The sequence below is a fragment of the Kribbella pratensis genome (genome assembly GCF_004366075.1).
In the GTDB taxonomy this organism is placed as follows: domain Bacteria; phylum Actinomycetota; class Actinomycetes; order Propionibacteriales; family Kribbellaceae; genus Kribbella; species Kribbella pratensis.
Map to the genome: position 1 here is coordinate 1090704 of NZ_SODU01000002.1, position 115343 is coordinate 1206046.

Here is a 115343-nt window from a genome sequence, read left to right on the forward strand (position 1 = left end):
GCCACCAGGAAGGCGATGTTCTGGCCGTTCGCGAAGATGCCGCCGATGATCGCGACGATGCCGATCACGACCGCGGTGTACCGCGCCACGCGGACCTCGCCGTCGCCGCTGATCTGGCCCTTCTTGATGATCTGGCCGTAGATGTCGTGCGCGAACGACGTACTCGCGGTGATCGTCAGACCGGCGACCACGGCCAGGATCGTTGCGAACGCGACCGCCGAGATGACGCCGAGCAACACCTCACCACCGAGCTCGAAGGCGAGCAGCGGCGCGGCCGAGTTCGCCTTGCCGGGTGCGGCCTTGATCCGGTCCGGTCCGACGATCGCGGCAGCGCCGTACCCGAGGACCAGCGTGAACAGGTAGAAGATGCCGATGATCCAGATCGCCCAGCTGACACTGCGCCGCGCTTCCTTGGAGTCCGGCACCGTGTAGAACCGCATCAGCACGTGCGGCAGGCCGGCGGTGCCGAGCACCAGGGCGAGCGCGAGCGAGATGAAGTCCAGCTTGGTGACGCCGGTGACGCCGTACTGGAGACCCGGGCTGAGCAGCTTCTCGCCGGCCGCCGGGCTCTTGTCGACGGCCGCACCGAGCAGGCCGGACAGGTTGAAGGTGTACTTCGCCAGCACCCAGATCGTCATGATTCCGGCGCCGATGACCAGCAGCACGGCCTTGACGATCTGCACCCAGGTGGTGCCCTTCATGCCGCCGACCAGGACGTAGGTGATCATCAGGATGCCGACCACCGCGATCACGATGCTCTGCCCGGCCCGGTTGCTCACGCCGAGCAGCAGGGCGACCAGACCCCCGGCGCCTGCCATCTGCGCCAGCAGGTAGAAGAAGCAGACGCCGAGGGTCGAGATCGCGGCCGCCATCCGGACCGGCCGCTGCTTGAGCCGGAACGACAGTACGTCGGCCATCGTGAACCGGCCGGTGTTCCGGAGCAGCTCGGCGACCAGCAGCAGCGCGACCAGCCAGGCCACCAGGAAGCCGATGGAGTACAGGAAGCCGTCGTACCCGTTCAGCGCGATCGCGCCGGCGATGCCGAGGAACGACGCGGCGGACAGGTAGTCGCCGGCGATCGCGATGCCGTTCTGCGGGCCGGTGAACGACCGGCCGCCGGCGTAGAAGTCGGCCGCGGTCTTGTTGTTCCGCGAGGCCCGGAAGACGATCGCCAGCGTGGCCAGCACGAACAGCGCGAAGATCACGATGTTGACGGTCGGGTTACCGATGTCCGTTGCCAGCGGCAACATGAGCGGGGCGGTCACTGCGGTGCTCCCTCGATCTGGTGGCGCAGCTTCTCGGCGTCCGGGTCGATCCGGCGGTCCGCCCAGCGGACGTAGATCATCGTGATCGCGAACGTCGACACGAACTGCCCGAGGCCGAACAGCAGGGCCACGGTGATGTTGCCGCCGCCGATCTTGTGTGACATGAAGCCGTGCGCGTAGTCGGCGAGCAGGACGTAGACGAAGTACCAGACCAGGAACAGCGCGGTCATCGGGAACACGAAGCGCCGGAACCGGCGACGCAACTCGGAGAAGTCCGGTGACAGCTGGACATCCCGGTACGTCGTCAGGTCGCGATCGCGCATATCACTCATCGCGAGACCTCCAGGGGATAAAGCCGGGCGGTATGGAGCCGGCGTGGCTACTGTGGCCTGGGTCACGGCGTTCCCGACAGCACCGGCGCGCATCGGTCGCTCAGCGGACCACACCAGTCGCTCGGTGGATCACTCAACTGCGGTGAACGGTAGGAATCCTGGGACGAACGGTCACCGGTACGGCAGGCCGCGGTCGACATCGACGGCCTCGGGGGTGTGGAGCCGGACCATGCTGCGGGCCGTGCCGGCCGGGATGCGGTCCGGAGTCAGTTTGGAGACCACGATGACGGTGAGGAACGCGAGCGGCATCGTCCACGCGGCCGGCTGACCGACGAGCGCCCGCGGCCAGCCGCCCTGCGGCGCGCCGGACACGTTCACGAGCGCGGCCGCGCTGGCCGCGATCCCGCCGACGACCAGGCCGGCCGCGGCGCCGGTCGTCGACATCCGCCGCCACCAGATCCCCAGCACCAGCAGGGGACAGAACGTCGACGCGGCCAACGCGAACGCGAGTCCCACGGTGTCCGCGAGGCTCAGCGCCCCGGTCACCGTGAACGCCAGGTACGGCACGATCATCGCGATCAGCGCCGCGATCCGGAAGCTGTTCACCGCGACGTAGTCACCACCGGTCCACCGATGCAACCGGCTCCGCAGCAGGTCCTGGTCGATCACCCCGGCGATCGCGACGGTCAGCCCCGACGACGTCGACAGGAACGCCGCGAACGCCCCCGCCGCGACCAGTGCACCGAGCAAATCCCCTGTAGTACCAGGGAAAACGCGGCCGGGCAGCTCGAGTACCACGGTGTCCCCGCCCGCGCTCACCAGGTCGGGCGCGAACGTCCGCCCGAGTACGGCGTACATCGGTGGGAAGAGGTAGAACAATCCGAGCAATGCCAGTACGACGACGGTGGTACGCCGGGCCGCGCGGCCGTCGGGGTTCGTGTAGAAGCGGACCAGGACGTGTGGGAGCCCCATTGTCCCGAAACAAAGGGCCAGGAGCAACGAATAGGTCGCGTACAGCGGGTGGTCGCGACCGCCCGCGCGGGACAGCGGCTCGGCCCAGTCGGCGGCTGCTCCGTGCAACGAGTCGAGCACTCCGACGGGCTGGTGCCAGACGAGCAGGATGACGAAGATCGGCGTCGCGAGCGCGGTCAGCTTGAGCCAGTACTGGAAGGCCTGGACGAACGTGATCGACCGCATCCCGCCCGCGGCCACGTTGATCACCACGATCACCGCGACGATCATCGCACCGACCTCCGGCGGCGCGCCCGTGACGGTCTGGACCGCGAGGCCGGCGCCGTGCAGTTGCGGCAGGAGGTAGAGCGTCCCGATGCCGACCACGAGCCCGGCGCAGATCCGCCGTACGACGGGGGACTCGAAGCGGGTCTCGGCGAAGTCGGGCAGCGTGTACGCACCGGACCGGCGCAGCGGAGCGGCGACCAGGACCAGCAGCATCAGGTAGCCGACGGTGTAACCGACCGAGAACCACAGCATGTCGGCGCCGTTCACCAGCACCAGCCCGGCGACACCGAGGAACGACGCTGCGGACAGGTACTCGCCGCTGATCGCCGACGCGTTCCAGCGTGGGCTGACCGCGCGGCTGGCGACGTAGAAGTCGCTGGTGGTCCGCGAGATCCGCAGGCCGAACAACCCGATCCCGATCGTTGCCACGACCACCAATCCGATCGCGGTCAGGCTGAGCGCCGGAGACACGCTACTGCCGCCCCACGAACTCGGTGAACTCTGCTTCGATTCGCTCGGCGTTCCGGACGTAGATGCGAGCGGCGACGTACACGACCGGGTACACCAGGATGCCCAGGATCACCCAGGGCAGGGGGAGGCCCAGTACGGACATCGTGCGGGTTGGTGGGACCAGCCAGAACAGCAGCGGGAAGCTGCCCAGCACGAGCACCACGCCGCCGATGACGGCCAGAGTGAGTCGTAGCTGCGACTGGATCAGTGACTGCATGTAGACCTGGCCGAGGCGGGTCTGCTCGTCGATCTCGCGCGTACCGGTGGGCATGATCGGACGTCGGGCCGCGCTCGTCCGCGGGCTGGTGACGCGGACCCTGCGTGGTCCTTCCGGCGTACTCATGTCAGCTCAGGTCATCTCAGCGACGTCGAACGGACCAGGAGGTCGCGGAGCTCGCGCGTGTGCCGCCGGCTGACCGGGAGCCAGTCGTCCCCGACCCGGACCGCGCAGCGGCCGCTGTCGACCCGCATCTCGTCCACGTGCTGCAGAGCGACCAGGGTGCTGCGGTGGATCCGGGTGAAGCCGGCGTCCCGCCAGCGCTCCTCCAGCGTGCTGAGCGGGATGCGGACCAGATGCGAGTTCTGGCCCGTGTGCAGGCGGGCGTAGTCGCCCTGTGCCTCGACGTACCGGACCGTGGAGCGCTGCACGAACCTGGTGATACCGGCCAGCTCCACCGGGATCACCTCGTCGTCGGTCTCCTCCGGTGACGGCAACGCGGGCGCTGCTCCGTGGGTGACGACGCGCTGGATCGCCTGGGACAGGCGTTCCGGTCGCACCGGTTTCATCACGTAGTCGGTGGCCTCCAGCTCGAACGCCGCCACCGCGTGCTCGTCGTACGCCGTGACGAACACGATCTGTGGGCGGCTGGCGAACTTGGACAGCACCTTGGCCAGGTCGATGCCGTCCAGCCCGGGCATCTTGATGTCGCAGAACACAACGTCCAGGTCGCTGGCCTGCAGGATCTTCAGCGCGTCCGGTCCGTTGGAAGCCGTCCGGATCTCGCCGATCCGGGGGTCCTGGCTCAGCAGGTACACCAGTTCGGCCAGCGCGGGCTCCTCGTCGTCCGCAACCAGCGCGCGCAGGGGAGAGTCGGCCATAAAACGAACACTAAACCCTCAGATGCCGGTCTGCGGGTTACGGCGATGCATGCACTCCTGAGGAGTATTTGGGGATACGGAACGTCACCTTGGTTCCGGCCTCCACGGCGGTTTCCACGACCAGGCCGTACGTGTCGCCGTACACCTGCCGCAGCCGGGCGTCGACGTTGCCGAGGCCGACCGAGTCACTGCCGGACCCGCCGGACAGGGCCGCCCGGATCACCTCCGGCTCGCTGCCGGCGCCGTCGTCCTCGACGCTGATCTCCGCCTCGTTGATCTGGTCGCGCGCGCGGATCGTGATGTGGCCGACTCCCGTCGTACCCTCCAGGCCGTGGCGTACGGCGTTCTCCACCAGGGGCTGGACGACGAGGAACGGGATGACCACCGGCAGCACCTCAGGAGCGATCTGCAGCGACACCTTGAGCCTGTCGCCGAAACGAGCCTGCTCCAGCACCAGGTAGCGCTCCACGTTGCGCAGCTCGTCCGCCAGCGTCGTGAACTCGCCCCCACGCCGCAGGGCGTAGCGGGAGAAGTCTGCGAACTCCAGGAGCAGCTCACGCGCTCGCTCCGGGTCGGTGCGTACGAACGACGCTATGGCCGCCAGAGCGTTGTAAATGAAGTGCGGGCTGATCTGGGCGCGTAGTGCGCGCAGCTCCGCCTCCATGGCTCGGGTGCGCTCCTTGTTGAGCTCTGCGAGCTCTACCTGACCGGAGACCCACCTGGCGACCTCCTCAGTCGCTCTGACGAGTGCTGCGGAGGTGTTGTTGCTGTACGCGACCAGTACGGCGACCACGCGCTCCTCGATGACGATCGGCGCGACGACCGCCGTACGGATCGGGCATTGCGGGTCGCCGCACGCCACATCATGCGCGCCGAGTACCGCCGTACGGCCGGAGCGGAGTGTCAGTGCGGCGAGGTCCTTGGCGTCGCGGCGGTGGTTGCTCTCGTACGGTCCGCCTACGCCGTCCCACGCCAGTACGCCTGAGGAGTCGCAGATCGCGATGGCCGCCGTACCCAGGAGGTCCCTCAGGTGGCGGCTGGCCTTTCCGGCCGCAGCGGGTGTCAGGCCCTCGCGCAGGTGCGGGCTGGCCAACGAGGCGGTATGCAGGGTCGCATACGTCGCCTTGTCGGCCGGAGTCCCGAAATGCTTCCGCCGCCGCACGAACACACCCTGACGGTAACCGCTCAGCCTTCCGCGCGCGGCCTGAATGCCTCCAGCGCCTCCGTGTCGGAGTAGGTGTGCAGCAGGTACTCCGCTACCCACTCCACACGGCCTGGGTACGTCGACTCGCTCTCGATCCTGTCTGCGGCTTTGGCCGCGTCGAGCGGTGCGCGCCGCAGCTGTACGCCGTCCTCGGTCAGGAGCGCCCAGCTCGGACCGGGAGCGCCGTACGGCATCCCGACACTGCCGGCGTTCACCACCAGCCGCCGATCGACCTGGCGCGCGAACGGCATGTGCGTGTGCCCGCAGACGACCGTCCTGACCTCGTCCGACAGCCCCGTGAACACCTGCGCCCACCGCGCGATCGGGCTGTCCACCAGCACCATCTCCTCGTCGTCGCGCGGAGTGGCGTGACAGAACAGCACGTCCCCGATCGTCACGGTCGTCGGCAGCCCGGCCAGCAGCTCAACCTGGTCCGGCCGCAACTGCTCCGCCGCCCACGGAGAGACCGCATCCGGCGGCTCGGCGTCGTACGTCCCCCGAGCCATCTCCACAAGCTCCCGGTCCGCGTTGCCGCGCACCCACACCACCCGGTCGCCCAGCGCCCTCAACACATCCAGCGTCTCGACCGGCTGCGGCCCACTGGCGATGTCCCCCGCCAGCACGATCCGGTCGGCCGCCTGCACGTCCGGCTCATCCAGCACAGCCTCCAGAGCAGGCAACACCCCATGAACATCAGCAAGAACAGCAACCGTGGTCATGCCGGCAGTCTGCTCCTGAAGCCCCGCAAACACAGAGCAATCTGCTCAAAGCAGATCAGCTACCGATGAGCAGCTGTCCTTTGGCGAGCGGGGTCGCCCGTTCGCAGGCACCGGTCGAGATGGTGCAACGGACAATCGACGCCGGAGTCTCCTCCCCGTTGTCGGCGAGCAGCAGCAGGTGCTGGTCGTCCTCGGGGACGCTCTGCCGGAACACACCGGACCACTCGTGCAGCAGCATGCCCGTCTTCGCGTTCAGGGCTCCCGCGATGCCGTCGCCGTACCCGTCCTGGTACTTCGGTCCGGCGATGACAGTCGCGGCGTCCGGGGTGAAGCCAGTGATCAGGTAGTCGCAGGTGCGCCACAGGCGCTTCCCGAACGGGACGGTGAGGAGGCTGCTGCAGCTGCTCTGGTCGTTCAGTGTGGTCAGCGAGCCCGCCGTACCCGCGCTGGACACCGCCATCGGATTCGGGACGGCCTTGAGCTGGACGGGCTTCGATGTACCCGGCGTCCACTCGTACAGAACGCTGTCGCCGTCCTGGGTCGTCGATGCGTCGAAGTAGACCTTGCCGTCGAGGTAGCTGAGCAGCCTGGTGTTCCAGATGTCCGGTACGGCGACCTTCTGGACCTCGGTGCTTTCGGCGTAGATGGTCGCACCGGCCAGTTCCTCGCCGGTGTCCTTCAAGCGGGTGGCCACGTACGCCGCGGCGCCGCCGTCGTCGGTGGTGACGATCTGGGTCACGTCGGGCGTGCGGCGGGTGATCTTGCTCTCGCTGTCCAGGTTCAGCATCTCGGTACCGAACCCCTTGGTGACCACGGCGAGCGCCGAACTGCCGAGCCGGGCGACGTCCTGGATGTCGGTGGTGCCCGGGACCGTGACGTCCTCGCCGGCGCCGCCGCGGATGGTGCGGCCACTGAGGTACGTGACCTGCGGCGCCCTGCCCTGGGGGAGCTTCTTCAGGTCGATCTTGGTCTTGATCGGCCCGGACGGAGTGCTCGTCGCCGTCGACGGCTTGCTGGACGTCGGCGTCGGCTTGGCCGTGGGGGTGCTCTTGGTCGGGGTGCTGGTCGCCGGTGACGGGGAGCCGGACAGCGGAGAGGGGGCTTCCGCGTTGGCCTGCGGGCCCTGGCGCCACGCGAGGGCTCCGCCGCCCGTGATGGCGGCGACGGCGACAGCTGCGACGAGGGCGACCAGGCGGCCGTTCTGCACTCGCATCGGCGATCTCCTCAACAAGTCATGGTCAGGTCACGGTTACGGACCGTGCGGCGGACCACGGTCGGGCGGTAGATCAGCATCCCGCTGTCGGAGATGTGACGCCGGAAAATACCGCTTTGTTCACTCCAGCGAATGGGTCGCAGAACGGATCGAGCATAATTACGCCATGGACCAGCCACCGCGGATCGGCCGGTACTCCCTGGTCCGCCGGGTGGGTGCCGGGGGTTTCGCGACCGTTTGGCTGGCGCGCGACGAGCAGCTGGACGCCGAGGTCGCGGTCAAGATCCTGTCCGAGAACTGGGTCGAGGACGAGGACGTCCGGCGCCGGTTCCTGGCCGAGGGCCGGTTCCTGCGCAAGGTCGACTCGCTGTACGTCGTCGGCGTGCACGACATCGGCGAGGCCGACGACGGCCGCCCGTTCATGGTCCTCACCTACGCCGACGGCGGCACGCTCGCGGACCGGATCAAGGCCGGCCCGCTCGAGTTCGGCGAGGCGGTCCGGATCATCACGCAGGTCGGCCGCGGCCTGAAGCACCTGCACGCCCGCGGCGTCCTGCACCGCGACGTGAAACCGGCCAACGTCCTGTTCCGCACCGATCCGAACGGCGACCGCGCGATGCTGTCCGACCTCGGGCTGGGCAAGTCGCTCGCCGAGGTCTCGCGGATCACGATGCCCGGCGGCACCCCGGCGTACGTCGCTCCCGAACAGGTGATGGGTGAACGCCTGGACCACCGCGCCGACCTGTACTCGCTCGGTGCGGTCGCGTACGCCGCCTTCACCGGTCAGGCGCCGCATGGTGTGGCCAGCCTCGGTGCGGTGATGCAGATCGAAGCACCACCGCCCTCGATGACCACACTGCGCGAAGACGTGCCGGATGCGATCGATGTCGTCGTACGGCGTGCTCTCGAGCCGGACCGGGACAAGCGCTGGCCGGACCTCGACAGCTTCCTCAACGCACTGCGCGAGGCGCACACCACGGGCAAGATCCCGGCGGGGCTCGTGCCGGCCGCCGAGATGCCCACACCGAGTGCGGCGACCGCTCCGGTCGACCAGGCGACCGCACTGGCCAGCTCCAACCAGTCCACCGTCGCGACACCGCCCAAACGCCGGCGTCGCGCCGCCGTCCTCACCACGCTCGCCGCGCTGGTCCTCGCCGCAGGCGGCGGGTACGGCGGCTACCAGTACGTCATGACCCGGCCGGTGAAGGTGGAGAGCAAGCCCCTCTCGGTAGAGGTCCCACGAAACTGGCACCAGAAGGCGGTCGACGACGGGAAGTCCCTCGTGGTCAGCACCAACACCTCCAAGTGGCAGACCGACCCGAACACCGAAGGCGTCTACGTAGGAGTGATGAACGCCACCCAGCTCCCGACGAGCGCCACTGCTCCCGAGGGCTGCACGGGCGGCACACCGGAAAAGTCCGGCAATGTCGTCACCTTCAGGTACAGCTGCGACGACGTGCCAACCGTCATCGAGCAGTACAAGCAGGTGAACGCCACGACCCTGCTGAGGATTCAGGTCCGCGAGGACAACCCGACGACGCGGCAAGAGGTGCTCGACTCCGCGAAGTACGCCTCCTAGGGCACCAGCGACGTCAGCGACGAGATCGTTGCCTTGTGCATGCGGGGGATGACGTTCAACGTCGCGGGATCGGACGCGTACAGGTACGACCCGGACTCGTAGACCAGGTACGCGGTGCCGTTGTACTCCGTGATGCCCTCGGTCATGCTCGGGGCGCGGAAGCAGCTCAGCGCCGCCGCATCCAGATCCTTCTGGCCGCGCTTCACGACGTAGATGTTGCTGCGGTTCCCACGCCCGTACGACGTGCTGTAAATGAAGTGGTTGGCGGTGATCGTCAGCCCCTGCGTCTTCGTCGGGACCTCCCACGCGCCGGCCAGCGTGGTCAGCGTGCCGTCGTCCGCGATCTTGTACTCGTACATGGTCCCGCGGCCGGTCTCGTTGAACGTCCCGGAGAACAACGAGTCCCCGTAGCTCCCGATGAACGACGACCCGGCCACGTCACGCGCCGTACCGACTTGTCCGAGGTACGGCGTCCCGGCGGCCTTCAACGCGTCACGCAACTCCGTCAGCCGGTATTTGCGGATGCTGCTGCCCTGGCCGGACACGAAGGCCCAGCCCTTGCTCACGGTGATCCCGCCGACGTGGGACTCGGCGATCGCGACCACGCCGACGGTCGAGCCGGTGGACGGGTCGATGCCGTAGATCTGCGAGTCGGCGCCCTCGCGGTACGCCGCGATCAGGATCAGGTTCTTGCCGGAGCCGTCCCAGTTGTACCAAGTACCGGCGCCTTGCGGGGTGTGCGTGCTGAGGTTGGGGATGCTGGCGCTGTTGCTGAACCGGGCGTCGTACTTGTAGGACGCCGACGGTCCGTCGTAGAACGTCGAACCGCCGCTGGTCGAGGTGTCGCAACTGATCGCGGCGTGGGCGGGCGCGGCGCCCGTCAGGGACGCCGCGACGACGGTGAGAACGATGGCAAGGGGGCGCTTGACCATGGGAGCCTCTTCGGTTGTGGGCGAAAACCTTCGAGATTTTCAGAGTAGATCGGCAATGAGTAACGCGCGAGGGTTCACCGGGCGTCAGCTCTGCGAACGGACGCCGTACGGTTGTCGCATGAGCGATCTGTCAGCGGCGATCGACCGCGTTCTGCCCAGCGTCCGTGCCGACCTCGAGGACCTCATCCGGATCCCGTCGGTCAGTTACGAACCGGCCCGTGCGGCCGACGTCCAGCGGTCCGCGGAGGCGACCGCGGCGTTGTTCGAGGCCGAAGGCTTCACGGTGAAGATCGTCCGGGCCGGTGAGGGCGCGCCTGCGGTCATCGCCAAGAAGGCCGCGCCGGCCGGCAAGCCGACGGTGCTGCTCTACGCGCACCACGACGTCCAGCCGACCGGGCCGGTCGAGCAGTGGACGTCGGACCCGTTCGTGCCGACCGAGCGGGGCGACCGGCTGTACGGGCGGGGCGCCGCCGACGACAAGGCCGGGATCGCCGCGCACCTGGCCGCCGTACGGGCCTTCGGCAACGATCTGCCGGTGGGCGTGACGGTGTTCGTCGAGGGTGAGGAGGAGATCGGTTCGCCGACCCTGCTGCAGCTGCTGGACGAGTACTCCGACGAGCTCGCCGCCGACGCGATCGTGATCGCGGACTCGGGCAACTGGGATGTCGGCCGGCCGGCGCTGACAGTGTCGCTGCGCGGTCTGGTCGAGGCGTACGTCGAGGTTCGGACACTGGATCACGCGGTCCACTCCGGCCTGTTCGGTGGGCCGATCCCGGACGCGTTGTCGGCGTTGTGCCGGCTGCTCGCGACCCTGCACGACGACAAGGGCGACGTCGCGGTGGACGGGCTGCACGCGTCCCGGGCGGCCGATGTGGAGTACCCGGAGGACCGGCTGCGGGCCGAGTCGAGCGTGCTGGACTCCGTTCGGCTGACCGGCTCGGGTTCGCTGGTCGACCGGTTGTGGACCCGGCCCGCGATCGCCGTACTGGGGATCGACGCGCCGTCCGTGGCGGAGGCGAGCAACACGCTGGTGCCGGTCGCGCGGGCCAAGGTGAGCCTGCGGGTCGCGCCGGGGGACGACGCGATCAAGGCGAGCGCGGCACTGAAGACGCATCTCGAGAATCACGCGCCGTGGGGTGCGCAGGTCACCGTCACCGAGGGGCAGACCGGTCAGCCGTGCAGTGTGAACGCCCTTGGCGCCGGGTACGAAGCGGCCCGCGCGGCCTTCAAGACCGCGTGGGGTGTCGAGCCGATCGACATGGGGATGGGCGGGTCGATCCCGTTCATCGCGGAGTTCCAGGAGACCTTCCCGCAGGCCTCGATCCTGGTCACCGGCGTGGAGGATCCGGACACCCGTGCCCACGGCATCGACGAGGGTCTGCACCTCGCGGAGTTCACCAAGGTCTGCCTCGCCGAGGCATTGTTGCTCAAGAACCTGGCAGACCAGGCGTGATCGGGCTTTTCGGCGACCCAGTGTTTGGCATAGGTTTCGGCGAGTGAAGATCGCAGTCGTACGGGAGACCAGACCGGCGGAGCGCCGGGTCGCGCTGGTGCCGGAACAAGTCGCGAAACTGATCGAGCTCGGATACGAGGTCGCGGTCGAGCCGGCCGCCGGTGAACGCGCGTTGTTCTCCGACGACCAGTACCGCGCCGCCGGCGCCGAAGTGGCCTGGGGCGCCGACCACGCGGCCACCATCGTGGCGTCGGTGCAGCCGCTCGAACGTGAGCGCCTGCAGCGGTTGCACGCCGGTACGGCGCTGATGTCGTTCCTGCCGACGAACCCGCCAGACGTGGTCCGGACCGCAACCCGGGCCAAGCTGACGGTGTTCTCGATGGAGCTGATCCCGCGGATCTCCCGGGCCCAGACGATGGACGCCCTGTCGTCACAGGCACTCGTCGCCGGGTACCGGGCCGCGATCGTCGCCGCCGAACGGCTGCCGCGATTCTTCCCGCTGAACATGACCGCGGCCGGCACCGTCCCGCCGGCCCAGGTCCTCGTCCTCGGCGCCGGCGTGGCCGGTCTGCAGGCGATCGCCACCGCGAAACGCCTCGGGGCGGTGGTCAAGGCGTACGACGTACGTACTGCCGCCGCGGAGGAGATCGCGTCGATGGGCGCCGTACCGATCGAGCTCGAACTCGGCACCCTCGACGGGCCTGGTGGATATGCCCGCGAGATGACGCCCGAACGCGCGCAACTCCAGCGTGAACTGCTCACGCCGTACGTCGCCGCCGCGGACGCGCTCATCACGACGGCCGCCGTACCGGGCCGGACCGCGCCGATGCTGGTGACGCGGTCGATGGTCGAGCAGATGAAGCCTGGTTCGGTCGTGGTGGACCTGGCGTCGGAGCAGGGCGGCAACGTCGAAGGCTCCGTTGCCGGGACCGAGCTGACGATCGGCGACGCACTGGTCTGGGGCGGGGCGAACGTGCCGTCGCAGATGGCCGGCCCGGCCTCGCGGCTCTACGGCCAGAACATCGCGAACCTGATCCGGCTGATGACCCGGAACGCCGCCTTCGATCCCGACTTCGACGACGAGATCGTCCGCGGCTGCTGCGTCACCCACGACGGCTCAGTGCTCCACGAGCCCACCCGCGAGCTTTTGAAGGGCCAGGCATGAGTGAGTCCATCGCGCTGCTGACGATCTTCGTCCTCGCCGCGTTCGTCGGGGTCGAGGTGATCAGCAAGGTCTCCTCGACTCTGCACACCCCCCTGATGTCGGGGGCGAACGCCATTCACGGCGTCATCCTGGTCGGCGCCATCATCGTCACTGGCGCCGCCGAGTCGACGATCGTGGTGATCGTCGGGCTGCTGGCCGTCGTACTGGCGACGGTGAACATGGTCGGCGGGTTCGTGGTCACGGACCGGATGCTGGAGATGTTCAAAGGTCCGGCGGCTCGCAAGAAGGAGCTGCACAAGTGATCCCCACCTGGGCCCAGATCGGGTATCTGGTCTCCGCGGTCTGCTTCATCGTCGCGCTGAAGGCACTGTCGTCGCCGCGCAGCGCGCGCACCGGCAACCTGATCGGCGCCGCCGGAGCCGTCCTCGCGGTGATCATCACGTTCGCGGCGTACAAGCCCGACCACCTGGTGCCGATCCTGATCGCGCTCGCGATCGGCACCGTCGGCGGTGTGATCGGGTCGCGGCGGGTGCAGATGACCCAGATGCCGCAACTCGTTGCCTTGTTCAACGGCGTCGGCGGCGGCGCGGCCGCGTTGGTCGCCCTGCTCGAGCTCGGGGACGTGCCCTCCGACGCGACCGTCGCGGCGATCGCCACGGCGTTCACGATCCTGGTCGGCGCGATCAGCTTCTCCGGCTCGGTGGTGACGTTCGCCAAGCTGCAGGAGCTGATGACGACCCGTCCGGTGACGTTCCCGGGTCTGCCCGTGCTCTTCGTCGCCTCACTGCTGGGCGGTATTGCACTTGCGGTCTGGCTAGTGTCCGATCCGCGGGTGTGGGTCGGCGTACTGCTCTGCCTCATCGGTCTCGCGATCGGCGTGATGCTGGTGCTGCCGGTCGGCGGCGCCGACGTACCGATCGTGATCTCGTTGCTCAACGCCTTCACCGGTCTGACGGTCGCCGCGGGCGGTTACGTCCTCGGGAACACGGTGCTGCTGGTCGCGGGCACCCTGGTCGGCGCGGCCGGTACGTTGCTGACCAAGCTGATGGCGGACGCTATGGGGCGGTCCGTGTTCAACATCCTCTTCGGTGCCGTGCGCGGCGGATCGACGTTGGGTGCAGGTACGGCGTCCGACCGGCCGGTGATCTCGGGCGGGCCGGAGGACGTCGCGATCCTGCTCGGGTACGCGAACAAGGTCATCATCGTGCCCGGGTACGGTCTCGCCGTCGCGCAGGCGCAGCACACGCTCCGCGACCTCGTCGAGGAACTGCAGAGCCGCGGGGTCAAGGTCGACTACGCCATCCACCCCGTCGCCGGGCGCATGCCCGGCCACATGAACGTGCTGCTCGCCGAGGCCCAGGTGCCTTACGAGCAGCTGCGCGAGATGGACGACATCAACGGCGACTTCAAGACCACGGACGTCGTCCTGGTCGTCGGCGCCAACGACGTGGTCAACCCGGCCGCCCGCAACACCCCGTCGGCCCCCATCTACGGCATGCCGATCCTGAACGCCGACGAGGCCCAGCGAGTCATCTTCCTCAAACGCTCCATGCGCCCCGGCTTCGCGGGAATCGAGAACGAACTGCTCTACGACCCCCGAACCACCCTCCTGTTCGGCGACGCCCGGGACTCCCTCACCAAACTCCTCGCCGCCCTGAAAACGGTCTAGACCCGGACCAAAGACACCGGCCGTCGGCGCCCGCTGGAGCGGAGCGCCGACGGCCGATCTGTTCGCGGAAATCATTCGGTCGACAAGAAGTTTTCGCAAAGCGGCCGGCCGCGTACACCTGGCCGCCCCCGGCCAACGACCTCCCCCGGCCAGTGCCGACCGTTGCCCGCGCCGCGTTCGCTCTGTTTGACTCTCGTACCGAGAGGCCGGGCGGCGCACCCATTCCTCTCACCCTTCCCGCCCAACCGAGGAGAACACTTTGTCCTGCCTTACGAAACCCCTTTCCCGAGCCTGGGACTGGGGCTAATCCACCCACCCCCGCTGCGCCGCCCGAACCCCCAGTTCAAACCGCCCCGAAGCCCCCACCTGCCCACTCAACTTCGCCGCAATCCGCCGCACAGTCCGCAGAGAAACGCCCAACTTCCGGGCCACCTGCTCATCGGTAGCCCCATGCACCAACAGCCGCAGAAACTCAGCCTCCTGAGCACTGATCCCACCGCTCCGGGCACGCTGTTCCTCCACGAACGGCTCGAACCCCCGGTCCCAATAGCTCAGGTGCAGTTCCATCGCCATCCGCACGACTGCCTGGCTGTGGTGCACGACAGCGCCAACCGCGTTGTCCTCGGGGTCGATCCCCATTACTGCCGACTCGTTGTCGAAGATGATCAAACGAAACGGGACGGACGGTGCAATTCGAATCTGGCCGCCAAGGTCCACGATATATTGCAGGATCTCGCCCACCCCTGGTCGCTTCCAGTACGCCTCAGGGAACAGGTATCGAATCTCCACACCGCGCGCGAGATGTTCCCGGTCGGGAAACGTCTCGGGCTTCCAGCCGGCCGGGTCGGAATCTTGAAGGATGCCCCAGATTGATTTCTCCGGACGGAATCGTTGCATTCGCTGGTTGGCGAGTTCGCGTCCTTTGAGGATCTCGACATCTCGTGTCGTGCGCTGGACCAGGAAGTTTGCGAGGTCGGCGGTGAATTTATTGGCGGCGAGCTGGTCGGCCCGGAGTTGTGTGCTCAAGGCGTCGATTTCCTGCTGCCGACTTGCAGCCAGACGACCGAACGTGACCGCCGGATCCAGCGGATACTCGACGCCTTCCGTCCAGCTCGGCACCACGAAGCCGAGATCGCGTAGTTTCTGCAGATCGTGGGACAGTTGGTCCTCGCTGCGTCCCAGTTCGGCGGCGAGTTCATTCAGCCGGACTGCCTGCCCCAGCTCAGGTCGCTGCAGCAGGAGTCGGTAGACCGCGAGCAGATCCTCCGTGGGTCCTGAGGAGTCGAACAACGTCAGACCCAGCCGCGCTTTGCGGCGGCCACCCCGAGTTCGAAGCGGCTGGCGGCGTCTAGGCGTTCGGAGAGGTTGGCGGTGATGCGGCGGGCGGTGCGGAGGGAGATGCCTAGGAGGCGGGCAACCTGTTCGTCTTTGGCGCCGCCGGCAAGCAGACGCAGCACCTCGGCCTCGTGAGGCGTCAGCGGCGTCTCGTCGTCGCGGTCGTCGGCGTCGAACATCTCCGTTGCGCGGGACCAGTAGGCGTCGAACAGGGCTAGGGCGACGGAGACCACAGCGGGAGTGCGGTGGATCACCGCGCCGGCGGTCGGGTTCTCCGGATCCATCGGCATGACCGCGATCTCCTGGTCGAAGATCAGGAGCCGCATCGGCAACGTCGGCGTCACCCGTACCTCGCCACCGAGCCTGTGTATGGTCTCGGCGTACTCCACCGCCAGTTTCGAGGCGGTCATGCTCTGGAGGTACACGGTTCTCATCTTGATGCCGCGTCCCAGGAGCTCGAAGTCAGGCGACCGCTCCGCCCTCGGGACTGCGTCGTCAAAATGCGCTGGCACCAGGCCCCAAGAGGTGTCCTTGGTCTTTAGCGCGAGCTCTTCGATCCGACGTGAGGCGTTGGCGCGGCCTTTGAGGACCTCGACGTCCCCGCTGCTGCGAGATGTCAGTAACTCGTTGTACTGCTCTGCGATGACCTCGGCGGAGGCTTCGGCTTCTTTCAGCTCGCCGAGCGCCTTGTTCAGCTCGGTTCGCCGCCGTTCGGCCAGGCCGGTTAGGCCGACGCGAGGGTGGACTGCGTGTTCGCCTTCTGGGTTGGTCCAGGTCGGCACCAGAAGCTCCAGTCTTCGGAGCTGGTCCATCAGTTCTTCGACTTCGGCCGTCGAGCGATCTACTAGCGCGGCAATCTGCTCGGGCGTACTGTCTGGATGGCTGAGAAGGGCGTGATAGACCGCAAAAGTGGCTTCGTCCACCCCCAGCGGCTCCAGCACGATCCTTCTCCTCCAGAAACTTGTCGGAACCGACCATATACAGAGTGCGTCGACATTGAGCACCCAATGATGGTTTCGGATTATTTCTGAAGGGACGATACGTGATCAAGAAGCTGCTGACGGTAGTCGGTGTTGCGCTGCTTCTCTTCGCGGCCACGCCCACGGTTTCGTTCGCCGCGCCGAGCAGCCCCGACTGCATCGGCCAGATCTGCTGGTAGGACGCTGGTAAGCCGCCATCGGCGCGTCCCGTAGACTGCTGGTGTGGCTCGTGGCGATGGTCGGCTTACTCATGAACTCGACCCGCAGGATCTGGGTCCGCAGGACGCTTGTGGCGTCTTCGGGGTCTGGGCGCCGGGGGAAGAGGTTGCCAAACTCACCTACTTCGGGCTCTATGCCTTGCAGCACCGGGGGCAGGAGTCGGCGGGGATCGCGGTCAGTAACGGGAGTCAGATTCTCGTCTACAAGGACATGGGGCTGGTCAGCCAGGCGTTCGACGAGGCGACTCTCGCCTCGCTCCGCGGGCACATCGCGATCGGCCACTGCCGGTACTCGACGACCGGGTCCAGCGTCTGGGCGAACGCGCAGCCGACGTTCCGGTCCACCGCGACCGGATCGATCGCGCTCGGTCACAACGGCAACCTGACCAACACGAGTGAGCTCGCCGCCAGCCTGAACGGCGAAGGTGATCTCGATCTCGGTCTGGACGCCGACGTCGACCACGCGAAGGCCAACGCGAAGCACGGCGCGTCGAGCGACACCGACATCCTCACCTCGATGCTCGCCGGGTACCCGGACCTGACCATCGAGCAGGCGGCCGCGAAGATCCTCCCGAAGGTCAAGGGCGCGTTCAGCCTGGTCTTCATGGACGAGAACACGCTGTACGGCGCCCGCGACCCGCAGGGCATCCGCCCGCTGGTCCTCGGCCGGCTGGAGCGCGGCTGGGTGATCGCCAGCGAGACCGCGGCCCTGGACATCGTCGGCGCGAGCTTCATCCGCGAGGTCGAGCCCGGTGAGATCGTCGCGATCGACGCCGAAGGGCTCCGCTCGACCAAGTTCGCCGAGCCGGACCCGAAGGGCTGCCTGTTCGAGTTCGTCTACCTGGCCCGCCCGGACACCCAGATCTCCGGCCAGCGGATCCATTCCACCCGGGTCGAGATCGGCCGCCGGCTGGCGCGCGAGCACCCCGCCGACGCCGACCTCGTCATCGCCACCCCGGAGTCCGGCGTACCGGGCGCGATCGGGTACGCCGAAGAGTCGGGCATCCCGTACGGGGCAGGCCTGGTCAAGAACGCGTACGTCGGCCGCACCTTCATCCAGCCGAGCCAGACGATCCGCCAGCTCGGTATCCGCCTGAAGCTGAATCCGCTGCGCGAGGTGATCGAGGGCAAGCGCCTGGTCGTGGTGGACGACACGATCGTCCGCGGCAACACCCAGCGCGCCGTCATCCGGATGCTCCGCGAGGCCGGCGCGAAGGAGATCCACGTCCGGATCACCGCGCCGCCGGTGAAGTGGCCGTGCTTCTACGGCATCGACTTCGCCAGCCGCGCCGAGCTGATCGCGAACGGCCTGAACACCGAGGAGATCTGCCGCTCGCTCGGCGCCGACTCGCTCGGTTACATCAGCCTGGACGTCCTGGTCGAAGCCACCACGGTGCCGAAGGAACGACTCTGCCGGGCCTGCTTCGACGGGGTCTACCCGGTCGCGCTGCCGGACCCGGAGCACCTCGGCAAGCACCTGCTCGAGCTGCCGGTGGCCACCGACGTCGACGGCCTGGCCACGGTCTCCGGCGGAGCCGGCGCCGCGGACGCGCTCAGCCGTCCGTAGTACTTCTAGGGAGAACAGAACGTGAGTCAAGGCGCGAGTTACGCCGCTGCCGGGGTCGACATCGAGGCCGGTGACCGGGCCGTCGAGCTGATGAAGGAGTGGGTGGCGAAGGCGACCCGTCCCGAGGTGGTCGGCGGGCTCGGCGGATTCGCCGGGTTGTTCGACGCGACCGCGCTGACGTCGTACCGGCGGCCGCTGCTGGCGACGTCGACGGACGGGATCGGGACCAAGGTCGCGATCGCGCAGAAGCTCGGCAAGCACGACACGATCGGGTTCGACCTGGTCGGGATGGTCGTTGACGACCTGGTCGTGTGCGGCGCGGAGCCCTTGTTCATGACCGACTACATCTGCACCGGCAAGGTCGTGCCGGAGACGATCGCGCAGATCGTGAAGGGCATCGCGGAGGCGTGTGTCGAGGCCGGTACGGCGCTCGTCGGCGGAGAGACCGCGGAACACCCGGGGCTGCTGGAGCCGGACGAGTACGACGTTGCGGGTGCGGCGACCGGTGTGGTCGAGGCCGACGAGGTGCTCGGCGCGGAGCGGGTGCGCGAAGGGGACGTCGTATTGGCGATGGCGTCGTCGGGACTGCACTCCAACGGATACAGCCTGGTGCGGCACGTGTTCTTCGACCGCGCGAGGTGGGAGCTGGACCGGGTCGTGCCGGAATTGGGTACGACGCTCGGTGAGGTCCTGCTGACGCCGACGCGGGTGTACGCCAAGCACTGCCTGGAGCTGATCCAGGAGCTGAACGGTGATGACGACAAGCCGCTGCACGCGATGTCGCACATCACTGGTGGCGGCTTCGCCGCGAACCTGGCACGGGTGATCCCGGACCAGCTGTCCGTGCGGATCGACCGCTCGACGTGGACGCCCGCACCGATCTTCGGGCTCGTCGGGCTACTCGGCGACGTGGCACTGCCCGAGCTCGAGAAGACGCTGAACATGGGCGCCGGCATGGTCGCAGTACTGGACCGGTCGGCCGCTGACGCCGCCGTTCAGGCGCTGGCCGCCCGTGACATCCCCGCCTGGATCTGCGGCGAAGTCGGCACGACTCCTGGCGGCACCGTCACCCTGGAAGGCACCTACGCCAAGTAGGCCGCTGCACAGCCGCCGCCTGCGAGCGGGTCGCTATCGAGCCGTCCGACGCCTCGGACTGCTGGAATCGCCGATCCGCCACAGGCGGTGCTGTGTGAAAATTCGTCGGGCGCACGGTGAACTGCTCAGGCACCCCGAAGGGCGCTGAGCAGCTCAGCCGGGCTGATATTGCTTACCGACGGGGGTGGTAGTCGTCGGCGTCGTCTCCGTCGCCGTCGTTCTCGCCGTTCGCAGAACGGTCGCCACCCTGGTCACCGGACAGCTCTCGCTTGAGCTGGTCCAAGTCGGTGTCCCAGGTGCGGTACTTCAGGTCGCGTGCGACCTTCGTCTGCTTGGCCTTTGCACGGCCGCGCCCCATAGCGTCGACCCCCTCGCACAAGTCAACCGGGTACGCTGCGTGGCGCCCACGGATCAGTCGTCAGTAATCGTGGTTCAAGGATACCCGGAGCGGCGGATCGACACACGCACCGCCCCCTGGCCGGACCCGGCAGAGGTCCGAGCACCGCGTCGGCGGGGCGGGCCGGCCCCCTCGAACCAGCCCGCCCCGCCGCCTTCGGCCCCGCTACTTGACCTCGCGACGTGAGCTTGCCCACAGTCCGACGATGGTCGGAAGAACGATCCAGACCCCCACCGCGACCAGCGTCTCGGGCACCATCCCGTGCAGATCGCGCTCCGCGATCCGGCCGAGCGCGCCGAACACGTCGAGCCAGTTCGCGTTGTCCTTGAACAGCGCCGGCCCGGCCAGGGACCACGCGGTCGGCGCGATGAAGAACGCCAGGATCGCGACCGCGGTCTGCGGGATGACGGCACCGAAGGCGGCGCCCATCACGACGTTCAGCGCGACGGTCAGGTAGGCCCCGGCGAGCTGCCCGCCGAGATCGGGGTACGACGCCGCGTGGTCGGTGACTGCACCGGCCAGCGCCGTACTCGCGAGCGCCAGGCCGACGACCGCGGTCATCACGACCACGCTCAGCACGACAGCGGAGACGAACTTGGCCAGCTGGACGCGGACCCGGCGCGGGGACAGCGTGAACGTGGTCAGCGCGGTCCGCTGGGTCCACTCCGACGTCATCGCCATCACGCCGATCACCGGCAGCAGCAGCATCACACCGGTGGACGCGGCGCCGAGGAACCCGTCGAAGCCGGCGTCGCCCTTCGGCAGGTGCGTGAACTGCCAGGCCAGCGCCGCGAGCGCGAGCAGCAGGACCGCGGCGATCAGGACCCGGCCGCTGCGGGTGTTGACGGACTTGCGGAGCTCGATGGTGACGAGCTTCAGGAAGGACTGACCGCGCGCGGGCGGCAGACTGGTCGCCACCTCGCTGCGGTGCTTGGCGGTTGTGGGCGCGACGTCGGTCACGGTGGTCATCGGGCCTCCTGGCCTGGACTGAGGAGCGTAGGGAGCGAAGCGACTGGAGCGACGAGGGAAGGCCAGGAGCAAAAGCCCGATGACCCGCCGCGCCGGAGGCGTGGCATCAGTACTGTCATAGAAGTCTCCAGAGAATTCGAGATGATCAGGCGGCTGTGGCGACGGGCGTGGTCAGCTGGAAGAACAGGTCCTCCAGGCCGGCGCCGTCGCTCTGGCGGAGTTCGAGAAGGATCTGACCGGCAGCGGCGGCGGCGCGCCCGACCTGCTCGGCGGTGGCGTCGACGCGCAGCGCGCCGTCGTGCAGCGGCTCGAGGTTCAGGCCGGCAGCGGTCAGGGCCTCGTTCAGGCCGATCGGGTCGAGTCCGCGGACGAGTGTGCCGGAACCGGCCAGCAGCTCCTCCAGTGAACCGTCGGCGACGATCCGGCCGCCGCCGATGACGACCAGCCGGTCGACTGTCGCCTGCACCTCGCCCAGCAGGTGGCTGGACAGGATCACCGTGCCGCCGCGGGACGCGAAGTCCTGCAGCAGTCCGCGCATCCAGCGGATGCCTTCCGGGTCCATTCCGTTCGCAGGCTCGTCGAGGATCAGTACGGCGGGGTCGCCGAGCAGCGCGCTGGCGATACCGAGCCGCTGCCGCATACCGAGCGAATACTGACCGACTCGGCGCTTCGCGGCGTGGCCGAGTCCGACCGCCTCGAGCATCTCGTCGGCGCGGGTCTTCGGCACGCCGAGCAGGCTCGCGTTCAGCAGCAGCGTCTCGCGGCCGGTGCGGCCCGGGTGCTGCGCGGCGGCGTCCAGCATGACCCCGACGACACGGCCCGGGTTCGGCAGGTCGGCGTACCGCTTGCCGGTGATGGTGGCGGTGCCGGAGGTCGGCGGCGTCAGCCCGGTGAGCATCCGCAGCGTCGTGGACTTGCCGGCGCCGTTCGGGCCGAGGAAGCCGGTGATGCTGCCGGGCTGAACGGTGAACGACACGTCCTGGACAGCCGTGGTGCTGCCGTAGCGCTTGGTCAGGTTCTCGACGGTGATCATGACATCGAGTCAACCGTCACCGACCCCGGTCGCACATCGGACGAGCGGCTGTCGTCACCCCCTACGAAAGTCGTCGGATCGGCCCTGGAACCCACCCGGAAGAGGGACGTGATCGCGTCGGCCGTCGAACTACAGTGACGGAATGCGACGGTTGCGCCGGTGGTACGCCTGGTGGGTCAGGCATGCCCCGCGCCTGCGCGACTTTCTGTACGTCGGCTTCAGCCTGCTGACCATCGTCCTGCAGGCCGCGTCCGGCGCGGGCGGCTGGAGCCCCAAGGACTGGTACGTGCTCGGCGCCGGCATCGTCGCCTCGGTCGCACTGCTCTGGCGCCGGCGGTTCCCGGTGACCGTCACCGCGATCGCCGTGCTCGCGATGCTGACCGGGTCGATCTTCGTCCCGATGGGTCTGGCCCTGCTGACGCTGGCGATCCGCCGCCGCGACCTCGCACTCGTGATCCTCGGCCTGGCCGCGTACGCCGCCTATGTGCTGAACAGCTGGGGCACCGAGAACCAGATCTGGGTGTCGATCTTCACCGGACCGTTCCTGGTCGGCACCTGGATCGCCATCGGCGCGTACGTCGGGGCCCGCCGCGACCTGATGGCGTCGCTGCGGGACCGCGCCGAGCGGGCCGAGGCCGAACGCGAACTGCGCAGCGAGCAGGCCCGCCTTGGCGAGCGCGCCAGGATCGCGCAGGAGATGCACGACGTCCTCGCCCACAAGGTCTCGCTGATCGCGCTGCACGCCGGCGGTCTCGAGGTGAACCCGTCCGTCGGTCCGGACAAGGTCGAGGGCTCGGCCCGGTTGATCCGTGAGACCGCGCGGCAGGCGATGGAGGATCTCCGCGAGGTCCTCGGCGTACTGCGGTCCGACATCAGCGTCGACGGCGCGGACCTGACGCCCGTCCCGAAGGTCTCGGACCTCGAGCGGCTCATCATGGCCTCGCGCGACGCCGGAGTCGCCGTCGCGTACGACGTCTCGCTGCCGGACGACGTACCGGTGTCCGTCGGGCGGACCGTCTACCGCCTGGTGCAGGAGTCGCTGACCAATGTGCACAAACATGCGCGCAGCGCCGCGACCGAGGTACAGGTCCATGGCGCACGGGGTGAGGGCGTGACGGTCAGGGTGACGAACGTCCGGCCGGTGGCTGCTGGTTCACTGCTGCCTGGCGCCGGTGCCGGCCTGGTCGGTCTGCGGGAGCGGGTGCAGTTGGTCGGCGGCCGGCTCTGGACCGGACCGACGACGGAAGGCGGCTGGCGGGTGGAGGCCTGGCTGCCCTGGGCCGACGACCGCGAGCAGGTATCGGACCAGGTCGAGACGCTGCGCGCAGATGCTGTGTTGCATACGGAAGAAGGAGAGCGATGACCCGGCTGCTGATCGTGGACGACGAGGCGCTGGTGCGGGCCGGGCTGAAGATGATCCTCGAGTCCGACGACGGGCTCGAGGTCGTTGCCGAGGCCGAGGACGGCGCGGACGCGGCGAGGATGGTGAAGGAGCACCGGCCGGACGTCGTCCTGATGGACATCCGGATGCCGCGGCTTGATGGGCTGGCCGCGACGCGGGAGGTTCAGGCGCTGCCGGATCCGCCGAAGATCGTCGTACTGACGACGTTCGACCTCGACGACTACGTGTTCCGGGCCTTGCAGGCCGGGGCCAGCGGGTTCCTGCTCAAGGACACGCCGCCGCGCGAGCTGGTGCAGGCGATCAAGGTGGTGGCGGCCGGGGACGCGATGCTGTCGCCGGCGGTGACGCGGCGGCTGATCGGGCACTTCGCCGGGGACCCACGCGCCGACCGGAAGCGGGCCGCGCAGGAGCGGATCAACAAGCTGACCGAGCGCGAGCGGGAGGTGCTGGTCGCGGTCGGCCGCGGCCTGCAGAACGCCGACATCGGCCGGAAGCTGTTCATGAGCGAGGCCACCGTGAAGGCGCACGTCTCGCGGGCCCTGGTGAAGCTCGACGCGACCAACCGCGTCCAGGTCGCGATCCTGGCTTACGAAGCCGGGCTCCTCGACGACTGAGCCGGCACGAAGACGGCACAAAGAAACCGGCCCGATCCGTCGGAGGGGTGGGGGCGACGGTTCGGGCCGGTTTCGCAAGTCAGCGTGCCTGGGGGGATAGGACGCTGACGACCGGTGGCGCCCAATGGGGGGAAGGGCGCCGGCCGGTCAGGACTCAGACGCGGCCGAAGGCCACGCTGCTGGTCCAGATCTTCGCCTTCGCGACCGGGCGACCCGGCCTCGAGGCGTGCCACAGCATGTTCCCGCCGGCGTAGATGCCGACGTGGTACACGCCGCCGCCACCGTTGCGGAAGAACACGAGGTCACCGGGCTTGGCGGCCTTGCGGCTGATGTGCTTGGTCGCGCTGTACTGCTGGCGCGACGTGCGCGGCAGCTTCTTGCCGGCCTTCTTGTACACGAAGCCGGTGTAGCCGGAGCAGTCGAAGCCGCGGGTCGTCGTGCCGCCGTAGCGGTACGGCGTGCCCTTGAGCTTGGCCGCCTCCCGGAGCACCTTGGCGCGGAACGTGGTGGTGCCGCTGCTGGCGCCGTACTTGCCGTAGAGCACCTTGTGCTTGGCGGCCCAGGTCAACCGGCCCCAGGTCTTCTTGTCCATGTAGCCGGTGGGCTTCAGACCCCAGGAGGTCTGGAACTTCTTCAGCACCCGGACGGTGCTGGGGCCGAAGTAGCCGTCCGGACCCAGGTGCAGGGCCCTCTGGACGAACTTCACGGTCGGGCCGCTGTCGCGGAACCGGAGCAGCGGCCTGCTCGGGACGCTCCAGTACCCACGCGGCGTCGTCGTCGCGGTGGCGGAGGTGGTCGCCGCGGAAGCGGCAGGAGTGGTGGTGACGGTGAGAGCAGCTCCACCGCCCACCGCGAGGCCGACCGTCAGAACGGCGGCGGCAGCCCGGGGAGTCCCCGGACGCGTGGTGGTCCTACGGTGCTTCGCCAGAGTCCGGCCGACAGGCCGGTTCGTACTGGACTCAGCGGTCTGGCTGACGGCGCGCACAAGCGGCGTCCGTCGGGCAGTGACGGGCATGGTTGTCTCCCGACGCCTGTGAAGTTAGCTGTCGGGTTCGGGCTGGGATTCATAGCCCGGTCCGCTCCCGCGGACTTCACCCCAGGGTCTCGGCCACTCACGGTCGAGACCCAACTTCCTGGGTCCCCCACCCCTGCCATGTAGTTCGAGGGGAGCACATGGGCCCTGGCAGGGCTCGGCGTTGACCCGTGTGCAGTTCGTGTTGTTTACCGAACCGCCGACGACTGTATAACAGAACGATCACGACGCAAACCCTCAGATCGACAAAGTCGCTCCCAAATGGCCCTGAGCGGCCCGCTGACGGGTCAATAAGTCGGGGTGAACACCTGGTGTCCTGAGCGCGTCTGAGCGGGGCTGAGGCGGCAAATGAGAGATTCAATGTGGCCTCGGTCACATTTCACGGTGGCTTTCTGTGACAACGGGCACAGAGGGTGGTCAGGGCACCCTAAAGTCCTTGCGACTTCAGCTATTTCCGAGCAGCGCGTGGAAGCGCTCCAGCCCCACGTTCCCGCCTGACAGCACCACTCCGACGCGCTCCGGCAGCCCGTGGATCCGTCCGGCCAGCAATGCGGCCAGCGCACTCGCCCCGCTCGGCTCCAGCACGATCTTCAGCCGCTCGAACGCGAACGCCATCGCGTCCAGGATCTCCGCGTCGCTGACCAGTTCGAACGACTCCACCAGCCGCTGGTTCACCGCGAACGTGAGCTCGCCCGGCGTCGAGATCGCCTGCCCGTCCGCGATCGTCCGCGGTATGGCGATCTCCACCCGCTCACCCGCCGCCAGCGACCGGGCGTGGTCGTCACCCGCGGCCGGCTCGACGCCGATCATCCGGATCCCGGGCGACATCATCGCCGCCGCGGTCGCGCAGCCGGCCATCAGCCCGCCGCCGCCGACCGGCACGAGCAGCGCGCCGAGGTGCCCGACCTCCTCGATCAGCTCGAGCGCCACCGTCCCCTGCCCGGCCATCACGTCGTAGTGGTCGTACGGCGGAATCAACGTCCGCCCGCGCTCGGTGGCCAGCTCCTGAGCCAGCGCGGTCCGGTCCTGCGTGTACCGGTCGTACGTCACCACCTCGGCGCCGTACCCACGCGTCGCGGCCAGTTTGGTCGGCGGGGCGTCCTCGGGCATCAGGATCACCGCCGAGGTCCCGGCGAGGCGTGCCGCCAGCGCGACGGCCTGCGCGTGGTTGCCCGACGAGTACGCCGCGACGCCTGCTGCGAGCTGCTCCGGGGTGAGGCCGCTGACCGCGTTGTAGGCCCCGCGGAACTTGAAGGCGCCGATCCGCTGGAAATTCTCCGCCTTGAGAAACACACGCGCCCCGACGCGCTCGTCGAGCGTCCGCGACGTGAGGATCGGCGTACGGTGCGCGACGCCCTTCAGGCGCTCTGCGGCGGCCTGGACATCTGTGAGACTCAGCACGGTCCGACGTTAGCCGCGGGCGATGTCAAAGTACGCCGACTCGCTCCGTACTGATGGTTGAGAGGCGCCCACCAACGGGGGCCGCGTGCGAAGGAGACATCGTGAAGTACCTACTGGTCCTGAACATCAACCCCGACGTGCTCGCCGCGCTGACCGAGGAGGAGCAGCAGGCCATCGGCAGCGGGCACCAGAAGTTCATGGACACCATCAAGGCGTCGGGCGAGTTCCACAGCACGGTCGCGCTGCAGCAGCCGGCCGACTCCGCGGTGGTCAAGGTCCGCGACGGGCTCCCGGCCGTCACCGACGGGCCGTTCGTGGAGTCGAAGGAGTTCCTCGGCGGCTACTACCTGGTCGACGTGGCCTCCCGGGAGCGTGCCTGCGAGCTGGCCGCGATGATCCCGGACGCGAGCATCGAGGGCCTCGGTGTCGAGGTTCGCGGGGTCGAGTTCGCCGACGGCCTCTGAGAACGACGAAGGAGGGTTTCGCCACAGGATCGTGGAGAAACCCTCCTTGTTTTACAGGGTTTTACAGGGTCTCAGCTGGTCTGGTCGTCGACCTTCGCGTCGGCCGCGTTCTTCTTGATCGACTCGATGCCGTTCTCGGCCGCGGCCTTGGTCGCGTAGCTCTCGCTGCTGGTCGCGATCACCTCGCCGTTGCCGGCCTTCAGACGAAACCGGAACTCGCCGGACTTGTCCTTGTACAGCTCGAACTTCCCCGCCATCGGTGTACCTCCATAGAGAGTGGTATCGCTCCGTCTCGGAGCGTAGTCCTCTCCGGCCCCCTACGCTGCGCATACACGCCCTAGCTTCTGGCGACGCCGCGGATGCCCGCGACGACGAGTTCGAGGCCGAGGTCGTAGTACCGGTCCCGTGACGAGGGGCAGACCAGCGCGCCCGCTGCGGACGTGATCAGTGGGTAGCGCTCGGGTGACAGGGCGCCGAGTGAGGCACGTTTCCGCCTCAGCGACGCCTCACGAGCCTCCGGGTCGCTGACCTCGCGGACGATCGGGTCGGTGGTGACCAGCGCGATCAGTGAGCAGATCGACTGCCGGCCGACCTCGGCTGCGTCGTCGACGGAGAATCCACCCTCGATCAGCAGGCTCAGTGCCCGCTCGGACAGCGCGAGTCCGGGCTCGGCGACCAGGATGCGGGACAGCGTCAGGTCCGCCAGCCGTGGGTGCGCGCGCAGCGCGGTGACGAACGCGCCCAGCAGCGCCTCGAGCTGCACGTCCCACGGCTCCTCGGTCGGCTCCGGCAGTACGACGTCCGCGAGCAAGCGATCGCCCAGCGCCGCCAGCAGGTCGTCCTTGTCCTTGAAGTGCCGGTACAGCGCCATGGGCGTCACGTCGTGCTGCGCGGCCAGCTTCCGGAACGAGACAGCGGCCGGCCCCTCGTCGTCGGCGATGGTCAGCGCCGTGTCGACGACCTTCTCCGGATCGAGGCGGCGCGAGGTCTCCTTGGTGATCACGTTGACAAGTCTACACCGTAGACCTACTGTCTACTCCGTAAGCTTACGCCGTATACATACGGTGTAGACAAAGTCTGTTGACCGAATGAGGTACGGCGATGCGACGCAGTCCTTGGGCCACCCTGGCGGTGCTGGCCCTCGCGCAGTTCATCGTGGTGCTGGACGTGACGATCGTGAACGTCGCGCTGCCCCACATCCAGGCGGACCTGAACTTCTCCGCCGACTCCCTGCAATGGGTGATCAACGCGTACACGTTGCTCTTCGGCGGCTTCCTGCTGCTCGGCGGGCGGATGGCCGACCTGCTCGGGCCGCGCCGGGTGTTCACCGGCGGCCTGCTGCTGTTCGGTCTCACGTCGCTGGTCGCGGGGCTGTCCAACTCGCCCGAGTTCCTGATCGGGGCGCGGGCCGTCCAGGGCCTCGGCGGCGCGCTGCTCTCGCCGGCCGCGCTGGCGATCCTGACCACGACCTTCGCGCACGGGCGTGAACGCAACATCGCGATGGGTGTCTGGGGTGGTCTGGCCGGCCTCGGCGGGACGCTCGGTGTCGTCGCGGGCGGCGTGCTCGTCGACTCGCTGAGTTGGCAGTGGGTGTTCTTCGTGAACGTGCCGATCGTGCTCGCACTGGTCGCGCTGATCCCGGTGTTCGTCCCCGACGCACGGCACGCGACAGGTCGCCGTACCTTCGACACGCTCGGGGCGGTGCTCGCCACGACCGGCTTGATGGCAGTCGTGTACGGCGTGGTGCGGTCGGAGCCGTCCGGATGGGGATCGTTCGAGGTCGTCGGCGTACTGACCGCAGGGGTTGTATTGCTGGCGGCATTCGTCCTGGTCGAAACCCGGTCGGCCGCGCCGCTCGTCCCGATGCGGTTGTTCCGGTCGCGTGCGTTGAGTGTGTCCGGCGCGTCGCTCGCGTTGAACGGCGCCGGGTTCCTGTCGATGTTCTTCCTGACGGCCATCTACCTGCAGCAGGTGCGCGGAGACAGTGCGCTGGATGCCGGCATTCACTTCCTGCCGATGGGCGGTGCGGCGATCGTCGGCGCGGTGCTCGCGTCGCAACTGGTGCAGCGGTTCGGGACGCGGACGGTTCAGCTCGCGGGTGCGGTGCTCAGCGTGATCGGACTGCTTCTGCTGTCGCAGGCGGACGCCACCGGTAGCTACAGTTCGCAGTTGCTCCCCGGCCTGATCGTCTTCGGATTCGGCATCATCGGCGTCGGCGTACCCGGTCAGATCAACGCGGTCTCCGAGGTCCGTCCCGCTGAGGCGGGCGCGGCGTCGGGTGTCGTCAACGCGATGTACCAGGTGGGCGGGGCGCTGGGGCTGGCGATCGTCACGACGCTCTCCATCACCCACACCACCAACGAGCTCACGCACGGCGCGACCCAGCTTCAGGCGCTCCAGTCCGGGTACGAGCGCGGCCTGCTCGCAGCTGCCGCGTTTGCCGTCGCCAACGTCCTGCTGACCTTCGCCACACCGCAGCTCCAGCCCACGCCAGAGCAGCTCGCCGAGGCCACCGCCGCGGCATAAGTTGCCTATCGCAACGTCCGGCCGATCTAGGGTAGTTGCCGTGCCCCCTCTGATCTGGCCGGACTGCCGCAACGTCAGGGACCTCGGCGGCCTACCGACCACAACCGGCGAGCTCCAACCAGGGCGCCTGATCCGAAGCGACAACCTGGATCAACTGACCCCGACCGGCCGCTCCACCGTCGAGGCCATCGAAATCACCAGATTCGTGGACCTCCGTAGCGCCTGGGAATGCGAGACGTGGCCGTCGCCGTACGCCGATGACGCACGATGGCGGAACGTCCCACTCTGGGATCCGGCGGACGAGGATGTGTCCGACCTGGGATTGTTCGAGCAGTACGTCGTGCTTGTCGACGACTACGGCGCCCGCGTCGCGTCGGCCGTGGCCGCGATCGCCGACGCACCACCCGGCTGCGTGGTCGTGAACTGCCACGCGGGCAAGGACCGGACGGGTGTTGTCATCGCGCTGACGCTCGACCTGGCCGGCGTACCGCGAGACCTGATCGCCATCGACTACGAAACCTCCGAGGCCACCGCATCCACGATTCTGCGCCTGCTTTCTCATGTGCAGCAGCGGTACGGCGGGACGCGTGAGTACCTGCTGAAGTCAGGGGCTACCACTGAAGAATTGAAGGCGTTGACCAGTCGTCTGACGGGGTGAATCCCAGGGCGATCCCCGATGTTTGTGTTGTCCGCTGCCGGAAGGGTTGAGGCCATCGGACACACAAGAGGAGATCGGGATGCTGGTGGCATTGGTGACGGCGGCGGTTGTTGGATTGACGTCGGGGGTGGCTTCGCCGTTGCAGAAAGGGCTCGACGACGTGGTGGCGATCGGGGCCGTGGCTGAGGTGCGGGACGGCGGGGCGGTCTGGCGGGGGACTAGCGGGGTTGCGGAACTCGGCAGTTCACGGAAGGTCCCGGTGGCGGGGCGATTCCGGATCGGGAGTATCACGAAGACCTTTGTTGCCACCGTCGTACTGCAACTCGTTGCCGAGAAGCGGATTCGGCTCGAGGACTCGGTAGAACGCTGGTTGCCGGGTGTCGTGCCGAACGGCGCGAACATCACAGTGCGCCAATTGCTCAACCACACCAGCGGTTTGTACGACTTCAAGGAAACGTTGCCGATGCCACCGAGCGCGGAGTTCTACGCGCTGCGCTATCGCACGTGGACCGCACCCGAGCAGATCGAGCGGGCCCTCGCGAATCCGCCGGTGTTCGACAAGCCGGGCTCGCAGTACGACTACTCCAACACCAATTACCTGCTGATCGGCGAGATCATCGAGAAGGTGACCGGCCGGACGTACGCCGAGGAGATCGAGCGGCGCCTGATCCGTCCGCTCGGCCTGCACGGTACGTCGCTTCCCGGTACGTCGCCGTACATCAAGGGACCGCACGCGCACGGCTACATCCCGAAGGACGGCGGTCAACTCGACTTCACCGAGATGAACCCGACGCTGTTCGGAGCGAGTGGCGACATGATCTCCACGACGCGCGATCTGAACCGCTTCTTCGCGGCCCTGCTCGGCGGGCAGTTGCTCCCGGCCCCGCTGCTCGACGCGATGAAGACGCCTGGTACGGCGGACGGGAAGTACGGCCTCGGGCTGGCGTGGCACGACACCAGTTGCAAGGTGCGGGTGTACGGCAACGACGGCGACGCGCTCGCGTACCAGGCGTACTCGTTCTCGACGGAGGACACCCGGCGGCAGGTCACCGTGGCCGTGACTCCGCACCTGCCGGACAACCCGGACAAATCCGTGGACGCCTTCGTGGATCAGGCGATCTGTCGCTGAAACCGGTTACCGCATGTGACATGTCGTCTCGTCGGTTTGGTGGCCGAGAGAAACGGCGACACTGGTATGGATGCCTTGTTGCCATCTCCCGAAGGGGTCCGGGACCTTGGAACTCGCCATACTCGGTGCCGACGACTGGCCGATCGCCCGGGACGTCCGTCTCCGGGCCCTGAAGGATTCTCCGTCGGCGTACATCGCCGACTACGAGGACGAGGTGACCGTCGGTGAGGACGGCTGGCGCGAACGATTCACCCGTATGCAGTGGGCCGTGGCCCGGGAGGAGTCCCGGGTCATCGGCCTGGCAAGCTCCGTCCGCGTCGCCAACCGCCCGACGTACGAGCGCCACATCGAGTCGGTCTGGGTGGACCCGAGGTACCGCCGCAACGGCGTACTGCGAGCGGTCCTCGGGCACCTGTCGGCGGTCGAACCCGACGTCACCGAGTGGCGCGTCTGGGTCCTGGACACGAACACCATCGCCCGCCAGGTGTACGAGCGACTGGGCTTCTACGCGACCGGAGAACGTCAGCTGCTAGCAGACGGCTCCGGCCGCCGCGAGATCCGTCTGCGATTCGGTGGGTAGCCCGTAGCCACAGGAGATCCAGGTCGGCAACTGGAGCTCGGCCAGCGCGTCGCGTTCTCTCCTGACCTGCGGGAAATGAGTGAGCATCTTCTGCCAGCGACGCTCGTCCTCCTGCCAGTTCACGATGAAATCCGCACACAGGTCCGGCGAGATGCTCTCCGCTCGCTCCTGCGCGATCCTCAGCGACTCCTTCGCGCTGTCGCGGTCGGCCTCGCTGATCCACAGCTGGGCTCGCCGAAGTGCCTCGGTCGTTTCGGCGATCGTCTTGAGCCGGATGCCCTTGAAGTCCTCCCAGTAGCTGGTCCGGGTCGCGATCGCGAGTTGCTGCTCGAAGCTCGAGCCTGACCGGCGCTCGAACGCTGCGTACAGTCCTTCGGCCAGCAGGTCGCCGAACTCCTCGCGGGCCGCTCGCTGCGGATCGGCGAAGGGCCGGTACTCGAGCTGGCTGACCTCACCGATCTTCATCAACGACCGCTCCGCTGCATGCCGTGCGAAGAAGAACCAGTCCTCGTTGTAGACATCGGCGAAGAACGATTGGTCCGGATGCTGCAGGTTCACGCCAAGGGTTGCGCCGCTGACGAACACGTCCTGCTTGAACCCCGCGAGCCGGCGCGCGTGGCAGACCACCGAGTTGTCAGGGAAGTACCGGCTGACCATCGACGCGACCGGATGCCGGTCGAGATACCCGGCAAGACGCCTGACGTCCCGCGGGCTGAACCCTCTGATGTCGTCGTCGACGAACAGGATCTTGCTCCATCCGCACATCCGGCCGAGCAGCAGACCGATGTTGCGCTTCGTGCTGAGATCACTGGATCGATTGGCCGAGGCCGCCTGGAAGTCACCGCTCGACGTCAGCGGCGTGTCGCACGGAGGCCGGTAATCCTCGGGCACCTCGACAACGATCGCCTGTGCGCCCAAGGTTTTCTCTACGCGGCGCGCGACCTGCCTGACCTGCGCCTGCCGGCTGCACAGGATGACGAGCGGCACGGACAACGCGGCGGACAGGCTGATGACGTCCTGCAACGCGAAGGCCGGTCGCGCGGCCGGGACCACGATCGCGTCCAGGCGGGTGTTCGCAGAGGCCGCCACCGGAGCGGAGCCGTCACGGAGCAGTCCCGCATGGGACTGGCCGTGCCTGATCTGACGGCTCATTCGCCATCCCCCTCGGGGGACCATTCGAAGAGGCGGTTGTCCGCGATTTCGAGGTCCGGGGTGACGGCTTCGCCGTTGATCACGGGAACTCGCATCAGCAGGCCGAAGATGCCACCTGGAAACCTGTCGGCCAGGTAGGCCTCGTTGCGGTCGCGGACCGCGTCATCGGTGAGCATTCGGACTGCGCCGAGCACTCCCCGGCTGTAGACCCCATTGCAGATCGTGATGGTGCGGCTGTGGTTGAAGGGGTTGGGCAGCCGGGCGAACAGAGCGACGTCCTCGGCGAGTTCCTGGGGGGTGTCGTCACGCCACGCGTCCTGGGCCTGCTCGGCCTCGAGGTCCGCCTGCGACGGCGCCTCGTTCTCGGGGACGGGTTCCTTGCTTTCCTCCCAGACCGGCCGGTACTCCTTGCCGTCGCGGGAGCGGAAGATCTCGCCGTCGGCCAGATCCGGCACCGACAGCTGCCGGATCGGCAGGTTGTCGAGAACCCGCAGCAGCCGACTGGTGACGCGGTTCCAGGCGATACCGCCGATCAGGATGAGATGGCCGGACAGGTGATCCGCGCTCACCTCCGTCGGCAGGCGGTGCCGCACGCGCAGCTCCGGGTTGGACGCGCGGACATGACCCCACATCTCGATCAGTGCGTCGAGGTCGGCATATCTGTACAGCTTGGTGTAGTTCGGGTTCTTCTCGTCCGCGAGCGGAGAGCGTCCCAGCTCCGGGACCTCCGGGCAGATGAGCGTGATCCGCCCGGATTCGAAGTCAAAGGTGTACGAGTTGCCGGAGGACGGGGAACCGGTCTGCTGGTGGCGTACGTCCTCCCGGAGCGTGCCCAGCTCACGGTGAAGTGCATTGAAACGCTCCCGCTCGGCTCCGCTCAGGTCTTGCTCGCGAGGCAGCCGTTCGGGTACTTCGGACATCGCGAAGAGCAGCGCGTACGACCGCAGCCGCTCCTCCGGGGGGAGCTTCGGGTTGGACTGCGACTCCCACGAGCTGATCGTTGCCACCGCGACGCGGGTCTCGCCGGTGCTGAGCGCACTCGACAGTTCCTTCTGAGTCAGTCGCCCGGATTCCCGTAGGTCCCGAAGTCGCCTGGCGAGTCGTACGGCCTCTGGAGAAGGGGCCACTCTCACTCCCGTAAATGGTCGACCAACTTGCGGGTGCGGCGGATCGGCTGATCCTACACCCGCTCTACCCGACTTCACCGAGCCCTGCTGTACCGCGCACGCCGGGGGTCACCCAGCCGTCCTGCTGTCTTCGGAATGGGGGCTCTCTATACGGCTCGGATCACCATTGCTCCTGACAAACTGGCGATTGACCGCAGTTACACCGTGGATCTACCGTAATACTGAAGTCGACCTGAAGCCAACTGAAACCACGCGACGCGCGGAGATAGTCATCCTGTCCGACGGCTTCACCAACCACCCGCTCCCTGACCATCTCTCCGTCCCTGACTGCCGCAACGAATTGCCATGCACAGCGCGTCGTCTAGGTATGAGGCTCATCAGCTGTCTGGTTGTGCTCAGCGCCCTGACTTTGTCGGCATGCGGGAACGCGGCGGCGCCAACGTCTGCGGCAAGCAGTGCGACGGCCACCTCCCAGCCGGCTCATGACGCGGTTCCGGGGCAGATCCCATCAGGTCCTGGGACTCCGGCGTTTCTCGAACGGGCTCGCGCTGTCGCAGCAGCCGTCCGGGCCGCAGGGATCCCGAAACCGCCGGAAGGAATCTTTCTGTACTCGTCCCGAACGCCCGGTCTGGGCTTCGACACGACCGAGCAGAAGGTTGCGTGGATGGCCGGGTACGTGACCATCGCGCCGGGCGTGAAACTCCGATCCGGCGGCAAGACCCGCCTCGATTTCGGCGACGGACCGAGTGTCTCCGCGGATGTCCTCGATCCCCGGCGTGCGCTGACCGAAGCGATCGGAGAAACGTACGACAACTGCGGACACATGGCGGTGCCGGTATCGCAGTGCAAACTCACGATCACCGGCGGCTCCTTGAAGACAGTTGACGTGGACACGAGCTCCGGCCGCGCGACCGTACCGGCGTGGTCCTTCACCGCGAAGGGCTTGTCGAGACCGATCGTCGCGTTGGCAGTCTCCGCGGCGGTACTCCAGCCCCTGGTCGACCCCGCTCCATTGCCGGGCCTCGCCGAGCTGGACCGCAACCTTCTCCCGGTCGGCAGGCTGACGAAGGTCGACGGCAACTCGCTGACCTTCAACCTCCACCACGGAAAGTGCGACCCGAACCTGACAGCCCATGTCGTCGAGTTCGAGGACATGGTGATCATCGGCGGAAGCCACAGCCCACTGAAGGGCGGCTGCGTGGATGTAGGCCTGAGCACCCCTGCCACCGTAACCCTCACCACCCCTCTTGGAGACCGAGCCGTAGTCAGCTCCTCCACAGGGGCCAGACTCTCCCTTCACCCCCACCTCAAGTAGCCCAGCACCTCGTCCGTCGGTCGTAGTGTCGGCGCATGGTGTTTACGTCGCCCGTGGATAGGGCTGTGCCGAATCGTCTGGCCGACGAGCGCGACGCGCTGACACAGCAGCTCGACTTCCACCGCGCCACCTTGCTTCGCAAGCTGGACGGGCTCGAAGCCGAGCCACTGCGCCGCCCGATGACAGCGTCTGGACTCAGCCTGCTGGGTTTGGTGAAACACCTCGCCGAAACGGAGCATGGCTGGTTCCTCAAGATCTACGCAGGGTTGCCCGAGCCGGATCTGTTCCCGATCGACGGTGGCCCAGATGCGGACTTCCGCGTCGGTACTGATGAGACGGCCGGCGTCGTGGTCGGACAGTACCTACGGACCTGCGAACGGGCCCGGGCCGTCGTGGCCGCCGGCGACCTCGACGACGTGGTCGCAACGCCGTCGGGAGCGGAGGCCAACCTGCGAGCGATCCTGCTCCACATGATCCAGGAAACCGCCCGCCACAACGGCCACGCCGACATCATCCGAGAGTCCCTCGACGGCACAACAGGCGACTGACGCCGCTCTACTCGGAAACACTGACCGATTCACGCTCAGAGACGGCGACCACGGGCGGTCGCCGGTTGAACCAAGCCGGCGTCCACCAGTTGGCGTCGCCCAGCAGTTTCATCAAGGCCGGTACGAGAACCAGTCGCACGATGGTCGCATCGACGAGTACGGCGGTGGCGAGGCCGAGGCCGAACATCTTGGCTGTTGGGTCGTCGGCGAGGGAGAAGCTGACGAAGACCACGATCATGATCAACGCTGCCGAGGTGATCACGCGGCCGGTGGTGGTGATGCCGTGGATGGTCGAGGCGGTGTTGTCGCGGGTCCTGAGGTACTCCTCGCGGATCCGGCTGAGCAGGAACACCTCGTAGTCCATCGAGAGCCCGAACACCACGGCGAACATGAACATCGGGATGAACGGCAGGATCGGAATGGTCGATTCCAGCCCGATCAGGTCCGCGGCCCAGCCCCACTGGAAGACCATCACCATGACGCCGAAGGAGGCGCCGATGCTGAGCAGGTTCATCAGCGCGGCCTTCAGCGGTACGACGACCGACCGGAAGACCACGGCGAGAAGTACGACCGACAACAGGATCACGGCGCCGATGAACCACGGCAGCCGATCGTTGACCTTCGCTCCCACATCCGCGAGGGTCGCCGTCTGACCACCGACATGAGCTTTCGCCGGACTGTCCCGCAGTACCGAGGGAAAGACCTCCTCGCGGAGCCGCTTGACTGTCGTCATCGTCGCAGCGTCCTGCGGCCCCGTCGTCGGTACGGCGATCAGCGACGCGACACCGGCCGCAGTGTTCACCGAAGGAGGTGCGACCGACGCGATGCCCCGATCGGCGCGGACGGCGTTGAACAAGGGCTGTACGACGGCCGGATCTCGAGAGATGTCGACAGCGATCACCAGCGGACCGTTGCTGCCGGCACCGAATCCCGCGGCCACCAGTTCGTAGGCACGACGCTCGGTGCGTTGCACGGGCAGCGCGCCGTCATCGGGCGTTCCGACGCGGAGTGCGAGCACGGGTGCGGCCAGCGCCAGCAGCAGGATGGTGGCGCCGACGGCGTACGCCGCGGCGTGCTTGGACACGTGCGCTGCCCACCGCTGCCAACCCGTACCAGGAGACGACTGCACCCGCCGTACCCGAAGGCGGTTGATCCAGTGTCCGGCCAGTCCCAGGAATGCGGGCAGCAAAGTGATCGAAGCGAGCACCATCGTCAGCAGGATCAGTGAGATGGCAATCCCGCCGGCGGTCATGAACGGTACGCCGGCCACCGCCAGCCCGAGGATCGCGATCACCACCGTGCCACCGGCGAAGAGCACAGCCTGTCCCGCCGTGGCGACAGCATTCCCGACCGACTCATCGACCGCCATCCCGCGGGCCAGATACTCGCGATGCCGGGTGACGATGATCAGCGCATAGTCGATGCCCACGCCGAGGCCGATCATGCTGCCGAGCACCGGCGCCCAACTGGGCAGCTCGATGAGGTACGTGACCAGGGACAGCGAGCTGATCGCCAGCGCGAGGCCGAACACGGCCATCCCGATCGGAAGTCCCATCGCGATGATCGATCCGAACGCGAGCAGCAGGATGACCATCGCAGCGATCAGCCCGACCGCCTCGCCGAGACCGGCCTGACCTTGCTCGAACGCGTAGAAAAGATCCCCGCCCAGCTCGATCCGCAGCGGCACGTCAACCGCCGCGAGCGTCTTGAGCTGCTCGAGATCGCTCGGCTCCAGCTTGTCCAGCACCGGGTATTGAAGCCGGATCAGCCCGACGCGGCCGTCTGGCGAGATGACGGGATCGCCGGCTCCCAGCACGTGGGGCAGCAACGCCGCGGTCGACCGTAAATGGGCCAGCGCAGCCCGCAGCTCGGGTGAAGCAAGTGTGGCCGTCGAGTCGAGCGGAGTCACGACCACCTTCGCGGTCAGCCCCGCCTGATCCGCGCCTGCGGCCGACAACAGGTCCGTCGCGTACTGCGAGTCCACGCCAGGCGCTCCGAACGATTCCTCGAGCTTCTTGCCGAAGGCGCCGGATGCGGCGACCACGAGCGCTGCGACCACCAGCCACGCCCCGATCACCACCCAGGGCCGACGTGCGGCGTACCGGCCCAGTCTGTACAGATTCGACCTCATCATGGATCCCCTTCAGCCAGAGTTGGACTCATCGTGTGGCCGAGGGCCCGGCTCTCACCTCGGGCGATGAGCCAGACTTCCCTCGGCCGAACAGCTGGGTCGCGTCCCGTACTTTGAGCCGATCCGATCGGCAGCCGGAGTCCCTACGCTGTGGTCATGGTGAGAATCGCCGTACGCTCGCTGCTGGCCGAGCCGCGAGCACCCGACGCACCCAGGCGGGTGTGGCGCGACTGGGTGCTCGTCGCCGGTCTGCTGACGGCGGTCGTTCTCGAAGGCGTACTCCGTGAGGACGTCGTCTGGAGGCCCGTCGCGGTCGTGGTGGCCGGCGCAACCGCGTGCGCTCTGCTGTGGCGTCGTACCCGCCCGTTGGCCGTGGTGGCCGCCGTGTTCGGCACCCTGATCGTGGTCAACGTCGTAACTCTGATCAGCGGGAACGCGACCTTCGGCCTGTACTCGATGATCTGCGTGGTGTTGCTGCCGTACTCACTCGTTCGCTGGGCATCCGGCCGCGAGATCCTCATCGGGCTGGTGTTCGTCCTGGTGGCGCTGGTGCTAGGAATCGCCAGCGACTTCACCGGGTACGGCGAGGCCGCCGCCGGCAGCATGTTCCTGTTGTCCCCGGCGACGCTCGGGGCCGCGTTCCGCTATCGGTGGACCGCCCGGAACCGCGAACTGGGCCAGGTGCGACTCCGGGAGCGCGAGCTGTTGGCCCGGGAACTGCACGACACAGTCGCTCATCATGTCTCGGCGATCGTCATCCGGGCCCAGGCCGGCCGAGCCGTCGCCGCCACGCGCCCGGACGCCGCGGTCGACGCGCTCGCCATCATCGAGGCGGAGGGTACGCGGACCCTGGCCGAGATGCGGGCGATGGTCGGCGTACTGCGGGACGACGGTACGGCGGCGCTCGCCCCACAGCCGGGCGTGGCCGACCTGGAGCGGCTCGCTCGCAGCGTCGGAGAGCGGCCGCGGGTCGAGGTCGAGGTGTCGGGAGACCTCGATGACCTCGGACCGACGGTCGGCGCAGCGATCTATCGCATCGCGCAGGAGTCGATCACCAACGCCGTACGGCATGCCCGGCAGGCAACTCGCATCGACGTCCGGCTGACGTCGTACGACGACTCCGTCCGGCTGACTGTCCGCGACGACGGGGAGGCCACCTCGAGGAACCCGGGAGGTTATGGCTTGGTGGGGATGACAGAACGGGCCACGCTGCTCGGCGGGACGCTCGCGGCGGGTCCTGATCCGGACCGCGGCTGGTCTGTTGACGTGGTGCTGCCTCTTCAGCGATCGGCTTCCGGCCGATGACGATCCGGGTGCTTGTCGCCGACGACCAGGATCTCGTCCGGACCGGACTCGCGATGATCCTCGACGCCCAGCCCGGTATCGAGGTGGTCGGTCAGGCGGCCGACGGCCTGGAAGCAGTGGAGTTCGCCCGCCGACTGCGGCCTGACGTGTGTCTGCTCGACATCAGGATGCCCGGGCTCGACGGGATCGCGGTGACCCGCGAACTAGCCGGACCTGGCGTCGTCGACCCACTGCCGATCGTGGTGATCACCACCTTCGATCTCGACGAGTACGTGTACGGCGCTTTGAAGGCCGGAGCGCGCGGATTCCTCCTCAAGGACGCCGGGCCCGACCTTCTCGTCCAGGCGATCCACGCCGCCGCCAACGGCGACGCACTGATCGCCCCAAAGATCACCGCTCGGCTGCTGTCCGCGTTCTCCGAACCACCGACCGGCCGCACCCCGGTCCAACCCGTCGATCCGCTGACCACTCGCGAAGAACAAGTCCTGATCGCCGCAGCCACCGGCCGCACCAACGCCGAGATCGCGACCGAACTGCACATCAGCCTCAGCACCGTAAAGACCCACCTGACCAGCATCATGGCCAAGATAGGCGCCCGAAACCGCGTAGAAATAGCCATCTGGGCCTACGAAACCACCCGCATCAAGCCCTAGTACTACGGCCGGACTTCGTGAGGTCGGGGCGCCGGACGTGTGCCACTCACCAACCGATCGCAGCTGTCCGGGATCACGCGTGAGGCGCCGTCGCTCGGCGCCGGCGCCGCGGGTTAGTGAGTGCCGGCGATCCACCCAACCGCCTCGTCGCACACTGCCGCCGCCGCGGCGCCGGGTTGGGGAGGGCTTTGTACCCGATTCGGCACGAAATCCTCCCCACGCCAGGTTGGGCACCCGGGCTGGAGCTCCTGTCACAAAGCCCGGCTGTAGTACTAGCCCACCCAGAGCCTCTCCAACTTCTTGGTCTGGCTCTGCACGTCGAGTCCGTCTACCTGGAGACGGTGATCGGCGGCCGGAGGATTCGCGGCATCGGCCTCGTGAAGCATCCGAAACTCATCATCAGTCAGCCAGACCTTCCGCGACGCCGCACGCCGCAACGCCTCCGGAAAGCTGACCGTCATGTGCACAATCAGGCACCCCGGCAGCTCCTGCCTGTACAAGTCGCAGGTCTCCGGCGTAAGCACATCAGCGACGACAACTTCAATGCCCACGGCCACGAAATTCCGAGCCAGACCGCAGGCATTAGTTACGCCAAGCCGTTGCTGTTCCTGCCCTTCCACTCCCTCCCACGGAGCAGCAGCACCCGCGACAACCAGCTGCCGCACATCATCCACATCAACAAACGCACACCGCAGCCGCCCTCCCGCAAGAGCCCGCCCCGTCACACTCTTCCCCACCGCAGGCCCACCCGTAAGCACCAACGCCCGACGAGTCACAGCTCAGCCGCCCAACGCGGATGCGTGAGCTCCACGCTCACAGGCGATCGGACCAACCCGGTATGGCCTGCGCAGCCGGTACGAACTCGTCAGCTCGATCCTCACGGGCCGCCTCCAGCGCCTGGTCAAAGCCCAGACCGGAGTACGCAACCGCCCGCAGACGCCAGAGGCGCAACACATCTCGCAGCTGCTGGAACCCCGCATCGACTGAGCAGGCATGTCACGAGATTACTCTGAGCAGACCCTGCGCATGTCAACGCTGTCCCCACCCACCGAACTGGGGACGGTCCTGGCGAAGCGGTTGTTCGATTCCCAGAACCCGCACGTGAGAAGGACGGTTACGGGCGGCCAGGCCGACATCATCCGGCTGGCGTGAGGCCTGGCGTGCCCGCGTACAGCAGGAGCATGTCGAGCTCCCAATCGGGGGCCCGGCTAGAGGGTTGGCGCGGTATTTTGTCCCGGACGGACCAGCAGCGGAGGACGATGTGGGTTTCTGGGGCACCTTTGTAGTCAGCCGGTCCACTGCCTCTCCGCGTGAGCTCGTCGACGGACTGGAAGACGTTCTGGTAGAGCGATGCACTGGCGGATGGCTGGACTCGTTGCCCGCTCCCTGGGCTGTATGGCAGGTGTGGGCAACATCGGCACAGCTGACGGAAAGCACCTGGCAGGACCTCGAAGTGTCTTCGAAGGGTCCTGTCATCGCCTGCGAGGTCTTCGACAGTGACGGCGCTCGACTGGACATGTTCAGCGAGCCGTCCGGTCACTGGATGACCTATCTGGAGATCAAGGGTGTCGTCAGCCACCAACTGCTTCCGCCGGCGCCGTTCGATGCGGACGGCAATTGGTTGGACGATGCCTCGATCACGAAGATGAACGCCGACTACGAGCGCGAGTTCGAGGCCGAGTGCGCTCGACTGCGCGCTGCCGTGCCGACTGGTCTGGCCGCCGCCGAGCGCGCGCGTTCGTGGGCTCTGGATGCGGGTCTGGCGGTGCCGTGCCCACCGTCAGAGCTGGCTGCACGCTTCGAACACGAAGGGGCGTTCGTGGAAGATTCGTTCTTCGAGCTGCTCGCATGCTTGGGCCTGCGGCAGGGAAGCTCCTGACCGGAAGCGCCTGGGTCGTACGGTCGCGAGGCTGGGTTGGCCTCACTGCCCGGCGCCCACCTTGGTGATCTTGCATTCAATGCCGGCCGGTCCGATGGGAGCCTGCGCCGGGGTAGTTCCTCCGAAGGTGGTCGTGTCGCGGACCTCGAAAGTCTGTCCGCCGATCCTCTGCTGAGAGGCTGCGTCCAGGACCTCAACGGTCACTGAATAGCTCGACGCGTCGCCTGTGATCGTGCCGTTGATCGTTACCGTGCCCTGCGATCCGACTGTGTTGACCTGGCAGTCGACGTTGGTCTTGTAGCTCGTCGCATCGAGGACCGGAGTACCGTCTCCTGGCGCACCTGTCATGTAGCGCACGGCGAAGACGCACAGGCACGCCAGCACACCCAAGCCGATGACGATCTGAACCCTCCGCCACGGGCTCCGAGGCGACCTGTATCCATCGTTCGCTGCGGTCCACTCGTACGTCGGCATTTCCTGTCCCCCAGAACCCTGATCGATCGTGCTGCACCGCAGCAAGCGCCGGTCAGCCTACATCGCAGGGATGTGAAGTCGGCTCATTCGCCCTTGTAGCAAAGGCAGAACGGGTGGCCGGCGGGGTCGGCGTACACGGGACAGCTGCCGCCCTGCGGTGGTAGCAGGGTTCCTCCGAGCCGGAGGGCAAGGCGTTCCTTCTCGGCCCGATCGTCGAAGCCGATGTCGAAGTGCATCTGTGGCGGGTATTCGGGGTCGGGCCAGCGCGGTGGTTGGTAGTTGGGGACGCGCTGCAGGGCGATCATCGGCAACCGGTCGTCCTCACGGGCAATCACGATCCGGTCGGGTGAGTCATCGACCGTACGGCGCATATCCAGCACACCGCCCCAGAACCGAGCCAGCGGTAGTGGATCGGCGCAGTCGATCACCACGCGGACGAGCGTGCCGAATCGATCCGTGGGTTCGGTGAGGCCGGGGTAGAGGCAGAACGGATGGCCCACCGGGTCGGCGTACACGCGCCAGCCGGGGAACTCCTCCAGCTTCGTCGCCCGGTGCTCCAGCACCGCTTGCTCGGCGGCCTCCAGGTCGGCGACGAGCACGTCGAGGTGGATCTGCGTTGGGCTGGTCGGGTCGCGCCAGCGTGGAGGGCGCATCCGGCCCTCGCCTGTCCCGATCCGTCCATGGGTGAGCATCGTGTAGAACGCGCGCAGCTCGTCCTCGCGCTCCTCGGGGCAGCCCACGACAACCCAGAATCGTCCGTCGTGCTCGTCGGCGTCGATCGACGTACCGACAACCTTGGCAGCCTCGTCGAGCACCACACTCACGAACGCCTGCCCACGGTTGCCGACCAGGACGACGCGGACCATGCGGTCGTTGACCAGCCGCGCACTGCTCACCGCCCGGTCCGAACCCGCGAGCTCCTCCACATCTGGCTCCCACGCCTCGGCGATCCACGGACCTGGATCCCATCCGACGAGACCGCTGACCGCGTTGGCCGCCGGTACGTCCGCCTGCTCCAAGGCGTCGACCCAGCGGCATGCAACTTCGACGAGATCTCGAGGCATCTCCGCAGTCTCACCCCGACGGACCACCCGATCAAGACTCGACCTTCCGGAGCGCTGGACCTGGACCAGCGAACTGGCCGACGGCCTCGCGACATCGAACTGCAGGTCAGGGCGTCGTCAGGGGCGGTTTCGAACCGCCAACCTTCTGCCTTTAAGGTCGACGGTGCTTCCCGCACTGCGCGGGGTCGCGCCAACTGCCAAGCACGGCTTGCCGTCGCAGGGGTGCGAGTGGGCACAAGAAAAACCCGCCCCACGAGGGGACGGGTGGTTGATGTCGCCCACTTTAGCCCGGCAGATTATCTGCGGCAAGCTTGCCGGGAAGCCGCGGCCTACCAGCCTGCGGGGCAAGCGTAGTTGCCGACCTGGAGTGGGAACTGGGAGCTCGTGAAGTCCGACGCGTCCAGCCTGTACCACCAGTGGCCTCCCACGCCGTCCGTCGGGCGCCCCTTGAGGTCGCCCGCGAGGTAGCTCTTGGTCGGGTTGATCACCCCGACGGGGACGCGCTTGCGAGCCTCTTGGATAGGGAACTTGAGATCGCTGTCGTTCGACACGATCACAGCCGCATCGACGGCACTTGTGAGAGCGTCGATCAGCAGATGCGATGCGACGTTGACGTCTGAGCCCTTCTCCTCTGTGTTCAACACGCTGACGAGGAACTGCGCGTTAGGCACAGGCTGCGACGACGAGTCCTGGACCATGACGGGCCAGCCAGAAGTCACGACGACAGGGCGACCTTGCCTGTCCTTTGTTGCCAGCGGCGCGGTCTTCGTCCGTGCAACGTACTTCCCGTACTCGATATGGTCCACGCATCCACTGCTACGCAGTGCTTTCAGGTACGTGTCCTGATCGAATTGACCCGAGGGGTTCGTGCGGGCGTCGATCCGCGCTGTGCAGTAGACGAGGCGATGAATCGTCGCGGTTGACCAGCCTGACTTCCGGACGAGGATCCCGTCGATCATCTGGCGGATGTCCAACCAGCGCCAGCCAGGTTGACTGCGGCCGCACCAGTCACGACCCCCGTAGTACAAGTTGTAACCGTCCACATACACGCCGACACGCATGCGCAGAAACTAGTCCACGTCGAGCCGATTGAGTACTTGCCCGTCGGGCCTTGTGGACAGTGCGATCGGTCGCGTTGGCTCAGGTGTGGGTTGCGACACCGGGTGGCTGTAGAGCTCCCCACAATTCTGCTCGATCCTGACAGGCGCCAGCGGCCGGCTGCCTGCTCTCCAATGTCCTCAGGCTGACCATCCACTTCTTTGGCAAGGCCGACAGCTCGGGCCGACTCGGGCACGGTAAAACATCTGGGCGGCGAGGCGAGTTCGGCAGTTCGCCGTGGGCACGGTCACGTTGTGAGCGGTGGTCGACGTTGGCCGTCGGGGCGCGCGATAAGCGCGCAAGCCGCGAGCGGCAGCTCGCAACATTGCCGGCGATAGCCGGAGCGTGCGTGGGAAAGAAAAGCCCTCCCCGGTTGAGCGGAGAGGGTGGTGGTGGTCAGGGGCGGTCTCGAACCGCCGACCTTCCGCTTTTCAGGCGGACGCTCTACCAGCTGAGCTACCTGACCGGGGAGAAAGTTCGGCGGCGGTGTTGTGGACACCGCCGCCTTCTCCTGGCGACCCAGACGGGACTCGAACCCGCGACCTCCGCCGTGACAGGGCGGCACGCTAACCAACTGCGCCACTGGGCCAAATGACTCGATGATCTTACAGCATCTTCGAGGTACTTCTTGCACCGGTCTTTCGACCGTATCCCCAACGGGATTCGAACCCGCGTTACCGCCTTGAAAGGGCAGCGTCCTAGGCCACTAGACGATGGGGACTCGGACCCGCGGGAGCCGAAGCTCCAGGGACAGCCGTAAGCATAGAGGACTTGGTGTCAGGCTCCAAAACGAGTTCTCGAGGGGCGCCGTACGCCGCGGAGGAGCTCGGCGTACGGCGCCCCGGGCCGGGTGGGCGTGACCGGCCCGGACAGCTGATCGCGCGACGTCAGGTGGTCGCGTCAGGGGCGATCAGCTGCGGGTATCGGGCAGCGAACAGGTCGTAGAAGCTCCGCGCCGGGAGGACGAAGCCCTGCGGTCGGGCGGCGTCCGCGACGCCGTACGCCCAGAGGGCGGACCCCATCCGCTGGTTGGGGGTGCCGTGGTGGCCGGCGCTGGTGAAGCCGCAATCGCCCAGCTGGTAGAACATCTGGCCGAAGGCCTGGACCCGCTTCCAGTTCATCGCCTCGCCGCGGGCGTGTGTGAGGAAGTACGCACTGAACGCGTCCGCCATCAGCTCCGCCCACCGAGCGGACTCGGGCGCCGGCAGGTCTGTCCGCATCAGGCCGTCCGAGTACTGGATCTGGTGACCGAACTCGTGCGCCAGGATGGCCTGCGGTGCCACGTCGCCGAGCCCGATCTTCGCGAAGCCCTCCAGTACGCCGTCGCCGAAGGCGATCCGCCGGTGCGAGGCGCCGTACGCCGGGACGTCTTCGCCGCCCGGAGCCGCGTACGCGTTGAACGTGAACAGGGGCAGGTCGCCGTACCCGAGGGCCGCGCTGTTCAGCTCGCGGGCGACCAAGTCGGCCGACACCCGCGAGGCGGCCGGGTCAGCACCGTAGAGCACCGTGAACACCCGGTAGTCTCGCTCGGCGTCGAGCATGATCCGTCCGTGCGCCGGCACCAGCTCCACGTCGCTCGACGGGATATCCCAGAACCCCTTCAGGTTCTGGAACGTCTTGTTCACGGTGTGAGTGAACTCACCCCGCACGCCGTAGCTGAACGGACCGCTCTGCGGGAAGTAGACGGCGTCCAGCATCGCCATGTCGAACAGCAGCACGTGAAGTACGGCGAGACGCTGCTCGAAGCTCCACGCTGCGACGTCGGGCATGATTGCCGCCACCACGGGAGGCGTCGCGCTGGAGCACTCGTACTGCGTCGGGTCGATGGCGGCGAGCAGCGCGTCCCGGACCGGACTGTCGGCCAGTCCGAGCTCGGCCCGGACCGCCTCTGCCCGCTCGCGCATGGCCGGGAGGTTGTCGACGACCTGCTGAACCTCGGGCGACAGGTCCTGCATCGCAACAGCAGCCGAGGCCGGTGCGGCCGTCAGGCCGAGTGACAGGCCGACGGCCGCGACCGCAGACCAGACCAGGGTCTTTCTCATGAACACTCCTAGGGGACCGAGGGGGAAGCGGCATCAGTATCGGCAGGCGCAGACGGCCGTCACGAGGTCTGAGCCCTGTCGGAATCCGGCATGGCGGGAACCTGTCGCTGCTGATACACAGGGGCAATGGAGCCGCTCCAGGCGCTGGGTGTCTCGGCACCGGCGGAGACGCTGTACCTCGACCTGCTGCAGAACCCGGGGACCACGCCGGACTCCCTCACTGCCCGTTACGGCGACATCGAGGCTTATCTGGCCGAGCTGACCGTGCTGGGCCTGGTCGAGCGCGCCGACGGCACGCTGGTGGTCCGTCCGCCACGGCTGGCCATGGACGCCGTGGCGGAGCGGCACACCACACGGGCCGCTCTGGCTCGTGAGAGCGCCGATCTGCTCACAGAGCTGTGGAAAACGGCTGCGGGGAAGCAGGACTACCTTGAGGTGCTTCCGACGTACGACGCCGCGCAGTCGGTGCTCAACTCGGTCCAGACCGAAGCTCAGGAGCACGTGCGGGCGATGACGATGGGCAACATCGCCGCTCGCGAGCTACGGATCGTGGAGGGCCTGTTCGACGCGCTGCGACGCGGTGTGCGGTACGACGTTATCTACGGAGCGCATGTCCTCCAGGACGCCAGCGCACTGCACCTGGTGCAGGAGTGCATCGACGCGGGCGAGCAGGCTCGGGTGTTCCCGCATGTACCGCTCAACATCACCGTCGTCGACGCCCGCTGGGCGCTGGTCGGTGCGCGGACGGAGGTACGCCGGGGACCCGAGTTCGTCGCACTGGTCGTCCACGACTCACCGTTGCTCGGCGGCCTGGAACGAATCTTCGAGGCGCTCTGGCGGATCGCCGTACCGATCACCGGCGGGACCGAGCTGAACGACGTGACGGCCGGTCCGAGCCTGGAGGCGAAGCGGCTGTTGACGTACCTCAGCGCGGGCCTCACGGACGAGTCGATCGCCCGCGAGTTCGGCGTCAGTGAGCGCACCATCGCTCGCCGGATCGGCCGGCTCCAGGAGGCGCTGGGTGCCCAGACCAGGTTCCAGCTCGGCGTCCAGGCATCCCGTCAGGGCTGGCTCTGAGTCACTACGCTGGCGGGGTGATCGAGATGAGTCGGGGCGACTTCGAGGGGCTCGTGGCGCAGGCGCTGGACGAGGTGCCGGAGGAGTTGGCGGGGCTGATTGACAACGTGGCGGTGTTCGTCGAGGACGAGCCGCCGGCGAGCGATCCGGACCTGCTCGGGATCTACGAGGGCATCCCGCTGACCGAGCGCGGGCACGACTACGGCGGCGTACTGCCGGACCGGATCACGATCTACCGCAATCCCACGCTCGCGATCTGCGAGAACGTCGACGATGTCGTCGATGAGGTGAACATCACGGTCGTGCACGAGATCGCGCACCACTTCGGCATCGACGACGCCCGGCTGCACGAACTCGGCTACGGCTGACCCTAGGCCGATCGCGGCTGTGTGAGGTAGCCTCTGGCGGCCGGTTTCGGGGACCGGATCGCCCAACCTTTTGAACGATCTAGTGAGGCTCTCGCCGTGAGCGATCAGCAACCGCCCGCCTGGAACCCCGACCACCGCCCGACCGGGCCGTACGGCGCCCCGCCGCCTCAGGGCGGTACGCCGTCTCAGCCGTACGACGCACCGCCGCAACACACTGCTCCACTACCGCGGTACGGCCAACCGCCGCACCAGGGCCAACCACCGCAGCCCGGGCAACCGCCGCTGCACTCCGGCCCGCCCCAGTACGGCAACCAGGCACCGCAGTACGGCACCCAGCCACCGCCATACGGCGGTCAGCCGCCCCAGTACGGCGGTCAGCCACCCCAGTACGGCGGTCAGCCGCCGCAGGGCCTGTACTCGGGCAGCCACCAGCCGGCGACCAAGCGTCCGAAAGGCCCCTGGCTGCTGGTCGGCGCTGTCGGTGTGGTCGTCGCGCTTGTCGCTGGCGCTGTAGTCCTCCTGACGACCCGCGGCGACGACAACTCCGATGCCGGCGCCCCGGTCCCGACGGCCACCTACACGGACTCGGTGGAGACCCCAACGGCCAGCCCGTCCACCGAGCCCCCGTCGACCACCCCGTCGACCACGCCGACCCCGTCGTACACCCCGAAGCCCACGCCGGCCGAGCGGCGCCGGACCCTGAAGGACGTCGACAAGGGCATCGCCGTGTACGACGACGTGTACGTCGCCCCCGCCGCGGGCTGGCGCAAGAGCCGCTCGACGACGTACTCCGTCACGCTCGGCGCCACGACCAAGGCCGGTGCCGCCATGGTCGTGGTCAGCCCGGCCGGCATCTCCCCACGGACCGCGGTAGTCGCGGTTGCGCAGGCGCTGATCAAGGCCGACCATCTGAAGGCCGCCAAGCAGGGGCCGGTACGGACGGTCAGCCCGGCGAACTCGAACATCGGCGCCCAGGCCGAGATGACCTACTCGGGCCGCTATGCCGCACCGAACGGTGCCGTGTTCTCACTCGTCTCCAGGTGTACGACGATGACCGGCGTCGAGTCGATCCACAACGTGACGGTCACGCTGTGCGTCGCGGCCCGGAAGGACGCGCAGAAGTCGGTGTTCAAGGACGGCGACCGCATGCTCGCCTCCATCGCCCGCTCGATCTGATAACGACCGAAGAGCCCTAGGAGCGGCCGAAAAGGAGCTTCCAGGGCATCAGGGCCGACTCGAGTTGGACCTTCAGCGACATCTTGGAGACGCCTTCGGTGCGTTCCTCGAAGTGGATCGGGACCTCGGCGATCTTCAGGCCGCGCTTGACCGTGCGGTAGTTCATCTCGACCTGGAACGAGTACCCGTTGCTCTCGATCGACGACACGTCGATCCAGCGCAGGGTGTCGGCCTTCCAGGCCTTGAACCCGGCCGTGGCGTCCTTCACGTGCAGCCGCAGGATCGCGTTCACGTAGAAGTTCGCGAACGCGGACAGCGCCCGCCGGTGCCAGCCCCACTCGGCCGCTGCCGAGCCGCCCGGAACGTACCGGGAGCCGATCACCACGCCGGCGTCCGTGGTCCGCAGCGTCTCGACCATGGTCGGGACGACCGAGGCGGGATGCGACAGGTCCGCGTCCATCTGGATGACGATGTCGGCGCCTTCGTCGAGCGCGCGGGTGATCCCGGCGACGTACGCGCGGCCGAGTCCGTCCTTCGCGGTCCGGTGCAGTACGCCGACCTTCTCCGGCGACTCCTTCGCCAGTTCGTCGGCGACGTCGCCCGTACCGTCGGGGGAGTTGTCGTCGACGACGAGAAGCTCCAGGCCGGGCAGGTTCAGGTCGGACAGCAGCCCGGCCAGCACGGGCAGGTTCTCCCGCTCGTTGTAGGTCGGTACGACGACCACGATCTTGGCTAGCTCACCCATGACTTTCCTTCGTCGGAGACACCGAAAGCTATCGCATCTCCGGTTTAGGGTCGTGCAGGTGATAGCGCTTGGTGTCGATATAGGTACGACGAACCTGAAGGTGTGCCGAGTTCCCGACGGCTCGGTGCGTTCGGTCCGTACGCCGGACGACGCGGAAGCCTTGCAGCACGCCGTACGGCGGTTGGTCGCGGAGCTGTCGGAGGGACAGCGCGTCGATGCTATCGGTATCACCGCGATGGCGGAGACCGGCGTACCGCTCGACCGGGAACTGCGGCCACTGACGAAGCTGATCACCTGGCGTGACCAGCCCGGTGTGGAGCAGGCTCGGCAGCTCGATCCGGTGGAGCTGTACGCGCGGACCGGTCTCAGGCTGAGCGCGAAGCTGCCCGTGGTGACCTGGCGGTGGTTACGAGAGACACAGCCGGCTCTGCTCGCGCGGACTCGTCTCTGGGTCGGTGTGCCCGATCTGGCGCTGGCTGCGCTGACGGGTTCTTACGCGATGCATCTGACTCATGCGCAGCGTCTCGGCGTACTGGATCTGCAGAGCCGTCAGTGGGACCAGGAGCTGCTTGAGTACGGCGGTCTGGACCGCTTGCCTGCTGTGGTCGAGCCGATGACCGTCGCCGGCACCACCCCCGCCGGCGTGCCGGTCGTCCTGTGTGGCCACGACCATCTGGTCGGTGCGTGGGCGGCGGGGGTACGAGAGCCGGGTCAGGTCGCGGACTCGCTCGGTACGGCGGAGGCGATCATCACACCGAGCTCCGGACTGGTGTTGAGCGACGTACTGCGCCAGCAGGGCATCAGCATGAGCTGGTACGTCGACGGGCGGCACGGCTGTGCTGTGTCAGGGAACGGCGCCGCGGGCGGGCTGGTGGAGCAGCGGCTCGCCTCGCTCGACCGCGACTACACCTGGCTGAACGCAGAACTCGAACCCGTAGGCGTGCCTAGCGATCAGTTCATCGCTCCATATCCCCAAGGCCGTCAGGCGCCGGCGCCGTCCGATGAGTCGACGTACGACGTGACTCGGCCGGTGAGCGATCCGGCCGAGGAGATGCGGGCGCTCGTGGACGCGTTGAGCTTCCATGCGCGATGGATGGCGGAGGAGCAGACGCGGCTGCTCGGGATCGACTGGCAGGACACGGTCGCCTTCGGCGGTCCGGTGCGGCTGGGCGGGTGGATGACGCGGAAGGCGCTGGCGTCCGGTGGGCGGTCGTTCGCCGTACTGGAGAGTTCGGCCACCGCTGCGCAGGGTGCTGCGTCGATGGCGGCCGAAGTGGTGAGCGGTGTGCCGGCGGAACCCTTGCAGGCAAGGCGGATCGAGGTTCGTCCACAGGATGCTGAGACGTGGGATGGCGCATTCTGGCATCGATTCCATAAGGTGGTCTCATGAGCCTCGACGCACTGGCGTACCCCGACGGAACCTTCGCGATGGTCGCGATGGACCAACGCGAAAGCCTGCGCACGATGCTGGCCGACCACGGCCGACCCGACGCGCCCGAAGACCTGCGCGCATTCAAAGCAGCCGTCGCCGAGCACCTCGCCCCGCTGGCGTCCGGTTTCCTGATCGACAAGGGGTACGACGCTCCTTCACGGCCCGGCTGGATCCTCGCGGCCGATGCACTGACCCAGGAGCGCGGCGGACCGGTCACCGACACCCACCTGGACGAGACCGTCGACCCGCAGGCCGCCCGTGCGGCCGGAGCGGTCGCCCTCAAACTCCTGGTGATCTGGAAACGCGACAACCAACAGGAACGGCGACGAGAGATGTCCGAGGAGTTCGTACGCCGCTGCGCTGACGCCGGCCTCCTCTCCGTTCTGGAGCCCGTCGTACAACCCGCGGACGACGAGCCCGACTTCGACCTGGACAAGGCGATCCTCGACGCCGCCGCGGCCCTGGGTCCCGTCCGCCCCGACCTCTACAAGGCCCAGGTCCCGAGCCGCGGCACCGGCGACGCCGCCGGCATCATCGCCACCTGCCGGCAACTCACCGAAACACTGCCCGTCCCGTGGGTGGTCCTGTCCAACGGCGTAGCCCGCGACGACTTCCCAAGAGCAGTAGAACTCGCCTGCCGCGGCGGCGCCTCCGGCACCCTCGCCGGCCGAGCCCTCTGGACCCCCGCCCTCGAAACCGACAACCCTGCCGCCGTCCTCGCGACGACCTGTCGTGAACGTCTCGCCCTCATCGCAGACATCGTCCACGAACACGGCCGTCCTTGGACGAAGGTCAGTTGAGGGCAGCTAGTTCCGGGTGGGTCAGGGTGTCTTCTGTGGCTAGGAGGAGGACGCCTATGCACCAGGAGTGGGAGAGGGTTAGGAGGGCTCCGGGTGGGCCGAAGCATTCGGTTTGGTAGTAGCGTTCGGTGACCATGCCGCGGCGGGCGTTGAAGTCGCCGTCGTGGCGGGCGATGAACTGGCGGGCGAATCTGAGGTGTTCGGCGGCAGAGGTGGCGTAGCTGTCGTCGCCGGTGAGGGCTGAGAGCGTGGCCAGTTCGGCGGTGCAGATCAGGCCGTAGTTGTGCAGGTGCTGGTTGGACGGGCTCGCCTGGTCCGCGCCGCGGCTGCGGAAGCCGTACGCCCCGAGGATCGTCTCGGGATCGAACCGTACGTCGTAGCTGTAGCGGAACGTCAGCATCCAGTCCGCGGCATGGCGCGCCAGAGCAAGCCATTCGGAGGACGGATCGATCCGGTGCAGGCCGACGTACGCGAACAACGCGGCGTACCCGTCCTCGGACGTCGGTGCCAGGTCGACGTCCTCCGGGGCGCCGCACAATGTCTCGTCGCGGACGAAGGAGGCGTAGTACTGCCCGCCGCGGCGCGCTGCCTCGCGGAAGCGTTCGTCGCCGAAGAGTTCGTACGCCTCCGCCATCGCGCCGACCCACGTGAGCCCGGCCGCTCCGAGCCGGGACAGCACTTCGCCGGTCTCCAGGTGGTACATGCTCCCGAAGTTGCCCTCGGCATCTTGTGCCGCCAGCGCGAACTCCAGGTTGCTGAGCGCTGCCGCACGCCACACCGGATGCTCGACCGGCTCAGCGGCGATCGCCCGCAGCGTGAAGAGCGTCGCCTCGGCCAGCGTTCGCGCATGCAGCCCGCCGGGCACCGGCGTCCACGACTGCTTCCAGCCCTTCCCTGCGTACCACGTGCCGAAGAACGTCCCGGCCGGTGTCAGGTTCGCCGTGATGTGGTCGATCACCGCCGTACCGGCCTCGACGTATGACAGGTTGCCGACACGTCGGCCGTGGCGCAGCAGCGCGTGCGCGTACGGGATCCCGCTCACCCACGCCACGTGCATCGCAAGCCGGTCGCCGCGATCGCCCAGGTCACCCGCGAGCTCACGGTCGAACAGCGCGGTCTCGATCAGTACGGCGGGATTCTCCCGGTAGTGCCAGCGCCACAGGCCGTACGCCGTCAGCTCCGCAGCCTGGGCGATGTCGACCCAAGGCGTCACCGGCGGATGGGCCGCGCGCTCACGATCACGCAGTACCTGGAGCACCGGCGCATAGCTGTGCCGGTCCGCCGGCAACGTCCACAAGCTGGCCTGAATCTCGTGCCACTCGCCGGGCTCCCAGCGATGACAGTCCGCAAGCGGGTCGACGCCACGAGGTTCGCCGATGTAGCTGAACGGCTCCTCGCGATAGGGCAGCGATACCCAGATGGTCGCCGGCCGGTCCGGTCCAGCGCCCAGGCCGAGTCCGCTGAGACCGAGCGACGTGGTGGCGCCGACTGACAGCGCCACACCGCCCTCCTCGCCCCAGGCGAACACGACCGGTGTCGCGGCGCGATCCGCCCGGAACGCCCACTGGTCCGCAATCAGGTTCTCCGCATCCAGCTCACCGGGCGCATAGCGCGGGTAGAGCCGGGCACAGGCAGGATCCCGGTTGGCGCCGTAGAACAACCCGGGGATCAGCCAATGCGGCGCGTCCGGCGCCGCGACCTCGAGACGCACACGGGCATCGGCCGCGGCAACCCCGTCGTACTGCACCCGCAGCTGTACGGCGTGCTCGTCGGCACCGACCGGTGTGACCTCGAGCTCGACGCGCCAGTCGGGCGAATCGATCGCTGAGCCGTCGACTGTCTCGAGCACTACGTTCAGGTGCACCGTATGAGCCTCTCTCTGGGATGTAGTCCGAGCCCGTCGATCGCGATCACCCGTTCGCCGCCGACTCCATGCCAGCAGACGTCGATCGTGCGTTCCTCCCCGGGCAGCAGGACGAAACCGCTGTCCGACACCCGCAGCCATCCGCCCGCGTCGCCCTGCACCGGACGCGCATCCCGGATGCGAACGAACGGTGCCACCGGACCCGACAGGTGCCGCACGCTCAACTGGTCACCGCGCAGTTCCGCGTCCACTTCGATCCGATGATCGAGCAGGTCGGCAAAGTCGGTACCAGTCAGCACGTACCGCCGTTCCGCCCGGAAGTCACCGGCGATCAGCTGCAGGTCCACGACGAACGGTTCAGCAGGTGTGGCGGCACGCAGTTCACCCGCGAAAGCCTCCGCCGAGACGTCTTTGTACGTCAGGGTTGTGAGCTCCGTACCGCTGAAGGAGAGGAGCCGGGCAGTGACGGTGGCGGGCGGGAGCGGATGCTCGGACAGGAACCACAAGGGCACCCGAAGCTCGGCATGGCCGGCCCAGGACTGGCGCGTGCAGACGGCGCCGACCAGGACATGACGATAAGCAGCGGCAACCCCGAAGTACGCGGGCTTCGGCTCGCCGGTGTGGGTGACCGCCGACGTGCACCAGGCGTTGGGAAAGGGCTCATTGAACTGCCACGGGAGAGTGCCGACGCAGCGCGGCCAGCGCCGACGGTGAGCTTCCGTGGCGTACTGGAGCCCGTCGCGTTGCAGGAACTGACTCGCCAGGCCGAGCGTGTCCAGGTCCCGGATGCGGTGACCGAACGACTCCTGGACCAGGTCCTCGTTGTTCCACCAGCGCCCCAGATGGTCCCAGACGGGCCGTCCCCGGGTCGGCAGCCGGCGATCCGGCTCGGGCACCACCTGGGCGACCGATCGCGGCATCGTCATCCCTTCGACGCCGAACTCGCTCAGCAGTTGCGCCGTCCCCGCGTCGTACAACGCGTAGTGGTCGCGCAGTCCTTGGTGTTCCCATGGCCCGTGGACATCGTGCTGGTCGTCCGGTGCCTGCTGGATCAGATCCAGCCGGTTGAGGAACGCGGGACCGGTGGGCGAGGTCGCCAACCACAGGCGCTCGGGATCGAGTCGCCGTACGACGTCTCCCAACGCGTCCAGGACCGGAGCATCGGAGAGCGGTTCGCCTTCGCCGGCCTGCAGTTCGTTGCCACCGCCCCAGATCGCGAGCGACGGATGGTGCCGCAGGCGCGGCACGATCGCCTCCGCCTGCGAACGCATCATCGCGACGAAGTCCTCGTCGTCGGCCGGCGTCGACGAGATCCCGGAGCTCGACTGGGCGAACTCCTGCCACACGAGCAGCCCTCTCCGGTCGCATTCGGCGTAGAACTCCGGCGTCTCGATCAACCCGCCACCCCAGACCCGCAGCAGGTTCACCCCGGCGTCGACGGCAAGATCCAGCAGATGCCTGAGCCGGTCAGGTCGCGGTACGCCGTAGCTGAGATCGATCGGCACCCAGTTCCAGCCCTTGGCGAAGATCCGCCGCCCGTTCACCTCGATCCCGTACGGCGCGGCGTCCGTGGGCGCGCCGTCGGCCCGGAAGAACCGCAACGTCCGGAACCCGATCTCGTACTCCCGCCGGTCGCTCACCACGCCATCGGCATGCGCGGTCGCGGTCAGGTGGTAGAGGTACGGCGTACCGCTGCCGTTCGGCCACCAGAGTCGGGGATCGCGCACCTCGAGCTCCCGGTCGCCGGTCGCGACTATGACCCCATCGGCATCCGTCAGCGTCAACTCCACGTGATCGTTGCCTGGGGCCCCAACCAGGACCCGGTCCGCGGTCACGGTGAGATCCGTGATGCGGGCGGGTCCGGTCAGTTCGACGTACACCGACTGCCAGATGCCTTGGTGGACGAGCCGCGGGCAGAAGTCCCAGCCGTACGTCATGCGGGACTTGTGCACCCGGACCTTGGCCGTGTGACCCACCTGCGGCTCGCTCACCGGCGCCGGCTCCACGACGACCACCAGCGTGTGCTCAGCCGACGTCCGCACCAACTCGGTGACGTCGAACCGGGCCGCGACGAACATTCCGTCCACCCGGCCCAGCTCGGTGCCGTCGAGGTACACGACGGCGCTGTGGTCGACGCCGTCCAGACACAGAAACGCCTGCTGTCCCGGTGGTGGCGGCTCCAGCCGGAACTCGTGCCGATAGGCCCAGTGCCGGTCGGGCACCCACTCGATCGCCCGCGTGTTCAGGCCGACATACGGATCGGGTACGGCGTTCGCACGCCACAGATCGTCGACGACGCTGCCCGGTACCGTCGCCGGCAACCACGCGTCGGGTTCACGCAGCGGGCCCCAGACACGGTGATGCCGCCATTCGTCGCCGAGGAAGCCCCGGACCCTCCAGGGCTCCCTGTCGAGAGGTACGCGCATCTCACTCAGTCGTGAGCGGCGGCGGTGCGGCCGGGTCCCACTCGAGCAGGTCGACCTCGGTGGGGCTGACGTCGCCGTCGGCAGGGATGCGCAGCGTCTTGACCTCGTGCGGCGTGAAGGCGGTGTCGAAGGTACGGCCGAGGAAGGGCACGTCGATCGTTACCTCCGCGTCTCGTCCCGCGGTCTCGTACGCGCGGAGGATGGTGGCGCCGCCGTGGTCCTCGGCGCGTTTGAGGACCGAGACGACGACGTTGTCGGCGCCGGTCACGGTCACGTACGACTGCGACGGCGGCAGCGGCCCGCGGTGGAAGCACTCGATCAGCGCGGTGACCGGCTGGTTGAGCTCGGCCGCACGACGGACCACGGCCGCCGCACGCCAGTCGCCGCCGTGCGGCAGCAGGCGGTAGGTGAACCGCTGGATGCCCTGATCGAGGTACTCGTACACACCGTCCTCGTCCAGCTGCCACGGGTCGTGCCAGGCATAGACAGGCGAGCGCACCGCCGTCATCGCCAGCACGGAACGCCCGGCGGTCGTGCCGTCGACGGCGAACGAGTACTTCCCGTCGTTGAGCACCGCGACGCCGCCGCTCGGACCGGAAACGTCGACCCATGCGTGCGACGGCACCTCCTCGCGATTCTGCTCGCGTTCCAGGTGCCCGTAGGGGATCTCGTGCATCGCCACCGACTCTTGCAGCGCGAACGGGAAGCACAGTTTCAGCGACTTCAGCTGTTCGCGCCAGTCCACCGTGACCCGTACCTCGACGGCGTCCGACCCCGCGTCCAGCACGAACTCCTCGACCAGCCGCGACCGGCCGTACGTCGATTCCACCCTGATCAGCTGACGCACCGGGCCGTCCGCGAGCCGCCGTACCCGCTGCACCTTGAAGGAGTCGACGGTCTTCCACAGCGACCGTACGCCGTGGCTCCAGGTGTCCGTGTCGTCGCCGATCACCTGGGCATGCGCGACGCCGGAGGCCAGCAGGTTCGGCCCGCCCGCCGTCGCGAGCGACTTCAGCCAGCCGGTCTTCGGGTCGACCTCCGCGTGGACCGTGCCGTTGTCGAGCACCAGGCCGTCGCCGGTCGGCGCGCCGAGGTGGTACGACGGCTCGTCGCCGGTCCGCATCGTGAACAGCTGATAGCCCAGCGGCGGGACGTTCGCGGTGAAGGCGACCCGCCGGCGGCCGCCCGCGGTCGCGGCCGATCGGACCTCCTGGAGGTCGAGGATCCGGCCGTCGAGGCCCTCGCGGAGCTCGATCGCCCCGCGCATCGGGGCGGGATAGCCGAGCTCGAGCTCGACCGTCGCGGTCACCGGCCAGGCGTGCGGGTTGAACACCGCCACCGGCACCATCATCGCCTCCGCCGGGATGTCGATCTGCCGCGCGATCGACTGGATCGAGCGGTTCGCCAGCCGGGCCGCGATCGACTTCGCCTCACCGAGCTGATCGCGCGCGTCGTCGTACGCCGGCTCGATCGCGGTCCCGGCCGCGATGTCGTGGAACTGGTTGAAGATCACCTGTTTCCACGCGTGCCCGAGCTCTGCGGTCGCGTCCGGCATACCGCTGACCGTGGACGCGATCGTGGTCCACTTCTCGGCCGCGAGCAGCGCCTGCTCGGCCAAGCGGTTCTGGCGCTTCACGCCGGAGTGCGCGGCATAGCAGCCGATCGCGTGCGGCTGCAGCTCGGTCGGGTGCACCGGGATCCCGTCGAACGTCCGCGCCTCGTCGAAGAACCGGCGCATCGTCGATGGGAACATCTCGGGGTACAGGTCCCGCTCGGCGAGCTGCTTGATCGATTCGATGTTCTCGATCGTCGGACCGCCGCCGTGGTTGCCGACGCCGTAGAACACCATCAACGGTTCGGTTGTCACCGGCAACTGCTGCAGTGCCTTCGTGACGTGCCCGGTGATCTCGCCGCGGGGCGAGCAGTACTCGTGGGGGATCCGGTACGCCAGCACGCGCGAACCGTCCGCGGACTCCCACCAGAACTTCTGGCCGGGCAGCTCGCGTTCGTGCGTCTGCGGCCGGAGGAACGCGTACGAGTCCAGCCGCGCCTTGCTGAGCAGCTGCGGCAGGTTGGCGTTGTGACCGAACGGGTCGACGTTGCAGCCGACGGTCGCGATCACGCCGAGGTGCTCGGCGAGCCAGTGCTGCGAGTACAGCGCGTGCCGGACGAAGGCCTCGCCGCCGGGCAGGTTGCAGTCCGGCTCCACCCACCAGCCGCCGACGATCTCGAAGCGGCCCTCCGCGACCCGCTTGCGGATCCGCTCGAAGAGCTCCGGGTCGTGCTCGGCGATCCAGCTGAAGTACGCGACCGAGTCCGCGGTGAAGACGTAGTCCGGATACTCCTCCATCCGGTCCAGCGCCGACCGGAACGTCGCCCGCACCTCCTGATATCCCTCCTGCCACTGCCAGAGCCACACCGCGTCGATGTGCGCGTTGCCGATCATGTGCAGGGGACCACGCTTGGTCATAGAGCCTTCCTGGTGTCGGGGGTGTCAAAGGCCCAGCGGTCGACGAGCTCGCTGACCAGGTGCAGGGCAAGGACGTGCATCTCCTGGATCCGCGCCGTCTCCTCCGCCGGTACGACGACTGCTAGATCGGACTTGTCCGCGAGCTCCTGGCCGCGGACCGAGGTGAACGCGACCGTGCACGCACCGTTCGCCCGGGCGGCCGCGAGTCCCTTGACGACCGTGGGCGAAGTGCCGGACGTGCTGAACCCGACCACCATGTCCTGCGGCCGGACCAGCGCGGTGACCTGCCGGGCGAACACGTCCTCGTACGAGTAGTCGTTGGCGATGCAACTGACGACCGCGGCGTCACCGATCAAGGCGACCGCGGGCAGTGGACGGCGTTCGCGCAGGTAGCGACCGATCAGCTCGCCGGCCAGGTGCTGAGCATCGGCCGCGGACCCGCCGTTGCCGAAGGTGTAGAGCACTCCGCCGGCCGCCAGCCGCCGGATCAGCTCGTCCGCGACGGCCTGCACCTGGGGCAGTTGAGCCCGCATCGCCGCGGCCACTTCCGAGTGTCGATCGAGCTGCCCGTCGAGCAGCCCCTCGAGTCTGGTCGTCACGCGTCCCCCAACCGCTCGTACGCGATCGCCGCAGCGCCGAGCACACCGACCGCATCACCGTGCCGACTGAGTACGACGTCGCAGGCGCGCGCCGCCGGCGGCATCGCCTGCCGCAGCGCGGCGTTCCGCACCGGGTCGAGCAGCTGGGCACCGGCCCGGGTCACCCCGCCGCCGAGTACGACGAGTTCCGGCTCGCAAACGTTGACGAGTACGGCGACCATCCTCCCCAGCATCGCGGTCGTCTCGTCCCACACTGCCCGCGCGATCGGATCGCCCGCGCGGGCGTGCGCCGCAACATCCTTCGCGGTGATCGGCAGCCCGGCGAGTGTCGAGTCCGAACCGGCGACGGCTTCGGTGGCTCTGCGGGCGATCGACGTACCGGAGACGTAGGCCTCGGCGCAGCCGCGGGCACCGCAACCGCACTGCCGGCCCTGCCAGTCGATGACCACGTGACCCAGCTCACCGCCCTGCCGGGCCGCGCCGTGGAACAGTTTGCCAGAAGCAACGATCCCGCCGCCGAAGCCGGTCGACACGGTCAGGTAGACAAGGCTCTCCACACCCCAGCCGCCCCACCGGTACTCGCCGAGTGCGGCCGCGGTGGCGTCGTTCTCGACGTACGTCGGTAGTTCGAAGCGCTCGGCCACCAATTGACCGAGTGGTACCGAGTCCCAGCCAGGCAAACCTGGCGGCCCGAGAATCACCCCGGTCGACGGGTCGAGCGGACCGCCGCAGCCGACCCCGACCGCGGCCACGGGCGTGGAGCCGACGGGTAGTCCTGCCTCGGCCAGCGCTTGCTCGCCGAGGTCGAGCAGACGCTTGACGACCGCGGTGGGACCTTCGCCCACCGCGGTCTCGATCCGGCAGAACGACCGCACGGTGCCGTCGCGGGCGACGACGCCGGCGGCGAGTTTGGTGCCGCCGACGTCGAGGGCGAGGACGGGCTGCAGCTGGGTCACACTCAGCCTTTCTGCGCGGTCGTGGCCACGCCGTCGAGGATGTAGCGCTGCCCGAAGGCGAACAGGATGATCATCGGAACCACGGCGATCACGCTGGCGGCCACCGCGATCTCCCACTCGTAGTGACCCGAGAGGGCGAAGGCGTCGATGATCTGCTTCAGGCCGCGCGGCATCGTGAAGTACTCCGTGGTCTGCAGGTAGATCAGGGGTTTCATCAGGTCGGACCAGCTCGCCTTGAACTCGAAGACGAACACGATCACCAGGGCGGGCTTGCACAGCGGGAACGCGATCCGCCGGAACATCGCGAAGTAGCTGCAGCCGTCGACCCGGGCGGCCTCGAAGAGCTCGCGGGGAATGCCGAGGAAGAACTGCCGGAGCAGGAAGACGTAGAACGCCGAGCCGAACAGGTTCTGCGCCCAGAGCGGGATCTGGGTGTCGATCATGCCCAGCTTGTTCCAGATCAGGTAGACCGGGATCATCGTCACCGCGCCGGGCAGCATCATCGTCGACAACAGGATGCCGAACAGGATGTTCCGCCCGCGGAACCGGAAGTACGCGAAGCCGAACGCGACCAGGGCGCTCGACAGCGTCACGGCCGCGGCCGCCATGAACCCGACGGTCAACGAGTTCGTCAGCCAGCGCAGCACCGGCGCGGCGTCCCAGACCCGCACGTAGTTCGACGGCTGGAAGATCTCCGGGATCAGCCGGTTGTCGAACACCTGCGACCGCGGCTTCAGCGACGCGGACACCAGCCACACCAGCGGATACACGAACGCGATCGTCGCCAGCGTCAGGAACACGAAGAACGGCAGCCGCCGCCAAGGGAAGGTCATCAGCGCTCCCCGTGGTAGTACACGTAGCGGTTGCCGATCCGGACCTGGAGGAACGTGATCAGCAGGATGATCACGAACAGCAGCCAGGCCATCGCCGAGGCGAAGCCCATCTTGAAGAACTGGAAGGCGTTCTGGAACAGGTAGACCATGTACACCAGCGACTCGTCGGAGGCCGTCGCCTTCTGCTGCGGCCCGTAGAACATCGTGTAGGCCTGGTCGAACATCTGCATGGCCGCGATCGTGTGCGTGATCACCGTGAAGAACAACGCCCCGGAGATCATCGGCACGGTGATCTTGAAGAACCGCGTCACCGGACCGGCGCCGTCCAGCTCGGCCGCTTCGTACAGCTGCTTGGGTACGCCGTTCAGCGCGGCCAGGTAGATGATGACGGTGCCGCCGACGGTCCACAGACTGACGATCGCCAGCGACGGCTTCAGCCAGTTCGGATCGGCTGTCCAGTTCGGCCCGTTGATACCGAACCAGCCGAGGACCTTGTTGATCAGGCCTTGCTGACCGTTCAGCAGCAGCAGGAACATCGCCGCCGCCGCGACCGCGGGCGTCATCTCCGGCAGGTAGAAGGCGGTCCGGAAGAAGCCGCCGGCCTTGCCCACGCGCTGCAGCATCATCGCCAGTGCGAGCGCGAAGACCGTGCCGAGCGGCACGAACATCGCGGCGTAGACGAAGGTGTTGCTGAGCGACTTGAGCACCCGCGGGTCGTCGAACAGCTCGCGGTAGTTGTCCAGGCCGACCGCGTGCGGCGCCTGGATCATCTGGTAGTCGGTGAACGACAGCACCAGGCTCGCGATCATCGGACCAGCGGTGAAGATGAGGAACCCGATCACCCACGGCGAGATGAACAGCCAGCCGGCCCGGTCCTCCCGCTTCGCCAGCGGACTCCGCTTCGGCCGCCGGCGACGCGCGGGCTCGGCCTGCCCGCTGGTCGCCGGACGCTCGACGGTGGTCGTCATGTCAGCCCTGGCTGGCCTTGTCGAAGGCGGCCTTGGCCTCGGTCTGTGCCTGGTCGAGGGCAGCCTGCGGGGTGACCGAGCCACCGAGTGCCTTGGCGACCGCGCTCTTCCAGGCGGCGTCGATCTCGGCGCCGGCCGGCGACGGGTTCAGCGACTTCGCCTTGTCGAGCACGTCGTAGTAGTTCTTGATCGCCGCGTCGAACCCGGCGTCACCGCTGGGCTTCAGGTACTGCGCCTTGATCTCGTCGTCGGCCACCTTGTTGCCGGTGAACAGACCGGTGAAGAAGCTCTTGTCCTTGGCAACGGTCTGCATCCGGGCCTCGGCCGCCTTGTGCCAGGTCTCCTTCGAGGTGAGCGTCTTCGCCCACTGGCAGGCCGCGTTCGGGTTCTTCGCGCCCTTCGGGATCACCCAGGCAGAGCCGCCGATCGTGCTGATCGGCTGTCCTTGCCGGTCGGTGAACGGCGTCGACTGCAGCTTCAGCCCGTTCGCCCGGGAGTCCCGCAGGACGTTCACGTACCAGTTCTCGATCGGGAACGCGGCCAGCTGGTCCTTGGTGAACTGGTTCTTCGCGCCGAACAGGTCGAACGTGTCGCGGAAGGTCTTGAAGTTCGACCAGCCGCCCTGGTCGTTGATCAGCTTGATCGTGAACTGCAGCGCCTCGACCGCCTTCGGGTCGTTGAGGTTGGGCTCGCCGCCGGGTTTCACCAGCTCCGCGCCGTTCGCCATCGCCCAGAGCGGGAAGAAGTCCGGCATCTTCGGGTCGTACCCGATCCGGGACGGGCGGCCGTTCTTCGCCGTGTAGAGCTTCTTCGCGGTCGCCTCGAGCTTGTCCCAGTCGGCGGTCTGGATGTCGCTGACCGGCACCCCCGCGGACTTCAGCGCGGTCTCGCTGATCAGGTTCGTCGACACGGTGTAGAACTCCGGGATGCCGTACGTCTTGTCCTTCAGCTTGACCTCGTTCAGCGCGGCCTCGCGATACTGTGTGGTATCGATTCCAGCGTTCTTGATGCAGTCGTCGAGCGGCTGGATCGCGCCCTTCGCGGCATAGGTCCCGACCAGGTTGCGGGCCATGTAGACGACGTCCGGCGGGTTGCCGCTGGACACCGCGGTGAGGAACTGCTGGGCGTCGAAGTCGCCCTTGTTGTTCTGCACGGTGACGCCCGGGAAGGCGGTCTTGAAGGCGGTGATCCGGGACTGGGCGACCTCGTCCTCACCGCTGAAACCCATCACCTTCAGGGAACCGGTCGGAGTCGAGGCTGCCGAGCTCTGGTCGCCGCTGCCGCCGCCGGCGTCCTTCTTCCCGACGCCGGCGCAGGCGGTGAGGGCCAGCGCGCCGGCCGCGAGCACCACGGGAAGGCGCAGGTGCTTCATGGGGTTGCTCCTAACGTCTACAGGGGACGAGCGGCGGAATGTGGTATCGATGCCACATTTCCGGAATGCAGGAACCGTACGGGTGCGTCCGAGCAGTCGTCAAGACGTCAGCGACGACCTTGTGGAGAACGAGGACCTGTCTGGTCCTAGCGCGGAGCGGGTCCGGTGGAGCCGCGGACGATCAGGCGGGCCGGTACCTTGACCTGCCGGCGCTTCGGGGTGAGCTCGCCGCGGATCCGGGCGAGCAGCAGGCGCGCGCAGCTGCGGCCCATCTCGACCGTGCTCTGGTCGACCGTGGTCAGCGCCGGCTGGACCAGCGACATCCACGGCACGTCGTCGTACGCCGCGAGACTGATCTGCCGCGGGATCTTCAGCCGGCGGTCCTTCAGCTCGGCCAGCGCGCCCTGTGCGAGCACGTTGTTCGCGGAGATGATCGCGGTGACGTCGTGGTCGTTCAGCAGCTTGCGCGTCGTCAGCCGGGCGGCGTCCGCGTCGAAGCTCGTGTAGGCGATCAGGTCCTCGTCCACGGTGAGGTCGTTGTCCACATGGGCGGCCCGGAACCCGGCGAGGCGGCCGGCGCCGGTCGACCACTTCGTCTCGTCGATGAGCAGGCCGATCCGGGTGTGGCCGAGCGCGATCAGATGCTCGGTCAGCTCCCGCGCACCGGTCTCGTTGTCGCCCAGTACGACGTCACTCTTCGACCGGCTCAGCTCGCGGTCCGCGCAGACGACGTGCACCCCGTTGTCCTGCAGCACCTGCGGGCACTTCGCGGTCACCGGTGTCACGATCACACCCGGCACCCGCATCGCCAGCAGTGTCTCGGCCGCCTGCAGCTCCTCGGCCGGATCGCCGTTGTCGTTGACGAGCACCATCTGGTACCCCGCTGAACGCAGCTCCTGCTCGATCCCGGCGGCGAGGTCGGCGTAGAACGGGTTCCGCAGGTCGGAGATGAGCACGCCGATCGACGTCGACGTCCGGCTGCGCAGGTTGCGGGCGTTGTGGTCGGTCACGTACCCGATCCGCTCGGCCGCCGCCCGGACCCGGGCCCGTACGGCGGGTGACGCGTACCCGCGCGTGTGCAGTGCACGGGACACGGTTGACGGCGAGACACCGGCCTCCCGTGCGACGTCCTGCACCGTGGGACGGCGTACCGGCGGCTGTGTCGGTTGTGGCACCGCCCGTGCCGCCTGCCCCCGGGGACTCATGGCCCGCAGTCTAGATGGTCGGTCGCGCTCTGTACCGGTTCCACGTCTGCTTGACGGCGTCGAAATCCTCGGTGCGGAAGTCGTAGCGATCCGTGTCGGTGCCGTCCACGTAGTACAGCGCGGGCACCCCGAGGGAGTCCTGAATCCGCAGGTAGTCGCGCCACTCCGCGTGACTGGGCATCATCCAGCCGTCCGTGTCCACACCCAGCTCCGGCACCACAGAGCGCACCACACCGGCCCGGTAGCTCATGTGACGAGCGACATAGCCCGGCTCGGCGGAGTGATCGTGCAGTACGTCGTTCAGCCGGATCATGTCGGTGACGTCGAGGAAAGCCGGATTGGGTGTGTGCGTGACGACCAGAGCGTCTGGCTTGACCTGCTTGGCGGTGTCGTAGACCAGCCGGAGCTGTTCGTGCAGCAGGGCAGCTCCCCACCGGTTGCCGCTGTGCCGCAGTGACGAGCCGGACGGCGTCCGCGCGGTGAAATCGATCTTGAACCCGTCCGCGTCCAGTCCGTCGGCCGAGAGCATGTATGTCACCGCATCCCGGATCAGCTCGACACAGGCCGGTGACTCCGCGTCCAGCCCGACCGGCTCGCCTCCAACGTCGGTGATGCACGCATCCGGTGGGGCGCCTTCGAAGTCCCACGCCTTCCACCACAGCAGCACCCGCTGGCCGGCCGCGTGCCGCTTCGCGATCCACCCGGCGAGGTCGGTCCAGCGCGCCGGATCGGGTCGGCAGGTCGCGTAGGACGCCTGCCACTTGTCGTCGATCACCACTGTCTCCGGCACGATGCCATGGCCGGCGAGGGTCTCCAGAAAGGTGTCGTAGTTCGCCTGCGTGGCCAGCGGCTGTGGTGCCTGGTCGGTCCGTACGCCGAGAGCGCACTGCGCGCCCCAGCCGCAGAAGATCGTCCCCGACCACCACTCGGGCCGCTCTGCCACGCGCGAAGGCACAGCACCCGCAGCGTCGAGCAGCTCACGATGCCGAACCAGCACGTCCTCAGCCGAGTCACCACCCAGGTGCACGACCAGGAGCGGCGTCGTAAAGGTGCCGTCGACGGCGGTGTGACCCTCGTAGTCCAGCTGGAGGCTGAATCCGCCAGTCACCGGACGGTAGTGGTAGCTGGTGAAGTTCTGTTCGGCGACAGGTGCGACCAAGCTGAACCCGATCCACTCCTCAGAGACGGCCGCAGCGAAGCACCAAGGCGCCGGAGTGAACAGCCACCTCTCGATCCCCGGTTCACCGCCCTCGCCGCAGACGCTGATCGTGGCCGGCTCGACCGCGTCCCGGACAACCCGCGTCGGATGGTCCGGATTGGGCGAGTACACCTGCCGCAGCCGGGACCCACTGGGCAGGAACCCACGGGGAGTACGGCGTCCGCCCAGCAGATGCACGTCCGTGAGACGACCCTGTCCGGTCACTGTCGTCTGGACCTCGATGCGGTCCGGCAGGAACCGTGTCGTCGTGACCCGGCTCTCCCAGACCGAACTGCGAGCCGTCACTCTCACCACGCCGGATTCCGACGTGTCCACGTCGAGCGAAGAACTCTCGTCGAAGCCCTCCGCGGTGTCGAGCGAGGCGAACAACCGCAGGTTGAACAGGACCTGTTCGTCCCGGCTGACGGTCGCGTACGCCTTTCCGGCATTCACGTCCACGCTGTAGTCCACAAGGTTCCTTTCACGAAAGGCGTACGTCGACCAGGGCCTCGGCCAGCTGCCCCAGGTACATCCCGTCCCGCGTGACCGCAGCCGCGATCCGCTCCCGCCGTACCGCTTCGGCCACCCGCGGGATCACCACGAACTCATCCGTGCCGACCCGTCCGCACTCCCATCCGGCAGGCACGACCAGGTCCGCAGGCACGCTGACTCGCACCGTGAACGGCTGCCCGTTGACCGCGTCCACCCGGTACGGCGTGATGCGTACAGCACGTGTAAACACCGGGTCGTCCGCCGGCAGCAGCGCCCGGTGAACCCGCGCAACCTCGTCACCGAGCCGCGCCAGCTCATCCAGGTACGCCGGAGTGACCGGGCGCGGGTCCCAGTGACCAGAGATCATCAACTCCGGCTTCAGCCGCCGGTAGAGGGCGGCCGACGCCACGTAGTCCTCGGCCGCGAACGCATTTGCGTACTGGAAGTTCGGTATCTCGGGGGCCCCGTCCGATGACCAACTGCCAGTCTGCTGGTCACCTGTCGCCAGCACTCGCCGTCCGTCGACCTCGAACCCGATGGCCGACGCGTAGAGCGTGTGGCCAGGCAGCGCGTACATCGACAGGTCATACTCGCGCCACCGGATCCCGGCGCCGTTGTCGATGTGCTGGGCGCACGGAATCGGCTCGTACCAGAGGCACGGCAGGTCGTAGTGCGTCGGGTTCTCCAGGACGTGCGCTACCGGGCTGGACGCCCACACCTCGGTCCCGTGCACCTCTCGCATCAGGTTGAAGGCGGCAACGTGGTCGTCGTGGTAGTGCGTCGGGATCGCGACTTCGACACGTTCGATGCCGTAGTCCCGCCGCAGTGTGCGCAGACTCGGCAGCCACGGCCGGACCACGTGCCGAGGCCCGCCCGTCGGGATGCTGGTGGTCAGGTCGTACCCGTAGTCGATCAACAGCGCCGTACCGGAGTCGCTCAGCAGCACGTAGCTGCGGGACTCACTGGTCCGGTTCATCAACAGGTGTGGGCTGAGCTCGACGTACGGATTCTCGAGCTTGTCGACGAGACCGCTTGGTGTGCCGAGCCGCACGGTGATGAGGTCCTGTAGCGCGGCACAGGTCTCCCGCACAGCGTCAGCCGGGTTGTCCATCCGCGACCCATGGCTGGGCAGCAGTGCTCGGGGTGAGTGATCCAGGAGTTGCGTCAGCGAGGCCATGGTCATCGCGGCGCCCTCCATGCCGACGTACGACCACTGCAGCGCGGCAGCCGACCACACCTTGCCGGGACTGTGGATGAGGTCACCGGTGAACGCGTAGCCGTCGATCAGGTAGCTCACGCTGCCCGGCGTATGGCCAGGCGTCGGCAACGTCAGCACCGACACATGGCCGATCTGTGCCGTGCTGTAGTCCTTCATCACGCCTGTCACCGGCACTGACGACAGCAACGAGAACCGGTCCGTATGCAGGTCGTAGTTGTTCACCAAGTTGCGTCGCTGCCAGTGGTGATCGGCGTCCGTGATCAGCTCGGCCTCGTTCTCCGGCACCCAGATCCGCGTCCCGGCGGCCGCCAGCTGCGGCAGGCCCTCGACCTGGTCACGGTGGTGATGCGTGACCAGTACGTCGGTCACAGTGTCCGCGCCGTACGACGGGAGCCGTTCGAGCCAGCGCCCGCTGCCGGCGTCGACCGCAACAGCTGTCCGCGACGACGGGTCGACGAGCAGGTACACCACGCAGGTGTCCTCGATGGCGTGCACGATCACACCAGCACCCTAAGCGCAGACCTGGAATCGATTCCACCCCGGCCGGGCCGGTCAGCTGTCGGCGAGCGCCTCGGCGGCCGTGCTGTAGATGCGGAACTGACCGCCAAGACCCGTGACGCTCAGCGGGCGGTCGACCGGCCGGCCGACGCCGACCAGCGCCAGGGTGATGTTGTGCTCACCGGCCAGGTTGCGTGCCTCGACCAGGTTGCCGAGGCCGGCCGAGCTGCAGAACGTGACGGCGGACACGTCGATCAGCACCAGCCGGGCCGGTGGTGCGACCGCGGCGCGGATCGCCTCGGCGGCGAAATCGGTACTGGCGATGTCGATCTCGCCGGACAGCCGGACCAGGAGTACGCCGGGCTCGAGCTCCTCGGTGACCGCATCGAAGGTGGTCCTGATCATCTCGCCGTCCCGCGGCTCTGGATGCCTGGTCACGCGGGTATCTCCCCCGGATAGCGCCACGAACGCGGGTCCTGGCGGATATGGAACTGCCCTGCCCTCACACCGTATGCCCCAAGGCGCGAGCCGTACAACGGGTGCGCCGACGATCGACCCCGGAGCGTGACCTCGCGGCTGTAAGCGCTGTCGGAGTAAAACAAACGACGGACCTAATGGGGTGATAGACAAAGCAGTATGGGCGTTCTGGACGGTAAGACGGCGCTGGTCACCGGAGGCTCACGTGGGATCGGTGCCGCGATCGTACGGCGGTTGGCCGCGGACGGCGCCGTGGTGACCTTCACGTATGCGAGCAGCGAAGCGGCCGCGGCCGAGGTGGTCGCGGAGGTGAAGGCAGTCGGCGGCGCGGCGATCGCCGTACAGGCGGACCAGGCGGACCTGTCCGCGATCGACGGACTGTTCGATCGTGCGGCCGAGCCGACCGGGACGCTGGACATCTTCGTCTGCAACGCGGCACAGGCGATGGTGAAGCCGATCGCCGATGTCACTGTCGAGGACTACGACCAACTGTTCGCGACCAACGTGAAGGGTCCGTACTTCGCGATCCAGCGCGCCGGCCGCGTCCTCCCCGACGGCGGCCGGATCATCGCGCTGTCCACCCTGAACACCGTGATGCCCGGACCCGGGATCTCGCTGTACGCCGCGAGCAAGGCAGCGCTCGAGCAGTTCGTGAAGATCGCTGCCCGCGAGTACGGACCGCGCGCGATCACCGTCAACACGGTGTCCCCGGGAGCGACCGACACCGACATGTTCCACGACCACAATCCGCCGACGGTGCAGGACGCACTCGTCGGCATCACCGCGCTCGGCCGGATGGGCGAACCCGCCGAGGTCGCCGACGTGGTCGCGTTCCTGGCCGGTCCGGACGCCCGGTGGATGACCGGGCAGAACCTCCGCGCGACCGGAGGGATGCTGGTCTGAGTACCAAGGACCTGATCACCGACATCGACGCGGCCGCGGATCCCGCGGTGGCGGAGGTGCTCGCGCGCTACTTCCAGCTTCAGCCCGGCGGCTACGGCCACGGCGACCAGATGATCGGCGTGAAGCTCTCGACGATCCGCGGCATCCTCAAGCCGTACCTGCGCGCCGACCTCCCCCTGCCCGAACTCGAGCAGGCCCTGGCCAGCCCGGTGCACGAGCACCGGCTCGCAATCCTTTGCCTGCTGGCCGATCGCGCGTCCCGCAGTCTCAAGCCGCGTACGGCGAACCCGCACGAGCTCGCCGCGATCTACGAGCTGTACATGCGCAGTACGGCGTACATCAACAACTGGGATCTGGTGGACTGCAGTGCTCCCCAGGTTGTCGGCGGGTACCTGCTCGACAAGCCGCGCGATCCTCTCTATACGCTGATCCGCTCCGACCAGCTCTGGGAACGCCGGATCGCGCTGATCGCCACGCAGTACCTGATCGGCCAGGGGCAGACCGCAGACACCTACAAGCTGGCCGTCGAGGTCCTCGACGATCCGGACGACCTTGTCCACAAGGCCTCCGGCTGGATGTTGCGGGAGGCGGGCAAGCGGGTCTCCGAGGACGAACTGCGCGCCTTCCTGGATCAGTACGCGACCCGGATGCCCCGCACCATGCTCCGCTACGCCATCGAACGTCTGGACCCCATCCGCCGCAAGCATTATCTCGCGCGATAAGTCGACAAATCAGCTTGGCGTGCGGCTGTCGGCGTACGGCGGGGCCTCGAGCGCACAGTGCGTGTGGTGGTGCACGAGGTGGTGCCTGTGCGGTACGCCGCGATCGCCGAGGGTCACCCACGCGATCACGCCGCCGACTGCCGCGAGGACGGCGGAGATCCACAACGCGTGGCCGAATCCGTTGTGGAAGGCAACGGGATCGCGGTACGCGTCGCCGGTGATGCCGGCCGCCATCGGGATCGCCGCGACCGCCATCAGCTGCGCCGACCGGGCGACCGCGTTGTTCACCCCGGACGCGATCCCCGCGTGGTGGTCCTCGACCGACGAGAGCACGGCCGCGGTCAGCGGCGCCACGGTCGCGACGAGACCGAGCCCGAGCAGAACGACGGCGGGCAGCACGGCGGTGTAGTAGCTGGTGCCGGTGTCGATTCGCAGCATCAACAGGAATCCGCCGGCCATCAGCGCGGGCCCGACGGTCATCGGGATGCGCGGGCCGATCCGGTCCGCGAGACCACCGGCGTACCCGGACAGGCCGAGCATGAGTAAGGTCATCGGGAGCAAGGACGCGCCGGCCCAGAGGGCGGAGTAGTGCAGGGCGGTCTGCAGGTAGACGACGACGAGGAAGGTCGCCGTACCGAGGGCGCCGTACACCGCGACGGTGACCAGGTTCGCGCCGGTGAAGCGGCGGTTGGCGAAGATGTTCAACGGCAGCATCGGGTACGAGCCGCGCCGTTCCACCTCGATGAACGCCACGAAGGCGACGACCCCGATCGCCAGGCTGGTCAGGACCGTCGCGTCGCCGAAACCGTGGTCGCCGGCGCTGATCAGGCCGTACGTGATGCCGGCGAGCCCGACGGTCGCGAGGACCGCGCCGTTGATGTCGAGCTTGCCGGCGGCTTCCTCGTCGCGGGTCTCCGGAACGTGCCGGAGCGTGACCAGAACGGTCGCCAGCGCGAGCGGTACGTTGAGCAGGAAGATCAGCTGCCACGATCCGCTGTCGACCAGGCTGCCGCCGACGAACGGGCCGACGGCCGCGGCGACCGAGGTGAGACCGGACCACATACCGACCGCCTTACCGCGATCGGAGTGCTGGAACGTCGTCTGCAGGATGGCCAGGCTGCCCGGGGTCAGCAGCGCGCCGCCGATGCCTTGCAGGACGCGGCCCGCGATCATCACCTCGAGGTTCGGCGCGATCGCGCACACGACGGAGGCCGCGGCGAACCAGATCACCCCGGCGACGAACGTCCGCCGCCGTCCGAGCCGGTCGCCGAGCGAACCGCTGAGCAGCACCAGCGACGCCAGCATCAGCATGTAGCCGTTCACGATCCACTGCAGGCCGGCCATGTCGGCGTTCAGGTCCTCGCCCATCGCCGGCAGCGCGACGTTGACCACGGTCCCGTCCAGGAATGCCATGCCCGACCCCAGCGCGGTGGCGGCCAGCACCCACCGGCCGCGCGCCGTGCCCAGCGCGATCCGCTCATCACTCATGGGGTCAGCGTGGCAGATTCAGCTGCAGTACGACGAGGGCCTTGCCGGCCGGGATGCCGGGCCGGACCGTGAGGTGGGGCGGATCGCCGACAGCGCACCGGGGCTCGTCCAGCAACGGGCAGACCACGTTCAGCAGCCCGCTGGTGATGGTGATGTCGGTCGGCAGGGCGCTCGCGGCGCTCGCGGTGAGAGGGCGAACGGCCGCGCCGGCCCGGGACGTCTGCGACGGGGTGGCGCGCACCGTCGAGCCCGACAGCCGATAGGTCAGCAGGAGCTTGGTGGCGCGGACGGACAGCGGCACGTTGTCCGCGCGGGTGATCGTGGTCTTCTCGAGCGGCACGGGCTTGTCGTCGGCGACCAGCTTCAGGCCCGTCACCAGCGGTGTCGTCGGGGTCATCATTCCGGGAAGGTTCGCACCGGAGCCCGGCAGCTGCAGCGGCACCCTGTCCGTGGCCGCGGGCAATCTCACGTTCTCGGTGACATCGAACGAACCGTCCGCCCGTGGTACGGCGGTCAGCTTGATCCCCGGCTTGGGCTGCTCGGCGCTCGGTGCGACCGTCGTCCGGAAGGTCGGGGTGACCGGCGCGGGCGGACGCGAACCGCCGATTCCCGGGCTCGGGGCGGCCGGAGCAGCGGACCCGTCCGAGCAGGCGACGGTCGCGCCGTACCCCAGCACCAGCGCGACCGCCGCCAGGCACCCGGTACGCCCGCGTCCTGACACGAAGCCACCGCCCCCAAAAAAGGACCTGGCCGCAAAGCCGGAAACGTTGCCCCTGGCGATCAGGTCGGACCTGCGCATACGATACGCCCCAATTGGAGGGGACGGGCGTTTGTTTCACAATTTCCGGTGAACTCCGAGGGGGAGAAGAAATGCGCAGACGGAGCGTGTCCGGGCAATCCCGGACAGTGCGCGAGAATGTTACGAGAATTCACGGTCCGGTAATTCGAAGGGTGGTTCCGCTGCTGCTCGCGGTGTTGATCGCGGCCGCACCGGCACTACTCAGCGCACCCGCCGACGCGGCCGCGGGCGCCAACCTGTACTTCGTCCAGGGCCTGCCCGGCCGCGTCCTGGACATCAGCGTCGACGGGCGTCAGGTTGCCAAGGGGGTGGCCGGCGGGAAGCTCGTCGGACCGTTCGGGGTCGCATCCGGCAAGCGCATGATCACCGCCAGGCAGGACGGGAAAGTGGTGATCCAGCGGGCGATTTCGGCGGGTTCCGGCGCGAGCCTGGACGTCGTTGTTCATCAGCCGGTGTCGCCGACCGGGGCGCCGCTGATCACGACATACGCGAACAAGTTGACCGCGGTGCCGAAGGACAAAGCCGGATTGCGGGTCGCGCACGATGCGGCGGTCGGTCCGGCTGACATCCGGGTGAACGGAAAGGTGCTTTTCGAGAACGTCGCGAACGGTGAATCCCTGGACGTCGTCGTACCGGCGGGCACGTACAAGGTCGACATCGTGCCGACCGGTGCGACGTCGCCGGTCGTGCTCGGACCGCTGGATCTGCCGGTGCAGGCGGGGTACCTGACCCGGGTGTTCGCGATCGGGGCTCCGAGTCAGAAGACCATGACCGTCGCGCTCGGCACGATCAAGGTTCCGGCCACCGGGTCGGCCAAGCCGGCCGAGGTGAACACCGGAACCGGCGGACAGGCCGCGGGGCTCGACCAGGCGCAGAGCCCCGCCGGCCAGTCCGGCCTCTGGATCGTGGTGTTCCTCGCCGCGCTCGGGGTGGCGGTCGTCACGGGCCGGAAGGTGGTCCGTCGCTGAACCGGCGACTCGCAGGTACGGCGCTGTGCTGTCTCGCCTTGGCCGGCTGCTCGGCCGAGGCGGACGGCGCGGCGCCTACACCCACGACCACAGTCAGTTTCAAGCACGGCGGTACGCCGTCGGCAGTTGAGCCGGCTGCTCCGACATCCGCACCACCGGGACGGGTCGGTACGCCGGCGCCGAGCCAGCGCATCCGTTTCGTCCCGGAACAGGTCGTGCTGCCCGGAGGAGCCAGCGCATCGGTGCTTTCGGCAACTACCGTCTCCGGTCAGCTTCAGGTGCCCTCCAAGGCGCAGCGCGTCGGCTGGTGGGACGGCGGCGCCCAGGCGGGTGATCCGTTCGGCTCGGTGGTGCTCGCCGGACACGTCGACACCAAGACCGAGGGACTCGGGTTCTTCGCCCGGTTGCTCGACGTACGGCGCGGTGAGGTCGTCGTACTGAACGGGGCCGGACACATGGCGTCGTACCGGGTCGTCTCGGTCGTGTCGGTGCGGAAGGACGCGCTCGCGACGAAGAGCGGCGCGTTCGACCAGACCACCGACCACCGTCTCGTGCTGATCACCTGCACGGGTGCGTACGACGCGTCGCGCGGTGGCTACGAGGACAACTTGGTGGTGACCGCACTGCCCGTCGGGCTCGCGCAGTAGGCTCGGCGGTCATGGCCAGGTATTTCGACATCCATCCCGAGAACCCTCAGCGGCGGTCGATCGGACAGGTCGTGGACCTGCTGCGCGAGGACGGGCTGATCGCGTACCCGACCGACTCCTGCTACGCGCTGGGCTGCCAGTTGGGCAACCGGGACGGAATCGACCGGATCCGCACGATCCGGAACCTTGACGATCGGCACCACTTCACGCTGGTGTGCGAGAACTTCGCGCAGCTCGGTCAGTTCGTGCACATCAGCAACGCGGTCTTCCGCTCGATCAAGGCGGCCACGCCGGGCAGCTACACGTTCATCCTGCCGGCCACCAAGGAGGTGCCGCGGCGGCTGCTGCACCCGAAGAAGAAGACCGTCGGCGTACGCATCCCGGACCATGTCGTCACCCAGGCGCTGGTCGCCGAGCTGGGTGAGCCGCTGGTCTCCAGCACGCTGCTGCTCCCCGGCCAGGAGGAGCCGATGACGCAGGGCTGGGAGATCAAGGAAGAGCTCGACAACCAGATCGACGCAGTCATCGAGGGCGAAGCCGGCACCGACCCCACCACCGTCATCGACTTCTCCGACGACGTCCCCGAGGTCGTCCGCGTCGGGTCCGGCGACCCGACCCCGTTCGAGTGAGGTCTTGCAGACCGGAAGATCATGACGGATCGTGGCGGATGAGCGTTAGTTAGTTTCCTCGTCCGCCCCGGAGGGACTCATGCGTCGTGTTCTGCTTGTTGTGGCCGTTGTGCTTGTCACGGCTCTGATGCCAGCGTCGGCGCAGGCCTACGCCAACGCCTTCTTCCCGACCCAGAGCAGCGGTAACCGTGGTGCCGACGTACAGGCGATCCAGTTCCTGCTGCAGCACGCTGGACAGTCTGTTGACGCGGACGGGGTGTTCGGTGCGACCACCGTCACCGCGGTGAAGGCGTTTCAGGCCGCCAAGAGTCTGGGGGTCGACGGGATCGTCGGACCGCAGACCTGGGGAGCGTTGGCGCCGACTATTCGTTCTGGCGACAGCAACGCCGCCGTGAAGGCGTTGCAGGTCGAGTTGAACGCCAAGCGCCGCCTTAGCCTCCCGGTCGACGGTGTGTTCAGTACGGCGGTCCGCGACGCGGTCGTGTCCTTCCAGTCGCACGCGGGGATCGGCGCGGACGGCATCGTCGGCCCGATCACCTGGCGCAACCTGGCCTGGCACTACGACTACCCGGACTTCACTGCGAACCTGTGCGACCAGGACCCGGACGGCAACGGTACGGCGGCCAACTGGGCAGCCGCTGCACCTGTGGCGCAGATGGAAGCCGCAGCCCGCTCCTTCGCGTCCACGGGTCAGGGCAAGGTCCCGTACGGCGATGCGGGGTTCGAGCACGGTGGCGACATCCCGGGTCACGCCAGCCACGACAACGGAATGGACATCGACATCTGGCCGATCCGTACCGACAACGCCCAATGCACCGCGGGCCGGATCACCTGGGAATCCTCGACGTACGACCGGGCGGCTACTCGTCAGCTCATCCAGGCCGTCCGCGCCGCGGCGCCGGGGCACGTGAAGTACATCTGGTTCAACGACCCGACCCTGATCAGCGAGGGTTTGACCCAGAACTGGCCGGCCCACGACAACCACCTGCACGTCCGGTACTGCGAGAAGGTCCACCCGAACAGCACCTACGTCTGCTGACAAACTGGTCCACGTGACCTACACACTCGACCTGAACCCCGATGAGCTGCTGACAACGACCCGTACCGTCCGCAAGCGGCTCGACCTCGAGCGGCCGGTGCCGATGGAGCTGATCCGGGAGTGCATCGAGATCGCGTTGCAGGGCCCGTCGGGTAGCAACCGGCAGACGTGGCACTGGCTGGTGATCACGGACGTCGAGAAGCGCGCCGCGGTCGGTGAGTACTACCGGCGGGCGGTGGAGAAGTACCTGGAGGGTCCGGGTGCGGCCGGGAAGCTGTACGCGGACGATCCGGTCCGTGGGCCGATCCAGCGCCGGATCGGCGACGGCGTCGCGTACCTGGGCGAGCGGATGGGGCAGGTCCCGGTGCTGGTGATCCCGTGTCTCCAGGCGAAGAACCTGCCCGCGGGGAACCAGGCCGGCCTGTGGGGTTCCATCCTCCCGTCGGCGTGGAGCTACATGCTCGCCGCCCGGGCTCGCGGGCTCGGTACGGCGTGGACCACGCTGCACCTCAACTACGAGCAGGAGGTCGGGGAGCTGCTCGGTCTGCCCGAGGACATCCGCCAGACGGTGCTGATCCCGACGGCGTACTCGATCGGCACCAACTTCAAGTCGGCGCCCCGGCAGCCGCTCGACGACGTACTGCACATCGACGGCTGGTGATCAGGAGGCGGCCATCTCCTCGATGGTGAGGCCGCTGAGAACCGATCGGGGCTCGGTGACGGTCAGGTCCAGCGACGGATCGGCGTCGGCGTCCTTCACCTTGACCAGCAGCCAGTCGCCTCCGGTACGGGTAAAAGCCCAGGCCCCGTTCAGCTTGACGCCGTGCAGTTGCACCTTCAAGTGTCCGCGTTCGATCGCCTCGGCCGGGTCGACCAGCTGCCGCCGGTCGTCGCGGGTGAGGTTCGTGTAGACGCCGGCGTCCCAGACGATCACGGCGCCGCTGCCGTACTGCGCGTCGCGGTGCACCCCCTCGTACGACGCGTACTCGAGATCGTGGTCCGTGGTGAGCACCGCGAGCCGTTTCACGATCGGATCCAGCGACGGCCCGCGCGGCACCGCCCACGACTTCAGCACCCCGTCCACCTCGAGCCGCACGTCGTAGTGCAACCGCCGGGCATCGTGCAGCTGCACGACGAAGATGGGTTTGGACAACGGGGCTCCCGGACGAATTCGAGTTACGGCTAACGGTCTGTCATGTTGCGGTTGTACGCTTGCGACTGGTTGGGAAACCGGCCCCCACAACTTCCTCCATCATCCGCCCCTGTCCCTAAGCAGGTGCCCATGCCCGTAGCCCCCTCACCGGCGCGGCCGCTCGCCGTCCAGATCCGCATCGGCGGACGCTGGATCGCGGGTCAGGAGCTGGGTCGCCGGACCGGGACGGCCGGGACCGACGAGGTTCTCGTCAGTCACCACGGCCATCTCGTCTGGATCGACCAGAGCTCCGTCCGCGCATCCCGAAGCTGAATCCCTTTACAAACAAGAGGTTTCAGCAAAGAGTTTTCGCAACCAGGTTGCCGATCTCGACCGCCGACCCTGACCCCGTCGGATCGAACAGCGTCCTGGTCAGCGCGAACGTGACCCCCGAACGCGTGTCGGCCCACGCGACACTGCCACCCATGCCTGGCCAGCCGAACGACGCCGGGCTCTCCTCCGCACTCGACCCGAGCCGGCCGATCGCGTAGCCGAGCGCCAACGTCGCCGGGTTGCCGAGCAGTTCGTCCTGCGCGACCAGCGCCGGTCCGGTGATCACCGGGACCGCCTCCGGCCGGACCAGCCGGACCCCGTCCACCTCGCCGATCAACCCGGCGTACAGCTTGGCGATTCCACGAGCGTTCAGGATCCCGCTCGACGGGTCCTCGATCGCGAGCTGCTCAGGCCGGTTGAGTACGGCGGCCCGCGGCTGCATCGCCCGCGGTACGACCTGCTCGAACATCCCGGCCAGCGTCGCGAACGTCTCCTCGGCGCCGTCAGGCTCCACGAGCTCGGCCAGCCGATGCCGTTGCTCCACCGGCAGCGCGAAGAACACGTTTTCCTGCAGGCCGAGCGGCGTCACGATGTCCCGCAGTACGTCGGACATCGTCCGACCGGTCGCGCGGCGGACGATCTCACCGACCAGCAGGCCGAAGGTCTCCGCGTGGTAGGTCATCTTGGTGCCTGGTTCCCACCACGGCTTCGCGGCGGCCAGGCGCTCTGCCTGCTCGGGTAGCGTTTTCCGTGTCGTGTCGACCGGTAATGCGGGAAGGCCGACGGAATGCGTCAGCACGTGCCGCAACGTCGCCTTGTCTTTCCGGTGCGCGCCGAATTCCGGCCAGATCTCGACGAGCGGCCGGTCGTAGTCGAGTACGCCGCGATCCACCAGCACATTGGCGACCGTCGCGGACGCGCCCTTTCCGGTGGAGGCGGCGAAGTACAGCGTGTCCGACGTCACGCCGTCGCCGGCCACCGCGTCGACGACGAGCTCGCCGTGTCGATACACCGCGACCTGCAGGCCGAGCTCGGTCTCCACCAGTTCGTCGATCCGCCGCTGCACCACGTCCTGAAGCTCCATGCGGGTACGTCGGAGTGGCGGCGGATCGTTCGACACGTCTCAAACGTAGTCGTGCGCGAACTGGATCGTGCGTGCCCGCTCCGCGTCGGTCCCGACCGGGCAGACCAGGAATTCCGTCGTACCGGCGTCCGCGAACCGCTGCAGTTCCTTGGCCACCGTCTCCTCGTCACCGAGGACCGCAGTGTCCGCCGGGCCCGCCTTACCGCCGCGGTCCAGCACGGCCCGGTACGCCGGCATGTCGCCGGCTGCCCCGAACTGGTCATGGATCCACTGCCGGGTCGCGTCCGGCTCGTCCGTGACCGCGACACAGACGCCCGCGATCACCTGCGGCTCGGGCCGTCCCGCCGCGGTCGCGGCCCGGTCGATCGTGGGGCGGATGAAGTTCTCGATCACCTCAGGACCCGCCCAGCTGGTCGTCGTACCGGCGGTCAGTTCACCGGCCGTCTTCAGCATCCGCGGACCGAGCGCGGCCAGGATGAGCTCGGGCGTCTCCGCGCCGGTGATGTCGATGTGTCCGCGGGCAGTCAGCCGCTCGCCCACGTAGTCGGTGGCCTCACCGGCCAGCAGTGGGCCGAGCGCCTCGACGTACTCACGGACGTACGCCGCGGGGCGGTCCATCGACAGGCCGAGCATGCCTTCGACCACGTGCGGATGGCTCGAGCCGACGCCGAGCGTCAAGCGGTTGCCGGTCAGCACCTGGACGCTGAGCGCCTGCGCCGCAAGCGCCAGCGGATGCCGCGGGTACACCGGCACGACGCCGACGGCGTACCCGATGGTCGAGGTGTACGGCGCGACACCCGCGATCAGCGTCAGCGCGTCCCACCCGAGCCGCTGGCTGAACCAGATCCGGTCGATGCCCGCGTCCTCGGCGGCCTTCGCGGCGGCCCCGATCTCGTCAACAGTCTGGCCCTCTTCGTCGATCCACAGTCCGATCCTCATGTCCTCCAGTCAACGGGTCCGGAGGCTGCCGACCCAGACGCAGTTACGCTGTGCAGCGATAAGGAATCGTGATCGCCGGGGGTGTCCGATGGAGCTGCGGCAACTGCGGTACTTCGTGACCGTCGCCGAAGAACTGCACTTCGGCCGGGCCGCCGAGCGGCTCAACATCGTGCAGCCGGCCGTCAGCCAGCAGGTCGCCCGGCTCGAACGCGAGCTCGGTCTGCAGCTCCTCGACCGTTCCTCGCGGCATGTCCGGCTGACCGGCGACGGGGAGCGGATGCTGCGCGAGGCACGGGCGGTCCTGTCCGCCGCGGATCGGGCCGGCGAGGTGGCTGCGGAGCTTGCCTCCGGGCGTTCCGGCGTACTGCGGATCGGTACAGCGCCTGGGCTCCGGGACCGGCTGGAGCGTGGGCTCGCGGCCCTTCGAGCCCAGACGCCGGATCTCGACCTCCGACTCACCTCGGGGTCCACGGCCGAGTACCTCGCGGCGTTGCGGGCCGGCGAGCTGGACTTTGCGTTCGTCCGCGGTGACGTGGCCGCCGCCGATCTGCGGGTGATCGAGCTCTGGCGCGATCCGCTGTCCGTCCTGCTCCCGTCGTCCTACCGGACCGACGACGGCGTCAAGCTGATCGACCTGGCTGATCTGCCGCTCCGGCTGCCGTCCGACCAGTGGTTGCGGGACGAGTTGACTGCCGCCTGCCGGGCGGCCGGTTTCGAGCCGAGGATGGGCCGGCCCGCAGACGATTTCGAGGCCGCGATCGTCGAGATGTCGACCGGATCGCCGGCGTGGACCGTCGTCTACGGCACGGCCTGTGAGGCCGCCGAGGGCGCGCTCTGGATGGGACCGTTCGCGCCGCCGCTGAGTGCGCCGGGGCAGTTGGTCGTCGGGCCGGGACCGACCGCCGAGTGTGTCGACGGACTGGTGGCCGCCTTCGGCTGAAGACCTCCGGCGGGCCCTGACAGCTCCGCCGGAGGCCGGGTGTTGATCACTCAACAAGCACCGGATCGTACGTTGGAAATCGCGTTCCGAGGAGGTCCCGTCTCATAATGCGCCGAACCGGCGTTTCGTGGCTCCCGGTGAACGGTTGCTGACGGTGCGGGATTAAAGTTGGTAGTCGCAACCAAATAGTCAGGTCGGGTGAGGGCATCGCCGGCCGTTTCCGCCTCGGAGCAGCACACCCGCTGCTCCGGTCGTTCGCGTTCCCGCCGTACGAAACGGAAGCTGATGTCTGCCACCCAGGCCTCTCCGGCCACACCCGCCGCCGACTCCACACCTGCCGGCTCCACACCTGGCGACCCGACGCCGCCCCGGTACCGCTCGCGGTACGCCGCCGGCGACCCCGACCCCGACCCCGCGCCGTCCGCACCGCCGCCTGCCACCCCATCCGCCGACGACCCCGAGCTCTCGCACCGCGAGATCCTGGAGATCCTCGCCGGGCTGCTCGCCGCGCTGTTCACCGCGGTCCTCAGTTCGACGATCGTCAGCAACGCACTGCCGACGATCATCGCGGACCTCGAAGGCACCCAGACGCAGTACACGTGGGTGGTCACGGCCAGCCTGCTCGCGATGACCGTGTCCACGCCGGTCTGGGGCAAGCTGTCCGACCTGATGAGCAAGAAGCTGCTCGTGCAGCTCGCGATCATCATGTTCGTCACCGGCTCGGTGTTGGCCGGCGCCTCGCACAACGTTCCGTTCCTGATCGGATCGCGGGTTCTGCAGGGGATCGCGATGGGCGGGCTGATGGCGCTCGCGCAGGCGATCATCGGCGCCGCGATCCCACCACGGTCGCGGGGAAGGTACTCCGGGTACATGGGCGCCGTCATGGCGCTCGCGACCGTCAGCGGACCGCTGGTCGGCGGGGTCATCGTCGACACCTCATGGCTCGGATGGCGGTGGTGCTTCTACGTGTGCGTGCCGCTCGCCGTACTGTCGCTGATCGTCCTGCAGCGGTTCCTGCACCTGCCGGTGGTGAAGCGCAAAGTCAAGATGGACTACCTCGGCGCGGTGCTGATCGCAGGCGCGGCCAGCCTGCCGCTGATCTGGGTCTCGTTCGCGGGCGAACACTTCCCGTGGTGGTCGTGGCAGACGGGCGCCTATCTGGGCGGTACGGCGGTGCTCGCGATCCTGGCCGTGGTGGTCGAGGTGCACGCGGCCGAGCCGCTCGTGCCGATGCGCGTCGTCCGGGAACGCACCACGGCGCTGGCGATCCTCGCGAGCGTGGCGGTCGGGATGGGGATGTTCGGGAGCGCGGTGTTCCTGGGGCAGTACTTCCAGGTGGCCCGTGGGTACAGCGCGACCGAGGCCGGGTTGCTGACCATCCCGATGATGTTCGGGTCGTTCCTCGGATCGGTCGGGTCGGGTCAGTTGATCACGCGGTTCGGGAAGTGGAAGCGGTACCTGGTGATCGGAGCGTTGTTCCTGACCGCGGGGCTCGGGTTGCTCGGCACGATCGACCACACGTCGCCGTACTGGTATGTCGGGCTCGGGATGCTTGCCATGGGCATCGGGATGGGCATGTCGATGCAGAACCTGGTGCTCGCGGTGCAGAACACCGTCGACGTCAGCGAGGTCGGGGCCGCTGGTGCGTCGGTCACGTTTTTCCGGAGCCTTGGCGGTGCGGTTGGGGTGTCGGTGCTGGGGGCGATCCTGGCTACGCGGGTTACCGACTTGATCACGGAGCATCTGCGCGAACTCGGGCCTGGGGCGGCAGCCGCGGCGCAGGGCGGTTCGGGGAGTTTGCTGGACGTGAACGCGCTGCCGGGGCCGGTCCAGGAGATCGTGCGGCACGCGTACGGCGACGCCACCGGGCGGATCTTCGTGATCGCCGCCGGGGCTGCCGTGGTGAGCCTCCTGGCGGTCCTGTTCATCCGCGAAGTCCCCCTCCGCCGAACCGTCGCGATACGCCCGTCGGCCGATGACACGGCCGATGACACGGCCGATGACACGGCCGGTTCGGGCGTGGCGTCGTACCGGGAGACGAATGACGGTCCGGCTGAGCGGGCTGCGGTGGTTGCGCTCGACGTGATCACGTCGGCGGAGCGTACGGCGCGTGAACGCGAGCGGAAGGCCAGCGAACGAGTGCAGGCCGCCGCGAACACGATCCGCCAGATGCGAACCGACGTCGCGGACCTGTTCACCCGCGTGGACCAGCAGATCGCCGAGTTGGAGAGCACTCTCCCGGACGCCGGGATCCCGCAGCCGGCCGCGGCGATCCTCGACGCCCAGCGCCCCGCGGGTGAACTGGTCGACGAACTCCGCCGGTACGAGCTCAGCGTCCTCAGCGCCAGCCAACGCACCGCCGACCACCTCCGCGAAACCGCTCGCACCGAATCCGACCACCTCCGCGCAACGGCCCAGGCCGAGGCGGACCACCTCCTGGCGGAGGCTCGAGCCGCAGAACAGGAAATCCGCACCCGAATCACCGAACTGCAAGCCGTAGAACACCGCCTCCTGACCACAGTCCGCAACAACCTCGCCAACACCCCACCCCACGGTGCACCGGAGCACGGCACCGCCCGGCCCACCCACGAACCGGCCCACGACGCGGCCCCATCCACCCACCCACCAACCCACGACACGGCCCGACTCACCCACGAACCTGCACACGACGCGGCCCGACCGGCGCACCCCACCGCCCCGCCCGCCCACACCTCCGGCCACCACACCCACCCACCAACCCACACACCGGCCACCCACGAGGCAACCCCGGCACAGGCCTCCGGCAACGGCTACCCCGAAGACCTCCCCACCCGCCAACCCTTCGGCTGACCCCCATTTCCCTGGCTGCCCCACCCCTTTCCCTGATGACCCACCAACTGCGGGGCTCCCCACCCGCATTAAGAGTCCAGAACCCCACACCTCATGGGTCAGCCCGCCAAATGCGGGCGGCCCGCCCCCGGAACCCGCACATCTCGTGGGTCAGCCAGCGAAATGCGGCGGCGAAGCGGGCACTGGCAGCCCCGCGGCGAACCCTCCGGTTCGGTGGGCATCCCCTCATTTGGAGGGTTGCCCACTGGAAATACGAGGGGGCAACCCTCCAGTCGAGCGGGCAACCTTCACGCGGAGGGCGCCCCTCCAGTCGGGGCGCAACCCTCCAGGCGGGGGGGCAAGCGTCCGTGTGAGAGGGCGGGACTCTGGGGGAAGGGGGCAGGTGGGGCGGGGGTGGGTGGGGTGTCGGTGGGGGGTGGCATGCTTCGGGTAGGGCGTGAAGGAGTGGTGTGGGGTTGTGGGACGTGGAGCAGGTGGTGGGGCTGGCGCCTGATCCTGCGTCCGCGAAGGCTGGGCAGGGGTTGGCTCGGGGCGAGAAGTGGTCAGGCGCCGGTGCGACGGATCGTGCGGTCTGGGGCCTGTGCCAGGGCAGTGGGAAGCAGCCCTACCAGACAGTCGTGGATCTCGGCGGCCCGGCGTACAAATGCTCCTGTCCGTCGCGGAAGTTCCCGTGCAAGCACGCGCTCGGCCTGCTGCTGCTCTGGGCCAAGCACGAGGTGTCGCCCGGCGACGAGCCGGACTGGGTGAAGAGCTGGGTCGACCAGCGGGCCGAGCGCGCTGAGCGGCCGGAGCGGAAGCCCGGAGAGGTCGCAGACCCGATTGCCGCGCAGGAGCGGGCCGCCCGGCGCGCGGATCGGGTCTCGGCGGGACTGGCCGAGTTGGCCGGGTGGTTGGACGACCAGGTCCGGCAGGGCCTCGGCGGATTCGATCAGCGGGCGTACACCGAGCTGAGCCGCCTCGCCGCGCGGATGGTCGACGCCCAGGCACCAGGAGTGGCAGGAGCGGTACGTCGGGCGGCGGGTGTAGTCGGACGTGGTCACGGCTGGCCGGGTGAACTCCTCGAAGAGCTGTCCCTCGTCCACCTGGTCGTAGCGGCGCACGGACGTCTCGCGGAGCTCCCGCCGTCCCTCGCCGACACGGTGCAGAGCCGGATCGGCTGGACGACGGAGACGGCCCGCGTACGGAAGGAAGGCGAGAAGGTCGAGGACGATTGGCTCGTACTCGGCCGCGTGATCGAGCCGGACGAGCGCCTCACGGTCCGCCGCGTGTGGTTGCGCGGGGCAACGACTGGCCGGATCGGCCTGATCCTCACGTTCGCGGCCGCCGGGCGCCCGTTGGACCCGCTGCCGGCCCGCCCCGGTGAGTACGTCCCAGGCGCGCTCTCCTTCTATCCGGGCGCTCTCCCGATGCGCGCACTCCTGACGCAGACCGATCCGCGCCTGCCCGCACCACGTCCCGCTGGACTCACGGTCCATGAGGCGTTGGCGTCGTACGTCGAATCCCTCGCGGCCGATCCGTGGAACGAACGCTGGCCGCTGGTGCTGCAGGACGTCCGACCCGCACGGCACGGCGACGGCTGGGCGCTGGTGGACGAAGCCGGCGACGGGCTGGAGATCCTGCCGGGCTGGGATGCGTTGAAGCTGCTCGCGGTCTCGGCGGGCGACCCGCTCACCGTCGCCGGTGAGTGGAACCGCGCCGGCCTCCGCCCGATGACCTGCTGGCACGGCGATCGGCCGGTGATCTTGTGAAGGGCTGGGACGGGTTGGTCAGTTCGGCGTTGCTCGGCACCGATCGACGGCCGCCGCACTTCGACGAGCTGCCCGAGCACATCCAGGAGCGTCTCGGCGACGGCAACCTGCTCGACGCTGCTGCGCTGGCGACCGTGTACAAGCGGGCCGGACGCAAGCCGTTGCACGATCTCGAGCCGCTTCCAGCCGCGCCCGGTGAGGATCGGCCGTTGCCGCGGGCGAACGCGGTTCGGCGGTTGGCCGCGATGCTGGGCGGGTTCCAGACGTCCGCGCTGGGCGAGTGGTTGCGTACGGCGGACGCGCACGGCTGGGGCGTTCCGCCGGAGCATTTGCCGGCGTTGGCGGACTACGCGCGCAACCGTGCGGAGTACCGTCTGCTCGTCATCGCAGCAGCCGGTCGTCGTGCGCGGTGGCTCGCGGATCTCAACCCGGAGTGGCGATTCCTGCACGCAGCGGTTGCTGAGAGCAATGATCCGGAGTTGTGGACGCACGGCAACGCGATCCAGCGCCGTACCTGGTTGCGCGCGGCCCGCACCCAAGATCCCGCCGCCGCACGGGAGGCGCTCAAAGAGGTCTGGTCGACCGAGTCCGCCGCCACACGGGCCGACTTCCTCGGCCTTCTCTCGGACAACCTCTCGCTGGCAGACGAGGAGTTCCTGGAGTCCGCGCTCGACGACCGTTCCCGTGACGTACGGCGGGTGGCCGCGCGGCTGCTCGCACGGTTGCCGGGATCGCAGTACGGCGTACGTATGACGGAACGTCTGCACGCGCATCTCCTGCCCAGTCAGGGCGTGCTCGCCGTCGACCTTCCGCGGCGTCTCACCCAGTCGATGGAGCGTGACGGCCTCGACTCGCAGAACCCGGAAGGTGTCGGGAAACGCGCGTGGTGGTTCCACCAGATCGTCGCCAACACGCCCTTGCAGGCAATGGACCTCACCTGGCTCCAGACGCCCGTCGAAGGATGCGCCGTCGAAGTGCTGCAGTCAGCCTGGACCGAGGCCGCCATACGTGAGAGCTCAGTCGAGTGGTCGCGAGCCATCTTGCAGGCCGGATCGAATACCGGCAGTCGTGGTCCGGCCGAGTTGTTGCGGTTGTTGCCGCCGGAGGAGTGGGCGAGTGCGGTCGACATACTGCGGAAGAACGTCGACGTTGCCGAGCTGGTCGGTGGGTTGCCGGTGCCGTGGCCTGCTCCGCTCGCGAGCATGATCCTCGATCAGTTGGCCAAGGTCGGCACCAACCGCGCCTGGGCCCGACTCGCCAGCATCGCGGCCCGCGCCGCGCCGCCCGACGTACTCGACCACCCGATCACCCGCCAACCCATCGGCGAGGAAGACACTTGGCTCCGCCGCCTCGTCGAAACCCTGACCTTCCGCCGCGAAATGTACGAGGAGCTCACATGACGACTGAAATACTGCGCCCGCACGCGGAAGTGGAGTATGCCGACGAACTGCGGGCTTTGCGTGCGACGGACGACAAGCCGCGACCGCCGGCGTGGCTGATGTCCCCGAGCGCCGTGGTCACGTACCTCCTCGGTGGGAAGGCCGGTGACACCGAGATCTCGCCGAAGTACGTCGGCCCGCGGCGGCTGGTCGAGGTCGCGGTCTCCACCCTCGCGACGGATCGCGCGCTGCTGTTGCTCGGCGTACCGGGGACGGCGAAAACGTGGGTCAGCGAGCACCTCGCGGCCGCGATCAGCGGCGACTCGACGCTGCTCGTGCAAGGTACGGCGGGCACCGCGGAGGAAGCGATCCGGTACGGCTGGAACTACGCCCAGTTGATTGCCCAGGGCCCCAGTGAGGCGGCGCTCGTGCCGAGCCCGGTGCAACGCGCGATGACCGAGGCGAAGATCGCCCGGATCGAGGAGCTGACCCGGATGCCGTCCGACGTCCAGGACGCGCTGATCACGATCCTGTCCGAGAAGGCGCTCCCGATCGCCGAGCTGGCCACGGAAGTCCAGGCTCGTAAGGGATTCAACGTCATTGCCACCGCCAACGATCGCGACAAGGGCGTCAACGAACTGTCCAGCGCGCTCCGCCGGCGCTTCAACACCGTCGTACTGCCGCTGCCCGATTCCGCCGAGGACGAGGTGGAGATCGTCTCGCGCCGGGTGTCCCAGCTCGGCTCGGCACTCGAGCTGCCGCAGCCGGACGATGCGCTGGAGGAGATCCGCCGCGTGGTCACGATCTTCCGCGAGCTCCGCTCCGGCCGGACCGAGGACGGCCGTACGGCGGTCAAGTCGCCGTCCGGAACGCTGTCCACCGCGGAGGCGATCAGCGTCGTCACCGGCGGTCTCGCGCTCGCGGCTCACTTCGGCGACGGCGTACTGCGTCCGACGGACGTGGCCGGCGGCATTCTCGGCGCGGTGGTCAAGGACCCATCCGCGGACCGCGTCGTGTGGTCGGAGTACCTCGAAACCGTCGTCCGGGAGCGGGACGACTGGGCGCCGTTCTACCGGGCCTGCCGAGAGATTTCCGGATGACCGTTCACCTGCTCGGGATCCGGCATCACGGGCCGGGGTCGGCGCGCGCGGTGGCGGCCGCGCTGGCCGAGCTCCAGCCTGATGTCGTCCTGATCGAGGGGCCACCGGAGGCCGACAAGATCGTCGAGCTGGCTGCCTCTGCGGAGATGGAACCGCCGGTTGCGCTGCTCGCGTATGCGGTGGACGACTCGACACGGGCGGCGTTCTGGCCGTTCGCGGTGTTCAGCCCGGAGTGGCAGGCGATCAGGTACGGCCTGGCAGCCGGCATGCCGGTGCGGTTCTGCGATCTGCCGGCGGCGCAGCAGTTCGGCTCCTCGGGTGGGCGGTCGGTATCGATGGATCCGCTCAAGACGCTCGCGGAGGCGGGCGGGTACGACGATCCCGAGCGCTGGTGGGACGACGTGATCGAGTCGCGGCGCGGTGGCGCCGAGCCGTTCACGGTGATCGCCGACGCGATGCGGGAGTTGCGGCACGGCGAGGAGACGACCGGTCGCGAGGCGCAACGCGAGGCCTACATGCGAACCGTTCTGCGGAAGGCGATTCGGGACGGATTCGAGCGGATCGCGGTGGTCTGCGGCGCCTGGCACGTGCCTGCTCTTGAACTACCGTTGCCTCCAGCAACACATGACGCGCGGATCCTGAAGGGTCTGCCGAAGCGGAAGGTCGCCTGCACCTGGGTGCCGTGGACGCACGGCCGGCTGGCGGCGGCGAGCGGGTACGGCGCCGGCATCACGTCACCCGGTTGGTACCACCACCTGTTCACCGCGCCCAACCAGATCACGACCCGTTGGCTCTCCAAAGTGGCGCAAGTGCTGCGCAACGAGGACCTGCCGGTGTCCAGCGCGCACGTCATCGAGGCGGTGCGTCTCGCGGACACCCTGGCGGCGTTGCGCGAACGTCCGCTCGCCGGGTTGAGCGAGGTGACCGAGGCGACGCGGGCAGTGCTCTGCGGCGGGAACGACGTACTGCTGGATCTCGTGACGCGCGAGGCGGTTGTCGGTGAGCTGCTCGGATCCGTGCCGAGTGAGACGCCGCAGGCGCCGGTGGCGGCGGATCTGGCGGCACAGGCGCGGCGGTTGCGGATGAAGCGGGACGCGGCCGAGCGGGTGATCGAGCTCGACCTGCGGAAGTCGAACGACCTGGAGAAGTCCAGACTCCTGCACCGGTTGCGGATTCTCGGCGTGCACTGGGGTGTGCCGGCCGCCGACGAGCGGCGGGCGCAGGGCACGTTCCGGGAGATGTGGCGGCTGGCCTGGGACCCCGGGCTCGAGGTCGAACTGGTGGCTGCAGGCGCTCACGGTACGACGGTGCTCGGCGCTGCGACGTCCGTGATGCTGAAGTCCGCGGACTCGCCGACACTGGCCGATGTCACGGCCGCGTTGGAGAAATCGCTCCTCGCCGACCTCGCGGAGGCGCTCCCGCCGCTGCTTCAAGGTATCGACACCCGCGCGGCAGCCGATGCCGACGTCGGGCATCTGATGGCGGCACTGCCCGCGCTCGCACGAGCCTCGCGGTACGGCGACGTACGCGGGACCGACACGGCCGGATTGGCCGCGGTCGCGGGGCGGATGGTGTCGCGGGTGTGTGCGGGTCTCGCGCGGACGGTTCACGGGCTGGATCCGGATGCGGCCGCCGCCGTACAGGAACTGATTGACGGGGTGCAGAACGCGACCGTGCTGCTGGCCGAGGACGTGCGGTCGGAGTGGCTGAACACGCTGCAGGGGTTGAGTGATCGGACCTCGGTGCCGCCGTTGATCCGTGGGCGGTTGACGCGGTTGATGCTGGACACGTCGCGGTTGCCGGATCACGAGGTCGCGTTGCGGCTCGGGCGTTCGCTGTCACCTGGTACGCCGACGGCGGACGCGGCCGGGTACGTCGAGGGGTTCCTGGCCGGTGGCGGGTTGTTGCTGGTGCACGACGAGCGGCTGCTGGCGATGGTGGACGGGTGGCTGGCGGCGATCCCGGACGACGCGTTCGTGGAGGTTCTGCCGTTGCTGCGACGTACGTTCGGCACCTTCGCGGCCCCGGAGCGACGCTCGATCGGCGCGCGGGCGCGGGTGCTCAGCGATCCGGCGTCGTTGGTAGTTGCTGACGACGACGAGCTGGACGCTGAGTTGGCGGCGACCGCGTTGCCGGTGGTTGCCCAGTTGCTGGGGGTCTCATGAGTGACGAGCGTCTGCGTCGCTGGCGGCTGGTCCTGGGCGGTGAGGCCGAGGAGGAGACGGGTACGACGTTGTCGGCCGAGGACCGGTCCGTCGATGCGGCGTTGGCTGCGTTGTACGACGCCGGGGAGGGGGAGTCGGGGACGCAAAGGTCGTCCGGGTTGGGTGCGTCGGCGCCGCGGGTGGCCCGGTGGTTGGGCGATATCCGGCAGTACTTCCCGAGCACCGTCGTACAGGTGATGCAGCGGGACGCGGTCGAGCGGCTCGGGATCACGCGGATGTTGATGGAGCCGGAGTTGCTGGGCGCGGTCGAGCCCGACGTCCATCTCGTGTCCACGTTGCTCGCGCTCAACGAGGTCATGCCGGAGGAGACCAAGCAGACCGCGCGGGACGTGGTCGGCCGGGTGGTGGCCGAGCTCGAGGCACGGCTCGCGGAACGGACGCGGGCTGCGGTGACCGGTGCACTCGATCGGGCCGGGCGGACCGCGCGCCCGCGGCATTCGGACATCGACTGGGACCGGACGATCCGGGCGAACCTCAAGCATTTCTCGCCGACGCTCGGGACGATCGTGCCGGACCGGCTGGTCGGGTACGCGCGACGCAATCACAGTGTGCAGCGAGACATCGTGCTGGCGATCGACCAGTCGGGGTCGATGGCGGAGTCCGTTGTGTACGCGTCGCTGTTCGGTGCGGTGCTCGGGTCGATCCGGACGTTGCGGACCTCGCTGGTTGTGTTCGACACCGCGGTCGTGGATCTGACCGATCAGCTCGAGGACCCGGTCGACGTACTGTTCGGGACGCAGCTGGGCGGTGGGACGGACATCAACCGGGCGCTCGCGTACTGCGAGGAGCTGGTCACGAAACCGGCCGAGACCGTGCTCGTGCTGATCTCGGATCTCTACGAAGGCGGAGTCCGGGAAGAGATGTTGCGTCGGGCGCGTTCTTTGGTGGAGTCCGGCGTACAAGTGATTGCTCTGCTGGCGCTCGCGGACTCGGGTACGCCGTCGTACGACGCCGAGAACGCGGCCGCGCTGGCGGAGCTCGGCGTACCGACGTTCGCCTGCACACCGGACAAGTTTCCTGACCTGATGGCCGCTGCCATCCGCCACGAAGACGTCGCCGGCTGGGCGGCGACCAACATCACCTGAGAGGTACGTCGATGTCGACAGTCGAACTGACCCGCTTCCGTGTGCTGCCGTCGCGCTCGGAGGAGCTGCTCGCGGCGCGCGCCGACATGCTGAAGGACTTCGAGGCGGACCGCTCTGGGTTCCTGGGTGCTCGACTGGTGCAGCTCCCGGACAACGAATGGCTGGACATCGTCGACTGGGCGACGCCAGCGGATTTCGCCGCGTCCCGCGAGAAGGGCGCCAACCTGCCGGGCATTGCGCGGTTCTTCGCGGCGATCGACTCGCTCGTCGTCGCAGAGGAAGGCGTCAGCGCACCGTAATTCGCCTGACAGCCTGCTGCGCGCGGTGCGACGGTGGCGGGATGGAGATCAGCGACATCCGGCCGGAAGAGTACGAGCGGGCGCTCGAGTTGTGGGAGGCGTCGGTCCGGGCGACGCATTCGTTCGTGACCGAGGCGGATCTCGACGTGTTCCGGCCGCTGGTACGGGCGTCGTTCCCGGAGATCGCGCAGCTGGCCGGGTTGCGCGGCGACGACGGGCTGCTGATCGGGTTCATCGGGGTGGCGGACGGAAACGTCGAGATGCTGTTCCTCGATCCGGCGTACCGGGGGCGCGGCGGCGGGAGTCTGCTGCTGAAGCATGCGTTCACGCACTTCGCCGCCACGTCGGTCGACGTCAACGAGCAGAACCCGCAGGCCGTGCGCTTCTACGAGCACCACGGGTTCCGCCGCGTCTCCCGCAGTTTGCACGACACCACCGGCAAGCCGTACCCGATCCTGCACCTGACGCTCTAGCCGGCGACCTCCAAGATGTCGATCTCGGTGTACGGGTCGGCCTCGGCGAAGCGGAGGGCCCACTGCACCGCTTCCTCCTTGGTGTCGACGCGGATGATCGAGACGCCCGCGACGAGCTCCTTGGTCTCGGCGAACGGCCCGTCGATCACGCGCGGCTGCCCCGGCACCGGGAACGTCACCCGGGCGCCACGGGAACTCGGCATCAGGCCTTCGCCGAGAACCAGCACCCCGGCCTGACGCATCTCCTCGAGTACGGCGTCCGCCCGCTCGAGGATCTCCGGATCCGGCGGATTCCCGGCCTCCAGGCTGTCATTGGTCTTGTGCAGCAGCATGTACCTCATAGCGCAGACCTTAATGCGGTCCAGAACGCTTTCGGCACCTCAAATTCAGCGCGGCACGTCACCACGCCAGGCGCCGGTCTCGCCCGGGCGCTCCTCGATGAAGTGCTTGAACCGCTCGAGATCACCCTTCACACGCCCCTCGACCACCCCGAGCTTGTCGCCGACCTTCTCGACGAACCCCTCCGGATCGATCTCCATCTGCGCGGTCACGCGGGTGCGCTGCGGCGTCAACTGGTGGAACGTGATCACGCCGGCGTGCTGGGGCCCGGAGTCCGATCGCCAGGCAACCCGCTCGTCCGGGTGCTGCTCGGTGATGGTCGCGTCGAACTCGCGACGCGCTCCGCCGACCTTCGTCACCCAGTGGGTGTGCGTGTTGTCGAGCTGCCGCACCTCTTCGACGCCCTCCATGAACGCCGGGAACGACTCGAACTGCGTCCACTGGTTGTACGCCGTTGTCACCGGAACGTCGACATCGACGGACTGGGTGATGCCACTCATCTGCATTCCTCCTTGTTCGCCGTGAGGGATTCCGGTACCCGCAGGGCACTGTCATATGCCCGGTCTTCCGTGATGGCCGGTCAGGCGGCACGATGCGGAGATGGGTGAGATCGCGGAGCGGTACCGCCGCCGGGCCGAGGCGTTCGAGCGGAAAGTTGCGGCGGTGCACCCCGAGCAGTGGGGGAACCAGTCGCCGTGCGCGAAGTGGACGGCGCGGGACGTGGTCGAGCACGTCGTCACGATGCACGCGGTGATGCTGACACCGGTCGCGCGGAAGCTGGAGCCGGCCGACGACCCGCTGACCGCGTTCCAGGAGGCACGAGCCGCGATCGAGGACGTACTCGACGACCCGATCGCCGCGCTGACCGAGACCGACACGCCTGCCGGTCGGCGGACGACCGAGCAGCACATCGACCAGGTGGTGTCGGACGACCTCGTCCTGCACGGATGGGACCTGGCGCGCGCCACCGATCAGGACGAGACGATGGATCCGGCCGACGTCGAGCAACTCTGGGCGACCGCGGTCGCGATCCCGCCGGAAGTGATGACGAAGTACCGGACGCCCGGCGCCTTCGGCGAGGGCATCGAGGTGTACGGCGCCGAAGTACCGGTGGAGCCGGACGCCCCGCTACAGGACCGCCTACTCGGCCTACTCGGCCGCGAGCCGTGACAGGCTGCTCGGCGCGTAGTAGCTGCTCGGGTCGTCGCACAGCGGCGCCTCGGTGAGTTGCCCGGGACGAGACATGAGGAGTGCGTGCCCCTTGCCGATCGCCGGGTCCAGGTACTCGTGGCCCGGGAGGTTCGCGACCGCCGTACGGCAGCCGAGCGCCATGCCTTCGAAAAGCGCGGTGGTCGAGACGCCGACCTGGTACGTCGAAGTCGCGAGCAGATCGAGCGTACTGCCGCCGGTCGAGAGCTGGACGCCGGCCGGAATCGTGTAGTCCTCGGCACGCTCGCTCGGATGCAGGCGATAGAGAACCTCCAGGTCCGAGTGCTCCTTCGCGACCGCGTCCGCGACCTCGACGAGCTCCGCTCCAACGGTCCCCTGCGACAAGAAGACGACCCGGCGCGGCTCCTTCGGGCCGGGCGGCGGCAGGAACGGCGCCCCCATCACCTCGGTCCGCATCCCGGCGGGCAGGTCCGCGACATCGGTCCAGTACGACCCGAAGCACCACAGCTCGTCCGGCTGATCCGCGACCACAGGCCGCCCCGGGTAGCTGTACCCGAGGTGGAACGGGCTGATCGCGCCGTGCTGCAGTTCGACGACGCGGATCCCGAGATCGCGGGCGGCGCCAACGATGTGCTGGTGGAAGTACGCGACGACCAGGTAGACCGTCTTGATCCGGTGCTTCCTGAGGAGCGCGCGGTACAGGGCGCGCAGCCGCAGGTGCTTCGGGACCTCACGGGCCAGCAGCGCGCCGATCGGAATCCGGACACCGGTGAGTTTCTCCAGCGCGGTCGCGATGCCGCGGTCGTCCGCCGTACGGCGATGGATCGCGCCGGCCGCCGACGTGAAGAAGTCCAGGTTCTTGCTGCCCGGAAGCGGGGTGCCGTTGATCCCGGAGTCCAGGATCAGGGCACGGTCGCCGAGCGTGGCGCGGAGCTCGTCGGTGTAGATCTCGACACCGTTCGGTTTCCGCGGGTGCGGTACGACGAGTGCGTCGTACCGGCCGGGGAACGGGGTACGCGCGACGATCCCGGCGACGTGTTTCCCGACCAGGGCGGCCTTGTCGTACGGCGTACGTCGTACCGGATGTGGCGCGCCGTGGATGCCGGTACGCCGGGTCAGCTCATGAAAGACGCGCATCCGGATGATCGGCCAGGGGTGCGCTCCCCGGATCTGCCACGCGAGCAGCTCCAGGTCCCGCTCCACCGTCCAGATCGCCCGGCACAGCTCCGCCACCGTCGGCCGAACCGTGCCGTTCCCGGTACTCGTCATGGTTGATCCCTACTATCCCGGCGAGACTACCGACGCCCGAGAAGAACCGGCGGACTGCCTTCAGCAGGTGCGTCTTCCGGCCGAGCAGCAGCCCGGCGAGGGCGAACCCGATCGCCGAGATCACCCGGGCCGAAGCATAGGCCAGCACCAGCACGTAGCTGACCGCGCCCGGGCGGATCAGCAGGCGGCTGATCGTGTCGCCGCTCCCGGAACGGAACGCCCGCCGTACCAGCCAGCGCAGCGTGGTGCGGCCGACCGGGACCTCCTCGGCGATCCAGGCCTCCTCGCACCAGACGATCCGGAACCCGGCGCGGTGCACGCGGAGGAAGAAGTGCAGGTCGCTGGAGCCGGTGTACCGGAACGCGGGATGGAAGCCCGGCGTGACCGCGTGGTAGACGCGACGGCTGACCAGCGTGTTGTTCGTGTACGCCTTGCGGAGCTCCTCACCGGTGGTGTGCCGGCCGGTCGAGTCGTGTACATCGCTGTAGGCGTTCCACGGCGGCGCGCCGGGTGGAAGATTGCCCTTCACCGGGCCCGTCACGACGTCGGCTCCGGTGGATTCCCATGCCTTGAGCAGCGTCGCCAGCCAGCCGGCCGGGGCGACCTCGTCGTCGTCGACGAAGATCAGCGCGTCGTCGTTCCAGCAGAGCTCGACGGAGCGCTCCCGCGCGAAGGGGATCCCCGGCTCCGGTTCCACGACCGACTCGATCGGGTACGGCGTACCGTCCCCGAACTCCTCCAGCACCCGCGCGGCCGACCCTTCCGCGTCGTTGTCCACCACGACGATCCGGATCGCGTACTCCCCGTCCGAGGGCAGCTCCTGAGCCTGCAAACTCGTCAACAACCCCCGCAACAGAGCAGGTCGCCTGAAGGTAATCACCGCGATGGCGACACTCGTGCTCATGCCGCCCGAGACTATCGGTCCCCACCCACAACCGCCCATCCACCGCGTGTGACATTCCCGGTCCGCCCAACCGGGGATGTCGGCACAACCCCCGGAGACTGGAAACAAGCAATTGCACATCCCCAGCCCCCACGAGCTATCCCCAGTCCGACCTAGACCCGGGTGGGGAGTTTGGTGTCGAGGGTTTTGAGGGTGGTGGCCAGGGGCAGGCCGAGGAGCAGGACGAAGGTGGCGTTGCAACCGGCCACGCCGGCGGGTATCGGGGAGTTTGTAACGCCGGGGGGCCGTCCAACGATTTAAGGCGAGGACCGAATATGGTCGGTTCACTCATCTTGGGGGTCCCCCGTTGTCCCGTCCCACCCAACTGCTGCGCCTGGCCGTGCCCGCGGCCCTCGTCGCAGCCGGCTTGGTCGCCCTCTCCGGATCGTCCGGCACCGCCGCGGTCTCCGCCGAGCCGAACGTGCTGCACGCGAAGTTCCGTCCTGGCACTGCTGGCGGACCCGCGTACGACGCCAAGTCCGTGATCGTGAAGTTCAAGTCGAAGGCGACCACCTCGGCCCGGAAGGCCGCGCTGGCGAAGGCCAAGGGCACGCCCGACGTCTCCGTCACCTCCGACGTGGTCACTGTGACCGGTGACACACCGGCGCCTGAGCTGCTGAAGAAGGTCAAGGCCGATCCGTCGGTGGAGCTTGCCTCGCTCAACTACATCCGGCAGAAGTCCGCGACGCCGAACGACTGGCTGTACACGAACTACCAGAAGTACCTCTCGACCGTCCGCGTCAACAGCGCCTGGGACCTGTCGAAGACCGCCGGAACCCAGACGATCGGTGTCCTCGACACCGGTGTCGACGCCGGCCATCCCGACCTGGTCGGTCACCTGCTGCCCGGCTACAACACGTTCAACACGGCCCTGCCGCCGAACGACGGCGACGGACACGGTACGGCGGTGACCGGCATCATCGCGGCCGGAACCAGCAACGGGATCGGCGTCGCCGGTGTCGCCTGGAACGCGAAGGTCCGCCCGGTCAAGGTGCTCGACGACGGCGGCTCGGGCGACGACTCGAACCTGATCAACGGCATCAACTGGGCGGTCAAGAACGGCGTCCGGGTGATCAACATGTCGCTCGGCGGCGAGGGTGACAACCCCGTCCTGCACCAGGCGATCCAGAACGCGGTCAACGCCGGTGTCGTCCTGGTCGCCGCGGCCGGCAACACCGGCTCGTCGGACCTGCACTACCCGGGCGCGTACCCGGAGGTCCTGTCGGTCGGCGCTACGACGTCGGCCGGCGTACTGACCAGCTTCAGCACCTGGGGTGACTCGGTCGACATCGCCGCCCCCGGCTACGACATCACCAGCACCGCGCCCCGCGACCAGACCGAGGCCGGCTACGAGCCGTACTGGCTCGGCCTCTCCGGTACGTCGTTCTCGTCCCCGATCGTCGCCGGTGTCGCCGCCCTGGTCCGCAACAAGTGGCCGTCGTACACCCCGGCCCAGGTGATGGCGCGGCTGAAGGCCACCGCCCGCGACGCAGGCCCGCGCGGCACCGACCCGTACTACGGCGCAGGCATCCTGGACGCCTACCAGGCTCTCGGCGGCAAGTGGACCACGGACTTCGCGCAGGGCGTCGCGGACACGAACGACCAGCCGGCCCGCGCGGGTGAGCTGATCGCCGGGGTCGCGGTTTCGTCGGCGATCAGCGTCGAAGGCGACGTCGACTGGTACAAGCTGCCGACGGACTACGCGCACCAGGTCCGCATCGACGTCAGCGGGCAGATGTTCGACTCCGGCGCCTACGCGCAGAACTTCGGACCGGTCGTGTCGGCGTACGACGAGAACCTCAAGCCGCTGGCCTTCGTGCAGAAGCCGGAGCCTCCCGTGGACAGCGACGGGTACGAGATCCCGCAGCCGCTGACCGCATCGACGTACGTCACCGTCCCGGCCGGGCCGATGTACGTCGCGGTCCGGAACGCCAACGGGTCGCGAGACAGTCGCACCTACTCCCTGAAAGTCACCAACGCGGACGGCAACGTCGACACCGCGCCGATCGACGCGTACCCGGTGCGGGACGTGCAACCGGCGAATCTGTCCGCCGGTGTCTCGGTCCTTGCCAAGCCCACCGTCACCTTCCCGCGGGAGGTCGACGAGAACAGTGTCGCCAACGGCGGCGTGAAACTGCTCAACGGCAAGACCGGTGCGGTGATTCCGGCGACCGTCACCTACGACCAGTCCATCCGCCGGGCGGAGATCGCGCCTGCGTCCCCGTTGGCTGAGGCAACGCCGTTCCGGATCGTCGCCGACGGCGTCGTCTCGCTCGATCCCACGGTGCCGATGGTGCCGTTCAGCTCGGTGTTCAGCACGGAGGACCGCGTTCCGCAGCCGGTGCAGCTCATCGGCGTCGGCGCCTACCTGGCCGCCAACCTGTCGTGGACGATCCCGCCGACCAACGACCTCGATCAGGTGATCGTACGGCGCAACGTCGGGAGCAAGGCGCCGACGCCGACGACCGGGACGCTCGTGTACGCGGGTACCGGGACCGCGGTGAAGAACACCGGGCTCGCGCAAGGTACGACGTACACGTATGCCGCCTGGGTCATGGACCGTGCCGGTCACTACAGCCCGGCCGCGGTCAAGCAGCTGCTCGGGATGAAGTCCGGGATCGCGGTGACGTCGACGCTCGTCAACTACGGCGGCTCGATCACGATCAAGGGCAGCACGCTGCGGATCGACAATCTGGCGTACGCCGGGTTGCCGGTGAACGTCTACGTACGGCCGAAGACGTCCTCGAAGTTCACGCTGCTCGCGGCGCTGAAGACGTCGTCGACCGGGACGCTCTCGGTGACGCACAAGCCGCTCGTGTCGTCGGTCTACATGCTGACGTTCCCGGGCAACGGGACCCTGATGGGCACCCGCACCCCCGACGTCACCGTCCAGGTCAGGCCGACGATCTCGGCAACTCTGTCGCCGGCGTCGATCCGCCTCGGCGGAACGACCGCGTTCAGCGGGTACGTCGCTCCGGCGCACTACGGCCAGACCGTCTACCTGCAGCAGTACGGCAACAAGGTGTGGAAGTCGATCGCCTCGGTGAAGCTGAGCAGCTCGGGCAAGTACGCCTTCGGCATCCGGCCCGCACTCCGCGGCCAGATCGCCTACCGCGTCTACTTCCCCGGCGACGCCGACCACGCCCCGGCCTACACGGTGAACAAGATCGTCACCGTCAGCTGACAGCCACGGTTGGGGAGGGTTCTGTGCCGATTCGGGTACAGAACCCTCCCCAACTTCATCTCCCCGGGCTGTACCTGTGGGTACAGTGGGCTCGTGGAGACGGTGGAGCGGTTGATTCGTAGTACGCAGGAGTTGTTGTGGGAGCGGGGGTACGTGGGGACCTCGCCCAAGGCGATTCAGCGGGCGGCGGACGCCGGGCAGGGGAGTATGTATCACCACTTCACCGGAAAGGCGGAGCTGGCGAAGGCGGCGATCGAGCGGTCGGGGGCCGAGCTGCGGGCGGCTGCCGAGGTGCAGCTGGCCGGTGAGGGTACGGCGGCCGAGCGGATCAGCGGGTACCTCGGGCGGGAGCGGGACGTGCTGCGCGGGTGTCAGGTCGGGCGCCTCGCGGCGGATCCGGACGTGGTTGCGGATCCGGAGTTGCGGGCACCGGTCGCGGAGACGTTCGAATGGTTGCGGTCCAGGCTCGCCGAGGTGGTTGCTGAGGGCAAGCGTATGGGCGACTTTCCCGAGTCCCTGGACCCGGAGCGGACCGCCGCGACGATCGCCGCCGTACTGCAGGGCGGGTACGTGCTCGCCCGCGCGGCCGGGTCGACCGAACCGTTCGAGCTCGCGGTCCAAGGGCTCGTCGACTTGTTGGGAGCGAAATGAAGATCGGTGCGGTGTTTCCGCAGCTCGAGATCGGCGCGGACCCGAAGGTCGTGCGCGACTGGGCGACGACCGTGGAGGACGCTGGGTACAGCCACGTGCTCGCCTACGACCACGTGCTCGGCGCGGATCCGTCGAATCGCCCGGGCTGGAGCGGGTACACCGACAAGTCCTTGTTCCATGAGGTTTTCGTGCTGTTCGGCTACCTCGCCGCGATCACCACGGAGCTGGAGCTCGTCACCGGCGTACTCGTCCTGCCGCAGCGCCAGACCGCGTTGGTGGCGAAGCAGGCGGCCGAGGTCGACGTACTGAGCAGCGGCCGGCTCCGCCTCGGCGTCGGCATCGGCTGGAACCACGTCGAGTACCAGGCGCTCGGCGTACCGTTCAAGCAGCGCGGCGCTCTGCTCGAGGAGCAGGTCGACGTACTGCGGAAGCTCTGGGCGGACCCGGTGATCTCGTACAAGGGCAAGTACCACGAGATCGAGGAGGCCGGGCTGAATCCCTTGCCTGGCAGACAGATCCCGATCTGGTTCGGCGGCAGCGCGGATGCCGTACTGCGTCGTACCGGGCGGATCGGTGACGGCTGGATGCCGCAATCAGCACCGGACGAGAAGGCCCGCGAGCAGATCGCGACGATCCGCGAGGCGGCGGAGGCGGCCGGCCGCGACCCGCAGTCCGTCGGCATCGAGGCCAGGCTGACGCTGGGCGCCGTACCCGAACAGGACTGGCGATCTTTCGCCGACGGCTGGCGGGACCTCGGCGCAACCCACCTCTGCGTCAACACGATGAATATGGGTCTGTCCCAGCCGGCAGAGCACGCCCAAATCCTCCGCGACGTCCTACCGCGCTTGCACGGCTGAAGCCACGAACGGGGCGAACGGGCTGCTGCGGAACCATCCCGGGAACTGGTTGCACAGGCGTGGTGGGCCGATCAGTTCGACGCGGCCGGTGCGGATTGCGCGTGCGTAGGTCAGCTGCTTCAGGTGCAGGTCGACGAGGGTCAACGCATCGGTCCGGCACACCAGATCCTCGGCGTACCCGCTGGACCTGCTGCACAGCTCAGGCTGGGGTCGCCGCAACAGCATCCAGTGCTGCTCAGCGGGACGGTCGCGCAGTTCGAACCTGACCACCGTCGTGCCGTCCGGGATCCTGTCCAGGTCCACCAGCTTCATCGTTGCCCAGAGCACGTACGCCGGCTCCAGGTGGCCCGGCTCGATCTCCAGCCAGCGCGCACCCCACTGCCCCATCACATCGAGCACCGGCCGTAGCGCCTGGCCCATGTCGGTCAGTTGGTACGTGACCGCGCGGCCGTCGGCGGTACGACGGAGTACGCCGTGACGTTCGAGTACGTCGAGACGCTGGGCGAGGAGCGCTGTGGAGATGCCGGGCGCCCCTTGGCGGATCTCGTTGAACGTGCGGCAACCGTTCAGCAGGTTGCGGACGATGATCGGCGTCCACCGTTCCGCCAGCAGCTCGGAGCTCCTGGCGATCGGACAGAACTGGCCGTATCCGCGCACAACTTCACTGTCGTCCGCCCGCGGCCGGATGGCAACTTCAGAATTTGATATTGCCTGACGCCCCCGGCCGGACGACTGTGGGAGCAGTCGAGCAGGAGGCGGTGGGGACAATGACAGGTCAGGCGCACGTGGTGACGAAGGATGCCGGACGGACCGTGGATCTCGGGGTGGCCCGGATGCGGGTGCTGGCCGATGACGCCGTCACGCGAACGTTCTCGTTGACCGAGTTCGCGGGGGAGGCTGAGGGACCGTGGACGGTTCCGCACCTGCACCACGGGTTCGAGGAGTCGTTCTTCGTGCTGGAAGGTGAGTTCACCTTCACCGTCGGCGGCGAGCCGGTGGTGGCCGGCGCCGGCACCTACGTCCTGGTTCCGAAGGACACCGCGCACACGATCACCGCCGCCCGCGGCGGTGGGCGCTTCCTCACCCTGATGGTGCCGGGCGGGCTGGAGAAGATGTTCGTCGAACTCGGCGAACTTCCTGCGAACGCGGTCACCGACCCCGTGGCCCGCAAGAAGGTCTCGGCCCGCTACGACTCGATACCGGTCTAGATGCGCCGGTTGGCGGTCGATCCGCGGATCGCGAGCGGGCACGGCAGTTTGATCGTCGCGGCCGGGCGGTCGGGGTCCTCGATGCGGCGGCGGAGCAGGTCGATGCCGGTTTCGACGATCGAATGGATCGGCTGCTCGACGCTCGTGAGGTCGAACGCCTCCCAGGCGGCCATTTCGGTGTTGTCGAAGCCGATCACCCAGACGTCGTCGGGGACGCGGGCGCCGACCGCTCGGGCGCCGTCGAGGATGCCGAAGGCCAGCAGGTCGGTAACCGTGTAGATCGCGGTCGGCGGCTTCTTGCGGCGAAGGAGTTTCCGCGCGGCGGCGTGTCCGTCGGCGTGCGGAACGCCGACCGTGATCACGTTGCCCGGCTTGATCTGTACGCCGGCGTCGGCGAGGGCAGCGCGGAACCCGAGGTCGCGGTCGCGGGACGTGTTGCTGGTGGGGGCCAGCGTCACCAGGCCGATCTCGGTGTGTCCCGCCTCGACGAGATACCGGCCGGCGTCGTACGCGCCCTGCCAGTTGTCGCCGACGACCTGGTCGCAGTCCAGCCCGTCGATCCCGCGGTGCAGCAGCACGGTCGGCGTCCCGGACGCGAGCGCCATCGTGTGCAGCTTCGAGTCGAACGTCGCCGACGTCAGCAGGAACCCGTCGACGAGTCGCTGCTGGAGCACCTCCGCGACCGACTCCTCGGGATCGTGCTCGATGTTCCACAGGATCATGTGCAGGCCCATCGAGCTCAGCACCCGGCCGATCTCGTCGAGCAGTTCGGCGTGGAACGGGCTGGTCACCCGCGTCATGAACACGCCGATGGTGTCGGTCCGGCCGGTCTTCATCGCCCGGGCCAGCGCGTTCGGCGTGTAGTTCGCGTCCTTCAGGACCTGCAGGACGCGCGCCCGGGTGTCCGGGTTGACCTTCGGGTTGTTGGTCAGCACCCGCGACACCGTCGCCTGCGACACCCCGGCCAGACGCGCCAGGTCGCGACTCGTCGGTGGTCGTGTCATCGTCCGTCTCCCCTCGTGGTCCCCGAACCCTACTGAAGAGTGTCCGCACCAGGCGTTGACCATGCCAACGGAGCTGTGTATACGTATTCAGTAGTCGATTGTATACGTATTCATCCCTCGCGGATGGGAGATTCCGGTGCAGACCAACCTCTCCAACCTGAACCGCCGCAGGTTTCTCGCCGGTCTGACGGGACTGACGGCCGCCGGCCTGCTGGCCGGCTGCGGTGGCAACGGCAACGCAAGCAGCGGTGGCAAGAAGGGCCTGACCTTCCTCAACTGGGAGCAGGTCAAGGGCAACCCGCTGGAGCAGGCGATCCAGGCGTTCGAGAAGCAGTCCGGGACGCAGGTCACCATCCAGCCCGCGGTCACCCAGGAGTACGACACCAAGATGCGCACACTGATCGCCGGCGGCAGCCCGCCGGACGTGATGCGGATCAACGACGACTTCGTCCGCGGCTTCTCCCAGCAGGGAGCGTTGCTGGATCTGAAGCCCTACATCGAGAAGGACAAGCTCGACACGTCGCAGTTCGCCAAGGAGACGTTCGAGTTCCCGAAGCAGCCCGACGGCTCGCACACCGCGTGGGTGCTCGGGTACCAGCCCCGGCTGATCTTCTACAACGTCGACCTGTTCAAGCAGGCCGGCGTACCGCTGCCGCCCACGACCTGGTCGTCACAGGGCTGGACCTGGTCCGACTTCGAGGCCGCAGCGAAGAAACTCACCGATCCGGCGAAGAAGCAGTACGGCGCTCTCGTGTATCTGGACACCGGCTACGAGCAGACGTTCACGGTCAACCATGGCAGCGAGACCGGCATCTTCTCCCAGGACGGCACGCAGTTCACGCTCCCGGGCCCGAAGGAGACCGAGGCGCTGCAGTGGGCGACCGACCTGACCTGCAAGGACAAGGTGCAGCCGCCGTGGTCCGCGCTGCAGCAGGACAACGTGCAGAACCAGATGTTCGCGCAGGGAAAGATCGCGATGATGTTCGCGACCTTCGGCACGGTCCCGTACCTGCGGTCCGCGGTCAAGGACTTCACCTGGGACGTCGCTCCGCCGCCTGCTGACGTGGAGCAGAAGACCGAGTCGAGCGTGATCGTGTTCTGCGTCCCGAAGAAGGCGAAGAACCCGGACGCGGCCTGGGATCTGCTGAAGTACCTCGCGAGCGAGGAGGGCGGCAAGATCCTGCTCCAGGGCGGCGCCTTCACGCCGATCAACCTGAAGGCCGCGGCCGGGCTGGCGCCGAACGGCAAGGCACCCGCGCACATCGGGCTGTTCGCCGAGGCCGCGAAGCACCTGACCGCGACCAACCAGACCAAGAACACGATCGGCGCCCGCGAGCTGTACCGGCCCGCGCTGGACAACGCCTACAACTGCGAGAAACCCGTCGCTGACGTGCTCCAGGGCGTCAAGTCCCAGGTGGAGAACGCCTTGAAGGGTTGATGTCGATGGCAACCGTCACGATGGCGCGCGACCGCGGCACCGTCCAGGTGGCCGACGTACGGCGGGCGCGACGCCGGCAGAATCTCACCGGCTGGTTGTTCATCAGCCCGATCGTGGTCGGGGTGGTGGCCTTCCAGTTCTTCCCGATCCTGGTCTCGATCGGCGCGTCGCTGACGGACTGGAACGGCATCTCGGCACCGAAGTTCGTGGGGCTGAAGAACTTCGTCGACCTGTTCGGCGACGATCCGTTGTTCCTGCAAACGTTCAAGAACACCGTCTACTTCACGCTGGCGAGCATCCCGCTGACGATCGGCATCGGCCTGGTGCTGGCGTTGCTGTGCGCCCGCCCGATCCGGGGTGTCGCGTTCTTCCGGACGGCGTACTTCGCGCCGTACGTGACGAACGTGGTGGCGATCGGGTTCGTCTGGTTCTGGTTCTTCCAGCCGGACAACGGGGTGATCAACGGGCTGCTCGACCAGCTCGGAATCCCCGGCCCGCAATGGCTGTCGAGCTCGAGCTGGGCGATGCCGGCGGTGATCATGGTCAGCGTCTGGCAGGGCATCGGGTACCCGATGATCATCCTGCTCGCGGGCCTGCAGGGCCTGCCGACCGAGTACTTCGAGTCCGCGAAGCTCGACGGCGCCGGAGCCTGGCGGCAGTTGCGGTACATCACGCTGCCGTTGCTGACACCGCATTTCCTGTTCCTGCTGATCACGCAGTTCATCACGTCGTTCCAGGTGTTCGGCCTGATCTACGTGATGACCAAGGGCGGGCCGGGCCACGCCACCAGCGTCTACATCTTCAACATCTACCAGAACGCGTTCAGCTACGGGAAGGTCGGCTACGCCTCGGCGATGGCGTGGATCCTCTTCGCGGTGATCGCGGCCGTCACCTACCTGCAGTGGAAGCTGCAGAAGAGGTGGGTGTTCTACACATGAGACTCGTCTCCAAGACCTCGCAGTACGTCGTGATGTCCTTGTTCGCCATCGTTTTCCTCGCGCCGCTGGTGTGGATGATCAGCGCCTCGCTCCGGCCGGAGGCGAAGGTGCTGAGCGTGCCGCCGAAGTTCCTGCCGTCGGACGCGCAGTGGGACAACTACCGGCAGGTGTTCGAGCTGATCCCGGTGTTCCTGTGGAACAGCGTGAAACTCGCCGGGCTGAACGTGATCGGAATCCTGATCGTCGCGTCGATGGCCGGCTACGCGTTCGCGCGGCTGAAGTTCGCCGGCCGGGACGCGGCGTTCATGGTGCTGCTCGCCACCTCGATCATCCCGGGGATCGCGTACCTGATCCCGCAGTACATCGTTTTCCGGCAGATCGGGTGGGTGGACACGCAGTACCCGCTGTGGGTGCCGAAGGTGCTCACGCCGGTGTTCGCGACGTTCCTGATGCGGCAGTCGTTCCTGACCGTTCCGCAGGAACTCGAGGACGCGGGCAAGATCGACGGTGCGTCCACGTTCGGCATCTACTGGCGGATCATGCTGCCGCAGACCAAACCGGCGCTGGCCGCGATCGGGGTGTTCACGTTCCTGGAGTCGTGGAACGACCTGTTCGGCCCGCTGATCTACATCAATTCCGAGAACCTGCAGACGCTGCCGGTGGCGCTGGCCCAGTTCCAGGGCGAGTACTTCACCCAGATCAGTCTGCTGATGTGCGGTGCGACGGTTTCCGTCGTACCGGTGATCGCCGTCTTCCTCTTTGCCCAGCGCTATTTCATCCAAGGCATCACGATGACAGGAATGAAGGGGTGAGCACCGTGCCGGACCGGCTCGTTGCCATGCAGATCGGAGCGGTTTCGTTCGTCGACGAAGGCGTCGACCAGACACTCGACATCCTGGCCGGCCGCGGCGCGGTGAACGCGCTGTTCCTGGCCACACCGACCTGGACCCGGGGGACCGGCGGCCGGCAGATCCCGGGGCACCCGCTCCCGGACCACGGTGTGGGTGAGTACGACCTCGGCTGGGTCGGCGGCAACTACGCGACCCCGCACCCGCAGTACTACGGAAATACCGTGCTCGGCGCGGTCGGAAAGGCGCCGGAAAATCCGGAATTCGACCTGCTCGGTGAGGTGATTCCGAAGGCCCGCGAGCGCGGCATGAAGTCGTTCGCCTGGATGGAGGAGAGCGGCGGTGCGCGTCAGCTGCGGACGTATCCGAACTTCGCCAAGGTGCTCGAGGTGGATGTCTGGGGACGGCCGGGGCGGCGACCGTGCTTCAACAACCCGGACTACCGCAACTGGCACCTGGGGTTCGTCGAGGACTACGTGCAGAGCTACCAGCTCGACGGGCTGGCCTGGTGCTCCGAGCGGCCCGGACCGCTGAACATGTTGATGCAGGGCACGGTCGACGTAGCCGAGGTCGGTTGCTTCTGCACGCACTGCCGGCGGATCGCCCGCGAACGAGGCATCGACGTCGACCGCGCGCTGCGCGGGTACCGGGAGCTGGTCGACTGGAACCAGCGGGTCGGCGCCGGCGAGCGTCCGGTGGACGGCGCGTTCGTGACGTTCTGGCGGATCCTGCTGAACTTTCCCGAGGTCCTGGCCTGGCAGACGGTGTGGACCGAGAGCCAGCGGCAGTTGTACCGCGACATCTACGGGGTGGCCAAGGCGATCTCGCCCGAGGTCCAGGTCGGCTGGCACGTCTACCACAACATCTCGTTCAGCCCGTTCTACCGGGCCGACCAGGACTACGCCGAGATGGCGAAGTTCTCGGACTTCATCAAGGTCGTCATCTACAACAACTGCGCGGGCCCGCGGTTCTTCACCTGGGTGAAGAGCATCTGCGGTGCGCTGTTCGCCGACGCCGAGCCGGAGGACGTGTACCCGCTGATGATGAAGCTGCTGCAGCTCGACGAAGGCGACTACGAGAAGCTGCCGCAGACCGGATTCACCGCGGACTACGTACGGCGGGAGACCGAGCGGGCCGTCGCGGGCGTCGGCGGGCAGAGCAAGATCTACCCGGGGATCGACATCGACATCCCGGTCGGGGTCGCGAAACAGCGCGGGCTGGAGTCGCCGCGGGACCTCGGCACCAAGATCAACTGGGACGACAACGAGGGCGAGCTGACCCGGTGTACCCGGGAGTCCGTGCGGGACGCGACGCTGGCCGCGTTCGAGGGCGGCGCGGAGGGCGTCGTACTGAGCCGGAAATACTCGGAAATGCTGCTGGACAATCTTTCCGGCGCCGGCGACGCCGTCCGGAGTCTCGCGTGAAGCCCTGGTACCAAAGAACACTGCGGTGGGCGCAGACCAACCTCACCGAGAAGGACCCGGCGCGGTACGACGCCGACTGGTGGCGGGAGCACTGGCGGCGTACGAAGGTCCAAGGGGTGATCGTCAACGCCGGCGGCATCGTCGCGTACTACCCGAGCAAGTTCGAGCTGCACCATCGAGCGGAGTACCTCGGCGACCGGGACCTGTACGGCGAGATCGTCGACCTGGCCCGGCGGGACGGTCTGACGGTCCTCGCCCGGATGGACTCCAACCGGGCCCACCAGCCCTTGTACGACGCGCATCCGGACTGGTTCGCGGTCGATGCCGACGGCAACCCGTACCGGGCAGGCCGCCTGTACGTCGCCTGCGTCACCGGCCCGTACTACAAGGACTTCCTGACCGGGATCCTCGAAGAGATCATCGAGCGCAGCACCCCGGACGGCCTGACCGACAACAGCTGGAGCGGTCTCGGGCGGGACTCGATCTGCTACTGCCCGAACTGCCGCGACAGTTTCGGTCAGGAGCTGCCCACCACCCCGGACTGGACCGACCCGGTCTACAAACAATGGATCCGCTGGAGCTACGACCAACGGCTGGCGGTCTGGGACCTGAACAACGAGGTGACCCGGCGCGCCGGCGGTCCGGACTGTTTGTGGATCGGGATGAACGGGGGCGAGGTCGTTGCGCAGAGCAAGAGATTGCGCGACGACGTGGAGATCTGCAAGCGGGCGTCGATCTTCCTGCTGGACTCTCAGTGGCGGCACGAGGAGTCCGGGTTCCAGGCGAACGCGGATTCCGGAAAACGCCTGCACGGGATGCTCGGTCCGGAAACCCTGATTCCGGAAAGTACCGCGATGTACGACGCCGGCGTTCCGACGTTCCGGCTCGGGAGCAAACCCGAGCCGGAGGCGCGGATGTGGGCGATCGAGGGCTGGGCCGGCGGTATCCAGCCGTGGTGGCACCACATCGGCTCGGTGCACGACGACCGGCGGCAGTACGCGACCGCCGAGCCGTTGTTCACCTGGCACGAGGAGCATGAGGAGTTCCTGGTCGACCGGGAGCCGGTCGCCACGGTCGGGCTGCTGTGGAGTCAGCGGAGCGTGGACTTCCACGGGAAGGACGAGCCTGAGGAGGTCAGCCAGCTGCCGTACCGAGGCTGGGTGGATGCGCTGATTCGTGCGCGCATCCCGTACCTGCCCACGACCGAGGTGGATGAACGGTTCGAGGTCCTCGTCGTGCCGAACGTGGGCGTGCTGACGGATGAGCAATGCGACCAGCTGAGGGCGTACAGCGGGAAGCTCGTCGTGACCGGGGAGTCGGGGTTGTACGACGAGTGGGGCGATCGTCGCGACAGATGGCCGTTGGGCGATCTGCTGGGCGTCCGGCACCAGGGCAAGCGGCTCGGCGACGGGACGGTGACGGACTGGGAGAACTACGACAGCCACAGCTACCTGCGGATCGAGGACCGATCCGTTTTCGACGGTGACACCGACGTACTGCCGTTCGGCGGGCAGCTGGAGGTCGTGGAGTCGCAGGCCCGGAAAGCGTTGTCGTGGATTCCGCCGTTCCCGATCTATCCGCCGGAGAAGTCGTGGATGGAGGAGCCGCACAGCGACGTACCAGCGCTGGTCCTCGGTGAGCGTACGGCGTACCTCGCGGCCGACCTGGACCGGTTGTACGCGAAGTACCACCACCCGGACCACGGGCAACTCCTGGCGAACCTGGTCCGTCACCCCGGCATCCCGCTGCGCATCGAGGGCGCCGGCGTACTGGACTGCCAGCTGTACCGCCAGGGGGACCGGCACGTGCTGCACCTGGTCAACCTCGACCAGGGCGGCGCCTGGCGCGGCCGCCTGCAGGAGCTCACGCCCGCCGGTCCCTTCACGATCAAGCTCAGGGTGAACAGTCAGCGGGCGCGGCTCCTCGTCTCGGGCGGTGAGGTGGACGTGCAGGAGCAGGACGGCTGGATTACGGTCGGGGTAGACCGGATCACCGATCACGAAGTCGTAGTACTTGATTAAGGAGTTCCCTGTGGCAGTCGAGGTCACCGGCCCGATGGGCGAGCGGTACGACGAGATCCTCACCGAGCGGGCGCTCGGACTGATCGAGACGCTGCACCGTGCGTACGACGGACGGCGGCGGGAGCTGCTCGAGCGACGCAAGCAGCGCGTCGCGGAGATCGCGGCCGGGGCGTCGCTGGGGTTCCTTGCGGACACGAAGGACGTTCGGGACGACCCGGAGTGGCGGGTCGCGCCCGCTGCTCCGGGGCTCGTCGACCGGCGGGTGGAGATCACCGGCCCGACCGACCGGAAGATGACGATCAACGCGCTGAACTCGGGCGCCAAGGTGTGGCTGGCCGACCAGGAGGACGCGAACACGCCGACCTGGGAAAACGTTGTCGGCGGCCAGCTGAACCTGCTGGACGCGATCACCCGGAACATCGACTTCAGCACCGACACGAAGAGCTACGCGCTGAAGCCGGACGAGGAGCTCGCGACCATCGTCGTACGGCCGCGGGGCTGGCACCTACCGGAGAAGCACATCCTCGTCGACGGCGAGCGCACCTCCGGCTCGTTGGTCGACTTCGCGCTCTACCTGAGCGCCTGCGCGCAACTGCAGCTCGACCGCGGCCAAGGACCGTACTTCTACCTGCCGAAGATGGAGTCGCACCTCGAGGCGCGGCTGTGGAACGACGTGTTCGTCACCGCGCAGGAAGCGCTCGGCATCCCCCGCGGGACGATCCGCGCGACCGTGCTGATCGAGACCTACCCGGCCGCGTTCGAGATGGAGGAGATCCTGTACGAGCTGCGCGAGCACTCGGCAGGGCTGAACGCGGGACGCTGGGACTACATGTTCAGCGTGATCAAGACGCACCGGAACCGCGGTGAGGACTTCCAGCTGCCGGACCGGAACAGCGTGACGATGACGGTGCCGTTCATGCGCGCGTACACCGAGCTGCTGGTGCGGACCTGCCACAAGCGTGGCGCGCACGCGATCGGCGGGATGGCGGCGTTCATCCCGAGCAAGGACCCGGCGGTCAACGAGCAGGCGTTCGCGAAGGTCGAAGCCGACAAGACCCGCGAGGCCGGCGACGGCTTCGACGGTTCGTGGGTCGCGCACCCAGGGATGGTCGAGACCTGCAAGGCCGTCTTCGACAAGGTTCTCGGCTCGAAGCCCAACCAGCTCGACAAACTTCGCGAGGACGTCGCCGTCACCGCGGATCAGCTGCTCGACGTCGCGGCCACGCCGGGTGAGGTCACCGAAGCCGGTCTGCGCAGCAACGTCAGCGTCGCCGTCCAGTACCTGGCTGCCTGGCTCGACGGCACCGGCGCCGTCGGCATCTTCAACCTGATGGAGGACGCGGCGACCGCCGAGATCTCCCGGTCGCAGATCTGGCAGTGGCGCCAGAACCAGGTCACCCTCGACAGCGGGGAAACGGTCAGCACCGAATTGGTCGAGCGGATCGCCGACGAGGAGATCGCGAAACTCGGTACGCCGGAGCGGTACGACGCCGCTCGTGCCCTGTTCCTCGAGGTGGCCCTCGCCGACGAGTACGTCGACTTCCTGACGCTGCCGGCGTACGAGCGCTTCAGCTGAACCTGGAGTCTGCCGCCGGGGGTACCAATCCAGATCAATTTCGGTAATGGCCGTAAAGCGTTGACATCGACGCTCGTACGGCCCTACGGTCGCGCCATAAGTCGAGTTCAGGACGCCAGAAAGGCGGCACTCAATGGCGAAGCGCGCGAGCTCGGTTCCCCTGGCCGGTCAGACCCGGCGTGACTTCCTGCGATTGTCCGGGCTGACCCTGGCCGCGATCGGCGGCAGCTGGTCGCTGACCGGGTGCGGTCTGTTCGGTGACGACAGCAAGGCGGCCGACGGCCAGTCGACGCTGAAGATCGACTACGTACCGGTCGAGGTCCTGGACCCGCAGGTGATCACCAACGGCATGTGGATCCTCAGCCGGGGGATCTCCGAGGGCCTGGTGACCCAGAACGAGAAGGGCGACGGCGTGCTGCCGGCCGTCGCTTCCGAGTGGAAGGTCTCCGACGACCACCTGACCTACACGTTCACGTTGCGCGACAACGCGCAGTGGTCCGACGGCAAGCCCGTTGTCGCACAGGACTTCGAGCGGACCTACAAGCGGCTGTTCACGCCCGCGGCGACGTCGGCCGGTGGTACGACGCTCGGCGCGAACAGCTACCAGGTCTCGACCGGGATCAAGGGCGGCAAGGACTTCCTGGCCGGCGTACTGACCGACTGGTCGAAGGTCGGCGTGAAGGCGACCGGGGACCACGAGCTCGTACTGACCCTGTCCAACCCCAACCCGGACTTCCTGCTCGCGCTGACCCACCCGGCGATGCTGCCGCTGCCGATGGACCTGGTCGAGAGCAAGCCGAAGGACTGGCAGAACCCGCCGAACTACGTGTCCAACGGGCCGTACACAGTGATCGAGTGGGTCCAGAACTCGAAGCTGATCCTGGTGCCGAACGAGAAGTACTGGGACCGCGGCAACGTCAAGCTCGGGCGGATCCAGGTCAACCTGGTCGAGCCCAGCGCCGCCGCGACGGCGACCGTGGCGTACGAGAACGGCGAGACCGATCTGGTGCAGCTGGCCGGACCCGACGTACTGCGGTTCCAGAAGGACGCGAACCTGTCGAAGGAGCTCGAGCAGACCGAGAACTACAGCATCCTCTACCTCGCGAAGCTGCGTAGCCAGCACCCAGCGATGGAGGACGTCCGGGTCCGCAAGGCGTTGTCGCTGGCGCTCGACCGCAAGACCCTGGCGGGCGTGCAGCCGGGTCAGGAGCCGGGAGTCTCGCTGGTGACCAGCCGGACCGGGGGCTGGGACGAAAGCCTCGGGATCAAGGAGGACGTCGCCGAGGCGAAGCGCCTGCTCGCCGAGGCGGGCTATCCGAACGGCCAGGGCCTGCCGCCGGTGCGGATCCTCGTCGGCGTACCGGACACCACGCTGGCCGACGCGATGGTGGACAGCTGGACCAAGCAGCTCGGCATCAAGGCGAGTGTCGACCACGTCGAGTCCGGCGTATACACCGAGCGGCGCTGGCAGGTTCAGAAAGGCAACTACATCGGCTTCTACTACGGCACGTTCGCCGGGCTGCCGACGTGGCCGACGATGGTCGGTTCGCTGTGGTCGCCGAAGAACGTGCAGGAGATCAGCCTGCCGAGCGACCAGTGGCAGAAGTACCAGTCCGTGCAAGAAAACAAGAACCTCAAACCGGCGGACAAGACCGCCCAGCTCGACGCCATCCTCGCGGGCCACGCCTCGAAACCCGCGCTGGAGATCGGTGCGCTGGTCGACCAGGCCAACACCGAGCCGGACGACGCGAAGCGGATGGAGTTGTACAAGCAGGCCGCGAAGCTGCGCGAGGAGCAGTACCTGTACCTGCCGGTGCTCTGGCTGAGTCTGTTCCACGCCGTCAAGCCGAAGGTGAAGGGGCTGCAACTGCGGGCCTATCCGGACTACTTCTACCTCAAGCCGCTGAGCGTAGGGAGCTGACGTGGGGCTCGCCGGTTACCTCGGCAAGCGCGCGGTGCGCCTGGTCCTGTCGTTGATCGCAGTCTCGATGCTGACGTTCACCCTGCTGCAGCTCGCGCCCGGCAACTTCGCCGATCTGCAGCGGGTGAACAGCGGCGCCACGAACTTCGGCGGCGTCGGCACCGAGTCGATGGTCGGCGAGCTCGAGTCCCGGTACGGCGCCGACGTACCGGTCTGGAAGCAGTACCTGATCTTCATGAAGGGCGCGGTCGTCTGGGACTTCGGGCCGTCGTACAAGTACGCCAGCCGCAACGTCCAGGACATCATCGCGGAGGCTTTCCCGGTATCGGCGACGCTAGCGCTGCTAGCGGTCCTGCTCGCGCTACTGATCGCCGTACCGATCGGGGTGTTCGCGGCGTTGCGGCAGAACACCAAGACCGACCACGCGACGATGTTCGCGGTCACCCTCGGGCACGCGTTGCCCAGTTACCTGACCGCGGCGTTCATGATCCTGTTGTTCTCCGCGACCCTGAAGTTGCTGCCGTCCGGCGGCTGGAACGGCCCGGAGGACCTGATCCTGCCGGTGCTCGCGCTCAGCCTCGGGCCGGCCGCGGTGCTGGCGCGGTACGTGCGGTCGAGCATGCTGGAGACCCTCCGCGAGGAGTACGTGACCGCCGCGCTGGCCAAGGGCGGTCCGCGGCGGACGGTCATCATCCGGCACGCGCTGCGCAACTCGCTGATCCCGCTCGTCACCGTGGCCGGCCCGCTGCTGGCGGCACTGATGACCGGCACGGTGTTCGTCGAGGCACTGCTCCGGATTCCCGGTCTCGGCCTGTACTTCGCGAACGCGGCGGCCAGCCGGGACATGCCGTTGCTGATGGGTACGGCGATGTTCTTCGCGCTGATCCTGATGGTGACCAACCTGGTCGTGGACCTGATCTACGGGCTCCTCGATCCCCGAATCCGTACCGTGGGAGGTGGGTCCCATGACGGCCACTGAGGGCGTCGAGGCCGTGGTCGGCAGCCTGAGTACCGGCGAACCGGAGCCGATGGAGCGCGGTACCACCGCGCGCGGCCCCTGGTCGCCGGCCTGGTCCCGGTTTCGCAAGCACCGGTTGGCTTTCGGGAGCCTGATCTTCTGCGCGTTGCTGATCCTCACGGCGATCGCGGCGCCGCTGATCGCGCCGTACGGCTATGAGGAAACCGACATCCAGCACAAACTGGCGGGGCCTGGCTCCCCGGGGCATCTGCTCGGCACGGACCTGCTCGGCCGCGACATTCTCAGCCGGCTGATCTATGGATTGCAGACTGCGCTGACCGTTGCGTTCGGCGCCGAGTTGACGGCGCTCGTGCTGGCGCTGGCAATCGGGCTGCTCGCGGGCTACCTCGGCGGTCGGGTCGAGTCGTTGCTGATGGCATTCACCGACGTGATGTACGCGTTCCCCAGCTACCTGTTCGCGGTCGTGATGGTCACCGTTCTCGGCCGCAGCATCTTCGCGCTGGTGGTCGCGATCGGGATCGCGTCCTGGGTCACCCAGGCGCGGCTGGTCCGGGCGCAGGTGATGACGCTGAAGGAGCGCGAGTACGTCGAGGCGGCCCGGTCGATGGGCGCGAAGGGCAGCACGATCGCGATCCGGTACATCCTGCCGAACGCGATCGGGCCGATCCTGGTCACCACCAGCTTCGCGATCCCGGCCGCGATCGCCGCCGAGGCAGGGCTGGCGCTGCTAGGACTCGGCGTACAGCCACCGACTCCGTCCTGGGGCGCGATGATCAGCGAGGGCAGCCGGTACCTCCTGGCGGCGCCGCACATGCTGGTCGCGCCGGCGGTGCTGTTCGCCCTTACGCTGCTGGCGTTCACCTGGATCGGTGACGGCGTACGGGATGCTTTCGACCCGAGTGGAGAGCAGCGATGAGTGAAGGCGCGTTGCTGTCCGTCCGTGAGCTGCGGACGACGTTCCGGCGCGACGGCGCCGAGCCGCTGACGGCGGTCGACGGGGTGTCGTTCGACGTACGACGTGGGCAGGCCCTGGCGATCGTCGGCGAGAGCGGTAGCGGCAAGAGCGTCACCATGCGCAGCGTGATGGGGATCCTGCCGCGGACCGCGCGGATCACCGGCGGTCAGGCGCTGTTCGCCGGCCGGGACCTGCTGGCGATCGGCGACAAGGAGTTGCGCAAGGTCCGTGGTCGCGAGATCGCGATGGTCTTCCAGAGCGCGATGGAGGCGATGAACCCGACGCTGACCTTGGAGCGCCAGCTCACCGAACACTTGCTCTGGCACGGGATCTGCACCAAGGCCGAAGCGCGCAAACGCGCGGTTCGCGCGCTCGGCGATGTCGGGATTCCCGATCCGGAGAAGCGGATCCGCACGTACCCGTTCCAGTTGTCCGGCGGGATGCGGCAGCGCGCGATGATCGCGATGGCGATGGTGACCGAGCCGGCGCTGCTGATCGCCGACGAGCCGACAACCGCCGTCGACGTCACCGTGCAACGGCAGATCCTCGATCTGCTGGCGGAGCTGAAGAATCGCGGCACCGGCGTCATCATGATCACCCACGACCTCGGTGTCGCCCGCTACTTCTGCGACGACGCGGTGGTGATGTACGCCGGTCGCGTGGTCGAGCGGGCGCCGATGGGCCGGCTGCTCGACGACCCGCGCCACCCGTACAGCGTTGGCCTGCTCGGATCAGGTGTCGAGGTCGGTGGCCGGGACCTGCCGTTGCGGCCGATTCCGGGTAGCCCGCCGGATCTGTCGCATCGCCCCGAGGGCTGTCCGTTCCATCCGCGGTGCGCGCAGGCCGAACTGCCCAGGTGTGCGACGGAGCAAGAGATCCTGACGATCGGTCCCGGCCGGGACGCCGCGTGCTGGAAGGTTGCCGTCGATGCCTGACGAACTGGTCCGTGCTTCATCGGTGACGAAGGTGTTCCGGACGCGTGCCGGAGAGGTCCGCGCTGTCGACGACGTCTCGCTGACTGTGCATCGCGGCGAGACGCTCGGCCTGGTGGGGGAGAGCGGCAGTGGCAAGTCCACGATGGCGCGGTTGATGATGGGTCTGCAGACCCCGACGTC

General features: G+C 68.0%; 107 protein-coding genes, 3 tRNA genes and 1 riboswitch (2 of these 111 cut by a window edge). Of the genes, 57 read left to right on the forward strand and 53 right to left on the reverse strand.

The annotated features are described in order from the left end of the window. From EV137_RS20300 to EV137_RS40665, 8 genes are all read right to left on the reverse strand, one after another. Positions 1 to 1250, reverse strand: the 5' portion of a protein-coding gene (locus EV137_RS20300; RefSeq protein ID WP_134004303.1) for a monocarboxylic acid transporter. The gene continues 382 nt to the left of window position 1, outside the view; 1250 of the gene's 1632 nt are visible here — the first part of the coding sequence; it begins with the start codon at positions 1248 to 1250; the stop codon falls past the left edge of the window. A gap of 11 nt (positions 1251 to 1261) precedes the next feature. After that, the gene (locus EV137_RS20305; RefSeq protein WP_134002590.1) at positions 1262 to 1597 is read right to left on the reverse strand and encodes a DUF485 domain-containing protein; all 336 of its coding nucleotides are present in this window, start codon (positions 1595 to 1597) and stop codon (positions 1262 to 1264) included. A gap of 171 nt (positions 1598 to 1768) precedes the next feature. Further along, the gene (locus tag EV137_RS20310) at positions 1769 to 3307 is read right to left on the reverse strand and encodes a sodium/solute symporter (protein WP_134130344.1); all 1539 of its coding nucleotides are present in this window, start codon (positions 3305 to 3307) and stop codon (positions 1769 to 1771) included. Position 3308: 1 nt separating this feature from the next. Beyond that, positions 3309 to 3689 carry a hypothetical protein gene (locus EV137_RS20315; protein WP_134130345.1) on the reverse strand — a complete coding sequence of 127 codons (381 nt, stop codon included), beginning with the start codon at positions 3687 to 3689 and terminating at the stop codon, positions 3309 to 3311. An 11-nt stretch (positions 3690 to 3700) separates the two neighbouring features. After that, positions 3701 to 4444: a LytR/AlgR family response regulator transcription factor gene (locus EV137_RS20320; protein ID WP_134002597.1), complete on the reverse strand. Its 744-nt coding sequence runs from the start codon at positions 4442 to 4444 to the stop codon at positions 3701 to 3703. 37 nt (positions 4445 to 4481) lie between these two features. Further along, a complete protein-coding gene (locus EV137_RS20325; protein WP_134002599.1) occupies positions 4482 to 5612 on the reverse strand; it encodes a histidine kinase in 1131 nt (376 codons plus the stop codon). A 17-nt stretch (positions 5613 to 5629) separates the two neighbouring features. Next, entirely contained in the window at positions 5630 to 6367 is a 738-nt protein-coding gene (locus tag EV137_RS20330; protein ID WP_134002601.1) for a metallophosphoesterase family protein, read from the reverse strand. A gap of 55 nt (positions 6368 to 6422) precedes the next feature. Next, on the reverse strand, positions 6423 to 7580 hold the full coding sequence (locus EV137_RS40665) for a hypothetical protein (RefSeq protein WP_166679949.1): 1158 nt from the start codon (positions 7578 to 7580) through the stop codon (positions 6423 to 6425). Positions 7581 to 7746: 166 nt separating this feature from the next. Between EV137_RS40665 and EV137_RS20340 the strand changes: the two genes are divergently transcribed. Beyond that, positions 7747 to 9159: a serine/threonine-protein kinase gene (locus tag EV137_RS20340; protein ID WP_134130346.1), complete on the forward strand. Its 1413-nt coding sequence runs from the start codon at positions 7747 to 7749 to the stop codon at positions 9157 to 9159. Here the strand turns inward: EV137_RS20340 and EV137_RS20345 are convergent. Beyond that, positions 9156 to 10091 (reverse strand): hypothetical protein, encoded by a 936-nt coding sequence (locus EV137_RS20345; RefSeq protein WP_134130347.1) that lies wholly within the window; start codon positions 10089 to 10091, stop codon positions 9156 to 9158. The genes EV137_RS20340 and EV137_RS20345 overlap by 4 nt on opposite strands. Before the next feature lie 118 nt (positions 10092 to 10209). Between EV137_RS20345 and EV137_RS20350 the strand changes: the two genes are divergently transcribed. The 4 genes from EV137_RS20350 to EV137_RS20365 are packed head-to-tail and all read left to right on the forward strand — an operon-like array spanning position 10210 to position 14378. Next, a complete protein-coding gene (locus EV137_RS20350; protein WP_134002607.1) occupies positions 10210 to 11544 on the forward strand; it encodes a dipeptidase in 1335 nt (444 codons plus the stop codon). A gap of 43 nt (positions 11545 to 11587) precedes the next feature. Further along, complete coding sequence (locus EV137_RS20355; RefSeq protein ID WP_134002609.1) at positions 11588 to 12709, forward strand: NAD(P) transhydrogenase subunit alpha; 1122 nt, start codon at positions 11588 to 11590, stop codon at positions 12707 to 12709. Next, positions 12706 to 13011 (forward strand): NAD(P) transhydrogenase subunit alpha part 2, encoded by a 306-nt coding sequence (locus tag EV137_RS20360; RefSeq protein ID WP_134002611.1) that lies wholly within the window; start codon positions 12706 to 12708, stop codon positions 13009 to 13011. The genes EV137_RS20355 and EV137_RS20360 overlap by 4 nt, the downstream gene beginning before the upstream one ends. Next, on the forward strand, positions 13008 to 14378 hold the full coding sequence (locus tag EV137_RS20365) for an NAD(P)(+) transhydrogenase (Re/Si-specific) subunit beta (protein ID WP_134002613.1): 1371 nt from the start codon (positions 13008 to 13010) through the stop codon (positions 14376 to 14378). The genes EV137_RS20360 and EV137_RS20365 overlap by 4 nt, the downstream gene beginning before the upstream one ends. A gap of 303 nt (positions 14379 to 14681) precedes the next feature. Here EV137_RS20365 and EV137_RS20370 read toward each other — a convergent pair whose 3' ends face one another. Continuing rightward, complete coding sequence (locus tag EV137_RS20370; protein ID WP_134130348.1) at positions 14682 to 15668, reverse strand: helix-turn-helix transcriptional regulator; 987 nt, start codon at positions 15666 to 15668, stop codon at positions 14682 to 14684. A 2-nt stretch (positions 15669 to 15670) separates the two neighbouring features. Beyond that, positions 15671 to 16654, reverse strand: coding sequence for a helix-turn-helix transcriptional regulator (locus tag EV137_RS20375; RefSeq protein WP_238175447.1), 984 nt, complete (start codon positions 16652 to 16654; stop codon positions 15671 to 15673). A 261-nt stretch (positions 16655 to 16915) separates the two neighbouring features. Between EV137_RS20375 and purF the strand changes: the two genes are divergently transcribed. Further along, positions 16916 to 18478 carry an amidophosphoribosyltransferase gene (gene purF, locus EV137_RS20380; protein WP_133787636.1) on the forward strand — a complete coding sequence of 521 codons (1563 nt, stop codon included), beginning with the start codon at positions 16916 to 16918 and terminating at the stop codon, positions 18476 to 18478. A gap of 21 nt (positions 18479 to 18499) precedes the next feature. After that, positions 18500 to 19573, forward strand: a complete 1074-nt coding sequence (gene purM / locus EV137_RS20385; protein ID WP_134130349.1) for a phosphoribosylformylglycinamidine cyclo-ligase — start codon at positions 18500 to 18502, stop codon at positions 19571 to 19573. Between the two features lie 172 nt (positions 19574 to 19745). On the opposite strand, the gene EV137_RS20390 is transcribed toward purM, so the two are convergent. From EV137_RS20390 to EV137_RS20400, 3 genes are all read right to left on the reverse strand, one after another. Next, positions 19746 to 19931 carry a DUF3073 domain-containing protein gene (locus EV137_RS20390; RefSeq protein WP_130387089.1) on the reverse strand — a complete coding sequence of 62 codons (186 nt, stop codon included), beginning with the start codon at positions 19929 to 19931 and terminating at the stop codon, positions 19746 to 19748. Positions 19932 to 20135: 204 nt separating this feature from the next. Then, entirely contained in the window at positions 20136 to 20939 is an 804-nt protein-coding gene (locus EV137_RS20395; protein ID WP_134130350.1) for an ABC transporter permease, read from the reverse strand. A 145-nt stretch (positions 20940 to 21084) separates the two neighbouring features. Further along, a complete protein-coding gene (locus EV137_RS20400; protein WP_134130351.1) occupies positions 21085 to 21972 on the reverse strand; it encodes an ABC transporter ATP-binding protein in 888 nt (295 codons plus the stop codon). A 142-nt stretch (positions 21973 to 22114) separates the two neighbouring features. Between EV137_RS20400 and EV137_RS20405 the strand changes: the two genes are divergently transcribed. Then, entirely contained in the window at positions 22115 to 23335 is a 1221-nt protein-coding gene (locus EV137_RS20405; protein WP_134130352.1) for a sensor histidine kinase, read from the forward strand. Next, positions 23332 to 23988: a response regulator gene (locus tag EV137_RS20410; protein ID WP_134130353.1), complete on the forward strand. Its 657-nt coding sequence runs from the start codon at positions 23332 to 23334 to the stop codon at positions 23986 to 23988. The genes EV137_RS20405 and EV137_RS20410 overlap by 4 nt, the downstream gene beginning before the upstream one ends. A gap of 154 nt (positions 23989 to 24142) precedes the next feature. On the opposite strand, the gene EV137_RS20415 is transcribed toward EV137_RS20410, so the two are convergent. Continuing rightward, complete coding sequence (locus tag EV137_RS20415) at positions 24143 to 25003, reverse strand: C40 family peptidase (protein WP_134002629.1); 861 nt, start codon at positions 25001 to 25003, stop codon at positions 24143 to 24145. Next, positions 25003 to 25170, reverse strand: a riboswitch (cyclic di-AMP (ydaO/yuaA leader). Its footprint overlaps the gene before it by 1 nt. A gap of 295 nt (positions 25171 to 25465) precedes the next feature. After that, the gene (locus EV137_RS20420) at positions 25466 to 26422 is read right to left on the reverse strand and encodes a pyridoxal-phosphate dependent enzyme (RefSeq protein WP_134002631.1); all 957 of its coding nucleotides are present in this window, start codon (positions 26420 to 26422) and stop codon (positions 25466 to 25468) included. A gap of 101 nt (positions 26423 to 26523) precedes the next feature. Here EV137_RS20420 and EV137_RS20425 point away from each other — a divergent pair, with 101 nt between their 5' ends. Further along, positions 26524 to 26886, forward strand: coding sequence for a YciI family protein (locus EV137_RS20425; RefSeq protein ID WP_134002633.1), 363 nt, complete (start codon positions 26524 to 26526; stop codon positions 26884 to 26886). 71 nt (positions 26887 to 26957) lie between these two features. On the opposite strand, the gene EV137_RS20430 is transcribed toward EV137_RS20425, so the two are convergent. Both EV137_RS20430 and EV137_RS20435 read right to left on the reverse strand, forming a co-directional pair. Beyond that, a complete protein-coding gene (locus tag EV137_RS20430) occupies positions 26958 to 27143 on the reverse strand; it encodes a YegP family protein (RefSeq protein WP_134130354.1) in 186 nt (61 codons plus the stop codon). A gap of 80 nt (positions 27144 to 27223) precedes the next feature. Further along, on the reverse strand, positions 27224 to 27889 hold the full coding sequence (locus tag EV137_RS20435) for a TetR/AcrR family transcriptional regulator (protein WP_134130355.1): 666 nt from the start codon (positions 27887 to 27889) through the stop codon (positions 27224 to 27226). A 98-nt stretch (positions 27890 to 27987) separates the two neighbouring features. Between EV137_RS20435 and EV137_RS20440 the strand changes: the two genes are divergently transcribed. From EV137_RS20440 to EV137_RS20455, 4 genes are all read left to right on the forward strand, one after another. Next, positions 27988 to 29412 (forward strand): MFS transporter, encoded by a 1425-nt coding sequence (locus EV137_RS20440; RefSeq protein WP_134002639.1) that lies wholly within the window; start codon positions 27988 to 27990, stop codon positions 29410 to 29412. 40 nt (positions 29413 to 29452) lie between these two features. Continuing rightward, on the forward strand, positions 29453 to 30070 hold the full coding sequence (locus EV137_RS20445) for a tyrosine-protein phosphatase (protein WP_166679950.1): 618 nt from the start codon (positions 29453 to 29455) through the stop codon (positions 30068 to 30070). A gap of 79 nt (positions 30071 to 30149) precedes the next feature. After that, positions 30150 to 31199 carry a serine hydrolase domain-containing protein gene (locus EV137_RS20450; RefSeq protein ID WP_134130357.1) on the forward strand — a complete coding sequence of 350 codons (1050 nt, stop codon included), beginning with the start codon at positions 30150 to 30152 and terminating at the stop codon, positions 31197 to 31199. Between the two features lie 106 nt (positions 31200 to 31305). After that, positions 31306 to 31779 (forward strand): GNAT family N-acetyltransferase, encoded by a 474-nt coding sequence (locus tag EV137_RS20455; protein ID WP_166679951.1) that lies wholly within the window; start codon positions 31306 to 31308, stop codon positions 31777 to 31779. On the opposite strand, the gene EV137_RS20460 is transcribed toward EV137_RS20455, so the two are convergent. Then, entirely contained in the window at positions 31729 to 32931 is a 1203-nt protein-coding gene (locus EV137_RS20460; protein ID WP_134002647.1) for a hypothetical protein, read from the reverse strand. The two genes, EV137_RS20455 and EV137_RS20460, sit on opposite strands and share 51 nt — an antisense overlap. Next, on the reverse strand, positions 32928 to 34058 hold the full coding sequence (locus EV137_RS20465; RefSeq protein WP_134002649.1) for an XRE family transcriptional regulator: 1131 nt from the start codon (positions 34056 to 34058) through the stop codon (positions 32928 to 32930). Before EV137_RS20465 ends, EV137_RS20460 begins: the two co-directional genes overlap by 4 nt. A 664-nt stretch (positions 34059 to 34722) precedes the next feature. On the opposite strand from EV137_RS20465, the gene EV137_RS20470 reads away from it, so the two are divergent. Further along, complete coding sequence (locus tag EV137_RS20470; RefSeq protein ID WP_134130358.1) at positions 34723 to 35373, forward strand: hypothetical protein; 651 nt, start codon at positions 34723 to 34725, stop codon at positions 35371 to 35373. A gap of 65 nt (positions 35374 to 35438) precedes the next feature. Continuing rightward, positions 35439 to 35921: a DinB family protein gene (locus EV137_RS20475; RefSeq protein ID WP_166679952.1), complete on the forward strand. Its 483-nt coding sequence runs from the start codon at positions 35439 to 35441 to the stop codon at positions 35919 to 35921. A gap of 7 nt (positions 35922 to 35928) precedes the next feature. On the opposite strand, the gene EV137_RS20480 is transcribed toward EV137_RS20475, so the two are convergent. After that, complete coding sequence (locus EV137_RS20480) at positions 35929 to 38052, reverse strand: MMPL family transporter (protein WP_134130360.1); 2124 nt, start codon at positions 38050 to 38052, stop codon at positions 35929 to 35931. 156 nt (positions 38053 to 38208) lie between these two features. Between EV137_RS20480 and EV137_RS20485 the strand changes: the two genes are divergently transcribed. Further along, positions 38209 to 39357 carry a sensor histidine kinase gene (locus EV137_RS20485; RefSeq protein ID WP_134130361.1) on the forward strand — a complete coding sequence of 383 codons (1149 nt, stop codon included), beginning with the start codon at positions 38209 to 38211 and terminating at the stop codon, positions 39355 to 39357. Continuing rightward, a complete protein-coding gene (locus tag EV137_RS20490; protein ID WP_134002659.1) occupies positions 39354 to 40010 on the forward strand; it encodes a response regulator in 657 nt (218 codons plus the stop codon). Before EV137_RS20485 ends, EV137_RS20490 begins: the two co-directional genes overlap by 4 nt. Positions 40011 to 40282: 272 nt before the next feature. Here the strand turns inward: EV137_RS20490 and EV137_RS20495 are convergent, their stop codons facing one another. Continuing rightward, on the reverse strand, positions 40283 to 40684 hold the full coding sequence (locus EV137_RS20495; protein WP_134130362.1) for a hypothetical protein: 402 nt from the start codon (positions 40682 to 40684) through the stop codon (positions 40283 to 40285). 587 nt (positions 40685 to 41271) lie between these two features. Here EV137_RS20495 and EV137_RS20500 point away from each other — a divergent pair. Then, positions 41272 to 41889, forward strand: a complete 618-nt coding sequence (locus EV137_RS20500) for a hypothetical protein (RefSeq protein ID WP_134002663.1) — start codon at positions 41272 to 41274, stop codon at positions 41887 to 41889. Between the two features lie 42 nt (positions 41890 to 41931). Here the strand turns inward: EV137_RS20500 and EV137_RS20505 are convergent, their stop codons facing one another. The 7 genes from EV137_RS20505 to EV137_RS20535 form a co-directional block, all read right to left on the reverse strand. Next, a complete protein-coding gene (locus EV137_RS20505; RefSeq protein WP_134002665.1) occupies positions 41932 to 42279 on the reverse strand; it encodes a hypothetical protein in 348 nt (115 codons plus the stop codon). A 167-nt stretch (positions 42280 to 42446) separates the two neighbouring features. Then, positions 42447 to 43427: a VOC family protein gene (locus tag EV137_RS20510; RefSeq protein ID WP_134130363.1), complete on the reverse strand. Its 981-nt coding sequence runs from the start codon at positions 43425 to 43427 to the stop codon at positions 42447 to 42449. Positions 43428 to 43756: 329 nt separating this feature from the next. Beyond that, positions 43757 to 44488: an NYN domain-containing protein gene (locus tag EV137_RS20515; protein WP_134130364.1), complete on the reverse strand. Its 732-nt coding sequence runs from the start codon at positions 44486 to 44488 to the stop codon at positions 43757 to 43759. Between the two features lie 427 nt (positions 44489 to 44915). Further along, positions 44916 to 44991, reverse strand: a tRNA-Phe gene (locus tag EV137_RS20520). 46 nt (positions 44992 to 45037) lie between these two features. Further along, positions 45038 to 45114, reverse strand: a tRNA-Asp gene (locus EV137_RS20525). A 59-nt stretch (positions 45115 to 45173) separates the two neighbouring features. After that, positions 45174 to 45246 (reverse strand) — tRNA-Glu (locus EV137_RS20530). Between the two features lie 166 nt (positions 45247 to 45412). After that, on the reverse strand, positions 45413 to 46567 hold the full coding sequence (locus EV137_RS20535; RefSeq protein WP_134130365.1) for a hypothetical protein: 1155 nt from the start codon (positions 46565 to 46567) through the stop codon (positions 45413 to 45415). Between the two features lie 126 nt (positions 46568 to 46693). On the opposite strand from EV137_RS20535, the gene EV137_RS20540 reads away from it, so the two are divergent. The 3 genes from EV137_RS20540 to EV137_RS41095 all read left to right on the forward strand — a co-directional run bounded on the left by EV137_RS20540 (position 46694) and on the right by EV137_RS41095 (position 49188). Beyond that, entirely contained in the window at positions 46694 to 47644 is a 951-nt protein-coding gene (locus tag EV137_RS20540; protein ID WP_134130366.1) for a LuxR family transcriptional regulator, read from the forward strand. Positions 47645 to 47661: 17 nt separating this feature from the next. Beyond that, positions 47662 to 48012, forward strand: a complete 351-nt coding sequence (locus tag EV137_RS20545; protein WP_202870493.1) for a metallopeptidase family protein — start codon at positions 47662 to 47664, stop codon at positions 48010 to 48012. 96 nt (positions 48013 to 48108) lie between these two features. Next, positions 48109 to 49188: a hypothetical protein gene (locus EV137_RS41095; protein ID WP_202871053.1), complete on the forward strand. Its 1080-nt coding sequence runs from the start codon at positions 48109 to 48111 to the stop codon at positions 49186 to 49188. A gap of 16 nt (positions 49189 to 49204) precedes the next feature. Here EV137_RS41095 and EV137_RS20555 read toward each other — a convergent pair whose 3' ends face one another. Then, a complete protein-coding gene (locus EV137_RS20555) occupies positions 49205 to 49933 on the reverse strand; it encodes a polyprenol monophosphomannose synthase (RefSeq protein ID WP_134130367.1) in 729 nt (242 codons plus the stop codon). 58 nt (positions 49934 to 49991) lie between these two features. Here EV137_RS20555 and EV137_RS20560 point away from each other — a divergent pair, with 58 nt between their 5' ends. Then, the gene (locus EV137_RS20560; protein WP_166679953.1) at positions 49992 to 51323 is read left to right on the forward strand and encodes an FGGY-family carbohydrate kinase; all 1332 of its coding nucleotides are present in this window, start codon (positions 49992 to 49994) and stop codon (positions 51321 to 51323) included. Continuing rightward, positions 51320 to 52165 (forward strand): hypothetical protein, encoded by an 846-nt coding sequence (locus tag EV137_RS20565; protein ID WP_134130369.1) that lies wholly within the window; start codon positions 51320 to 51322, stop codon positions 52163 to 52165. The genes EV137_RS20560 and EV137_RS20565 overlap by 4 nt, the downstream gene beginning before the upstream one ends. On the opposite strand, the gene EV137_RS20570 is transcribed toward EV137_RS20565, so the two are convergent. The 12 genes from EV137_RS20570 to EV137_RS20625 all read right to left on the reverse strand — a co-directional run bounded on the left by EV137_RS20570 (position 52158) and on the right by EV137_RS20625 (position 68703). After that, positions 52158 to 54029, reverse strand: a complete 1872-nt coding sequence (locus EV137_RS20570; RefSeq protein WP_134130370.1) for a YyaL domain-containing protein — start codon at positions 54027 to 54029, stop codon at positions 52158 to 52160. The genes EV137_RS20565 and EV137_RS20570 overlap by 8 nt on opposite strands. Next, positions 54020 to 56455 carry a glycoside hydrolase family 2 protein gene (locus tag EV137_RS20575; protein ID WP_134130371.1) on the reverse strand — a complete coding sequence of 812 codons (2436 nt, stop codon included), beginning with the start codon at positions 56453 to 56455 and terminating at the stop codon, positions 54020 to 54022. Before EV137_RS20575 ends, EV137_RS20570 begins: the two co-directional genes overlap by 10 nt. A 1-nt stretch (position 56456) precedes the next feature. Continuing rightward, positions 56457 to 58925 carry an alpha-mannosidase gene (locus EV137_RS20580; protein WP_134130372.1) on the reverse strand — a complete coding sequence of 823 codons (2469 nt, stop codon included), beginning with the start codon at positions 58923 to 58925 and terminating at the stop codon, positions 56457 to 56459. Continuing rightward, the gene (locus EV137_RS20585) at positions 58922 to 59524 is read right to left on the reverse strand and encodes a D-sedoheptulose-7-phosphate isomerase (RefSeq protein WP_238175448.1); all 603 of its coding nucleotides are present in this window, start codon (positions 59522 to 59524) and stop codon (positions 58922 to 58924) included. The genes EV137_RS20580 and EV137_RS20585 overlap by 4 nt, the downstream gene beginning before the upstream one ends. Continuing rightward, positions 59521 to 60480: an ROK family protein gene (locus EV137_RS20590; protein WP_238175449.1), complete on the reverse strand. Its 960-nt coding sequence runs from the start codon at positions 60478 to 60480 to the stop codon at positions 59521 to 59523. The genes EV137_RS20585 and EV137_RS20590 overlap by 4 nt, the downstream gene beginning before the upstream one ends. Positions 60481 to 60482: 2 nt before the next feature. Next, positions 60483 to 61313 carry a carbohydrate ABC transporter permease gene (locus EV137_RS20595; protein ID WP_134130373.1) on the reverse strand — a complete coding sequence of 277 codons (831 nt, stop codon included), beginning with the start codon at positions 61311 to 61313 and terminating at the stop codon, positions 60483 to 60485. Then, positions 61313 to 62281 (reverse strand): carbohydrate ABC transporter permease, encoded by a 969-nt coding sequence (locus tag EV137_RS20600; protein WP_134002720.1) that lies wholly within the window; start codon positions 62279 to 62281, stop codon positions 61313 to 61315. Before EV137_RS20600 ends, EV137_RS20595 begins: the two co-directional genes overlap by 1 nt. 1 nt (position 62282) lies before the next feature. Continuing rightward, positions 62283 to 63653, reverse strand: a complete 1371-nt coding sequence (locus tag EV137_RS20605; protein ID WP_134002722.1) for an extracellular solute-binding protein — start codon at positions 63651 to 63653, stop codon at positions 62283 to 62285. A 146-nt stretch (positions 63654 to 63799) separates the two neighbouring features. After that, positions 63800 to 64858, reverse strand: coding sequence for a LacI family DNA-binding transcriptional regulator (locus tag EV137_RS20610; RefSeq protein ID WP_134002724.1), 1059 nt, complete (start codon positions 64856 to 64858; stop codon positions 63800 to 63802). A 10-nt stretch (positions 64859 to 64868) separates the two neighbouring features. Beyond that, positions 64869 to 66527 carry an alpha-amylase family protein gene (locus tag EV137_RS20615; protein WP_134002726.1) on the reverse strand — a complete coding sequence of 553 codons (1659 nt, stop codon included), beginning with the start codon at positions 66525 to 66527 and terminating at the stop codon, positions 64869 to 64871. Between the two features lie 10 nt (positions 66528 to 66537). After that, positions 66538 to 68268 (reverse strand): MBL fold metallo-hydrolase, encoded by a 1731-nt coding sequence (locus EV137_RS20620; RefSeq protein ID WP_134130374.1) that lies wholly within the window; start codon positions 68266 to 68268, stop codon positions 66538 to 66540. Positions 68269 to 68319: 51 nt separating this feature from the next. Next, on the reverse strand, positions 68320 to 68703 hold the full coding sequence (locus EV137_RS20625) for an STAS domain-containing protein (RefSeq protein WP_238157164.1): 384 nt from the start codon (positions 68701 to 68703) through the stop codon (positions 68320 to 68322). A gap of 198 nt (positions 68704 to 68901) precedes the next feature. Between EV137_RS20625 and EV137_RS20630 the strand changes: the two genes are divergently transcribed. Further along, positions 68902 to 69645 (forward strand): SDR family oxidoreductase, encoded by a 744-nt coding sequence (locus EV137_RS20630; protein ID WP_134002730.1) that lies wholly within the window; start codon positions 68902 to 68904, stop codon positions 69643 to 69645. Continuing rightward, entirely contained in the window at positions 69597 to 70367 is a 771-nt protein-coding gene (locus tag EV137_RS20635) for a DNA alkylation repair protein (RefSeq protein ID WP_238175450.1), read from the forward strand. Before EV137_RS20630 ends, EV137_RS20635 begins: the two co-directional genes overlap by 49 nt. Positions 70368 to 70376: 9 nt before the next feature. Here the strand turns inward: EV137_RS20635 and EV137_RS20640 are convergent, their stop codons facing one another. Both EV137_RS20640 and EV137_RS20645 read right to left on the reverse strand, forming a co-directional pair. Next, positions 70377 to 71855: an MFS transporter gene (locus EV137_RS20640; RefSeq protein WP_134130375.1), complete on the reverse strand. Its 1479-nt coding sequence runs from the start codon at positions 71853 to 71855 to the stop codon at positions 70377 to 70379. Positions 71856 to 71859: 4 nt separating this feature from the next. Beyond that, entirely contained in the window at positions 71860 to 72576 is a 717-nt protein-coding gene (locus EV137_RS20645; RefSeq protein WP_134130376.1) for a hypothetical protein, read from the reverse strand. 230 nt (positions 72577 to 72806) lie between these two features. Between EV137_RS20645 and EV137_RS20650 the strand changes: the two genes are divergently transcribed. The 5 genes from EV137_RS20650 (at position 72807) to EV137_RS20670 (ending at position 76598) form a co-directional block, all read left to right on the forward strand. Beyond that, positions 72807 to 73622, forward strand: a complete 816-nt coding sequence (locus EV137_RS20650; protein WP_238175451.1) for a DUF4397 domain-containing protein — start codon at positions 72807 to 72809, stop codon at positions 73620 to 73622. Between the two features lie 242 nt (positions 73623 to 73864). Continuing rightward, positions 73865 to 74269, forward strand: coding sequence for a class F sortase (locus EV137_RS20655; protein WP_238175452.1), 405 nt, complete (start codon positions 73865 to 73867; stop codon positions 74267 to 74269). Positions 74270 to 74280: 11 nt separating this feature from the next. Continuing rightward, positions 74281 to 74898: an L-threonylcarbamoyladenylate synthase gene (locus tag EV137_RS20660; protein WP_134002740.1), complete on the forward strand. Its 618-nt coding sequence runs from the start codon at positions 74281 to 74283 to the stop codon at positions 74896 to 74898. A 127-nt stretch (positions 74899 to 75025) separates the two neighbouring features. Further along, the gene (locus EV137_RS20665; RefSeq protein WP_238175453.1) at positions 75026 to 75937 is read left to right on the forward strand and encodes a penicillin-insensitive murein endopeptidase; all 912 of its coding nucleotides are present in this window, start codon (positions 75026 to 75028) and stop codon (positions 75935 to 75937) included. Between the two features lie 13 nt (positions 75938 to 75950). Beyond that, on the forward strand, positions 75951 to 76598 hold the full coding sequence (locus EV137_RS20670; RefSeq protein WP_202871054.1) for a nitroreductase family protein: 648 nt from the start codon (positions 75951 to 75953) through the stop codon (positions 76596 to 76598). Here EV137_RS20670 and EV137_RS20675 read toward each other — a convergent pair whose 3' ends face one another. Further along, a complete protein-coding gene (locus EV137_RS20675; protein WP_202871055.1) occupies positions 76599 to 77090 on the reverse strand; it encodes a DNA polymerase ligase N-terminal domain-containing protein in 492 nt (163 codons plus the stop codon). It lies immediately after the preceding gene. Positions 77091 to 77219: 129 nt separating this feature from the next. Between EV137_RS20675 and EV137_RS20680 the strand changes: the two genes are divergently transcribed. Beyond that, complete coding sequence (locus EV137_RS20680) at positions 77220 to 77402, forward strand: hypothetical protein (RefSeq protein WP_134002744.1); 183 nt, start codon at positions 77220 to 77222, stop codon at positions 77400 to 77402. 22 nt (positions 77403 to 77424) lie between these two features. On the opposite strand, the gene EV137_RS20685 is transcribed toward EV137_RS20680, so the two are convergent. Beyond that, a complete protein-coding gene (locus EV137_RS20685; RefSeq protein WP_134130379.1) occupies positions 77425 to 78522 on the reverse strand; it encodes a serine hydrolase domain-containing protein in 1098 nt (365 codons plus the stop codon). A 3-nt stretch (positions 78523 to 78525) separates the two neighbouring features. Next, a complete protein-coding gene (locus EV137_RS20690) occupies positions 78526 to 79425 on the reverse strand; it encodes a TIGR03564 family F420-dependent LLM class oxidoreductase (protein WP_134130380.1) in 900 nt (299 codons plus the stop codon). Positions 79426 to 79513: 88 nt separating this feature from the next. Here EV137_RS20690 and EV137_RS20695 point away from each other — a divergent pair, with 88 nt between their 5' ends. The 9 genes from EV137_RS20695 to EV137_RS20735 all read left to right on the forward strand — a co-directional run bounded on the left by EV137_RS20695 (position 79514) and on the right by EV137_RS20735 (position 91503). Next, entirely contained in the window at positions 79514 to 80365 is an 852-nt protein-coding gene (locus tag EV137_RS20695) for a LysR family transcriptional regulator (RefSeq protein ID WP_166679954.1), read from the forward strand. A gap of 285 nt (positions 80366 to 80650) precedes the next feature. Then, a complete protein-coding gene (locus tag EV137_RS20700; RefSeq protein WP_238175454.1) occupies positions 80651 to 83194 on the forward strand; it encodes an MFS transporter in 2544 nt (847 codons plus the stop codon). Between the two features lie 449 nt (positions 83195 to 83643). Then, complete coding sequence (locus EV137_RS20705; RefSeq protein WP_134130382.1) at positions 83644 to 84942, forward strand: SWIM zinc finger family protein; 1299 nt, start codon at positions 83644 to 83646, stop codon at positions 84940 to 84942. Beyond that, the gene (locus EV137_RS20710) at positions 84939 to 86342 is read left to right on the forward strand and encodes a DUF5691 domain-containing protein (RefSeq protein WP_134130383.1); all 1404 of its coding nucleotides are present in this window, start codon (positions 84939 to 84941) and stop codon (positions 86340 to 86342) included. The genes EV137_RS20705 and EV137_RS20710 overlap by 4 nt, the downstream gene beginning before the upstream one ends. Then, complete coding sequence (locus tag EV137_RS20715; protein ID WP_134130384.1) at positions 86339 to 87421, forward strand: ATP-binding protein; 1083 nt, start codon at positions 86339 to 86341, stop codon at positions 87419 to 87421. Before EV137_RS20710 ends, EV137_RS20715 begins: the two co-directional genes overlap by 4 nt. After that, positions 87418 to 89586, forward strand: a complete 2169-nt coding sequence (locus EV137_RS20720) for a DUF5682 family protein (protein WP_134130385.1) — start codon at positions 87418 to 87420, stop codon at positions 89584 to 89586. Before EV137_RS20715 ends, EV137_RS20720 begins: the two co-directional genes overlap by 4 nt. Beyond that, entirely contained in the window at positions 89583 to 90731 is a 1149-nt protein-coding gene (locus EV137_RS20725; protein ID WP_134002760.1) for a VWA domain-containing protein, read from the forward strand. The genes EV137_RS20720 and EV137_RS20725 overlap by 4 nt, the downstream gene beginning before the upstream one ends. Positions 90732 to 90742: 11 nt before the next feature. Further along, positions 90743 to 91030 carry an ABM domain-containing protein gene (locus EV137_RS20730; protein ID WP_134130386.1) on the forward strand — a complete coding sequence of 96 codons (288 nt, stop codon included), beginning with the start codon at positions 90743 to 90745 and terminating at the stop codon, positions 91028 to 91030. 41 nt (positions 91031 to 91071) lie between these two features. Next, entirely contained in the window at positions 91072 to 91503 is a 432-nt protein-coding gene (locus EV137_RS20735; protein WP_134130387.1) for a GNAT family N-acetyltransferase, read from the forward strand. Here the strand turns inward: EV137_RS20735 and EV137_RS20740 are convergent. Beyond that, on the reverse strand, positions 91500 to 91844 hold the full coding sequence (locus EV137_RS20740; RefSeq protein ID WP_134002766.1) for a YciI family protein: 345 nt from the start codon (positions 91842 to 91844) through the stop codon (positions 91500 to 91502). The two genes, EV137_RS20735 and EV137_RS20740, sit on opposite strands and share 4 nt — an antisense overlap. Positions 91845 to 91889: 45 nt before the next feature. Next, on the reverse strand, positions 91890 to 92342 hold the full coding sequence (locus tag EV137_RS20745; protein ID WP_134002767.1) for an SRPBCC family protein: 453 nt from the start codon (positions 92340 to 92342) through the stop codon (positions 91890 to 91892). Positions 92343 to 92442: 100 nt separating this feature from the next. Between EV137_RS20745 and EV137_RS20750 the strand changes: the two genes are divergently transcribed. Continuing rightward, entirely contained in the window at positions 92443 to 93012 is a 570-nt protein-coding gene (locus EV137_RS20750) for a TIGR03086 family metal-binding protein (RefSeq protein WP_134130388.1), read from the forward strand. On the opposite strand, the gene EV137_RS20755 is transcribed toward EV137_RS20750, so the two are convergent. Both EV137_RS20755 and EV137_RS20760 read right to left on the reverse strand, forming a co-directional pair. After that, entirely contained in the window at positions 92992 to 94149 is a 1158-nt protein-coding gene (locus EV137_RS20755) for a hypothetical protein (protein WP_134130864.1), read from the reverse strand. The genes EV137_RS20750 and EV137_RS20755 overlap by 21 nt on opposite strands. Next, entirely contained in the window at positions 94133 to 95185 is a 1053-nt protein-coding gene (locus EV137_RS20760; RefSeq protein WP_134130389.1) for a glycosyltransferase family 2 protein, read from the reverse strand. The genes EV137_RS20755 and EV137_RS20760 overlap by 17 nt, the downstream gene beginning before the upstream one ends. 346 nt (positions 95186 to 95531) lie before the next feature. On the opposite strand from EV137_RS20760, the gene EV137_RS20765 reads away from it, so the two are divergent. The 3 genes from EV137_RS20765 to EV137_RS20775 all read left to right on the forward strand — a co-directional run bounded on the left by EV137_RS20765 (position 95532) and on the right by EV137_RS20775 (position 99916). Beyond that, positions 95532 to 98408: a S8 family peptidase gene (locus tag EV137_RS20765; protein WP_134130390.1), complete on the forward strand. Its 2877-nt coding sequence runs from the start codon at positions 95532 to 95534 to the stop codon at positions 98406 to 98408. Between the two features lie 93 nt (positions 98409 to 98501). Continuing rightward, the gene (locus EV137_RS20770) at positions 98502 to 99059 is read left to right on the forward strand and encodes a TetR/AcrR family transcriptional regulator (RefSeq protein ID WP_134130391.1); all 558 of its coding nucleotides are present in this window, start codon (positions 98502 to 98504) and stop codon (positions 99057 to 99059) included. After that, positions 99056 to 99916: an LLM class F420-dependent oxidoreductase gene (locus tag EV137_RS20775; protein ID WP_134130392.1), complete on the forward strand. Its 861-nt coding sequence runs from the start codon at positions 99056 to 99058 to the stop codon at positions 99914 to 99916. The genes EV137_RS20770 and EV137_RS20775 overlap by 4 nt, the downstream gene beginning before the upstream one ends. On the opposite strand, the gene EV137_RS20780 is transcribed toward EV137_RS20775, so the two are convergent. Then, positions 99896 to 100573, reverse strand: coding sequence for a winged helix-turn-helix transcriptional regulator (locus EV137_RS20780; RefSeq protein WP_166679955.1), 678 nt, complete (start codon positions 100571 to 100573; stop codon positions 99896 to 99898). The two genes, EV137_RS20775 and EV137_RS20780, sit on opposite strands and share 21 nt — an antisense overlap. 110 nt (positions 100574 to 100683) lie before the next feature. Between EV137_RS20780 and EV137_RS20785 the strand changes: the two genes are divergently transcribed. After that, a complete protein-coding gene (locus tag EV137_RS20785; protein WP_134130394.1) occupies positions 100684 to 101124 on the forward strand; it encodes a cupin domain-containing protein in 441 nt (146 codons plus the stop codon). On the opposite strand, the gene EV137_RS20790 is transcribed toward EV137_RS20785, so the two are convergent. Further along, on the reverse strand, positions 101121 to 102128 hold the full coding sequence (locus EV137_RS20790; protein WP_166679956.1) for a LacI family DNA-binding transcriptional regulator: 1008 nt from the start codon (positions 102126 to 102128) through the stop codon (positions 101121 to 101123). The genes EV137_RS20785 and EV137_RS20790 overlap by 4 nt on opposite strands. A 136-nt stretch (positions 102129 to 102264) precedes the next feature. Between EV137_RS20790 and EV137_RS20795 the strand changes: the two genes are divergently transcribed. The 11 genes from EV137_RS20795 to EV137_RS20845 all read left to right on the forward strand — a co-directional run. Next, positions 102265 to 103566: an extracellular solute-binding protein gene (locus EV137_RS20795; RefSeq protein WP_166679957.1), complete on the forward strand. Its 1302-nt coding sequence runs from the start codon at positions 102265 to 102267 to the stop codon at positions 103564 to 103566. Positions 103567 to 103571: 5 nt separating this feature from the next. Then, positions 103572 to 104504, forward strand: coding sequence for a carbohydrate ABC transporter permease (locus EV137_RS20800; protein WP_238175455.1), 933 nt, complete (start codon positions 103572 to 103574; stop codon positions 104502 to 104504). Then, entirely contained in the window at positions 104501 to 105316 is an 816-nt protein-coding gene (locus tag EV137_RS20805) for a carbohydrate ABC transporter permease (RefSeq protein ID WP_134130397.1), read from the forward strand. The genes EV137_RS20800 and EV137_RS20805 overlap by 4 nt, the downstream gene beginning before the upstream one ends. After that, positions 105313 to 106776 (forward strand): hypothetical protein, encoded by a 1464-nt coding sequence (locus EV137_RS20810; RefSeq protein WP_134130398.1) that lies wholly within the window; start codon positions 105313 to 105315, stop codon positions 106774 to 106776. Before EV137_RS20805 ends, EV137_RS20810 begins: the two co-directional genes overlap by 4 nt. Then, positions 106773 to 108797: an alpha-amylase family protein gene (locus tag EV137_RS20815; protein ID WP_238175456.1), complete on the forward strand. Its 2025-nt coding sequence runs from the start codon at positions 106773 to 106775 to the stop codon at positions 108795 to 108797. Before EV137_RS20810 ends, EV137_RS20815 begins: the two co-directional genes overlap by 4 nt. 10 nt (positions 108798 to 108807) lie before the next feature. Next, positions 108808 to 110373, forward strand: a complete 1566-nt coding sequence (aceB, locus tag EV137_RS20820; protein ID WP_134130399.1) for a malate synthase A — start codon at positions 108808 to 108810, stop codon at positions 110371 to 110373. Between the two features lie 133 nt (positions 110374 to 110506). Then, positions 110507 to 112294: a peptide ABC transporter substrate-binding protein gene (locus EV137_RS20825; RefSeq protein ID WP_134130400.1), complete on the forward strand. Its 1788-nt coding sequence runs from the start codon at positions 110507 to 110509 to the stop codon at positions 112292 to 112294. 1 nt (position 112295) lies between these two features. Then, positions 112296 to 113273 carry an ABC transporter permease gene (locus EV137_RS20830; protein ID WP_238175457.1) on the forward strand — a complete coding sequence of 326 codons (978 nt, stop codon included), beginning with the start codon at positions 112296 to 112298 and terminating at the stop codon, positions 113271 to 113273. After that, complete coding sequence (locus EV137_RS20835; protein WP_238175458.1) at positions 113260 to 114189, forward strand: ABC transporter permease; 930 nt, start codon at positions 113260 to 113262, stop codon at positions 114187 to 114189. Before EV137_RS20830 ends, EV137_RS20835 begins: the two co-directional genes overlap by 14 nt. Further along, the gene (locus EV137_RS20840; protein WP_134130401.1) at positions 114186 to 115163 is read left to right on the forward strand and encodes an ABC transporter ATP-binding protein; all 978 of its coding nucleotides are present in this window, start codon (positions 114186 to 114188) and stop codon (positions 115161 to 115163) included. Before EV137_RS20835 ends, EV137_RS20840 begins: the two co-directional genes overlap by 4 nt. After that, positions 115156 to 115343, forward strand: the 5' portion of a protein-coding gene (locus EV137_RS20845; protein WP_134130402.1) for an ATP-binding cassette domain-containing protein. The gene runs 598 nt beyond the window's last position; 188 of the gene's 786 nt are visible here — the first part of the coding sequence; it begins with the start codon at positions 115156 to 115158; the stop codon falls past the right edge of the window. The genes EV137_RS20840 and EV137_RS20845 overlap by 8 nt, the downstream gene beginning before the upstream one ends.

Excerpts from the sequence above, each read along its gene's own strand:
- EV137_RS20330 (WP_134002601.1), bottom strand. The coding sequence starts at position 6,367 with ATGACCACGGTTGCTGTTCTTGCTGATGTTCATGGGGTGTTGCCTGCT.
- EV137_RS20315 (WP_134130345.1), bottom strand. The coding sequence starts at position 3,689 with ATGAGTACGCCGGAAGGACCACGCAGGGTCCGCGTCACCAGCCCGCGG.
- EV137_RS20695 (WP_166679954.1), top strand. The coding sequence starts at position 79,514 with ATGGAGCTGCGGCAACTGCGGTACTTCGTGACCGTCGCCGAAGAACTG.
- EV137_RS20410 (WP_134130353.1), top strand. The coding sequence starts at position 23,332 with ATGACCCGGCTGCTGATCGTGGACGACGAGGCGCTGGTGCGGGCCGGG.
- EV137_RS20430 (WP_134130354.1), bottom strand. The coding sequence starts at position 27,143 with ATGGCGGGGAAGTTCGAGCTGTACAAGGACAAGTCCGGCGAGTTCCGG.
- EV137_RS20700 (WP_238175454.1), top strand. The coding sequence starts at position 80,651 with ATGTCTGCCACCCAGGCCTCTCCGGCCACACCCGCCGCCGACTCCACA.
- EV137_RS20360 (WP_134002611.1), top strand. The coding sequence starts at position 12,706 with ATGAGTGAGTCCATCGCGCTGCTGACGATCTTCGTCCTCGCCGCGTTC.
- EV137_RS20345 (WP_134130347.1), bottom strand. The coding sequence starts at position 10,091 with ATGGTCAAGCGCCCCCTTGCCATCGTTCTCACCGTCGTCGCGGCGTCC.
- EV137_RS20535 (WP_134130365.1), bottom strand. The coding sequence starts at position 46,567 with ATGAGAAAGACCCTGGTCTGGTCTGCGGTCGCGGCCGTCGGCCTGTCA.
- EV137_RS20600 (WP_134002720.1), bottom strand. The coding sequence starts at position 62,281 with ATGACGACCACCGTCGAGCGTCCGGCGACCAGCGGGCAGGCCGAGCCC.
- EV137_RS20470 (WP_134130358.1), top strand. The coding sequence starts at position 34,723 with ATGGCCGGGTACGTGACCATCGCGCCGGGCGTGAAACTCCGATCCGGC.
- EV137_RS20440 (WP_134002639.1), top strand. The coding sequence starts at position 27,988 with ATGCGACGCAGTCCTTGGGCCACCCTGGCGGTGCTGGCCCTCGCGCAG.
- EV137_RS20785 (WP_134130394.1), top strand. The coding sequence starts at position 100,684 with ATGACAGGTCAGGCGCACGTGGTGACGAAGGATGCCGGACGGACCGTG.
- EV137_RS20640 (WP_134130375.1), bottom strand. The coding sequence starts at position 71,855 with ATGAGTGATGAGCGGATCGCGCTGGGCACGGCGCGCGGCCGGTGGGTG.
- EV137_RS20395 (WP_134130350.1), bottom strand. The coding sequence starts at position 20,939 with ATGACCACCGTGACCGACGTCGCGCCCACAACCGCCAAGCACCGCAGC.
- EV137_RS20605 (WP_134002722.1), bottom strand. The coding sequence starts at position 63,653 with ATGAAGCACCTGCGCCTTCCCGTGGTGCTCGCGGCCGGCGCGCTGGCC.
- EV137_RS20665 (WP_238175453.1), top strand. The coding sequence starts at position 75,026 with ATGCCAGCGTCGGCGCAGGCCTACGCCAACGCCTTCTTCCCGACCCAG.
- EV137_RS20825 (WP_134130400.1), top strand. The coding sequence starts at position 110,507 with ATGGCGAAGCGCGCGAGCTCGGTTCCCCTGGCCGGTCAGACCCGGCGT.
- EV137_RS20340 (WP_134130346.1), top strand. The coding sequence starts at position 7,747 with ATGGACCAGCCACCGCGGATCGGCCGGTACTCCCTGGTCCGCCGGGTG.
- EV137_RS20515 (WP_134130364.1), bottom strand. The coding sequence starts at position 44,488 with ATGCGTGTCGGCGTGTATGTGGACGGTTACAACTTGTACTACGGGGGT.
- EV137_RS20320 (WP_134002597.1), bottom strand. The coding sequence starts at position 4,444 with ATGGCCGACTCTCCCCTGCGCGCGCTGGTTGCGGACGACGAGGAGCCC.
- EV137_RS20595 (WP_134130373.1), bottom strand. The coding sequence starts at position 61,313 with ATGACCTTCCCTTGGCGGCGGCTGCCGTTCTTCGTGTTCCTGACGCTG.
- EV137_RS20775 (WP_134130392.1), top strand. The coding sequence starts at position 99,056 with ATGAAGATCGGTGCGGTGTTTCCGCAGCTCGAGATCGGCGCGGACCCG.
- EV137_RS20835 (WP_238175458.1), top strand. The coding sequence starts at position 113,260 with ATGACGGCCACTGAGGGCGTCGAGGCCGTGGTCGGCAGCCTGAGTACC.
- EV137_RS20400 (WP_134130351.1), bottom strand. The coding sequence starts at position 21,972 with ATGATCACCGTCGAGAACCTGACCAAGCGCTACGGCAGCACCACGGCT.
- EV137_RS20575 (WP_134130371.1), bottom strand. The coding sequence starts at position 56,455 with ATGCGCGTACCTCTCGACAGGGAGCCCTGGAGGGTCCGGGGCTTCCTC.
- EV137_RS20755 (WP_134130864.1), bottom strand. The coding sequence starts at position 94,149 with ATGCGCGTCTTTCATGAGCTGACCCGGCGTACCGGCATCCACGGCGCG.
- EV137_RS20510 (WP_134130363.1), bottom strand. The coding sequence starts at position 43,427 with ATGCCTCGAGATCTCGTCGAAGTTGCATGCCGCTGGGTCGACGCCTTG.
- EV137_RS20580 (WP_134130372.1), bottom strand. The coding sequence starts at position 58,925 with ATGACCAAGCGTGGTCCCCTGCACATGATCGGCAACGCGCACATCGAC.
- EV137_RS20450 (WP_134130357.1), top strand. The coding sequence starts at position 30,150 with ATGCTGGTGGCATTGGTGACGGCGGCGGTTGTTGGATTGACGTCGGGG.
- EV137_RS20565 (WP_134130369.1), top strand. The coding sequence starts at position 51,320 with ATGAGCCTCGACGCACTGGCGTACCCCGACGGAACCTTCGCGATGGTC.
- EV137_RS20715 (WP_134130384.1), top strand. The coding sequence starts at position 86,339 with ATGACGACTGAAATACTGCGCCCGCACGCGGAAGTGGAGTATGCCGAC.
- EV137_RS20760 (WP_134130389.1), bottom strand. The coding sequence starts at position 95,185 with ATGAGCACGAGTGTCGCCATCGCGGTGATTACCTTCAGGCGACCTGCT.
- EV137_RS20725 (WP_134002760.1), top strand. The coding sequence starts at position 89,583 with ATGAGTGACGAGCGTCTGCGTCGCTGGCGGCTGGTCCTGGGCGGTGAG.
- EV137_RS20840 (WP_134130401.1), top strand. The coding sequence starts at position 114,186 with ATGAGTGAAGGCGCGTTGCTGTCCGTCCGTGAGCTGCGGACGACGTTC.
- EV137_RS20660 (WP_134002740.1), top strand. The coding sequence starts at position 74,281 with ATGGCCAGGTATTTCGACATCCATCCCGAGAACCCTCAGCGGCGGTCG.
- EV137_RS20540 (WP_134130366.1), top strand. The coding sequence starts at position 46,694 with ATGGAGCCGCTCCAGGCGCTGGGTGTCTCGGCACCGGCGGAGACGCTG.
- EV137_RS20555 (WP_134130367.1), bottom strand. The coding sequence starts at position 49,933 with ATGGGTGAGCTAGCCAAGATCGTGGTCGTCGTACCGACCTACAACGAG.
- EV137_RS20630 (WP_134002730.1), top strand. The coding sequence starts at position 68,902 with ATGGGCGTTCTGGACGGTAAGACGGCGCTGGTCACCGGAGGCTCACGT.
- EV137_RS20460 (WP_134002647.1), bottom strand. The coding sequence starts at position 32,931 with ATGAGCCGTCAGATCAGGCACGGCCAGTCCCATGCGGGACTGCTCCGT.
- EV137_RS20750 (WP_134130388.1), top strand. The coding sequence starts at position 92,443 with ATGGGTGAGATCGCGGAGCGGTACCGCCGCCGGGCCGAGGCGTTCGAG.
- EV137_RS20740 (WP_134002766.1), bottom strand. The coding sequence starts at position 91,844 with ATGAGGTACATGCTGCTGCACAAGACCAATGACAGCCTGGAGGCCGGG.
- EV137_RS20610 (WP_134002724.1), bottom strand. The coding sequence starts at position 64,858 with ATGAGTCCCCGGGGGCAGGCGGCACGGGCGGTGCCACAACCGACACAG.
- EV137_RS20480 (WP_134130360.1), bottom strand. The coding sequence starts at position 38,052 with ATGAGGTCGAATCTGTACAGACTGGGCCGGTACGCCGCACGTCGGCCC.
- EV137_RS20415 (WP_134002629.1), bottom strand. The coding sequence starts at position 25,003 with ATGCCCGTCACTGCCCGACGGACGCCGCTTGTGCGCGCCGTCAGCCAG.
- EV137_RS20690 (WP_134130380.1), bottom strand. The coding sequence starts at position 79,425 with ATGAGGATCGGACTGTGGATCGACGAAGAGGGCCAGACTGTTGACGAG.
- EV137_RS20680 (WP_134002744.1), top strand. The coding sequence starts at position 77,220 with ATGCCCGTAGCCCCCTCACCGGCGCGGCCGCTCGCCGTCCAGATCCGC.
- EV137_RS20790 (WP_166679956.1), bottom strand. The coding sequence starts at position 102,128 with ATGACACGACCACCGACGAGTCGCGACCTGGCGCGTCTGGCCGGGGTG.
- EV137_RS20720 (WP_134130385.1), top strand. The coding sequence starts at position 87,418 with ATGACCGTTCACCTGCTCGGGATCCGGCATCACGGGCCGGGGTCGGCG.
- EV137_RS20405 (WP_134130352.1), top strand. The coding sequence starts at position 22,115 with ATGCGACGGTTGCGCCGGTGGTACGCCTGGTGGGTCAGGCATGCCCCG.
- EV137_RS20745 (WP_134002767.1), bottom strand. The coding sequence starts at position 92,342 with ATGAGTGGCATCACCCAGTCCGTCGATGTCGACGTTCCGGTGACAACG.
- EV137_RS20485 (WP_134130361.1), top strand. The coding sequence starts at position 38,209 with ATGGTGAGAATCGCCGTACGCTCGCTGCTGGCCGAGCCGCGAGCACCC.
- EV137_RS20350 (WP_134002607.1), top strand. The coding sequence starts at position 10,210 with ATGAGCGATCTGTCAGCGGCGATCGACCGCGTTCTGCCCAGCGTCCGT.
- EV137_RS40665 (WP_166679949.1), bottom strand. The coding sequence starts at position 7,580 with ATGCGAGTGCAGAACGGCCGCCTGGTCGCCCTCGTCGCAGCTGTCGCC.
- EV137_RS20730 (WP_134130386.1), top strand. The coding sequence starts at position 90,743 with ATGTCGACAGTCGAACTGACCCGCTTCCGTGTGCTGCCGTCGCGCTCG.
- EV137_RS20490 (WP_134002659.1), top strand. The coding sequence starts at position 39,354 with ATGACGATCCGGGTGCTTGTCGCCGACGACCAGGATCTCGTCCGGACC.
- EV137_RS20735 (WP_134130387.1), top strand. The coding sequence starts at position 91,072 with ATGGAGATCAGCGACATCCGGCCGGAAGAGTACGAGCGGGCGCTCGAG.
- EV137_RS20390 (WP_130387089.1), bottom strand. The coding sequence starts at position 19,931 with ATGGGGCGCGGCCGTGCAAAGGCCAAGCAGACGAAGGTCGCACGCGAC.
- EV137_RS20800 (WP_238175455.1), top strand. The coding sequence starts at position 103,572 with ATGGCAACCGTCACGATGGCGCGCGACCGCGGCACCGTCCAGGTGGCC.
- EV137_RS20805 (WP_134130397.1), top strand. The coding sequence starts at position 104,501 with ATGAGACTCGTCTCCAAGACCTCGCAGTACGTCGTGATGTCCTTGTTC.
- EV137_RS20305 (WP_134002590.1), bottom strand. The coding sequence starts at position 1,597 with ATGAGTGATATGCGCGATCGCGACCTGACGACGTACCGGGATGTCCAG.